The sequence below is a fragment of the Sphingomonas sp. CD22 genome, assembly GCF_034556155.1.
Lineage (GTDB): Bacteria > Pseudomonadota > Alphaproteobacteria > Sphingomonadales > Sphingomonadaceae > Sphingomonas.
In genome coordinates, this window is record NZ_JAYDYX010000007.1 from 1 (window position 1) to 113,371 (window position 113,371).

The following is a 113,371-nucleotide window of genomic DNA, read 5'->3' on the forward strand; positions in this document are numbered from 1 at the left end:
CATCCCACCCCTCTTCGTCATCCCACCCCTCTTCGTCATCCCACCCCTTCTTCGTCATCCCGACGAAAGTCGGGACCCATGGATGCGGCGCCGTCCATGATGCGCACCCACGCGGGTTCACCGCGACCATGGGTCCCGGCTTTCGCCGGGATGACGAAGGGGGAGATGCCGAACGACGCGAACGACAAGGGCCGCCCTCCCCTGCGGGAGAGCGGCCCCAATTCGCGCTGACGGATCGATCAGAACTTGAACTTGATCGCGCCGCGATAGGCCTGGTTGCGCACGTCCTTGCGCGCGACGGTGGTGTCGGCGCTGACCGACAATTCGATGCGTTCGGTGGCGTAGGAGAGGCCCGCCGCCAGCTCGGCCCAATCCTGGTCCTGGCTCGACAGGCGGAAGCCCGCCGGTGCGGTGCCGCCAATGAAATTGGCGGTGAACACGCCCGGCTGGTCCTTGAAGTCGTGGACGTAATAGGCCGAGGCGAACGGCTTGATCACGTCGCCGCCGGCAAGCTGCAGGCCGGCGCGGCCCTGTGCGCTGTCGAGATTGTAGCGGTCGAAGCGCAACGCGCCGTCGCCGCCGGTCTCCACCGTCGGCGTGAAGCCGATGTGGTTGACCCGCGCCGCGATCCGCGGCCCGACCTGCAGGCCGCCGAAGTCGAACATCTGCCCGAGCCCGACCTCCGCCGACACCGCCAGCGCATTGTCGCGGCTGCGCAGCGTCGAGGCGACGGTGGCGATCGCCACCGTGCGGCGGGTGCTCGCCTGGAACACGCCGCCGCTGACCTGCGCGTCGAGCACCTGCCCGCCCGGCCCCTGCGCCTTGGCGAAGAGCGTACCCTGGAACAGCTCGCCGCGCGCCGACTGGCCGACGCCGCCGGTGGTGCCGTCGAGCTTGGTATAGCCGAAGCCGAAGCCGAGCACGCCGGTGTCGCTCACCTTGGCCTCGATGCCGCTGACGACATAGAAACCATCGAAGTTATCGCGCCCGCCGAACGGATTGGCGTCGCGCAGGCTGCGGCTGTCGCCGTCGACGTAACCGCCGGCGATGAACACGTTGACGTTCTCGGGCAGCACGCCCTCGCGCACCGTGGTCGAGGTCGTGTCGCTCGCGGTCGCCTGCGTCATCGGCAGGTCGCTCGCCATCAGCGCGGCGAATTGCAGCGGCTGACCGGTCATCGTCAGCGTCCCCGACAGCGGCTGGCTGGCGTCGATCCCGGCGAGATGCTGGCGGTAGAAGCGCGACATATTCTCGGTCGCGACCGTGCCCATGCCGTATTTGAGCGGCGTAGTGCGCGGCGCGAGCCCTTCCAGCGTCGCACGGATCGTCCCCGCATCCTGAAGATCGAGGATGCCGTACAGGCCCGACAGCGCGTTGTAGTTGCTCGCGCGGTTGCGATCGAGCAGCCCGGCGAAGGCGGTCTGGATCGGCGTTGCGGCGACGACGCTGGCATAGGTGCCGGCGACGATCCGCGCCTGCACCGCATTCGCCGAATAGACGAATTGCGGGGTCAGGATCGCCGACAGGGCGGAGGGCGACTGGAAGGTGCCGGCGACCCCGCCTGCCGCGGTGACGATCGTGTAGAGATCGTTGTAGCGGATCATGTGGCCGGCGACCGGCGCGAAGCCGACGCGGCCGCCGATGCTGGCGATGCCGTCGGTGGTGCCGTTGCGCACCACCGCGACGCGGTCCGACGTGCCGTTGGGGCCGACGTCGACCAGCAACGTGCTGCCCGAGGCGAGGATCAGGTTGCCGCCGATGGTCAGCGTGCCGATCGTCCCCATCGTGCCCGGCGCGACGATGCCGGTCGCGCTGGTGAGGAACGGCGTGTTGATCCGGCCGCTGCCGGTGAGCAGGCCGCTCATCAGGAAGTAATCGCCACGCGTCGACAGCGTGCCGTCGACCTGCACCGCGCCGGTATATTGGTTCACCGCCATCAGGCTGGTCAGCGATCCCGCCGAGGTGATCGCCAGCTTCGCATTGGTGCCGGCGACGCTGAACCGGTCGATCGTCACCGCGGTATCGAGCGTCGTCGTGCCCGCCGCGCTCAGCGTGACGTCGTAATAGCGCGCGCTGCGCTTGGTGGCGGCATCGGGATCGATGTTGCCCGGCACGAAATTGGTCGCGCCCGGCAGACCGTTGGCGAGCGTCGCCGCCGGCAGCGCCGCGGCGCTGGCATCGCCGGCGGCAGCGGTGGCGCCGGCCGAATCCACGGCGATCTTGCGGACGGTCGCCTGGTCGTTGCCGCTGCTCGCGGAGCCGCCCTGCACGCCCGGCTGCGTCGCCGCGACCGGCTCGCCGTCGACATAGGTGATCCCGGTCTTCACGTCATAGCATTGGTCGTAGTTGAACGCCGGCTCCTGATCGCAGACCTGACCGAATTTGTTTTGCGTGTCGGGCGCGATGCCGAGGCCCGGCGCGGTCGGCACGCCATTGGCGAGCTGGCCGTTGACGATCACCTGATAGGAGGGGTCGAGCGCCGTCACCCAATGGCTGGGATCGCTCCACTTGCCGTCGCCGGCCAGCGTATTGGCGTAGCGATACGGATTGTTGGCGAGGATATACTCCCAATAGAGATACAGCGGCTGGTAGAAAGCGGTGGTGCCGTAGCCGCCGCTCACCTGTCCGCTGAACGTGTAGCTGCCCGAGAGCACGCCGATGATCGTCGCCTTGTTGAACGTCCGGTCGAGGATCAGCGGGCCGCCCGAATCGCCGGGACCCGTCGTCCCCTCGCTGGGCAGCGCCGCGTCCTTGAACAGATTGTAGTCGCCGGGATAGCGGCGCGTCGGATCGTCGAAATCGGTCTGGTACAGATTGGCGGGCAGGCCGGCGCTGCCGCCGAACAGGCCGAAGTAGAAATCGTCGATCGAGCCGAGCAGGCCGACGTAATTCTCCGCGACGCGGCGGCGATAATCGATCCCGCCGCTGGCGCCGGTCAGGCCGGTGCCGTTGGTGCCGTAGCCGGTCATCGTGACGTGATAACCGGTGCCGGTCGTGTCGTCGATCGACGCGGGCGCGGGCAGCGGCGAGAACAGCATCGTCCAGGTCGGCACATCAGCCGCCGGCGTGTCGAAGGTCGCGAGCGCGACGTCGCCCTGCAGGAAGTTGTTGGCGAGGCCGAGGTTCAGCGACTGCGCGTTATAGACGACCTGATTGACGTTGTAGAAATGGTTGGCGGTGCTGGTGCTGTAATTGCTGCGGAACCAGGCGCGCTGGCCGGCGATCGTGTCCGCCTCGAAGCCGAAGCCGATCGGCAGCTGCCCGGCGCCCTTGCCGTAGTTCCACGGGTCCATCGCGGTGCCGGTCGGGCTCTCGTTGACGCAATGCGCCGCGAACACGACGGTACGCGGGTTGATCAGCGTGCCGGTGCACAGGCCGACGAAGCCGTTCTTCTGGTCGATGATCATCTGGCCGACGCCGTTGACGCCCTGGTCGAGGATCGTGCTCGGCGTGCCGGGGCTGGAGATGACGACGCTGGGGTCGGCCTGCGGCGGCGTCGACAGCGCCGAACCACCCTGCCGCTCGGCGATCGGCAGGATGCCCTTCAGGCTCATCGACAGATCGGAGGTCGCGGCCTGCGCCTGGGCAGCGCCCGGCAGCGCGATCAGGGCCGACGACGCGAGAAGGACGCGACGGGCCGCGCCGCGCAATGCTGTATTAGCCATTATCTATTCTAATCCCCTGTTATTCGGCCGATCTTCTCACGGTCACGAATGTCGGGGAGCCTATTGGGGGGCGGGGGCAAGTCAAGGCGGCAGAAAGGTCAACCTTCCATTATAGAATGGGAATTGGTGAAAGTGTTGATCGCGGGCCACAGTGGGCGCCGTTCCGGTCCCGACTTGACTTTTGCCGCAACGCAGCGCACATGGACGGCCATCGAGGCGTCATGCAGCGTGAACGGGGTGGCATTGCCGCCCCCGGCTCCACCTCGGTCGATATGCTCAGGGCTTCCCTATTCACGCGGGGCGTCAGTTTCCCCCGCCCCCTGCGAGCCGTTTCCATGATGGAGTGCGGCGCGCGGGTGTGGCCCCGTTTTGAAGGCTACGTTTCCATGTCATTCGCCAACCTCGGCCTCGCCGAGCCGCTCGTCCGCGCGCTCGAAGCCAAAGGCTATACCACCCCGACCCCGATCCAGGCGCAGTCGATCCCGATCCTGCTCGAAGGCGGCGATCTGCTCGGCATCGCGCAGACCGGCACCGGCAAGACCGCCGCATTCGTGCTGCCGTCGATCCAGCGCCTCACCGAGAACCAGAAGCGCGTGCTGCCGACGCATTGCCGCATGCTCGTCCTCGCCCCCACTCGCGAACTCGCCAGCCAGATCGCCGACAATGCGCGCGGTTACGGCCAGTTCAGCAAGCTGTCGGTCGCGACCGTGTTCGGCGGCACCAGCATCAACAAGAACCGCCAGGACCTCAGCCGCGGCGTCGACATCCTCGTCGCCACGCCGGGTCGGCTGATCGACCTCGTCGAGCAGGGCATGTGCAACCTGTCGATGATCGAGATCCTCGTCCTCGACGAAGCCGACCAGATGATGGACCTCGGCTTCATCCACGCGCTCAAGAAGATCGTGCGGATGATCCCGCGCAAGCGCCAGACGCTGTTCTTCTCGGCGACGATGCCGGTAGCGATCCGCGAGCTCGCCAACCAGTTCCTGCACGAGCCGAAGACGGTGTCGGTCGTTCCCGCCTCGACCACCGCGGAGCGCGTCGACCAGTACGTCACCTTCGTCAATCAGGCGGAGAAGCAGGCGCTGCTGACGATCGTGCTACAGGATCCGACGATCAATCGCGCATTGGTCTTCACGCGCACCAAGCACGGTGCCGACCGCGTCGTGAAGCTGCTCGCCGGCAACGGCATCGCGGCGAACGCGATCCACGGCAACAAGAGCCAGGGCCAGCGCGAGCGCGCGCTTGGCGAGTTCAAGGACGGCAAGACCAAGGTGCTGGTCGCGACCGACATCGCGGCGCGCGGCATCGACGTCTCGGGCGTCAGCCACGTCATCAACTTCGAACTGCCCAATGTGGCGGAGCAATATGTCCACCGCATCGGCCGCACCGCGCGCGCCGGCGCGAGCGGCATCGCCGTCGCCTTCTGCGCCGATGACGAGCGTCCGTACCTCAAGGACATCGAGAAGCTGACCCGCCAGAAGGTCGCGGTGCGGCCGTTGCCGGAGAATTTCACCGGCCTGTCGAACGAGATCAAGGCGACGCGCGTCAAGGCGATCGGTGCCGATCCCGCACCGCGCGCCGACCTGCCGCGCGGCCAGCGCCAGCCGGCGCGTCCGCGTGCCACGCATGCGCCGACCGCGACTCGCAACTATGCCAATGCCAGCCGTGGCGGTCAGCGCGGCGGTGCTGGTGGCGGCAGCGGCGGCGGTGGTCGCGGCGGCCGCTCGGGCGGCGGCGGCGGTGGTCGCGGCCAGGGTTCGGGCGCGGCGCGCTAAGCCTCCCACGGCTTCCCGCTCAACGGGAGCGGGTGGGTCGGCTGAGTGCTAAATCGAACGGCCCCGCGGGAGCGATCCTGCGGGGCCGTTTCGTATTCGTGGCAACCCGCTGCAATGTCGGGCATTGTTCAAGGCAGAGGAGATGATGCCATGGACGTGTCCACCACCCCGCTGCCCGAACGGATCGCCCGCGTGCTCGCCGGACAACGGATCAGCGCCAATGCCGGCGGCGATGCCGAGAGCGCTGGCGAACAGGTCGATCTGGCATGGCGCGACTATCTCGCCGATGCCCGCGCGGTGCTGCGGACGCTGCGCGAGCCGGATCGCAAAATGGCCGCGGCGGGCGACCCGGCGGTGTGGGAGCGGATGGTGCTCGCTGCGATCGAGGAGTCCAAGCCAGAAACGGTGGTTCTTTAAGCAAGACGATCGCGGAGATTCCGCCCTCGCCCTCACCCTGTCGCCGGCTGCGCCGGCTCTTCCCTCTCCCGGCGGGAGAGGGAAAAGGCGCGTAGCGCCGGAGGGTGAGGGTGAGTGCGGGACGCCTGCGATCAATCCTCGAACACGGCCTCGCGCTTCGCCATATTGGCGGCGACCGCCTCCATCATATTGCGCTGGCCGATCACCTTCCTCTGCTCTTCGGTCTCGGCCGCCAGCATCTCGCGCGGGTCGGCGTCATGCGCCATATTGAGCAGCCGCTTGGCGCCGCGGATCGCGTGCGGACTGCGCCCGACGATCGTCCGCGCCAGCGCCAGCGCCTCGGCGAGCGGGTCCGCCGCCAGCCGCGTCACGAATCCGTGCGCCAGCGCTTCTTCCGCGCCGAATTCGCGCGCGGTATAGACCAGCTCGCGCAGCACGTCGTCGCGCACCAGCCCGCGCCAGATCGGAAAACCCGCCATATCGGGCACCAGCCCCCAATGCGTCTCGCGGATCGCGAAGCGCGTGTCGGGCGCGGCGATACGGATATCGGCGCCCGACATGATCTGGAAGCCGCCGCCGAAGGCGACGCCATGCACCGCGGCGATCACCGGCATCGGCAATTGCCGCCAGCCCCAGGTGACGTGCTGCGGCAGGATGGCCCCTTGCGCGTTGCGCTCGCCCGACACACCCGAGCCGCCCTGCGCCATGCTGGCCATGTCGAGCCCGGCGCAAAAGCCCCTGCCCTCGCCCGACAGCACGACGCAGCGCACGTCGCGTCGCTCGGCGAGCGCATCGATCGTCGCGCCGATCGCGGCGAACATCGCCGGGTCGATCGCGTTCATCTTGTCGGCGCGGGCGAGCCGCACGTCGGCGATTCCATCGGCGACGTTGAGGGTGACGCGGTCGTTCATGGCTCTCTCTCCCGTGGCCCGCCACGCTACCGCCACCCCGTGCGTTGCGCTACCGCCGATGGCGTGTAGAGACGGGGGATGAGCGGCTTCAATATCGACGCCTTCATGGCGCACCGGTTCGGCGGCCATGCCGGGGCGCTGGGCATCGTCTATCATGGCCGCGGCGACGGCTGGGTCGAGCTGGCCCTCCCTTATACCGACGCGCTGATCGGCGATCCCGACAGCGGCGTGCTCGCGTCGGGGCCGATCATCGCGCTGATGGACATGGCGACGAGCATCGCGGTGTGGGTCGCACGCGACCGGTTCGCCCCGCAGGCGACGCTCGACCTGCGCGTCGACTATCTTCGGCCGGCGGTGCCGGGGCGGACGGTGATCGGCCGCGGCGAATGCCTGCGGCTGACCCGCTCGATCGCCTTCGTGCGTGGCATCGCCTATGACGAGACCCCCGACGATCCGCTCGCGCACGTCGCGGGCACGTTCATGCTGATGGATGCGAGCGCATGACGCCGCCGACCGGATTGCCGCCTTATGCCGAACTGCTCGGCATCTCGCTGACCCCGCGCGACGGCGCGGCGCCGACGCTGGTGCTGCCGTTCCGCGATGTGGTGCTCGGGCGGCCGGGGTTCCTGCACGGCGGCGCGATCGCGGGATTGCTCGAAGTGGCGGCGATCGTCTCGCTACGGCATGCGCTGGCGGAGGAAGGCGGCGGCCGGATCAAGCCGGTCAACGTCACCGTCGACTTCATGCGCGGCGGCCGCGACAAGCCGACGCATGCCGAGGGCATCGTGACCCGGCTCGGCACGCGCATCGCCAACGTCGAGGCGGTGGCGTGGCAGGACGACCGCGCGAGGCCGATCGCGAGCGCGCGGATGAACTATCTGATCGTGCGGGACTGATCCAAGCCGCCCGTCACCCTACCCCTTCGCCATCCCGGCTCTCACCGGGATGGCGAAGGGATCGAGGGCGCGCGTCTACCTCCGCGCCACCCGCTCCGCCTCGGCGACCTGCTCGGGCGTGGGCGTGACGCCGGTGTAGAGCACGAATTGCTCGAGCGCCTGTAGCGTGCCGATCGCGGCGCCGGTGATCACCCGCTTGCCCGCGTCGCGCGCGGCGCGGAGCAACGGCGTGTCGGGCGGCAGAGCGACCGCGTCGAGCACCAGTTCCGCCGCGGCGATCGTGGCGCGGTCGAACGCCAGCGCGTCCGCATCCGCGCCTTCCATGCCGAGCGGCGTCACGTTGGCGATCAGGCCGGCGGTGCGACCGCCCACCTCGGGCGCCCACTCCCAGCCGACCAACGCCGCGAGCGCGCGGCCCGACCGCTCGTTGCGCGCGACGATCGTGCCGCGGGTCAGGCCGGCGTCGCGCAACGCGGTCGCCACCGCTTTGCCCATCCCGCCCGAGCCGCGCAGCATCGCCGTCGTGCCCGCCGCCACGCCGGCCTGTTCGACCAACGTGCGCACCGCCGAATAATCGGTGTTGTGGCCGGTCAGCCGGCCGTCGTCGTTGACGATCGTGTTGACGCTGTCGATCGCCTCGGCCGAGCCCTCCAGCCCGTCGAGCAGCGGGATTACCGCCTCCTTGAACGGCATCGAGATCGCGCAGCCGCGGATACCCAGCGCGCGGATGCCACCGATCGCGGCGGGCAGGTCCGTGGTGGTGAACGCCTTATAGACGTAGTCGAGCCCGAGCAGCTCGTAGAGCCGGTTGTGGAAGCGCGTCCCGAAATTGCTCGGCCGCGCCGACAGCGACATGCACAGCCGCGTGTCGCGGCCGATCAGGGGTTTGGTCATGATCGTTCCTTCTCAATTCCTCCCTCGCTTTAGCGGGGGAGGGGGACCGCCCGCGTCAGCGGGTGGTGGAGGGGGGCGTTTCCGCATACGGCATGTCTACCGTATCCTCCCCCTCCGTCACGGCTTCGCCGTGCCACCTCCCCCTGGCGGGGGAGGATTTATTTCGCCGTCAGCTTGATCAACCGCCCCGGCGACTTGCCGCCGTCCTCGATCAACCAGATCCCCCCGTCCGGCCCCTGATCAACGTCTCGGATACGCGCGCCCATCGGCCATTGGTCGCCTTTCCGCGCATTCTGCCCGTCGAGATCGACACGGACCAAAGACTGCGACGACAGGCCGCCGATAAAGGCATCGCCCTGCCATTGCGGGAACATCTTGCCCGAATAGATCATCAGCCCGCCCGGCGAGATCACCGGATTCCACCACACCTTCGGCGGTTCGTAGCCGTCACCCGGCGCATGATCGGGGATGTCGCGGCCGTCGTAATGGCTGCCGTTCGATGCGTTCGGCCAGCCGTAATTGCGGCCGGGCATGATGAGATTGACCTCGTCGCCGCCCTTCGGCCCCATCTCCTGTTCCCACAACCGGCCCTTGCCGTCGAAGGCGAGCCCAAGCAAATTACGATGGCCATAGCTCCACACTTCGGGCGCGAAGCCCTTCGCGGCGAGCGGATTGCCCGGCGCCGGCTTGCCGTCGAGCGTCAGCCGCAGAACCTTGCCGAGCGTCGCCTGCGGGTCCTGCGCAGGGGTGAACTTCTGCCGCTCGCCGTTGGTGAAGAACAGCGACTGGCCGTCGGGGGCGAAGGCGATGCGGCCGGAATAATGGCCGTCGCCTTCGACGAACGGCCGCGCCTGGAACAAGGCTTCGATCTCGCCGAGCCGGTCGCCGCCGCGGCCGTCGTCGCGCAGCCGGCCGCGCGCCAGCACCACGCCCTTGCCGCCCGCGCCCTTGGTCGAATAGCTGAAATAGATCCGCTTGCTCGCCGCGAAATCGGGCGCGGGGACGACGTCCATCAGTCCGCCCTGCCCCGCCGTATCGACGGGAAGCGTCGCGATCGTCTGGCGGCGCTTGCCGTCGGGCGACAGCAGGATCATCTGCCCCGCCTTCTCGGTCACCACGATCCGCTCGTCGGGCAGGAACGCGAGCGCCCAGGGCGAGACGAAATCGGCGACCACCGTCTCGCGGAACGGCTTGGCGGAGGGCGGCGTCTCGCCCGCCTGCGGGACGCTGCCCTCGGTCGCGGGCGCGTTGCCCGAACAGGCGATGAGGGCGATCGGCAATGTGGCCAGCAGACTGAAGCGCATATGTTTCTCCCGGTTACCGCCGGCAAACGCGCAACCGCCGGCGATGGATGCTTGTGTCCGATCGCCGCAAAGCGTATATGACACCTGCCTTCTCTAACATCGTCAGGTGAAAGAGGCTGCGGAGGACCCCTTCCGCGGCGGCGGACACGCATATCTGGAGCCTGCATGGCGGACATCGCCCACCTCACGCAATTGATCGAAACGGAAGCCCGCGCGCTGGGTTTCGACCTCGTGCGCGTGAAGATGTTCGGCGGCAAGTCCGATCCCACGTTGCAGGTGATGGCCGAGCGTCCCGATACCGGCCAGTTGACGATCGACGATTGCGCCGACCTGTCGCGCCGCATCTCGGACGTGCTCGACGCGCTGGAAGCCGAGGGCAAGGACCCGATCCCGGACGCCTATCGGCTCGAAGTGTCGTCGCCCGGCATCGACCGGCCGCTCACCCGGCCGCAGGATTACGCCACCTGGGCCGGCCACGAGGCGAAGATCACGCTGGTCGAGAAGATCGACAACCGCAAGATCCTGACCGGCGACCTCGTCGGCATCGACGGCGACAAGGTGACGATCGACGTGCGCGGCTATCAGCCGATGACGGTCGCGCTCGATCAGATTCACGACGCCAAGCTGACGATCACCGACCGCCTGCTCGCGGCCACCGCGCCGCTGTCGAGCGAAGGCGCCGACGAATTCGAAGAGATCGCCGACGACGCCGATCTCGACTCCAACGACAATCATGCCCTTAGCGAAGGACAGAAGTAAGATGGCCACCGTCGCCACCGCCAACCGCGCGGAACTGATCGCGATCGCCAATTCGGTCGCCACCGAGAAGATGATCGACAAGAGCATCGTCATCGAAGCGCTTGAGGAAGCGATCCAGCGCGCCGCCAAGACCCGTTACGGCATCGAGAACGACATCCGCGCGAAGCTCGACCCGAACACCGGCGACCTGCGCTTGTGGCGCGTCGTCGAGGTGGTCGAGGCGGTCGACGATTATTTCAAGCAGGTCGACGTCACGCAGGCGCAGAAGCTCCAGAAGGGCGCGGTCGTCGGCGACTATATCGTCGATCCGCTGCCGCCGATCGAGTTCGGCCGTATCCAGGCGCAGGCCTCCAAGCAGATCATCTTCCAGAAGGTCCGCGACGCCGAGCGCGAGCGCCAGTATGAAGAATTCAAGGATCGCCAGGGCGAGATCATCACCGGCGTCGTCAAGCGCGTTGAGTTCGGCCATGTCGTCGTCGACCTCGGCCGCGCCGAGGGCGTCATCCGCCGCGACCAGCAAATCCCGCGCGAAGTGGTGCGCGTCAACGACCGCATCCGCTCGCTGATCCTCAACGTCCGCCGCGAGAACCGCGGGCCGCAGATCTTCCTCAGCCGCGCGCACCCCGACTTCATGAAGAAGCTGTTCGCGCAGGAAGTGCCCGAGATCTACGACGGCATCATCACCATCCAGGCGGCAGCCCGTGATCCTGGGTCGCGCGCGAAAATCGGCGTCATCAGCCGAGACAGCAGCATCGATCCGGTCGGCGCCTGCGTCGGCATGAAGGGCAGCCGCGTCCAGGCCGTGGTGCAGGAGATGCAGGGCGAGAAGATCGACATCATCCCCTGGTCGCCCGATATCGCCACCTTCGTCGTCAACGCGTTGCAGCCCGCTTCGGTGAGCCGCGTCGTGATCGACGAGGAAGAGGAGCGGATCGAGGTCGTCGTCCCCGACGATCAGCTCAGCCTCGCGATCGGCCGCCGCGGCCAGAACGTGCGCCTCGCCAGCCAGCTCACCGGCAAAGCGATCGACATCCTCACCGAACAGGATGCCAGCGAGAAGCGCCAGAAGGAGTTCACCGAGCGTACCGAGATGTTCCAGAACGAACTGGACGTCGACGAGACGCTGGCGCAGCTGCTGGTCGCCGAAGGCTTCGGCGCGCTGGAAGAGGTCGCCTATGTCGAACTCGACGAGATCGCCGGCATCGAGGGCTTCGACGAGGACCTCGGCCAGGAGCTGCAGAGCCGTGCGCAGGAAGCGCTCGACCGCCGCGAGGCCGCCAACCGCGAGGAGCGCACCGCGCTCGGCGTCGAGGATGCGCTGATCGACATGCCGTATCTGACGGAGGCGATGCTGGTCACGCTCGGCAAGGCGGGGATCAAGACGCTCGACGATCTTGCCGATCTCGCCACCGACGAACTGGTCGAGAAGAAGCGCGTCGAACCGCGCCGCCGCAACGAGGACGCCCCCAAGCGCCCCGAGCCGAAGGGCGGCATCCTTGCCGAATACGGCCTGAGCGACGAACAGGGCAACGAGATCATCATGGCCGCACGCCAGCATTGGTTCGCCGAGGACGAGGCACCGGCCGCGGCCGAGACCACGCCCGAGACTGCCGAAGCGGGCGAGGACGCCAAGAGCGAGGCGGAGGAAGGCTGATGCCGTTCGTCTCGATCCGACTGGCGGGCAGCGCGACCCGCGACCAGAAAGCGGGGATCGTCGCCGACGTGACGGCTTCGCTGGTCACGCGGCTGGGCAAGAACCCGGCCGCGGTGCAGATCGTGATCGAGGAGGTCTCGACGGAGAATTACGGCGCCGGCGGCCAGCTGATCGCCGACCGCGACGCCGCCCCCGCGGCCACGGCGCCATCGAGGGAGGACGCACATGCGGTTCCCTCACAATGAGCCGCTAGCGCTCCAGCAGGTTCACGAAGGGCGACGCGACTCGCGGGTACCCGCGGGGACGTGGCCGCTTGCGCGTTATCCTCACAGCGAAGGGCTTGCCGCCCGGTGGGCCCCGGAACAAGTCCGGGGTGACGGGGTGTGTCGGGCTAATGGTGTGAACCCCATCTTCGCGGGGGGCGTCGCATGACCGATCCCGTTCGCAAGTGCATCCTGACGCAGGATCGCGACAATCGCGACAATCTCATCCGGCTGGCGATCGGTCCCGACGGGCAGGTGCTGCCCGACGTGCGCGCCAAGGCGCCGGGGCGCGGGGCGTGGATCGGCGTCACCCGCGGCGCGCTCGAAGAGGCGATCGCCAAGAAGAAGCTGCGGGGCGCGCTCGCGCGTGCCTTCAAGGGGGCCGAGCTTGTCATTCCCGACGATCTGCCCGCGCGGATCGCCACCGCACTCGAACGCAATGCGCTCGACCGGCTCGGGCTCGAATCACGGTCGGGCACGCTGCTGACCGGGTCCGAGAAGATCGAGGCGGCGGCGCGCGCGGGGCAGCTTCATGCGCTCTATCATGCGGCGGATGCCGGCACCGACGGCAACCGCAAGCTCGACCAAGCGTGGCGGATCGGCTCGGACCGTGAAGGATCGCCGTTGAGGGGCTTGGTTTTGCCGATGCCCCGCCCCATATTGTCGTTGGCGCTGGGCCGCGAGAATGTGGTACACATCGGCCTGACCGACCGCGCTGCCGCCGCGCGGGTGAGCGATGCGCTCGACCGCTGGCTGCATTTTATCGGACCTGAAACCCCTCCCGTGTCTTGCGAAACGGCCTCGCAAGGCGCATCGGCGCCCGGACTTCCCCCTGTACTTCCGGGGGATGTATCCGACGGGCTGCGACCGGCCGTAGACGTGAACGAGGAATTTGAGTGAGCGACACCGACAACGATAAGCCGAAACTTGGCATGCGCGCGCCCTTGGGGCTGAAGCGCACGGTCGAGACCGGCCAGGTGAAGCAAAGCTTCAGCCACGGCCGGTCCAATACGGTGATCGTGGAAACGAAGAAGCGGCGCGTTCTCGGCCGTCCGGGTGAGGCACAGGCCGCACCCGAACCGCAGGTCGAGGCGCCCGTCGCCGCGCCTGCTCCGGCGCCAGCCCCCGCTCCCGTCCCGCGCCCGGCGCCGTCGAACGAGACGCCGCAGGAGCGCCAGGCCCGCATGCTGCGCGAAGCCGAGGACCAGCGCATGCACGCGCTGGAGGATGCGCGCCGTCGTGAGGAGGCCGCGCGTGCGCAGGCCGCGGAGGACGAGCGCACCCGCGCCGCCGGAAAGGCAGCCGCCGCGGCTGCCCCGGCTCCGGCGCCAGCCCCCGAGCCGACGCCGGAACCTGTTGCGGCACCGGCGCCCGTGCCGGCTGCACCGCAGGTCGCCGCGCCGGTCGTGCCGACTCCCGCTGGCCGTGGCTTCCGCCCGGTCGAGCGCGTCGTGCCGCCGGCGCCGGTCGAGGCACCGACTCCGGTCGCCGCACCGACGCCGGCCCCTGCCCCGACGCCGGCGCCTGCTCCGGTCGAGGCCGCTGCGCCGGCGCCGGCGCCGGCGCCGGCGCCCACGCCCGCCCCGGCCGCTGCACCCGCGCCGGTCGTCGGCTTCGGTCGCGATCCGTCGCTGCCCGCGCCGCGTCGCTTCTCGCCGGTCGCGCGTCCCGAAATCCCCAAGCCGCAGCCCAAGCCTGCGCCGGCCCCCGCGGCCGCGCCGGCGGCTGCCGCGACGACCGCGGCGGGCAATGCCGGTGGCGCCGGCGGCGCTGCCTCGCGCAACCTGCCTTCGGGTCAGGCGACGCCGCGCAACGCGCCGCCGAGCCGGCCAACCCAGCGCGATCGCAAGGGCGACGAGCGTCGCGGCGGTAAGCTGACCGTCAACCGCGCGCTCGGCGACGATGGTGCGCGTTCGCGCAGCCTCGCCGCGCTCAAGCGTGCGCGCGAAAAGGAAAAGCGTCATTTCGGCGGCCCGCGCGAACAGCAGGCCAAGCAGATCCGCGACGTCCAGGTGCCCGAGGCGATCACCGTCCAGGAACTCGCCAATCGTATGGCGGAAAAGGGCGCGGATTTGGTCAAGACGTTGTTCAAGATGGGCATGCCCGTTACGATGACGCAAACGATCGATCAGGACACTGCCGAGCTGCTGGTGACCGAATTCGGCCACAATATCGTCCGTGTCAGCGACAGCGACATCGACCTGGCGCTCGACACCGGCGAGGATTCGACCGAATCGCTCAAGCCGCGTCCGCCGGTGGTGACGATCATGGGTCACGTCGACCACGGCAAGACCAGCCTGCTCGACGCGCTGCGCGGCACCGACGTGGTGCGCGGCGAGGCCGGTGGCATCACGCAGCATATCGGCGCCTATCAGGTCACGCTGAAGGACAAGTCGAAGGTCACCTTCCTCGACACGCCGGGCCACGAGGCGTTCACGCAGATGCGTGCCCGCGGCGCCGATGTCACCGACATCGTGGTGCTGGTGGTGGCGGCCGACGACGGGCTGATGCCGCAGACGATCGAGGCGATCAACCACACCAAGGCGGCCGGCGTGCCGATGATCGTGGCGATCAACAAGATCGACAAATACGAGGCCAATGCCCAGCGCGTGCGCGAGCGTCTGCTCGAACATGAAGTGGTGGTCGAGGAAATGGGCGGCGACGTCCAGGACGTCGAGGTCTCCGCGCTCAAGAAGACCGGGCTCGACACGCTGATCGAGAAGATCCAGCTCCAGGCCGAACTGCTCGAATTGCGCGCCAACCCCGATCGTCCGGCCGAGGGCACGGTGATCGAGGCGAAGCTCGACAAGGGCCGCGGTCCGGTCGCGACGATCCTCGTCAACCGCGGCATCCTGCGGGTCGGCGACGTCTTCGTCATCGGCGCGGAGAGCGGCAAGGTCCGTGCGCTGATCGACGACAAGGGCCGTCAGGTGAAGGAAGCCGGCCCGGCGATGCCGGTCGAGGTGCTCGGCATGACCGGCGTACCGTCGGCAGGCGATCCGTTGCAGGTGGTCGAGAGCGAGGCGCGTGCCCGCGAGGTCGCCGAATATCGCCAGAGCGTGCTGACGCAGAAGCGCACGACGACGGCGCCGGCGAGCCTCGAGAGCATGTTCTCGGCGCTGAAGGCGAATGCCGCGATCGAATATCCTTTGGTGGTCAAGGCCGATACCCAGGGTACGGTCGAGGCGATCGTCGCGTCGATCAACAAGATCTCGACCGACCTCATCAAGGCGCGGGTGCTGCACGCGGGCGTCGGTGGCATCACCGAGAGCGACGTGACGCTGGCGGGTGCGAGCGGCGCGCCGATCATCGGCTTCAACGTCCGCGCCAACGCCAAGGCGCGCGAGATCGCCGAGCGGCAGAAGGTGGCGTTGAAATATTACGACGTCATCTACGACCTGATCGACGAGATCCGCGCCGGCATGGCGGGCGAGCTCGGGCCGGAAGCGTTCGAGACCGTGGTCGGCCGTGCGGAGATCCGCGACGTCTTCTCGGCGGGCAAGCACGGCAAGGCGGCCGGTCTGCTCGTGGTCGACGGCGTCATCCGCAAGGCGCTCAAGGCGCGCATCACGCGCAACGACGTCATCATCTATCAGGGTGAGATCGCGTCGCTGCGCCGCTTCAAGGACGATGTCGCCGAAGTGCGCGCCGGTCTGGAATGCGGTGTGACGTTCACGCAGAATTTCGTCGACATCAAGCCGGGCGACTTCCTCGAAACGTTCGAAGTCGAGATGCGCGAACGGACCCTCTGAACCGCCTCCCTCTCCTGATCGGGAGAGGGGGCGTTGCCGCAGGCAGCATCGGGCGAGGGGCGCACGCCCTTCGCCCCCGCCCTCCCGCCCGCGAGGGGGACAAGAGACAGCATCATGAACAAAGATCCCCAGGATAAATCGGTCCGCGCCCTGCGCATCGGCGAGCAGGTGCGCCACGTGCTGTCGGAAATCCTCCAGCGCGGCGACGTCCACGACGAGACGCTGGCCAAGCACATGGTCTCGATCACCGAGGTGCGCATGTCCCCCGACCTGCGCCACGCGACGGTGTTCGTGAAGCCGCTGCTCGGCCGCGACGAGGACCAGGTGCTGAAGGCGCTGCGCACCAACACCGCCTATCTCCAGCGCGAGGTCGCGCATCGCATCCAGACGAAATATGCCGCCAAGCTCAAGTTCCTCGGCGACGAGAGCTTCGACGAAGGCAGCCACATCGACGCCTTGCTCCGCAAGCCCGAGGTGGCGCGCGATCTGGGCGATGCTGGCGAGGATTGACGCGCCTGCGCGAGGCCATCAGTCTTGCCTGATGACGCATGATGCGACGATTGACGAAAATGGCACCGTCACCATCCCTGCCGACATCATCCAAAGGATGGGCTGGCGGGCAGGCCAGATGTTCGAAATATCCGTCGTGGGTGATGAGATAACCCTCACCGCTATTCGGGCTAAGCCTGGTCACCACCAAGAGGCATGATGCGCCGTCTGACCACGATGTCCGTCGTTATCGGTGCTGCCCTGCTGTATTGGCCATCCGCCTCATCGGGGCAGATCAGTGCGCTCTCGACCGACTGCAAAGCTGGGGGCCCCCGGCGCGGCTTGGGCGTGTACCAGTTCGTCGCCACCTGTGCAGGCCGCGCTCCCTCCCCCGACGGTCGTCTCGCGATCGTCCAGCGGGCCTATCGCGACCGCCAGCCTCCTATCGAGTTGCAGGATGCCAACGGCAGGATCGTGGCACGCTTGGGCAATCTGTCCGACGACATGCCCTTTACCGTCATGTGGTCGCCCGATTCCCACTGGGTTGCGGTCAACCATCATGTTGGCTCATTCATGGACGAGTTGAAGATCTTCGAGATCGTCGGTCGAACAATCATTGAACGACCACGCCTGACCAATGCGGCACGGCAGCAAGCGGTGCAACGGTTTCGATGCCTGTCGCCATCCTCGGTCTTGCCCAATGCCATCCGCTGGTCGAAGGACGGCCATCGGCTAGCGATGGTCACCATCAGTTCGCAAGATGCGTGCAGCGAGACCGCCAAACGCGGCGACTGGCGGCCATTGTGGATGATCGGCGACGTGCGGACCGGGCGGATCGACCCCGCGTCGGTTCGCGTCGACAAGGCTGATGGCCCTTTGCGGGAACCACGTGATCCGCTGTATCGCGGCTTCTGATGGCCAAGCTCTATTTCTACTACGCCTCGATGAACGCGGGCAAGTCGACCAACCTCTTGCAGGCGGACTTCAACTATCGCGAGCGGGGCATGAACACGATGCTGTTCACCGCGGCGGTGGACGATCGCTTCGCAGCGGGGACGATCACCAGCCGGATCGGGCTGGAGGCGCCGGCGACGCCGTTCGATGCGACCACCGATCTTGCCGCCTGCGTCGCCGAGCGGCAGGCGCGCGAGCCGCTCGCCTGCGTGCTGGTCGACGAGGCGCAATTCCTCTCCGCGGGGCAGGTCGCGCAGGTGGCGCGGATTTGCGATGTCTTCAACGTGCCGGTGCTGGCTTACGGGTTGCGCACCGATTTCCAGGGGCGGTTGTTCGAGGGGTCGGCGCGGTTGCTCGCGATCGCCGACGCGCTCATCGAGATCAAATCGGTGTGCGTGTGCGGGCGCAAGGCGATCATGAACCTGCGCGTCGACGCGCAAGGCCGCGCAATCGCCGAGGGCGCGCAGACCGAGATCGGCGGCAATGACCGCTATGTCGCTCTATGCCGGCGACATTTCAGCGAGGCTTTGGGGTCCTAGCCGCCGTCCTCACCCTTCCCACCGCCTGCGGCGGCGGGCCCCTTCCCTCTCCCGCCGGGAGAGGGAGAGACGGCGTTGCCGGCGATGGGTGAGGATGAGCGCGCCGCACACTGGCGCACCGCCCTGCCCCACGCCATATCGCGCGCATGAACCCCGAGCATATCGTCTATCGCACCGCCGTCTGGATCATCCCGCTGGTGATCGCGATCGTCTTCCACGAGGTCGCGCACGGCTGGATGGCGAAATGGCTCGGCGATCCCACTGCGCAGGAGCAGCGGCGGCTGAGCTTCAATCCGATCCGTCACGTCGACCCGGTCGGGACGGTGATCCTGCCGCTCGGCCTCGCCATCGCCGGTGCGCCGGTGTTCGGCTGGGCCAAGCCGGTGCCGGTGATCGCGCAGCGGCTGCGCAACCCGCGCTGGGGGATGGTCGCGGTCGCGCTGGCCGGGCCGGGGATGAACCTCGCGCTCGCGACGCTGACCGCGATCGCGATCGGCATCATCGGCGCGACCGCGGGCGGCGCGGCGCCGGCCGGCGTCGCCGCCTTCGTGCTCGCCAATCTGGTCAATTTCCTGCTCGTCAACGTCTTCCTCGCGATCTTCAACCTGCTGCCGATGCCGCCGTTCGATGGCGGCCACGTCGTCGAGGGGCTGCTGCCGCGGCCGCTCGCCGCGCAATATGCCAAGATCGGGCGGTTCGGCTTCCTGCTGCTGATCCTCGTGCTGGTCGTGCTGCCGATGGTGTTTCCGGGCGCCGATCTGGTCGGGCGCGTCGTCGGGCCGCCCGCGCAGGCGGTGATCGGCTGGTTCCTGGCCTTGGCGACCGCAATCGCCTAACGGCCGCGCGATGCACGGTTGGATCATCATCGACAAGCCCTTGGGGCTGGGCAGCACGCAGGTCGTCTCCGCGGTCAAGCGCGCGCTGCGGCAGGGCGGCTACGGCAAGTTCAAGGTCGGCCATGGCGGCACGCTCGATCCGCTCGCGACCGGCGTGCTGCCGGTCGCGGTGGGCGAGGCGACCAAGCTCGCCGGGCGGATGCTCGACAGCGACAAGGTCTACGACTTCACGATCCGCTTCGGCGAGCAGACCGATACGCTGGATGCGGAGGGGGTGGTGATCGCGACGTCGGACATGCGGCCGACCGCGGCACAGGTCGCGGCGGTGCTGCCGCGCTTCACCGGGCCGATCACGCAGGTGCCGCCGGCCTATTCCGCGCTCAAGGTCGATGGCGCGCGGGCCTATGACTTGGCGCGAGCCGGGGAAGAGGTGGTGCTGGCCGGGCGGCAGGTGACGATCCACGCCCTCCATTCCTCCCCGGCACGGGGAGGGGGACCGTCCGCGCCAGCGGATGGTGGAGGGGGGCCTCCCCAAACGGTGTCGCGGGAGGAAGCCCCCCTCCACCATCCTGCGGATGGTCCCCCTCCCCGTACCGGGGAGGAATTGCATGAATTCACTCTTACTGCGCACGTCTCCAAGGGCACCTATATCCGCTCCCTCGCGCGCGACGTCGCGCTGGCGCTCGGCACGGTGGGGCACGTCACCATGCTCCGCCGCACCAAGGCGGGGCCGTTCACCCTCGCCCCCGCGATATCGCTGGACAAATTGGCTGAGGCCGGTATGGCGCGCAGCCTTGAACAATCACTCCTGCCGTTGAGGGCGGGGCTGGACGACATCCCGGCTCTACCCCTCACCCCCGATCAGGCAGGGGCGCTCCGCCAGGGGCGCGTTCTGAACGGGATCGCCGAGGACGATGGCCAATATTTCGCGTGTGACGGGGATATCCCGGTCGCGCTGATAGAGGTCGAGGCCGCAGAGGCCCGCGTCGTCCGTGGCTTCAACCTATGATGTCGAGGACTGACACATGACCATTACCGCAGAACGCAAGGCCGAAGTCGTCAAGGAACATGCTCGCCAGGAAGGCGACACCGGTTCGCCGGAAGTCCAGGTCGCGATCCTTTCGGAGCGCATCAAGAACCTGACCGAGCATTTCAAGGGTCACAAGAAGGACAACCATTCGCGCCGCGGGCTGCTGATGATGGTCAACAAGCGGCGCTCGCTGCTCGACTATCTCCGCAAGACCGATGGTCAGCGGTACCTCGACCTGATCGCGAAGCTCGGCCTTCGCAAGTAACGATGAGGGCGGCCTTCGGGTCGCCCTTTTCATATGTCCGTGCTACAGGCGGACATCACGGTTTCACGAATACCGGCATGAGCCGGGTAGCGGAGACGGGCAATTCGGCCCCGATCCACGGGAGCGACAAGACGCTCCATACCGACGCGGGCCGGCTAGCCCGCGATACAGGCCCCCCGCAGCATCTGGCTCGGGGAGTGAAGGAAAATACATGTTCAATGCCAAGAAGGTATCGATCGAGTGGGGCGGCCAGACGCTGACCCTCGAAACGGGCAAGGTTGCCCGCCAGGCCGACGGCGCGGTGATCGCGACGCTCGGCGAGACGGTCGTGCTCTGCGCCGTCACCGCGGCGAAGTCGGTGAAGGAAGGCCAGGATTTCTTCCCGCTGACCGTCCATTATCAGGAGAAGTTCTCCGCCAGCGGCCGCATCCCCGGCGGCTTCTTCAAGCGCGAGCGCGGCGCGACCGAGCGTGAGACGCTCGTCAGCCGCCTGATCGATCGTCCGATCCGCCCGCTGTTCCCCGAGGGTTTCTACAACGAGATCAACTGCATCGCGCAGGTGCTCAGCTATGACGGCGAAAACGAGCCCGATCTGCTGGCGATGATCGCCGCCTCCGCGGCGATGACGCTGTCGGGCGTGCCCTTCATGGGCCCGATCGGCGCGGCGCGCGTCGGCTACAAGGACGGCGAGTATCAGCTCAATCCGTCCGACGCCGAAGTCGCCACCGGCGACCTCGACCTGATGGTCGCGGCGACGCACGACGCGGTGATGATGGTCGAGTCCGAAGCCAACGAGCTGTCGGAAGACGTCATGCTCGGCGCCGTGATGTTCGCGCATCGCGCGTCGCAGGACGTGATCAACGCGATCATCAAGCTCGCCGAACAGGCCGCCAAGGAGCCCTGGGAGCTCAAGACCCAGGACGACAGCGCCGGCGTCAAAGCCAAGCTCAAGAAACTGATCGGCAAGGACCTGGAGGCGGCGTACAAGCTGACCGACAAGCAGGCCCGCCAGACCGCGATCAACGAAGCCCGTGCGAAAGCACGTGAAGGCATGGCCGACCTCAAGGACAGCGATCCCCAGTCCTATCTCGCCAGCCTCAAGCTGGTGAAGAAGCTGGAGGCGGACATCGTCCGCACCGCGATCCTCAAGACCGGTCGCCGCATCGACGGCCGCGACACCAAGACGGTCCGTCCGATCGAGGCGGAAGTCCACTTCCTGCCGCGCGCGCACGGTTCGGCGCTGTTCACCCGTGGCGAGACGCAGACGATCGCGACCACCACGCTCGGCACCCGCGACGCGGAGCAGATGATCGACGGCCTCGGCGGCCTGTCGTACCAGAATTTCATGCTCCACTATAACTTCCCGCCCTATTCGGTCGGTGAAGTCGGTCGCTTCGGTGCGCCGGGTCGCCGCGAAGTCGGCCACGGCAAGCTGGCATGGCGCGCGCTGCGCGCGGTGCTGCCGACCAAGGAGGAATTCCCGTACACGATCCGCGTCACCAGCGACATCACCGAGTCGAACGGCTCGTCGTCGATGGCGACGGTGTGCGGCGGCAGCCTGGCGATGATGGACGCCGGCGTGCCGCTGAAGCGCCCGGTGTCGGGCATCGCGATGGGCCTGATCCTCGAAGGCAAGGACTTCGCCGTCCTGTCGGACATCCTGGGCGACGAGGATCACCTCGGCGACATGGACTTCAAGGTCGCCGGCACCAGCGAGGGCATCACCGCGCTGCAGATGGACATCAAGATCTCCGGCATCACCGAAGAGATCATGAAGGTCGCGCTGGCACAGGCGCATGAGGGCCGCGCGCACATCCTCGGCGAAATGGCCAAGGCGCTGGGCGAGACCCGCTCGGAGCTGTCGGCGCACGCGCCGCGCATCGAGACCTTCTCGATCGACAAGTCGAAGATCCGCGAAGTCATCGGCACCGGCGGCAAGGTGATCCGCGAGATCGTCGCGCAGACCGGCGCCAAGGTCGACATCGACGACGAGGGCGTCATCAAGGTTTCCTCGTCCGATCCGGCGCAGATCGATGCCGCGATCAAGTGGATCAAGGGCCTCGTCGAGGAAGCGGAAGTCGGCAAGGTCTATGACGGCAAGGTCGTCAACCTCGTCGATTTCGGCGCCTTCGTGAACTTCATGGGCGGCAAGGACGGTCTCGTCCACGTCTCGGAAATCAAGAACGAGCGCGTCGAGAAGGTGTCCGACGTCCTGTCCGAAGGGCAGGAAGTGAAGGTCAAGGTCCTCGAGATCGATCCGCGCGGCAAGGTTCGCCTGTCGATGCGCGTCGTCGATCAGGAAACCGGCGCCGAGCTGGAGGACACGCGTCCGGCACGCGAACCGCGCGAAGGCGGCGGCAGGGAAGACGGGCGTGGTCCGCGCGGCCCGCGCAGCGGCGGCGGCGATCGTGACGGCGGTGGCCGTGGCGGCGATCGTGGTCCGCGTCGCGATGGCGGCGGGCGTGACGGCGGTGGCCGTGGTCCGCGCCGTGACGGCGGCGACCGTGGTCCCCGCAGCGAGGGCGGCGATCGCGGCCCGCGCAACGGCGGCGGCAACGACGACGGCCCCGCGCCCGAGTTCGCGCCGGCCTTCCTGACCGAAACGCGCGACTGATCCTTCGGATCGACGTGAGCAAGAGGGGTTCGGCAGCGATGCCGGGCCCCTTTTTCGTGGAGGGATGGCGGTGGCATGCGGCCGAGGGGCTCGTCCGGGGCCGACTGCCATTCGATCAAAGTCCTTCCCCTGGCGGGGGAGGACTTTAAGCCAAAATTCAAATGGCGATCCCGCCTGGGGTCCGCCGTCAAGGTGTCGGCAGCGATACCGTCGCGCCGTCCCACAAACGCTCCGCGGCCTCGCGCAATTGCTCGGTCGACACCGGCTTGTCGCAGCGCGGCAGCGTGCGGTAGCGATCCGGGATGATCGCGGCGTCATAGCCGCTGGTGATCAGCACGCGCACCTGCGCGGCGAGCAACTGGTCGATCAGCGGATAGACCAACGTCTCGCGCAGATTGATGTCGAGGATCGCGACGTCGAGCGGCCCGGCGTCGGCGAGCAGCCGCATCGCCTGCGACAGCGAGGCGACCGGCCCGACCACCCCCGCGCCAACCGCGCGCAATTCGCGCGCCAGATCGTCCGCGATCAGATATTCATCCTCGACGATGAGTATGGATCGCCCGGCCAGCGGTGATGCTGCTGCTGATGTCATTGAGCTACTCCCTGTAGAACAAGGGATAATGAATCAGTCGGCGGCGGCGTTAACATGGGTAAGCGAGCGGAAGCGACAAATGCTGTCAGGTTTCCCCATGTCATCCGCGCCATCCGCCAATCGCCTGATCACCCGGTTGCAGCATTATGTCGCGTTCGCCGACGACGAACGCGCGGCGATCGACGCGGCCTGCGCGGGACCGCCGCTCGTGGTGCGCCAGCGCCGCGACCTGATCCGCGAAGGCGACCGTCCGCGCGGCGTCAACCTGATCCTCGACGGCTGGGCGTTCCGCTACAAGACGCTGGAGGACGGCCGGCGGCAGATCATCGCCTTCCACCTGCCCGGCGATCTCTGCGACGTGCACGGCTATATCCTGCGCGAGATGGATCATTCGGTCGGCGCGCTGACCCCCGTCCGCTACGTCGAGATCGCGCGCGACCAGATCGAGGCGCTGGCGGCGCTCGGCCCGCGCGTCAGCCAGGCCTTGTGGTGGGACGGCCTGACCGGCGCGGCGATCCAGCGCGAATGGACGGTCAACCTCGGCCAGCGCGACGCGCTGGAACGACTGTCGCACCTGTTCTGCGAGCTGATCTTCCGCCTGCGTACCGTCGGCATGGTCGACGGCACGCGCTGCGAGATCCCGCTGACGCAGACCGACCTCGCCGAAGCGACGGGGATGACGCCGGTCCACGTCAACCGGATGGTGCAGGAGCTGCGCTCGCGCAATCTGATCCGCTGGAAAGGGCGCGAGTTCGAGGCGCTCGATCTTGACGGGCTGTGCGATGTCGCGATGTTCAATCCGGCCTATCTCCACCTCGATCACGAAGGACGGCATCTGGATGCCAACGGGTAATCCTCCCGCCATCGTCACCGCCGCTGCCGCCCCGCCCGCCATGTGCGGCCCGATCGACTGGCGCGCCACTGCCGAAGGGGGCAGCCTCGCCTTCGCCGCCGCCTGGTCGGTGCTGACCGGGCAGAGCGAGGCGGAGCGCGCGGGAAGCGGCTGGCTCGCCTGCCTCCATCCGGAGGATCATGCCGCGCTGACCGCCGGCTGGCAGCGCGCGCGTGCGACGCGGCTGTTCAGCGCCGATCTGCGCGTCGCCGCGGGCCCCGCGGGCGATTACCGCTGGCTGCGCGTGCAGGGCGTCCCCGCCGGCGACGGCACCGACGACTGGCGCGGCAGCGCGATCGACATATCGGACCTGCACCAGCGGATTGCCGGCGAAAGCCGGCTGCGCGCCGCGCTCCACCACCGCATCCGCAACGCGATGGCGATCATCCGCTCGATCGCGCGGCGCACCGCGGAGAATAGCGACACGGTGGAGGAGTATCGCAGCCATTTCGACGGCCGCCTTGCCGCCTTCGCACGGACGCAGAGTCATATCATGCGCGCCGGCGACCAGGGCGTCGACCTGGAGGGGCTGCTCGCCGACGCGCTGCTCGCGCATCAGGTCGGCGGCCGCGTCGGCTATGGCGGGCCCGAAGTGCGCTTGCCGCCGCGACTCGCCGACCAGCTCGGCATCGCCTTCCACGAACTGACCGACAATGCCGTCCAGCACGGCGCGCTGCACCGCGACGACGGGCGACTCGACATCCGCTGGTGGACCGCGGCGGCCGACGGCGTGCGCCAGCTCCACATCCGGTGGCACGAGGACCTGCCCGACGGCGGCGTCATGGCCCCCGTCGGCGAGGGCTTCGGGCTCGAACTGCTCACCCGCAGCCTGCGTTACGAGGTCGATGCGGCGGTGACGCTCGATTTCGCCGAGCGTGGCATGCTCTGCACGATCGCCCTGCCGCTCGACGACGCAGGATAATGTCGTCCGTTTGATCCAATTGAATCCGGCATGCCGCGAAAACCGTTATACACGAATCCTCTGCCGCGCAGACACATAGCGGCAGAGGACGATTTCGAACGGGAGGCGCGCCATGCAAATGTCAGCCGATATCGAATTCTACGTCCGCCGCGAACGCCAGGAACGACAGCTCGCCGAACGCGCGCGCGACACCGACGGCCGCCACGTCCACCTCGAACTCGCGCGATGCTACGCGCAGTTGATCGCCGACGCCGACGACAAACGCCACGATCCCGCGTGACCGCGGGGTAATCGCATAACAACGTCGGTGCGGGTTCGTCGTGTTCCCGGCCCTTCCCCGTCACGCCGGGCCGGTTCGAGGCCTGCGCGGGTACATGCTTGGTGGGTCACGAACCGACTTTCGCAGGTGACGGACCTGACGTGGGACCGGGGCGGCACACCGTGCCGCGCCCGATCCGCCGGTTCAGGCCCGTGCCGCGTCGTCGGGATGGCGCCATGCGACGACCTGCTGACGCTGCGTGCCGAGCGAATCGATCGCCAGCTCCATCACGTCGCCGGCCTTGAGGTAGATCGACTGCGGCTTCTTGCCCTCGCCGACGCCCGGCGGGGTGCCGGTGATCAGCAGGTCGCCGGGCAGCAAGGTGACATATTCGCTGACGTAGCTGATCAGCTGCTTGAGATCGAAGATCATCGTGCTGGTGTTGCCGGTCTGCATCCGCTCGCCGTTGACGTCGAGGTGCATGGCGAGCGCCTGGACGTCGCCGATCTCGTCGGGGGTCACCAGCCACGGGCCGACCGGGCAGAAGGTGTCGTGGCCCTTGCCTTTCGACCATTGCGTGCCGCGCTGCTTCTGGTTGAACCGCTCCGACACGTCGTTGGCGAGCACATAGCCGGCGACGTGATCGAGCGCCGCATCCTCGGACACGTAGCGGCAGGTCTTGCCGATGATTACGCCCAGCTCGACCTCCCAGTCGCTGTGCGTCGAATCCCTGGGCAGCATGACGTCGTCGTTCGGACCGGACAGGCTGGACAGCGCCTTCATGAACATCATCGGCTCGGTCGGGATTGGCAGGTTCGATTCGATCGCATGGTCGCGATAGTTGAGGCCGACCGCGACGATCTTGCCGATGCCCCCGACCGGCACGCCGTAGCGTGGCGTCCCTTCGACCACCGGCAGCGCCGCGACATCGGCGGCACGCACCGTGGGGATCGCATCGACGGTGATGTCGGCGACGATGCCCGACAGGTCGCGGATGCGACCGGCATCGTCGACGAGTCCGGGCTGTTCCTGGCCGGGCTGGCCGAAGCGGCAGAGTTTCATGACGGGCTCTTTCGGTAAGAGGAAGAACGCTGGCAAACGCATGCGATGCCATGGTGTTGGGCCGCTCCGTACAGCCGCCGGCGCGATGGCGAAACCCCGCGGGCGCGCTGCGCCGCGGCGGCGGGTGCGCCGCGCGACGATCTTGCGGCCGTTTCGCGCGATTATACGTTACGCTGCGGCGCGCCGAATCGTGGCGCGGGGGAGAGACGGACGTGACCATTGCCGCCAGCGTACGATCTCCCGGCCGGGCGCGCGCGTGAACCGTCTTGCGCCCGATGCGGACGACGCCCGCTTCATCCGCCGCATCGTCTACATCCTGGTCATCGCCGCGGTCGCCGCGGCTTTGTTCAAGGCGGGCAATCTGCTCATCCTCGCCTTCGGATCGATGCTCGGCGCGATCGCTATCCACGCCATCGCCGATCTCTACCGCGATCATCTGCGCGTGCCCGAGAAAGCGTCGGTCGGGCTCGGCATCGCCACCGCCTTCGGCATCGTCGGCTTCCTCGTCTGGCTGTTCGGCGTGCAGTTCCGCGAACAGGTCAACGTGCTCGTCACGCAATTGCCCGGCCTGCTCGACCAGCTCGCCGCCTGGGCCTCGCGCAGCCCGGTCGGCGCCAAGATCGTCGACGCGGTGCAACAGGCCTATGCCGGATCGCAGGCCGCGCAGGACGTCAGCGGGCTCGTCCAGGGCGGCGGCGAATTGCTGCTCAACAGCCTGCTGCTGCTCGTCGGCGCCGCCTTCTTCGCCGCCGATCCCGGTATCTACCAGCGCGGCTTCCTGTTCCTGATCCCGCGCGGCAAGCGTCCGGCGATCGAGGATGCGCTGTTCGACGTCGGCTCGACGTTGCGGCTCTGGCTGCGCTCGTCGTTGATCCTGATGACCAGCATGGGCGTGCTGGTCGGTGTCGGCCTGTGGATCTCGGGCGTGCCGTCCGCCGCGGCGCTCGGTCTGCTCGCCGGCCTGTCGGAGTTCATCCCCTATATCGGTCCGACCGCGGCGATGGTCCCGGCGCTGGGCCTCGCCGCGACACAGGGCACCGGGCCGCTGATCGGCACGCTCGTCACTTATGCCGTCGTGCGGCTGATCCAGACCAATTTCATCACGCCCTATGTGCAGGCGCGCGTCATCTCGATCCCGCCGGCGATCACCGTCTTCGCGATCATCGGTATCGGCGTGATCTTCGGCATCTTCGGCCTGTTCTTCTCCGCGGCGCTGCTCGTGGTAATCTTTACGCTCGTGCGCAGCCTCTACCTGCGCGAGGTATTGGGCGAGGATATTCCGCGCAGTCGCCATCAAACGCTGCTCGGGCCGGACCTTACGCCGACCGATCCCGATGAGGATGTAAAAAAAGACTAACCCATGTGATCGGAGACCCCGCGGGATTAAACCCTAATTAACCTTTTGCCTTCAGATGTTCTTTGGTTAATGAATCGGGTCGAGCCGTGCAGCAGGGGTGCTCAGGGTATGGCCAGCAGGGGACGACGCGATGCGAGTGCTGTTGATCGAGGACGAGCCGACCACCGCCAAGGCGATCGAGCTGATGCTCGGGACCGAAGGCTTCAACGTCTACACCACCGATCTGGGCGAAGAGGGCCTGGATCTCGGCAAGCTGTACGATTACGACATCATCCTGCTCGATCTCAATCTGCCGGACATGCACGGTTATGACGTGCTCAAGAAGCTGCGCGTCGCCCGCGTCGCGACGCCGGTGCTGATCCTGTCGGGGATCAACGAGATGGACTCGAAGGTGCGCAGCTTCGGCTTCGGCGCGGACGATTACGTCACCAAGCCGTTCCATCGCGAAGAGCTGATCGCGCGCATCCACGCCGTCGTCCGCCGCTCGAAGGGGCACAGCCAGTCGGTCATCCGCACCGGCAAGCTCGCGGTCAATCTCGACGCCAAGACGGTCGAGGTCGACGGCAGCCGCGTCCACCTGACCGGCAAGGAATATGCGATGCTCGAGCTGCTCTCGCTGCGCAAGGGCACGACGCTGACCAAGGAAATGTTCCTTAACCATCTCTACGGCGGCATGGACGAGCCCGAGCTGAAGATCATCGACGTCTTCATCTGCAAGCTGCGCAAGAAATTGAGTCTCGCCTGCGAAGGCGAAAATTATATCGAGACGGTCTGGGGCCGCGGCTATGTGCTTCGCGAACCAGAGGAAATTGGCGCAGTCGCCTGATCTGACAATTGCTCCACGTCCGGCGAACAAGAGCTGCGGCATCCCCAATGCCGCAGCCTTTTTGTTGCGCTGCGGTCGCTCCCGTTGCGACCCGCTCCATCACCGTCGGCGCAAACCTTGATCGAGATCAGAAAGCGTGGCTGCCCAAACGTTAATTCCGCTTTAGAGAATCGTATAATAATCAGGGCTTACCAACCGAGGGGGGATAAGCTCATGCCGACGACGATCGATACCGCAACCAATCAGGCCGCCGTCACGGCCAAGTTCCTGATCACCGACGCGCTCGAATTGCTCGACGGCCTGTCCTCCTTCTCGGCGCAGATCGCTGCGGTCCATCTCGCCCATGCGCTCGAGATGATCGACGCCGGCGGCGCCGCGCTCTGACCTGCCCGGGGAGCGGCTATTTCCGCTCCCACACCTTATACCCGCCGACCCACGTCTCCTGTACCTTGGTGGCGCGCAGATCGGTCGGTGAGGCGAGCAGCGGATCGCGGTCGACGATGATGAAGTCCGCCTGCATGCCCGGCGCGAGCCGGCCGATGCGATCCTCGGCGAAGCCCGCATAGGCCGCGCCGCCGGTGAAGCCCCACCAGCCCTGTTCGCGCGTCACCGCCTCTTCGGGGCGCCAGCCGCCGAACGGCTGGCTGTCGGCGCCCTGCCGCGTGAACGATGCCGCCCAGCCCGCCCAGGGATCGGGCCGCTCGACCGGATAATCCGAACCGAATGCGAGCTTCGCGCCGTTCTTGAGCATCGAAGCCCAGGCATAGGCCCCCGCCAGCCGCTGCGGCCCCAGCCGCGCCTCCGCCATCACGCGATCGCTGGTCTCGTGCGTCGGCTGCATCGAGGCGATCGTGCCATATTTGCCGAACCGCGGAAGGTCGAGGGGATCGACGATTTGCGCATGCTCGACGCGCCAGCGGCGGTCGCCTTTGTAGGTCTGCGCCATCTCGTCGATCGCATCGAGGACCTCGGCATTGGCGCGGTCGCCGATCGCGTGCACCGCGACCTGATAGCCGTCCATCGCCGCGCGGCTCATCAGATTGCGCAGCACGGTATCGCTCATGAAGCCCGCGCCCGACTGGCCCGGCGCATCGGCATAGGGCGCCTTCAGCCACGCCCCGCGCGACCCCAAGGCGCCGTCGGCGTACAGCTTCACCCCGACCAGCTTGAGCTTGTCCGCGTACAGCCACGGCGTCGGTCCGGTGCCGCCGATCTGCACCGTTGTGTCGACGCCCATGCCATAGCTCATGATCCGCACGCGCAGCCCGCCGAGATCGCCGATGCGGCGATAGGTCAGCCAATCCTCGATGCTCGTCCCCATGTCGGCGGTGGCGGTGACGCCGTAGCTGAGCAGGATGGTCTGCGCCTTGACGAAGGCGGCGTTGCGGTCCTTGCCGAGCGGCTGCGGCACCAGCTTGGCAACGAGGCTTTGCGCGGCGTCGACGAACACGCCGGCGGGCTGCCCCCCCGCCCCCTTCTCGATCCGGCCACCGGCGGGCGAGACGCTCTTGGCGGTGACGCCCGCCGCCTTCAGCGCGGCGCTGTTGCCCCAGCTCGCATGGCCGTCGGCGCGTGCCAGCCACACCGGCCGGTCGCCTACCGCCGCGTCGAGGTCCGCCGCGGTCGGGAAGCGACCGAGTCCCCAGGCCTCCTGGTTCCAGCCGCCGCCGATGATCCACGCCTTGTCGGGGTTGGCGCGGGCGTAATCGGCGATCTTCGCCTGCGCCTCGGCGAGGCTCTTGGTGTCGGACAGGTCGAGTTCGAGCGCGCGGAAGCCCAGTTCCATGACATGGCCGTGCGCGTCGATCATCCCGGGCAGCAACGTCTTGCCCTTGAAGTCGACGCGCCAGTCGAGCTTGTCGGGGCGCTTGTCCTTGGCGCCGAGCAATTTGCCGACCTGCCCGTTGGCGGTGACCAGCATCGCCTGGAAGCGGACGACCTTGCCGTCCTTGTCGAGCGTCAGGCCGTTGACGTTGTCGACGATGCCGTCCGCCCCCGCCGCCAGCGGCAGCATCGCCGCCGCTGCCAGTAGCATCGCCATCGCGCGGCGACGCGCGCGTCCGTTCAAAAACCGTGCCTGCATCCGTCCCGCATAAGCGGTGTTCCCCCGCCGCACCAGATGGTCTAGCGGGACCGATATGGCCTCGAACCCCGCCGCAACCGCATTGCCCGTCAGCATCGATGACGTCCGCGCCGCCCATGCCCGTATCCGCGACGCGATCGTCCGCACGCCGACGCTGATCAGCAAGACGCTGAGCGAGATGACCGGCGCCAAGGTCTATCTGAAGTTCGAGAACCTTCAGTTCACCGCCGCCTACAAGGAACGCGGCGCGCTCAACACGCTGCTGCAATTGTCGCCGGAGGCGCGCGCCAAGGGCGTCATCGCCGCCTCGGCGGGCAATCACGCGCAGGGCCTCGCCTATCACGCCAACCGGCTCGGCATCCCCGCGACGATCGTCATGCCGCGCACCACGCCGACGGTGAAGGTGATGCAGACCGAGGGCCACAAGGCCAATGTCGTGCTGGAGGGCGAGACGTTCGACGCCGCTTATGCGCATGCCCGCGTGCTCGAGGCGCAATGCGACTTCACCTTCGTCCACCCGTTCGACGACCCGCGCGTCATCGCCGGACAGGGCACCGCGGCGGTCGAGATGTTGGAGGACGTGCCGGGCCTCGACACGCTGCTGATCCCGATCGGCGGCGGCGGCCTGATCTCGGGCACGTCGATCGTCGCGCGCGCCGCGGATCATGCGATCGAGGTGGTCGGCGTGCAGGCCGAGCTGTTCCCCTCGATGTACAACCGGATCAACGGCACCGACCTGCCCTGCGCCGGCGATACGCTCGCCGAGGGGATCGCGGTCAAGGAGCCGGGCGGCATCACCGCGCGGATGGTCGCCGAGCTGGTCGACGACATCGTGCTGGTCGGCGAACGCAATCTGGAGGAAGCGGTCAGCCTGCTGCTCCAGATCGAGAAGACCGTGGTCGAGGGCGCCGGCGCCGCCGGCCTCGCCGCGCTGATGGCCTATCCCGAGCGGTTCAGGGGCCGCACCGTCGGCATCATCCTGTGCGGCGGCAATATCGACACGCGGCTGCTCGCCAACGTGCTGCTGCGCGACCTCGCCCGCTCGGGGCGGCTGGCGCGGCTGCGCGTGCGGCTACAGGACCAGCCGGGCGCGCTGTTCAACGTCGCGCGCATCTTCGACGCGCAGCGCGTCAACATCATCGAAGTCTATCATCAGCGCATCTTCACCTCGCTGCCGGCCAAGGGCCTGTTCACCGAGATCGAATGCGAGGCGCGCGACCGCGACCACCTCAACCGCCTGATCGCCGCACTGCGCGAAGGCGGCTACGAGACGAGCATGGTCGAGCAGGCGTAACGCGAGGTTCGGGGCGCTGATGGCGGGGCTGGGACGACCGTGCAACGGGGCTCCCGCCTGTCCTCCCCCTCCGTCACGGCTTCGCCGCGCCACCTCCCCCTGGCGGGGGAGGAATGGGTTCGCCGTCGCCCTGACGCACCAAACAAAGAATATCCGATTGAAAGTCCTCCCCCGCCAGGGGGAGGTGGCAGCGCGAAGCGCTGACGGAGGGGGAGGACAGGGTGGGAGCTCAACGATCAAGCTACCCGCCCTCCCCTAGCGGCGCAGAAAGCACGCCACACACGAAAAAGGGGGCCGCGCCGTGGCGCAGCCCCCGTCTCATCAGGTCGAACCGTCAGCTTAGTTGCTGTCGGAATCGCCGTCCTGAACGACGGCGACGACGCCGATCGCAACAACGCCGGCAACGATGAGCGCTGCGAGCAGACCGCCACCGGCCAGTTCGCTCTTCTTCGACGACGGCGCGCTGGCGCGGACCGACTTGGCGACCGACAGCGACGCTGCGGGGTTGGCGGGCGCGGCGCTAGCGGCGACCGGAGCGGCAATCATCGCCAAGGCGGCGAGCGAACCAGCGAAAGACTTCGACATAAACAAACTCCAAGCGGAATGGATACCGGGAACGACCGGTTACCAACTTTGTTCCTGCAGCGCAACATCGTCCCGTTTTGGAGCCGACTATGGTTGCGGCAACACACTTAGCCGAAAATTAACCTTTTTTGACCCGAATGCCACTTTGCAGCGCGCCGCGGTGCATTCATAGATCGACGGCACCGCATCGCGCGTGGCACGTTCCAGGGGATTGCCGGCGGTGACTGCGCCTTTCCGTTTTCCGCGCTTTTTCGTCACGACCCCTGCGCCCTGCCCTTATCTGCCGGGGCGTCAGGAGCGCAAGGTCTTTACCGAATTGAGCGGCCCGCATGCCGGCGAACTCAACGACGCGCTGAGCCGTATCGGCTTTCGCCGATCGCAGGGCGTCGCCTATCGTCCGTCCTGCGCGGGCTGCACCGCCTGCGTCTCGGTCCGCATCGTCACGCAGGATTTCGCGCCCAATGCGAGCCAGCGCAAGCTGCTGCGCCGGAACGGCGATCTCGAGATCGCCGTATGCCGCCCGTGGGCGACCGATGAGCAATTCCAGTTGCTGCGCCGCTATCTCGCCGCGCGCCACCCCGGCGGCGGCATGGCCGGGATGGACGAGGACGATTACGCCGACATGATCGAACATTCGCCGGTCAATTCGGTGATCGTCGAATATCGCACCCGCACCACCGACGGGTCGCGCGGCGAGCTGGTCGGCGCCTGCCTCACCGATCGGCAGGCGGACGGATTGTCGATGATCTACAGCTTCTTCGCCGCCGACGAAGAGGGTGCGGAGGCACGGCCCGGGCTCGGCAACGTCATCATCATGGATCATATCGCCCGCGCCCGCGATTCGGGGCTGCCGTTCGTCTATCTCGGTTATTGGGTGAAGGGCTCGGCGCGGATGGCCTACAAGACGCGCTACCGTCCGCTCGAAGTGCTCGGGCCGAACGGCTGGCGGCTGCTCACCGACGAGGATGTCGTCGCCGCACCGGCCCGCGAGCCGGCGCTCACCGCCGCCTGAGCGGACGGATCAGGTCGGGTCGCTCTCTTCGCCGACCGTCGCCCCCTCGGTGACCAACCGCTGCGGCGCGACGCTGCCGAGATGGACGCGCACCCCCGCCGCGACGGTGATCCGCGGCGCGGCCATTGCCGGGGCCACAGCGCCGGCCGGCACGTCGGGGCGGACGATCGCCGCCACCTGACCGCGGTGCACGGTGACGCCGCCATCCTCGCCGCTGTCGCGATACAGCGCCGCGGTCTGCACCGCCGCGTCGGCGACGTCGGGTTGCAGCGGCTGCGGCTCGACGCCGGCATAGGACGCGCGGAAGCTCAGTGCCCCCTCCATCGCGCCGCGCCAGCGGTAGAAGATATGCGCGCCGACCGCGCCGATGCGGGCGAGGCTGGGCGCCCACCACGGCAGGATCGCATTGGTGTGGTAGAAGGTCGCCGCCCCGATCGGCGCATAGACGCTGCCCGCCAGCGCCGCCTCGGCCACCGCGCGCGCACGCTGCCAGGCGCCGGGATCGCGGCGATAGGCCATCGATCCGTCGCAGGTGAAGGAGAATTGGCAACCGGTGCGCCGCTGCGACCCCTGGAACACCACGCCGCAGACGCTGTGCGGAAAGGCGCGGTCGCGCACCCGGTTAAGCACCACCTGCGCGACCGCACGCTGGCCGTCGAGCGGCTCGGATCGCGCTTCGTAATAGACCGCTGCGGTCAGGCAGTCGGCGGCGCGCACCGCATCGTCCTGGCTCTGCGCCTGCGCGAGAAAGGCGGGCGCGGCCTGCACGAAGGCGGGCGCGGCGTCATCGCCGACCGAGGCCCGCAACGTCGCGGGCAAGCCCGCGAGCCCCGGCGTATCAAGCGCCAGCGCATGCAGCAACTGCCGCGGGTTCGCCACCGGCTGCGCCTGTCCGCCGGCGGTCGCGGCCTCGCGATGCGGTGCACACGACGATGCGGCCAGCAACGCCAGCCCCAGGAACCCCCGTCCGATCATCGAATTTCGCCAGCGTTTCACGCGACCGGCGATAGAGGCCCCGACTTATGATCGGGTTAACCGGGACTGGTCCCAAATCCACCCCGTCACCCCGGCCTTGAGCCGGGGTCCCGCTTCTTCGCAACGGCGGGAAGAAGCGGGATGCCGGATCAATTCCGGCATGACGGGATAGACGTGTGGTTGCCAGACGTGCGTTCGTCCCGCCAGGCTCCCGCTTACGCAGGAGCCCGGAGGAGCGACGTCACGCCAGCGTGCGCACCTTCGATTCGCGGTCCCAATACCGCTGCTTCGCCGCTTCGACGAAGCCGCCGAGATCGGTCACGCCCTCGTCCGCCTCGACGCCGGCCTTGTCGAGCAGCGGCTTGGCCTCGGCGTTGAAGCCGATCGCCTTGAGATGCCCGAAGGCGTCCATCACCCATTGCACCGCGGCGGCTTCCTTGACGAGCTTGGCGGTCGCCGCCTCCGACAGGATGACCGCGCAGGCGTCGAGCGTCGCCGAGGGCTGGCCGAACAGCTGCGAATCCGCCGCCACCGACGATCCATCCGACAGCGGCACCTTGCCGACCTTGGGTGCGACCACAACCGCGCGACCGCCAGCTTCCTTCACCGCCGCCTTGAGCGAGGCGAGCGCCGCCGCATCGCTGCCGTCGGCGATCAGGATACCGACCGAACGCCCTTCCAGCGTATGCCTTTCGAGCGGCCCGCGGATGATCCGCAGCGCCGGCGACGGTTCCATGTCGAGCACCGGTGCCGCGGTCGGCGACGCCTCGGGCAGGTCCATCGCCAGCCCGTCGGCGACGCGCGCCGCGAGGTCCTCGTCGACGTTGCGCAGATTGGCCATCATCGCAACGCGGATATGCTCCAGCCCGACCTTCGACAGTTCGAACACCAGGGCAGAGGCGATATGCGCCTGCTCCGCCGGGTCCATCGAGCGGAAGAACAGGCGCGCCTGGCTGTAGTGATCGGCGAAGCTCTCCGGGCGGATGCGCAGCTTCTGGCCCTGCTCTTCCGACGGGAAGGTCTTGTAGCCCTTGTCCGCATCCTCGCGCGCGCCGCCTTCCTCGCCGACCTTAGCGAGGCTGTTGGGCTCGTAATTGGCGCGGCCCTTGGGCACCGCCATCTGCATGTGACCGTCGCGCTGCTGGTTCATGAACGGGCAGCCCGCCGCCGCGGCGCGACCCTTGGCCGAGTTGATCGGCAGCTGGTGGAAGTTCACCGACCCCAGCCGCGACAATTGCGTATCGGTGTAGGAGAACAGCCGCCCCTGGAGCAGCGGATCGTTGGAGAAGCCGATGCCCGGCACGACATGGCTCGGCACGAACGCCGCCTGCTCGGTCTCGGCGAAGAAATTGTCGGGATAGCGATCGAGCACCATCTTGCCGACGATCTTCACCGGCAGCACTTCCTCGGGGATGATCTTGGTCGCGTCGAGCACGTCATAGGGCTGGCTGTTGGCGAAGTCCTCGTCGAACAGCTGGACGCCCAATTCCCAGGTCGGGAAGTCGCCGCGATCGATGCTCTCGAAGAGGTTGCGGCGCTGGAAGTCGGGATCGGCACCGGCGACCTTGACGGTCTCGTCCCAGATCGTCGAGGCGAGGCCCGCCTTCGGCTTCCAGTGGAACTTGACGAAGGTGCTCTTCCCCTCCTTGTTGATGAAGCGGAAGGTGTGGACGCCGAACCCCTCCATATTGGCGAAGGTGCGCGGCAGCGTCCGGTCCGACATCGCCCACATGATCATGTGGGTCGATTCGGGCATCAGGCTGATGAAGTCCCAGAACGTGTCATGCGCGGTCGCCGCCTGCGGATAGCCACGGTCGGCCTCCATCTTGGCGGCGTGGATCAGATCGGGGAATTTGATCGCGTCCTGGATGAAGAACACCGGGATGTTGTTGCCGACGAGGTCCCAATTGCCCTCGCGCGTGTAGAATTTGACCGCAAAGCCGCGCACGTCGCGCGGCGTGTCGACCGAGCCGGCACCGCCCGCGACGGTCGAGAAGCGGGTGAACACCTCGGTGCGCTGGCCCTTCTTCTGGAACAGGTCGGCGACGGTGATGTCGGCGAGGCTTTCGGTGCATTCGAAATAGCCGTGCGCCGCAGACCCGCGCGCGTGGACGATGCGCTCGGGGATGCGCTCGTGGTCGAAATGATTGATCTTCTCGCGATAGACCTCGTCCTCCAGCAGCACCGGACCGCGCGCACCGGCCTTGAGCTGGTTCTGGTTGTCGGAGATCGGCGTGCCGTGGTTGGTGGTCAGCACGGGATGATCGGCATCGGTGCGCTGATGCGTCTCGCCGCCGTTGCCGGGGTTCAGGGCCAGGGTATCGGTCATCGGGGTATCTCGCATCGAAGGTATGGTTCCCGCCCTCAACGAAGCTCGCCTGCGTCAGTGCCTTCGCGCCGGAAACTTTAGCAGGGGCTAGCCTGAACTCGCTTGCAATTCCCCCCCCGCCAGGGGGAGGTGGCGCCGCGAAGCGGTGACGGAGGGGGAGGATACGGTGAGTGTGCCGTGTGCGGAGACGCCCCCTCCACCAGCTTCGCTGGTCCCCCTCCCCCGCTAAAGCGAGGGAGGAATTAAAGCACCGCTGGCGCCCGGCTATTGCGCCGCCGACACCGTCACCGCGACGTCGAGTTCCTCCTCGCCCTCGCCGAGCCGCGATCCCGCCACCGGCGCCGCGCCCGAGGCGTCGAGCGCCGCGGCGACCCGCACGCTTTCCTCCTGCGGCGAGCGTCCGGTGAACGGATCGAAGCCGACCCAGCCGAGCCCGTCGACATGCGCCTCCGCCCAGCCGTGCGGCGTCGGCCGCAGCGACCCCTCGACCACGCTATAGCCCGACACGTAGCGCGCGGGCAGGCCGAGCGATCGCGCCGCCACGGTGAAGATCTGGGCGAGGTCGCGCGAGGTCGCCGCCGGCCGCGCGAACGCCGCCGCGGCGCTCAGCCCCGGCTCCGGCCGCTTGCGATCGACCGCGAAGCGCGCGTTCACCGCGCGGTTGAGCGCGTGCAGCTTGCCCACCGCGCCGTCCGCCGCGCCCGTCGCCTCGGCGGCGAAGGCGGCGATCGCCGGATCGCGCGGCGTCGCCTCGGTCGCGCGCAGGAACACCGCCGGCGGCAGCACTTCGTTGACGCCGCGCACGACGCCGTCGGAATGGCTGGTCAACACCTCGCCGCGCACCGCGATCTCGATGTCGGCGATCGGTCCTTCCGCATACAGCATCGTGACCGCATTGCCGAAGCCGTCGCGCCCGCGCCGCATCTTGGCGTCGCAGTCGACGTCGATCCGCCAGCGCGCCACCGTCTGGTCGTGGCTGTTCTCGGGCGTCATGCGCAGCATCTGCACCAGCCGGCTCTGCGCGGTGCTGAAGCGGTAGACGGTACGGTGATCGATCGACAGGCGCATCAGACGAACCGGAACTGGCGGCCGATCGCCTCGTGCAGCTGGCCGTTCTCGCGGATGAACGCCTGGAGATATTGGTGCAGCCCGCTGGCGATCACCTCGCCCGAGCGGGTGCGGCCGAGCCGCGCCGCGCGCATCCGCGCCATCCGGTCCGCCTCGCCATGGCTGCCGGTGCGCTCGGCGAGCAGGCCGAGGATGTCGACGGTGATCTCCGACGAGGCGACGAGGCTGCGCGGCAGCTCGCGGCTGGCGATCAGCAGGTCGATGACGTTCGCCGGCGTCAGCCCGTCCGAATAGAGCCAGCGATAGGCGGTCACCGCCGACACGGTCTGCAGGATCGTCGTCCACTGGTCGCGATCGACGACGCCGCCGACCGTCTCTCCCTCGGGCAGCAGGATATGGTATTTGACGTCGAGCAGCCGTGCGCTGTTGTCGGCGCGCTCCACCGCCTGCCCCAGCCGGATGAACCAGTGCGACTGGTTGCGCAGCATCTGGTGGACCGCGCCCTCGAAGCCGCGCGTCTCGTTCTTCACCGCCTCGACCAGGCTCAGCGTCGCCTGCGTCTCGCCGATCCGGTGGCGGTTCTCGAACACCAGCCACGCGCGGTTGATCGCGGTCCACGCCTCGCGGCTCAGCGCGGTACGCACCGCCTTGGCGTTGTTGCGCGCGCGGTCGAGGCAGCGGATCACCGAGCCGCCATGGCTGGTGTCGAGCGTCAGGAACCGCACCACGTCGCTCTGCGTCAGCTCGCCGCCATAAGCGGCGAAATCGGCTTCGGTATCGGTGACGGCGAGCGCGGACGACCACGCCACCTCCCCCGCCGGCCGCGACGACATCACGTCGAGCCGCACCGTTGCCTCGATCAGCCGCGCGAAGAAATCGGCGCGCTCGATATACCGACCCAGCCAGTAGAGCGACGACGCCGTCCGCGAGAGCATCATGCCCATTCCTCCCCGGCACGGAGCGCCACGTCGGATCGTCCCCCGGACGATCCTCGATCATGCGGGGCATGATCGACCTGACGCTGGGGACCGCGACGCGCAGCGGCGTGGTGGAGGGGGGCTTCCTCATAGAATGGCGCTTGTGGAGCCCCCCCTCCACCAGCTTCGCTGGTCCCCCTCCCCGTGCCGGGGAGGAATTTAGCCGCGTTCATGCCCGGAACCCCTGCGACTGCGTCATCCCGCCCATCGATTGCGTCTGCCGCTGGCCATCCGCCATCAGCACGAAACTGTCCTTCGTGCCGCCGCCCTGGCTCGAATTCACCACCAGCGAGCCTTCCTTGAGCGCCACTCGCGTCAGCCCGCCCGGCACCACCTGCACGCCCTTCGATCCGCTCAACACGAACGGGCGGAAGTCGACGTGGCGCGGGCTGAGCCCGCTGTCCGCCAGCGTCGGCACCGTCGACAGCGCCAGCGTCGGCTGCGCGATATAGCGGTGCGGTTCGGCGATCAGCGCGGCACGGAACGCCTCGATCTCGCCGCGCGATGCGGTCGGCCCGACCAGCATGCCATAGCCGCCCGACCCGTCGACCAGCTTCACCACCACCTCATCGAGATGGTCGAGCACATATTGCAGCGCCTGCGGCTCGCGGCAGCGCCACGTCTCGACATTGGGCAGCTTGGCCTCGCCGCCCGAATAGAAGCGCACGATCTCCGGCATATAGCTATAGATCGCCTTGTCGTCGGCGATGCCGTTGCCGGGCGCGTTGATGATCGCGACGTTGCCCGCCGCATAGGCCGCGATCAGCCCCGGGACGCCGAGCATCGAATCGGCGCGGAAGACCAGGGGATCGAGATAATCGTCGTCGACCCGGCGATAGATCACGTCGACACGCACCCGCCCGGCGATCGTGCGCATCCACACGATATCGTCGTCGACCACCAGATCGGCCGCCTCGACCAGCTCGATCCCCATCGAATCGGCGAGGAAGCTGTGTTCGTAATAAGCCGAATTATAATGGCCCGGCGTCAGCACCACGCACACCGGCCCCGACGAGCCGCCGCGCGGTGCGACCGACTTCATCGTCTCGAGCAACCGGTCGGGATAGCTGTCGACCGGCTCGACGCGATATTCGCGGAATAGCTCGGGGCACAATCGCACCATCGCCTCGCGGTTTTCGAGCATGTAGCTCACCCCCGACGGCGTGCGCGCATTGTCCTCGAGCACGTAGAATTCGTCCGGTCCGGTGCGCACCAGATCGATGCCGCAGATATGCGCCCAGATGCCGTGCGGCGGCCGCATGCCGGCGATTTCGGGGCGGAATTGCGGATTGCCGAGGATCAGATCCTCGGGCAGCACGCCCTCCTTGAGGATGCGCCGCTCGCCATAGATGTCGTCGAGGAAGGCGTTGATCGCCTCGACCCGCTGCACCAATCCTTCGGAAAGCCGCGACCATTCGTCGGCGAGGAAGACGCGCGGCACGATGTCGAACGGGATGATCCGTTCGCGCGTGTCGGTGTCGCCATAAACCGCGAAGGTGATGCCGAGCTGGCGGAAGGTATTCTCCGCCGCCTCCTGCCGCCGGCGCAGCTCGTCGTCGGGCGTATCCTGCAGCCACTGCCCCAGAGCAGCCAGTGCGGAACGCGGCGGCGTGTCGCCGTCCATCCCCATGATCTCATCGAACGCCGGTCGTTTCCCCATCGGAACGGTAAAGCCCTCCGTGTGATGCAAGTTCCATGCTGCGGGGAATCGCCGCGCCGCACAAGAGGGTTGGCAAACCGTTAACCCTCTAAATTCCTCCCCCGCCAGGGGGAGGGGGACCGTTCTGCGCCAGCCGAATGGTGGAGGGGGAGGAAAGGGTGGGAGCCTAGATACCGGGGCTCCCACCCTTTCCTCCCCCTCCGTCACGCCTTCGGCGCGCCACCTCCCCCTTGCGGGGGAGGATTTACGTTACTTCAGCGCCGCCAGCATCCCCGGCGTCAGCACCTGCGGCAGGACGCGGGGTTCCGCCGCACCCGGCGCGTAATAGAGGTACAGCGGCACGCCGGCGCGATTGTGCGCCTGGATGAACCGCCCCAGCGCCGGATCGCCGTCGGTCCAGTCGCCGACCAGCACCGCGACCTTGTTCTTTGCGAACGCCGCGCGCGTCGCCGCGGTGTCGATCGAGGACGCCTCGTTGACCTTGCACGACAGGCACCAGTCGGCGGTGAAATAGGCGAACACCGGCCGCTCCTCCTTGCGCAACGCCGCCAGCCGCGTCTCGCTGAACGCATCGCCGCCGACCGCCGCGGGCTTCGCCGCACCGCCGGTCAGCGCCGCCGCCAGCCCCGCCGGCACCACCAGGGCCGCCAGCGCCAGCGCCCAGCCGAAGCCATGACCGCGCTTCTGCCGCCGCCCGCCGAGGCTCAGCACCACACCGGTGACGACCATCGTCGCGATGCCGATCGCCAGCCCCGTCGCCCCCGCCTGCCGCCACGCCAGCCAAAGCAGCGCCAGCACGGTCAGCGCCATCGGCACCGCCAGCACGCGGCGGAACCGCTCCATCCACAGCCCCGGCCGCGGCAGCCGCCGCCGCAGCGCCGGCACGAAGCCGATCGCGAGGAACGGCAGCGCCAGCCCCAGACCCAGCCCCGCGAACACCGCGAGCGCCGCCGGCCACGGCAGCACCAGCGCCGCGCCCAGCGCCGCACCCATGAACGGACCCGAACACGGTGTCGCGACGAACGCCGCCAGCGCCCCCGTCGCCACCGACCCCGCCGCCCCGCCATGCGACGCGAATTGCGGCACCGGCATCTCGAACCGTCCGGCGAGGTTGAGCGTGATCGCGAAGGTCAGCGCGATCAGCAGCACGACGATCCGCGGGTCCTGCAACTGGAACGCCCAGCCGACCACCGACCCGCCGGCGCGCAACCCGAGGATCAACCCGCCGAGCGCGACGCACATCAGCACCGCACCCAGCATATAGCCCAAAGCATCGATCCGCGCCGCACGCTCGTCCTCGCCGCCACGCGCCAGATGCAGCGCCTTGAGGCTGAGGATCGGGAACACGCAGGGCATGACGTTGAGGATCAGCCCGCCGAGCACCGCGCCCGCGAAGGCGAGCAGCACCGCCGCCCAGCCGCTGCGGTCGCTCGCCTGCGCCACCGTCCCGGCATCGGCGTGGATGCTGAGGCCAAGGTCCGCGCCGATGCGCAGCACGCCGGCGATTGGCCCCTTGGGCGCGCCCTCGGTGGCGATCAGCAGCCGGTCGCCGTCGCGCGTCACCGTCTGCGGCGCGGCATATTTCACCATGTCCGGACCGAACGGGAAGAAGGCGGCATTCTCCACCTTCGCCGCCGCCGGCAACGGCACCGCGATGACGAGCTTGCCGTCCTTGAGCTGATACGTCCCCGCCGCGTCGAGCGGCTTGGGGATCGCGCTGCGCCAGCGGTCGAAATCCGCGCCATGCGACGGCGCGCCGTCGCCGACCGTCAGGTCGAGGGCGAGTTCCTGCTCCTCGGGCACGCAGATCGCATTGGTGCAGACGAGATAGTTGATCGCCAGTTTCACCGGCAGCGCCGTGCCCTGGGCGAGCCCCGCCGGCACCCGCAACGTCACCAGCGGCGCATAAGGCGCCTCGTAGACGTAGTTCATCAGCCCGGCGATCAGCAGCGTCGTCGGCACCGGCCATTGCGGCTCGCCGTCGATCGCCGCGCCCTTCGGCAGGTCCCAGGCGAACGACGGCGCGAAGCCGGCATCGCCGGGATTGCGCCAATAGCCGTGCCAGCCCGGCGCCGGCCGCGTGTCGATCGCCAGCGTCAGCGGCTGGCCGGCGCGCGGGGTATCGCTCTCCGCGACCAGCCGCATGGCGAGATGCTTCGGCCCGCCCGCCGGCGCGAGGTCCGCCTGCGCGTGATTTGCCCACAGCATCGCCGTCAGCGTCATCAGCGCGCAACACAGCACGCGCATCGCTCCATCGGCGGCGCGCCGCCCGACCCTAGTTGCCCGATCCATCGCCCACCGCCATAGCGGTGTCGGCCCCGTAAAACGAGTGTTCCCGATGAAAGCGCTGATCGCCGCCGCCCTGCTCGCCTCCGCCGCAGCCGCAGCCCCCGCCGCCGCCCAACAGGCCCCCGCCCCCGCGCCGCCAGCACCCGCTCCGGCGACCACCCCGGCACCGGCGCCGACCACGCCGCCGCGGCTGATCGTTGCGATCTCGGTCGACCAGTTTTCCGCCGATCTGTTCCAGCAATATCGCAACCATTTCACCGGCGGCTTCGCGCGACTGCTGACCGGCGCGGTCTTCCCCTCGGGCTATCAGAGCCATGCCGCGACCGAGACCTGCCCGGGCCATTCGACGATCCTCACCGGCATGCGCCCGACGCACACCGGCATCGTCGCGAACAACTGGATCGACCAGTCGATCGCCCGGCCGGACAAGACCGTCTATTGCACCGAGGACGAAACCGTCGCCGGCACCGATCACAACAATTACGTCGTCAGCGACAAGCATCTCAAGGTGCCGACGCTCGGCGAGATGATGAAAGCGGCGCGCCCCGCCACCCGCGTCGTCTCGGTCGCGGGCAAGGATCGCGCCGCGGTGATGATGGGCGGCCACAAGGTCGACGAACTCTGGTGGTGGGACGGCAAGACCTATGCGACCTACGCCGGCCGCGCCGTGCCGCGCGCGGTGCAGCGCGGTCGCGACGCGGTCGCCGCGCTGATCGCCAAGCCGCAGGAGGCGCTGCCGCTCCCCGCTTTCTGCCAGCCGCTCAACCGGCCGATCACCGTCGCCGGCACCGTCTACGGCCAGGGCCGGTTCGAACGCGCCGCGGGCGACCTCAAGGCGTTCCGCGCCTCGCCCGCCAGCGACGCCGCGGTCTTCGCGATCGCCGCCGGGCTGATCCAGGACATGAAGCTGGGTCAGGGCCAGACCACCGACATCATCGACATCGGCGCCTCCGCGACCGATTATATCGGCCATTCGCTCGGCACGCAGGGTACCGAGATGTGCATCCAGATGGACCAGCTCGACCAGACGCTCGCGAGCTTCTTCGCCGCGCTCGACAGTTGGAACCTCGATTACGAGGTGGTGCTGACCGCCGACCACGGCGCGCACGACATGACCGAGCGGCAGCAGCAGCATGCGATGCCGATGGACGCGCACGTCTCCGCCGACGCCTCGATCAAGGCGGTCGACGCCGCGGTATCGGCGGCGCTCGGCCTCAAGGGGCCGGTGCTGGTCGGGGCCGAGGGCGACGTCTATCTCGCCAGGAGCCTGTCGCCCGCCAACCGCGCCCGCGTGCTGGCGGAGGCGCAGAAGCGCTTCGCCGCGCAGCCGCAGGTCGCCGCCGCCTTCACCAAGGCGCAGATCGCCGCCCAGCCGCTCGCCACCACGCCGCCGGAGACCTGGACGCTGCTCGAACGCGCCCGCGCCTCGTTCGACCCGCAGGTGTCGGGCGACCTGCTCGTCCTGCTCAAGCCGCGCATCACCACGATCGAATCGCCCGGCCCCGGCTATGTCGAGACGCACGGCTCCCCCTGGGACTATGACCGCCGCGTCCCGATCCTGTTCTGGCGCCGAAATATGCCCGGCTTCGAACAACCGCTGTCGGTCGAAACCGTCGACATCGCCCCGACGCTGGCAGCGACGATCGGCCTGCCGGTCAAGGGCCTCGACGGCCGCTGCCTCGACCTCGACCCCGGCGCAGGAGACACCTGCGCGCGGTGAGCCGCACCCGGAGGCTGCGGTGGAAGCCCCGCGAAACACCGATGTATCCCGGCGAAGGCCGGAGCCCAGTTGGGAAAGCCGCTGTGAGGTATCAAAAACCTCCGCCCACCTGGGCTCCGGCCTCCGCCGGGGTACATTCAAGTGCGGGGCAGACCGTCTTTCGCGACCTAGGGGGTATGAGGCCACTTTCCAGCCCGCCCCAAAACCGTTGGCCCTGAGCCTGTCGAAGGGCAGGTGGGTCCCACCCCCACCTCATCACGCCCCACCCGATCGACGGCCGAAAACGCACCCGCCATCGACAAACCATGACCCCCGCAGCCGAACGGCGTAAAACCCCGCCATGCTCCTTGCTCTCGCCGCCTCGCTCATCGCCACCGCCGCCACCGCCACGCCAATCCTGCGCAGCGAGTTCATCGATCCCGCGCCGCCCTATCCACAGGCGCACGCCTCGACATTGGTCGCGCTTCCCGATGGCGGGATCGCCGCCGCCTGGTTCGGCGGCAGCGGCGAGAGCCGGCCCGATGTCACCATCTGGTTCGCCCGCCACGACCGGTCCGGCTGGCACAAGCCGGTCAGCGTCGCCGACGGCCGTACCGCCGACGGTCGGCGCTTCCCGACCTGGAACCCGGTGCTGTTCCAGCCCGCGGGCCAGCCGCTCCACTTGTTCTACAAAGTCGGGCCGAACCCGCGCGAATGGTGGGGGATGGTGATCGTCTCCAGCGACGGCGGCCGGCATTGGAGCGCGCCGCGCCGCCTGCCCGACGGCACGCTAGGCCCGATCAAGAACAAGCCGGTGGTGACGCCCGGGGGCGCCTGGCTCGCCCCGTCCAGCCGCGAGGAGGGCACGCCCGAACACAATCGCTGGTTCATCCGCATGGAGCGCTCCGCCGATGCCGGACGGACGTGGCAGGTCGAACCGGCCATCCCCTCGCCGATGGGGATCGAGGCGATCCAGCCGAGCGTCCTTACCTTTCCCGATCGTCGCCTCGAACTCGTCGCGCGCACGCGGCAGGGCGCGCTGGCGATGAGCTGGTCGCGCGACGACGGCCGCAGCTGGTCGCCGCTCGCCGCGATCGACCTGCCCAATCCCAATGCCGGCACCGATGCGGTGACGCTCGCCGACGGCCGGCAGCTGATCGTCTACAACCACAGCGCGCATTGGCCCGACCGGCCCGGCGACGGCCCGCGCTATCCGCTCGACGTCGCACTCTCCGACGACGGCATCCGCTGGCATCACGTGCTGACGCTGGAAAGCAAACCGCGCCCCGACGGCTATGCCTATCCCGCGGTCATCCAGACCCGAGACGGCCTGGTCCACGTCAGCTACACCTGGAACCGCACCCGCATCCGCCATGTCGTGATCGATCCGCGGCGGCTGCCCCGTACCGATTGAACGCCACCGCAGTCCGATCGTTGAGCCGGCATGGAACCCCCAGCCCTCCCCCATCGCCCCGCCGTCCAGCGCGCCGCGATCGCGCTCCGCATCGGCAAGCGCAGCCGGCTGCGCGCCGAGCTGACGATGACGCCGGGCGGCTTGCTATCGGTCGGCGCGCTGGTGTCGTCGATTTTGCTCTCGACCGCGGTGATCGTCCGCGCCGCGCGCCGCGACCGCTAGGGCGGATCGACGTTCAGGCCAATTCCTCCCCCGCCAGGGGGAGGTGGCGCGGCGAAGCCGTGACGGAGGGGGAGGTAGGTGACACGTCTGTTCCGTGTCCTCCCCCTCCGTCATGCCTTCGGCCTGCCACCTCCCCCTGGCGGGGGAGGAATTTCAGTAGCCACCGATCCCCTCGACGCTCACCGCGTCTCGAACATCCGTATTCCCGGCCCCAGCCGGTTCGCGCCCACCGCCAGCCGCTCGTGGCTGAGGTCGGCGACGAACGCCGGGTTGCCCGGTGCGCCCGGCGCCAGCCGCGCGTCATTGTCCTCGATGCGCAGCCCTGCCGACGGATAGGTCTTCGCCTCCGCCGCCACCACGATCAGCCCGCTGCTATTCTCCTTGCCGCGCCCCTGGACGAAGCCGTTGCGCGCGATCAGCCCGCGCGCGCCCTCGGGCAGGTCGATCATGTAATTGGTCTTCCGCCCGGCGGTATCGTCGAAGCTGTTGTCGGTGATGACGACGTTGGGCACGCGCAGCTTGACGTAATGGCCGCCGGTGCCGCGTTCGAAGCGCGAGCGGGTGATCGTCACCTGCCCGCGATTGGCGAGATAGATCGCATGCGAGCAATTGACCGCCTCGTCGCACTGGCCGAGCCCCGCGAAGGTCGAACGGTCGATGCTGATCCGCTGCCCCGTCGGCTCGCCGCCCAGGATGCCCTCCTGACTGTCGAGGAACATCGCGTTGGTGACGGTCAGGTCGCCCATCTCGGTACGGATGCCCGCGCCATTGCCGTCGGCCACGCGATAGCCGCGGAACACCAGCCCATCGACCACCGATCCCTGCCCGCGCAGCACCAGCGCCGCTTTGTCCTCGCACGTCTCCTTCTCGAAGATCGCGGTGCCCGGCGTCACCGCCTGGAAGGTGATGCGGCCGCCCTGCTGCACCGCGCATTGCCGGTAGACGCCGGGGGCGATGCGGATCGTCGCGGTCCCCATCCGCACCGACGACACCGCCGCCTGCAGATCGTCGAAGCCCTGCCCCGTTTCGGCGATGGTGAACGGCTTGCCCGATTGGGCGGAGGCCGGGGCGGCGAGCAGCGCGAGCGCGAGGATCATGCGGGTCATCGCCGCATCCTATCGCCTGAAGCGCGCCGCCGCCGCTGCGATCCGCACGCCCGCCTGTCCCGGAATGACCCGCGACTTCGCAATGATTGCGGTCCCAGCCGCGGATCGGCTATCGCCGCCGTAACGATAAGGCGATCGGGGGATCGCCGCGGGAGGATCGAATGCACGCCATGTCACCGACGGAGGTCTTCCTCCTCGCGATCCTCATCATCTTCACCTTGCCGTGGCTGGTCTGGCGGGTCGGGCGCACCGATTATTGGGCGCCGTTGGTCGTCGTGCAGATCATCGGCGGCATCCTGCTCGGGCCGGGTGTGCTCGGCGCGCTCTTCCCGGACTATTACGCCTTCGTGTTCACCGCGCCGACGATGGGCGCGCTGAACGGCATCGCCTGGTGGTCGGTGATGCTGTTCGTCTGGGTCGCGGGGCTCGAACTCGACCTCGGCGAGGCGTGGCGGCGGCGGCGCGAGACCGGGGTCACCGCCGGGCTCGCGCTCGGCGTGCCGCTGGTCGCGGGCAGCGTCGCGGCGCTGATCATGCTCCGCTATCCCGGCTGGCGCGGCGTGGCGGGCGCTGAATGGCAGGTGGTGCTCGGCATCGGCATGGCCTGCGCGGTCACCGCCTTGCCGATCCTCGTGCTGCTGATGGAGAAGCTCGACGTCCTGCGCGCCCCGCTCGGCCAGCGCGTGCTCCGCTACGCCAGCCTCGACGATATCGCGATCTGGGGCGTGCTCGCGCTGATCCTGCTCGATTGGGAGCGGGTCGGGCGGCAGGGCGGCTTCCTCGTCGGCTTCGCGCTCGCCACCTGGGCGATCCGCAAGCTGCTGCGCACGCTCGGCGAGAACGACCGCTGGTACGTCGGGCTGATCTGGCTGGCGTTGTGCGGCTTCGCGGCGGACTGGGCGGGGCTGCACTTCATGGTCGGCGCCTTCCTGGCGGGCGCGGTGCTCGATGCGCATTGGTTCGGCGAGGCGCGGATGGACCGCTTCCGCCAGACCATCCTGCTCGCGGTGATGCCGGTCTATTTCCTCTCCACCGGGCTCAAGACGCAATGGGGCATGGGCGGTTCGGCGGTGTTCGCCGCCGCCGCGCTGCTGCTCGCCGCCTCGGTCGGCGGCAAGCTCGCCGGCATCCATCTCGCCGGCCGCATCCTCAAATGGCCGAAAGGCGACGCCCGCGCGATCGGCTGGCTGCTCCAGACCAAGGCGCTGATCATGATCATCTTCGTCAACATCCTGTTGGACAAGAAGATCATCACCAACGAGACGTTCACCGCGCTGCTGCTGATGGCGGTGGCGAGCACGATGATGACGATCCCGATCGTCGCCCCGATGCTCAAGCGCGATCCGGCGCTGAAGACGCGCGGGTTCTGACCGGCGAGCCGCCACGAAACGGCGCGTCGCGCCGATGCGTGGTGGCGTCCACCAACCGCCTCGTTTGAAAATCCAATGAATACAGTTCAACGGTGTATGGCACGACTAATGCACTGCCGCTGATGCCGCCACCTGGTGCGGCATCATCAGCAAGAGGCCATCATGTCTGCCATCCTCCGTACCGCCGCCGCCCTGTGCGCCACAATGGCCGTCGCCGCCGGCCCGGCGTTCGCCGCCAAGAAACCGCCGGTCGTCATCGTTCCCGCGCACGTCATCGCCGACCCGGCTGCCAAAATCTGCATGCCGCGCAGCACCAGCCCGTTGATCGCAAAGGACAAATCTTTGCCGGAGACGCTGTGCGAGACGGTCGCGGCCTGGGCGGCGCACGGCGTCACGATCCGCGCGCGATAAGTGGAGGGGTGGCCGGCGCGGATCATGCCCGCGCCGCGCCGCCCTTTAGTCGAGGTTCGGCCGCAACCAGCGCTCCGCCTGTGCGATATCCACGCCGCGCCGCGCGGCATAATCGGCCACCTGATCCTGCCCGATCCGCGCGACGCCGAAATATTCCGACTGCGCATGGCCGAAGTAGAAGCCGCTCACCGCCGCGGTCGGCAGCATCGCGAAGCTCTCGGTCAGCTCCAGCCCGGCATTGCCCTCGACGTCGAGCATGTCGAACAGCATCCGCTTGAGGCTGTGCTCGGGGCAGGCGGGATAGCCCGGCGCCGGCCGGATGCCGCGATATTGCTCGCGCACCAGCGCCTCGTTGGTGAGCTGCTCGTCCGGCGCATAGCCCCACAGGTCGCGGCGGACATGCGCGTGCAGCGCCTCGGCGAACGCCTCCGCGAGGCGATCCGCCAGCGCCTTCAGCAGGATGTCGTTGTAATCGTCGTGGTCCGCCTTGAAGCGGGCGATATGCGCGTCGATGCCGTGGATGCCGACCGCGAAGCCGCCCATCCAGTCGCCCGCCGGATCGATGAAATCGGCGAGGCACATATTGGCCCGCCCCTCGCGCTTGGCGATCTGCTGGCGCAGGAACGGCAGCCGCACGCTCGCCTCGTGCGTGCGGTCGAGATTGGGGATGTGGAAGCCTTCGGGAATGCTCGCGCCGTCGGGGCTGCGATGCGACTCGCGATGCTCGGTATGGACCCAGACGTCGTCGTCGTGGCGATGGCACGCCCACAGCCCGGCGACGCCCTTCGCGGTCAGCCATTTCTCCGCGATGATCCGGTCGAGCATCGCCTGCGCGTCCTCGTAAAGGCCGGTCGCGCTGGTGCCGACCACCTCGTCGGTGAGGATCGCCGGGAAATTGCCGGCAAGCTCCCAGGCGCGGAAGAACGGCGTCCAGTCGATATAGTGACGCAGGTCGGCAAGGTCCCAATCGTCGAACACGTGGATGCCGGGCTTGGCGACCGGCGGCGCCTTGAGCGCCATGTCCGCGGCGAAGCCACGCTTGCGCGCCTCGGCGAGCGGCAGCAGGTCGTTCTGACCCTTGCTCGCACGCGCCACCCGCACCTTCTCGTAATCCTCGGCGACGCTCGCGACATAGGCGTCGCGCTGCGTGTCCGACACCAAAGTGGTCGCGACGCCGACCGCGCGACTGGCGTCGAGCACATGGACGATCGGCCCGTCATAGGCGGGCGAGATGCGCAACGCGGTATGCACCTTCGACGTCGTCGCGCCGCCGATCAGCAGCGGCATCGTCATGCCGGCGCGCTTCATCTCCTCGGCGACGGTCACCATCTCGTCGAGGCTCGGGGTGATGAGGCCCGACAGGCCGATCATGTCGGCGTCATTCTCGTTCGCCGCCGCGATGATCTTCGTCCACGGTACCATCACGCCGAGATCGACCACGTCGAAGCCGTTGCACTGGAGCACGACGCCGACGATATTCTTGCCGATATCGTGGACGTCGCCCTTCACCGTCGCCATGACGATCTTGCCCTTGCCCTTGGCGCCGGGCTCCTTGGCGGCCTCGATGAACGGCAGCAGATGCGCCACCGCCTTCTTCATCACCCGCGCGCTCTTCACCACCTGCGGCAGGAACATCTTGCCCGATCCGAACAGGTCGCCGACGACGTTCATCCCGTCCATCAGCGGTCCCTCGATTACTTCGATCGGACGCGCGAACTGCTGGCGGCATTCCTCGGTATCGTCGACGACATGCGCGTCGATGCCCTTGACCAGCGCATATTCCAGCCGCTTGGTGACGGGGAGCGAGCGCCATTCCGCCGCCGCTTTCTCCGCGACCGCATCGGTGCCGCGATACCGTTCCGCCAGCGCGACCAGCCGGTCGCCCGCCTCGGGATCGCGGTTGAGGATGACGTCCTCGCACGCGGTGCGCAATTCGGGGTCGATCGTGTCGTAGACGTCGAGCTGGCCGGCGTTGACGATCGCCATGTCCATCCCCGCGGGGATCGCGTGGTAGAGGAAGATCGAGTGCATCGCGCGCCGCACCGGCTCGTTGCCGCGGAAGCTGAACGACAGGTTCGACAGGCCGCCCGAGATGTGGACGTGCGGGCAGCGCGCCTTGATCTCGCGGCACGCCTCGATGAAGTCGACGCCGTAATTGTTATGCTCCTCGATCCCCGTCGCGACCGCGAAGACGTTGGGATCGAAGATGATATCCTCGGGCGGAAAGCCGATGCCCATCAACAGCTCATAGGCGCGCGAGCAGATCTCGACCTTGCGCGCCTTGGTGTCCGCCTGCCCGACCTCGTCGAACGCCATGACGACCACCGCCGCGCCATAGGCCATGCACTTGCGCGCATAATGCAGGAACGCCTCCTCGCCTTCCTTCATGCTGATCGAATTGACGATCGGCTTGCCCGAGACGCATTTCAGCCCCGCCTCGATCACGTCCCACTTGGACGAATCGACCATCACCGGGATGCGCGCGATATCGGGTTCGGCCTGGATCAGCTTGAGGAAGGTCGTCATCGCCTCGTGCGCGTCGAGCAGGCCCTCGTCCATGTTGACGTCGAGCACCTGCGCGCCCGCCTCGACCTGCTGCAGCGCCACCGCCACCGCAGCCGGATAGTCGCCGGCCATCACCAGCTTCTTGAAGCGCGCCGAGCCGGTGACGTTGGTGCGCTCGCCGATATTGACGAACTGGGCGGAGGAAATGGTCATCGGTTTCTCTCAATTCCTCCCCGGCACGGGGAGGGGGACCGCTCGGCGTAGCCGAGGGGTGGAGGGGGCTCTCCACCAGCGCTGTCGTTCGTGGAGAGCCCCCTCCACCAGCCTGCGGCTGGTCCCCCTCCCCGTTCCGGGGAGGAGCTTTTTATGCCGCCATCGTGAACGGCTCGAGTCCCGCCAGCCGCGTCCGCACCGGCGCCACCGGCACCGGCCGCGGCGTCACGCCCTGCGCCATCTCGGCGATCGCCGCGATATGCGCCGGCGTCGAACCGCAGCAGCCGCCGAGCACGTTGACCTGCCCCGCCTTCGCCCATTCGCCGACCAGCCCAGCGGTGGTCGCCGGCTGTTCGTCATAGGCGCCCAGTTCGTTGGGCAGGCCGGCATTGGGATAGATCATGATCAGCGTGTCGCAGATCTCGCTCAGCGTCTTCACATGCGGCCGCAACTGCTCCGCGCCGAACGAGCAATTGAGCCCGATCGTCAACGGCCGCGCATGGCGCACCGCATGCCAGAACGCCTCGACGGTATGGCCCGACAGGTTGCGTCCCGACAGGTCGGTCAGCGTCATCGACATCATGATCGGCAGGTCGCGCCCCAGCGCGTCGCCCGCCTCCAGCGCCGCCATGATCCCCGCCTTGGCGTTGAGCGTGTCGAACACCGTCTCGATCAGGATGAAGTCGGCGCCGCCCTCGACCAGGGCATCGATCTGCTCGCGATACACGTCCTTCAGATAGTCGAAGTCGATTTCGCGATAGCCGGGATCGTTGACGTCGGGGGACAGCGACAGCGTCTTGTTGGTCGGCCCGATCGCCCCGGCGACGAAGCGCGGGCGCCCATCCTTCGCCTGGAATTCATCGGCGACCCGCCGCGCCATCCTCGCGCTCTCGACGTTGATCTCGCGGACCAGATGCTCGGCGCCGTAATCGGCCTGGCTGATCCGGTTGGCGGAGAAGGTGTTGGTCTCGGCGATATCCGCCCCGGCCGCGAAATATGCGCGGTGGATCGACTCCGGCACCTCGGGCTTGGTCAGCGCGAGGATGTCGTTATTGCCCTTCTGGTCGTGGGTGAGCCCGAGCGTGCCGGCATAATCCGCCTCGGACAGCTTCCAATTCTGGATCTCGGTCCCGAACGCCCCGTCGGTGATCAGGATACGCTTGGCGGCTTCGCCGAGGAATGTGTCGCGTATGGTCATGTCACTTCCAATTCCGCCCCGGCACGGGGAGGGGGACCGCTCGGCGGTAGCCGAGGGGTGGAGGGGGCTCTCCACAAACGGTGTCGCCGGTGGAGAGCCCCCTCCACCAGCCTGCGGCTGGTCCCCTCCCCGTGCGGGGGAGGAATTGTTCACGCCGCCGCCACGTTCGCCACCGGCTTCGATCGCACCCCCAGCAGGTGGCAGATCGCGAACGCCAGTTCCGCCCGGTTGAGCGTATAGAAATGCAGCGACTTCACCCCGCCGGCGTACAATTTGCGGCTGAGTTCCGCCGCCAGCGTCGCCGCGATCAACTGCCGCGAAGCCGGATGATCCTCCAGCCCGTCGAACAGCCGCGCCATCCACGCCGGCACCTCGGTGCCGCACATCTTGCTCATCCGCACGACGCTGGCGAAATTGGTCACCGGCATGATTCCCGGCACGATCTCGGCATCGATCCCCGCCGCCGCGAGCCTGTCGCGATAGCGGAAGAAGGTTTCGGGTTCGTGGAAGAATTGCGTGATCGCGCGGGTCGCGCCGGCGTCGAACTTCGCCTTCAGATTGTCGATGTCCGCCGCCATGTCGGGCGAATCCGGGTGGCGCTCGGGATAGGCCGCCACCGAAATCTCGAACGGGTGCAGACGCTTGAGCCCTGCGACCAAGGCCGCCGCATTCTCATAGCCGCCCGGATGGCTGGCGAATTTGGCACCGGCCGCGGGCGGATCGCCACGCAGCGCGACGATGTGGCGCACGCCCGCCGCCCAATATTCCTCTGCGACAGAATCGATCTCCGCCTTGGTCGCCTCGACGCAGGTCAGATGCGCCGCCGCCGCGAGGCTCGTCTCGCGCTGGATGCGCGCCACCGTCGCGTGCGTCCGCTCGCGCGTCGAGCCGCCCGCGCCATAGGTCACCGAGACGAAGCTCGGGCCGAGCGGCTCCAGCGTCCGCACCGCATCCCAGAGCTGCTCCTCCATCTTCTCGTTCTTCGGCGGGAAGAATTCGAACGAAACGTCGATATCCCCCGCCACGTCCGCATACAGCGGCGCCTTCAGCGCGATCTGCGCCTCTTCGAGCTGGTTCACCGAAATCGTCATGCCGCCCCAACCTTTTTCCCGACCTTCGTCATAGGCACCTCACGCAGGCTCGCACCCGATTTGCGTCCGAGCCACAATGTCACAGTCAGTTCGCCGCCCTTCAGCGTCTCGGTCCGTGCGAGCGCGAGCCCGGCATTGCCGAACCAGCCCGCGATCTGGTCGTCGGCGAAGCCCAGCCGGGTATGCGCGTCGCGCGTCCGCAAATCCTCGCGATCGTGCGGCGCGAAGTCGACGATCAGCAGCCGCCCGCCCTGCCCCAGCACGCGCGCCGCCTCGGCGATCGCCGCGCCGGGCTGCTGCGCGAAATGCAGCACGTGGTGCAGGATCGCGACATCCGCCGCGCCGTCCGCCATCGGCAGCGCGTACAGGTCCGCCTGGCGCAACTCCGTATTGGCACGGTCGTGCAATTTGGCACGTGCCAGCCGCAGCATCTCAGACGACCGGTCGATGCCGAGCGCGCTCTCCGCCTGGTCGCCGAACAATTCGAGCATCCGCCCGGTACCGGTGCCGATGTCGATCAGGCTGCCGAGCGGGCCGTCGCCCAGCACCTGCGCCATCGCCGCCTCGACCTCGCTCTCGGCGATATGGAGCGAGCGGATCGCATCCCATTCGTCCGCATGGCCTTCGAACCATTGCGCCGCGCTCGCCGCGCGATCGGCGCGCACCGCGGCGAGCCGCGCGGCGTCGGCGACCGCCCAATGATCGGGCTCGCTCTTCTGCCACTGGTCGATCGCCACCGCGACCGGCCCGGTCGCCGCGGCGCGACCGAGCGCGACGAACACCCAGCTGCTCTCCTTGCGGCGTTCGGCTAGGCCGGCGTCGCAGAGGATCTTGACGTGCCGGCTGACCCGCGGCTGGCTCTGCCCCAGCACCTGCGCCAGCTCGCCCACCGACAGCTCCATCGTGCGTAGCAGCGAGAAGATGCGCAGCCGCGTGGCGTCGGCTAAGGCACGGAAGATATCGAGCGCGAGGGTCATGTCGCATCAACATATAAAGATATCTTTATATGCGGTCAACGCGGACCCGAAGCGCGCGACCCGCGTTTGCGCGAGGTTAGTGAACTTACCGGGAGATTATCGATGAAGCGCCTGCTGATCCTCGCCGCCCCGCCCATGCTTCTTGGGGCAATCGGCCTCGCCGCGTGCAGCCAGAACTCGCAGAACGAGACCGCGGAAGCCGCCAACTCGATCGCCGCCGACACCGAGGCGACGACCCGCAATGCGGTCAGCGACGTCGACGCCGCCACCGACCGCGCCTTCGGCTCGGCCGAGCGCCACATCGACAATGCCGGCGACCATCTCGACAACGCCGCCGCCCATGCCGACGATCACCTCGACCGCGCCGGCGATGCGATCAGCAACGGTGCCGACCGCGCCGCCGACGCCACCGGCAATGCGCTCGAGCGGGCCGGCCGCTCGCTGAAGAACTGATGCCGCGGGGGGACGATCGCCGGCCGCGCCTGCTGGCGGCGGCCGTCCTCCCCTTGGCGCTGCTCGCCGCCTGTTCGCGCGGCGGTGGCGACGATCCCGGCGCGGTCAGCGCTGACGAAGCCGCCCAGCTCAACGACGCCGCCGCGATGCTCGACGCCAACAGCATCGACCTCGACGCCGTCACCTCCAACGACACGGACGCCCAGCCATGACCCTGCGCCGCTTAGGCTCGACCGATCTCCGCATCGCCCCGCTCGTCCTCGGCGGCAACGTCTTCGGCTGGACCGCCGACCGTGCCGCGAGCTTCGCCGTGCTCGACGCCTTCGTCGCCGGCGGCGGCACGATGATCGACACCGCCGACGTCTATTCGGCCTGGGTCGACGGCCATCAAGGCGGCGAGTCGGAGACGATGATCGGCGAATGGCTGAAGGCGAGCGGCAAGCGCGATTCGGTGCTGATCGCGACCAAGGTCGGCATGCTTCCCGGCGAAGGTGGCGAGAAGCTCGCCCCCGCCCGCATCGCCGCCGCCGCCGAAGCCTCGCTCAAGCGACTCGGCAGCGACCGCATCGACCTCTATTACGCGCATCAGGACGATGAAGGCGTGCCGCAGGAGGCGGTACTCGAAGCCTTCGGCAGGCTGGTCGACGCCGGCAAGGTCCGCGTCATCGGCGCCTCCAACTACCATGCCGCCCGGCTGAAGTCGGCGATCGACGCCGCCAAGGCGCACGATCTGCCGCGCTATCACGTGCTCCAGCCCGAATATAACCTCGTCAGCCGCCACAAGTTCGAGGGCGAGTTGCAGGATTATTGCGTCACCGAAAACATCGGCGTCCTGCCTTATTACGGCCTCGCCTCCGGCTTCCTCACCGGCAAATACCGCAGCAAGGACGACCTCGGCCAGAGCGTCCGCGGTGGCCGCATGACCGAGCTGCTCGACGGCAAGGGCGCCGACGTCCTCGCGGCGATGGACGGCATTGCGGAGGAGACCGGCGCCAGCCACGCGCAGATCGCCCTGGCATGGCTGATCGCGCAGCCGGGCGTCACCGCACCGATCGCCAGCGCGACTAAGGTGGCGCAGTTGGAAGACCTGCTCCCGGCGATGGAACTGGAGCTCAGCAAGGATCAACTCGAACGCCTGACCAACGCCGGCGCCTGACACACTTGCGCAAGCCGGGCGCCGAGGCTGTCCTACATCCGGCGGTCCTGATACATCCGGCTCCGGCTCTTTCTCATCATACAAGAAGTGGAAACGATCGGGAGGCGATCGTTTCCATTAAGGTGTCCATGTTGTCCACGTCGTCCAACATGCGGGGACGTCATGCCGCGAACTGGTTCATCGTATTGTGCGCTCCGCCGGCCTTGAGCGCGGCCTCGCCGGCGAAATAGTCCTTGTGATCGTCGCCGATGTCGGAGCCGGACATGTTCTGGTGCTTCACGCAGGCGATGCCTTCACGGATCTCCCGGCGCTGGACGCCCTCGACGTAGCCGAGCATCCCCGCCTCGCCGAAATACGTCCGGGCGAGCGCATCGGTCGACAGCGCCGCGGTATGATAGGTCGGCAGCGTGATGAGGTGGTGGAAGATCCCCGCCCGCGCCGCCGCATCCCGCTGGAAGGTACGGATGCGCTCGTCCGCCTCGGCGCCGAGGTCGGTGGCGTCGTAATCGACCGACATCAGCCGCGCGCGATCGTAGCCCGACACGTCGCGCCCCGCCTCCCCCCAGGCATCGTAGACCTGCTGGCGGAAGTTGAGCGTCCAGTTGAAGCTCGGGCTGTTGTTGTAGACGAGCTTGGCATCGGGGACGACCGCGCGGATGCGGTCGACCATCGACGCGATCTGCTCGATATGCGGCTTCTCGGTCTCGATCCACAACAGGTCGGCGCCGTTCTGCAAGCTGGTGATGCAATCGAGCACGCAGCGGTCCGCCCCCGTCCCCTCGCGGAACTGGAACAGGTTGGACGGCAGCCGCTTCGGCCGCAGCAATTTGCCGTCGCGGCTGATGACCACGTCGCCGTTGCCGACCTGGGCGACATCGACCTCTTCGCAATCGAGGAAGCCGTTATATTGGTCGCCGAGATCGCCGGGCGCCTTCGAATAGGCGATCTGCTTGGTCAGCCCGGCACCGAGCGAATCGGTGCGGGTGACGATGATCCCGTCGTCGACGCCGAGTTCGAGGAAGGCGTAGCGGCAGGCGCGCACCTTCGCGAGGAAGTCCTCGTGCGGCACGGTGACCTTGCCGTCCTGATGCCCGCATTGCTTCTCGTCGCTGACCTGGTTCTCGATCTGGAGCGCGCAGGCGCCCGCTTCGATCATCGTCTTGGCGAGCAGATAGGTCGCCTCGGCATTGCCGAAGCCGGCGTCGATATCGGCGATGATCGGCACGACATGCGTCTGGTGTCCGTCGATCGCCTGCGTCAGCCGCTGCGCCTCGACCGCGTTGCCGGCGGCGCGCGCCTTATCGAGGTCGCGGAACAACAGGCTGAGCTCGCGGGCGTCGGCCTGCCGCAGGAAGGTGTAGAGTTCCTCGATCAGCGCCGACACCTTGGTCTTCTCGTGCATCGACTGGTCGGGCAGCGGGCCGAACTCGCTGCGCAGAGCCGCGACCATCCAGCCCGACAGGTAGAGATAGCGCCGGTCGGTGGTACCGAAATGCTTCTTGATGCTGATCATCTTCTGCTGGCCGATGAAGCCGTGCCAGCAGCCGAGCGATTGGGTGTAGGCGGACGGATCGGCGTCATAGGCGGCCATGTCGCGGCGCATGATCGCGGCGGTGTAGCGCGCGATGTCGAGCCCGGTGCAGAAGCGATTCTGGAGCCGCATGCGTGCAACCGCTTCGGCGTCGATCCCGCCCCAGGTCGCCTGTCCGCCGATAAGGCGGGTCGCGGTGCCGATCTGCTGCTGGTAGGTCATGTCCACATCCTCGCTTGGATTCGATGCGAGAGCTGTATTCAAATTTACACGCAGGACTGTGGTATTAGCAGTGAAGATCGCGTCACGATGTCAAATCAGCGGCTCATTCCATGTCGACTTGTACGCAAGCTTTCATCAATCGCCGGCGAAGGTGAAGCCCGAGACCCCGCGATCGCGCTCGTTGATCAGCAGCGCCCGCCCCGCCGGTGGCGCCGAACGTTGCGGACAGTCCGTGCGGTGGCAGGCGCGACAACCGAGGCCGATCGGCGTCGCATCCCCTTTCAGATCGACGCCCCTCGCGACCGCCAGCGCCCCGCCCAGCTCCGCCGCCACACCGATCCCGACCGCAAATTCGGCGAGGACGCCGCCATACCGGCGGCGCTGCGGCGTCACCGTGCGCGCGATCGTCAGCCAGCGCGCGCCATCCTCAAGCTCGACGAGCTGCACCGCGAGGCTCCCCGGCCGGTCGAAGGCGTGATGGAGCCGCCACAACGGGCAACGCCCCTCCGCCTCGGCGAGCGGCGACGCGCTCGCGCCCGAGAAGCGCTTCGAACATTGCCCGGCGCGATCGATGCGGATCAGGAAGAACGGCAGCCCCCGCGCGCCGACACGATGCAAGGTGGTCAGCCGATGCGCGACCTGCTCGAACCCCGCCCCGAACCGGCGCTGAAGCAGCTCCAGATCATAGCCCGTCGATTCGCACGCCCGCAGGAAGCGCGCATAGGGCATCATCACCGCCGCGGCGAAATAGCTGGCGAGATGGCGGCGGAACAGCCGCTCGGCGGAGCGATCGGCGAAGTCCGCGCCCTTGGCGAGCGCGTCGATCTCCGCCCGCGCCTCGATCTGCGCGAGTTGATAGGCGGCCGCGAAGGTCCGCGACGCCGGATCGAGCACCTCGCTCAACTGGAGCTGGCGGGCGTGGAGGTCGAGCCGCCGCAACAGATCGGGCATCACGTCCATCGGCAGGATGCGGATGGTGAGCTGATGCTTGACGCGCAGCCGCTCGGCGATCGCGCCGTAAAGGTCGCCCGCCCCCAGCCGCAATTCATCCGCCAGCGCCTCCGCGATGCCGTCGAGATCGGCGAAATGGCCGCGCCAGCGCTCGATCTCGCGGCGCACCTCGGCGACCGGATCGACGCCGTCCGACACGCCGCTGCCGCCCCCCGCGCCGAGCCGGTCATAGGCGCGCGCGAACGCTTCGGCGCCACCGGGCGCGCCGGCAAGCCATTCGCCGACCTCGTTGCGATCGATCTCGAGATCGGCGAACATCGGGTCGGCCAGCCGCCGCCGCATCGCCGCCTCGCCGCCGCCCGGCTCGCCCGCGGTAAGCGCGCGCGGATCGAAGTCGTAGGATTCGGCGAGCTTGACCAGCAAAGTCGCCGAAAGAGGCCGCTGATTGCGCTCGACGAGGTTGAGATAGCTGGACGAAATCGCCAAAGCCTCGGCCATCGCCGCCTGCGTCAGCCCGGCCTGCCGCCGGAGCCGGCGCACTGCATGGCCGGCAAACAATTTACGCTCGGCCATCGTCGCCCCTCCAGACGATCGAGGATCGGGTACGGAGAGCCTTTTGTCAATTCCTTACACATTGACGAAGCGACATGTCCGCACGGTGGACAAGACGACCTCGCCTGCCTGTCGCCGCCCCTGCCGCCGCGTCGCGTCTCTAGCTAACGGAATTGTCGAGAGTTTCCTGGGGAGGAAAGGTGGCCGCCGGTGTTTCGTACACCGGCGGCCATTCCCGTTATGGCGTGTTGTCCTGTGACGGGAGCCACATCACCCGTTCGCGCGTACCCTCCTCTGCGGTATCGACATCGCCGACAGGGAGTAGGGATGACTCAAGGGCTGACCGCGCGGATTCGCGAGAATATCGTTCTATACGGCGCGCTCGCCGCCAATCTCGGGATCGGCGTCGCCAAATTCGTCGCCGCCGGCATCACCGGCTCCTCGTCGATGCTGACCGAGGGCGTGCATAGCTGCGTCGACAGCGGCAACCAGATCCTGCTCCTCTACGGCCAGCATCGCGCCAAGCGGCAGCCCGACGCCATCCATCCCTTCGGCTATGGCCGCGAATTATACTTCTGGGCGTTCGTCGTCGCGATCCTGATCTTCGCGGTCGGCGCGGGCGTGTCGGTCTACGAAGGCTATCTGCATATCCTCGAACCCGAGCCGCTGCGCGATCCGCTGGTCAATTATATCGTGCTCGCCATCGCCTTTGCGATGGAGGGCGCATCGTGGTTCATCGCGATGCGCGAATTCGCCAAGGCCAAGGGTGACAGCGGCTGGTGGCGCGCGATCCGCCAGAGCAAGGACCCGGCCGGGTTCATCGTGCTGTTCGAGGATTCCGCCGCGCTCGCCGGGTTGGTGATCGCCGGCATCGGCGTCTGGGCGAGCCATGCCTTCGCCGATCCGCGCATCGACGGCGTCGCCTCGATCCTGATCGGCCTGATCCTCGGGCTGGTCGCGATACTGCTCGCCCGCGAGGCAAAGGGCCTGCTGATCGGCGAGCGGGCCAATCCGCACGTCGTGGAAACCGTCCGCAGCATCGTCGCGGCGCATCCGGCGGTGAGCGCCGTCAACCACGTCCGCACGATTCACACCGCACCGGATGCGATCTTCGTCGCGGTCAGCGCGGATTTCGTCGATACCGTCACGATGGGCGATGGCGAGACGATCATCGAGGAAATGGAGGATCAGTTGCGCGAGGCGGTCCCGACGCTGTCCTCGATCTATATCCGCCCCGAGAAAAGCGAGAATGCGGCGACACTGACGAGGATGCAGACGGAGGCGGCACACGACGCGACGTGACGCAAAATCCGTCACACGAATGTAGGGCCGAAGCCATCTTTGGTTTTCCGAGCGAATTCACCGGTTAAGGCACCGGCGATGGCGATGGCCGCGATCCACGGCGCGGTTTTGCGGCCCGACGGCGCCGCCGACGGTTATGCGCTGCGTCGATTTGTCACGAACCCGTCACATCCGCGGTGCACCGCGCCGACATGGCTACAACGGTTTCCGCCGCGTCCGCACCCACCCCCTCGCACGGTCCGCGCCTTGATGCGCATCTGCACCCGGCGGGGCGATGGATCTTCCTCGCCGTCCTCGTCGGCGCGCTGGGCTATGCCGGGGGCAGCGTCATCTCCGATACCGCCGAGGTCGGCGAGACGCTGGCGACCGGCGTCTTCCTGTTCCTCGCGCTGGCGCTGCTGATCGCGCTCGGGTTCGAATTCGTCAACGGCTTCCACGATACCGCCAATGCGGTGGCGACGGTGATCTACACGCACGCCATGCCGGCGCCGCTCGCGGTGGTCTGGTCGGGCTTCTTCAACTTCCTCGGCGTGCTGCTGTCGTCGGGCGCGGTCGCCTATTCGATCGTCACGTTGCTGCCGATCGAACTGATCCTCCACATCGGCTCGGCGGGCGGGTTCGCGATGATCTTCGCGTTGCTGCTCGCCGCGGTGCTGTGGAACCTCGCCACCTGGTATGTCGGCCTGCCCAATTCGTCGAGCCATGCGCTGATCGGCTCGATCCTCGGTGTCGGCCTTGCCAATCAATTGCTGTCGCGCGGGCTCGGCGGCACCTCGGGTGTCGATTGGAGCCAGGCGCAGAAGGTATTGTCCGGCCTGTTGTTCAGTCCGCTGATCGGCTTCGCCGGCGCGCTGGTGCTGCTGCTGGTGATGAAGCGCTTCATGCGCGATCCCAAACTCTACAGCGCACCGCGGACCGACGCGCCGCCGCCGCGCGGCATCCGCGCGACGCTGATCCTCACCTGCACCGCGGTCAGCTTCGCGCACGGCAGCAACGACGGGCAGAAGGGCATGGGGCTCATCATGCTGATCCTGATCGGCTGCGCGCCCACCGCCTACGCGCTGAACCGTACGGTGCCGCAGAGCGCGATGCCCGCCTTCGTCGCGCAGGCACGCTCGGCCGAGGCGATCTTCGCCCGCCAGCCGGGGCCGGAGCCGCGCTCGATCGACGCCGCACGCGCGACGGTGACGAAGGGTCTCGCCACCCGCCACATCGACACGCCCGCGGTCTACGGCGCGCTGTCGTCGCTGTCGCGCGACGTCGGCGACCGGCTGGCCAGCTACGGTTCGCTCGACAAGGTGCCCGCCGCGGCGACGCCCAATCTGCGCGGCGACATGTATCTGGTGCTCGACGCCAGCAAGATGGTGGTCGCCGACGAAGGCGCGCAGAGCCGCTTCACCGCGCAGGACATCGAAGGCATCAAGAGCTACAGCGGCGCGCTCGAAAAGGGCACGCGCTTCATCCCCTTCTGGGTGAAGGTGACCGTCGCGATCGCGCTGGGGCTCGGCACGATGGTCGGCTGGCGGCGGATCGTCGTCACCGTCGGTGAGCGGATCGGCAAGACCCATCTCACCTACGGCATGGGCATGTCGGCCGAGCTGGTCACCGCGGCGACGATCCTGCTCGCCGACCGCTTCGGTCACCTGCCGGTATCGACGACGCACATCCTGTCCTCGGGCGTCGCCGGCGCCTCGGTGGCGAACGGCGCCGGGCTGCAATGGCGGACGATCCGCAACATGGCGCTCGCCTGGGTGATGACACTGCCCGCGGCGATGCTGCTCGCCGGAGGCCTCTATTGGGCGCTGCTCACCGTGCTGCGCACGACGATGGCGGTGTAAGCCGCCATAACCGAGCAAAGCGGCGCCGGGACGCTCACCTGACCGGCCCCTTCGACGCTTTGGGTCCGATCCGGATCGCAACATGATCGTCACGCTGCCGTGATCGCAGCGTCACATCCATCTGGCATGTCGGCATCGGGGACAGCGGGTCCCCGGGGGCCGATGATGACCACCAAAGATGTGAGCAGCGCCGACGTTCTTGCCTTTCTGCCGCAGCGGCCGATCGTCGCCGAACGGTCCGACATCGCCCGGCGGCGCTTCCGCACCATCTGGATTTCCGACGTCCATCTCGGCACGCGCGGCTGCAACGCCGACATGCTGATCGACTTCCTCGACCATGTCGACAGCGAGCAATTGTATCTGGTCGGCGACATGATCGACGGCTGGCGGCTCAAGAAGAAATTCTACTGGCCCGCGGCGCATAACGACGTCGTCTGGCGGCTGATGAAGCGCGCCAAGCGCGGCACCCGCGTCACCTATATCCCCGGCAATCACGACGAGGTGTTCCGCCAGTTCGCCGGCATGGACTTCGGCGGCGTCAAGATCCGCCGCAAGGCGATCCACACCACCGCCGACGGTCGCCGCCTGCTGGTGCTGCACGGCGACGAATTCGACGCGATCACACTCGCCCACCGCTGGCTCTCGCTGGTCGGCGACAGCGCCTATACCGCGCTCATGGTCCTCAACCGCTGGGTCAATGCGGGACGGCGGCGGCTCGGCATGCCCTATTGGTCGCTGTCGAAGCACGCCAAGGCCAAGGTCAAGAATGCGGTCGCCTTCATCTCGCGCTTCGAGGAAGTGGTGGCGCATGCGGCGGGATCGCGCGGCGTCGACGGCGTCGTCTGCGGCCATATCCACACCGCCGAGATCCGCCAAATCGGCGACGTCGCTTATTATAACGACGGCGATTGGGTCGAAGGCTGCACCGCCTTGGTCGAACATTTCGACGGCCGGATGGAATTGCTGCTGTGGGGCGACGAGATCGCCGCACGGGTCGCGACGGAACGCGCCGCGACCCGCGCCGGGACGATCGCCGCCTGATGCGGGTCGCGCTCGTCACCGACGCCTGGCAGCCGCAGGTCAATGGCGTCGTCCGCACGCTCAGCGCGATCAAACGCGAAGTCGAGGCGCAGGGGCACGAACTCCTCGTCGTCTCGCCCGAGCGCTTCGCCAGCCTGCCCTGCCCGAGCTATCCGGAGATCCGCCTGGCGCTCGCCGGCGGGCGCAGCATCGGCCGGCTGATCCGCGCCTTCGACGCCGATGCGATCCATATCGCGACCGAAGGACCGCTCGGCGTCGCGGCGCGGCGCTGGTGCCTCGCCAAGGGGCTGCGCTTCACCACCGCCTATCACACGCAATTCCCCGATTACGTCGCCGCGCGGACCGGCGTCAGCGCGGAATGGATCTGGCGCTACATCCGCTGGTTCCACGCCCCCGCCGACGCGATCCTGACCTCGACGCCCTCCGTCGATGCCGCATTGCGCGCGCATGGCCTCACCCGGCTGCGCCGATGGGGACGCGGCGTCGATCTCGCCGTGTTTTCCGCCGAGGGTGCGGTCGATCCGGCGATCACCGCGCTGCCCGGACCGATCCAGCTCTACGTCGGCCGGGTCGCGGTCGAGAAGAATATCGAGGCGTTTCTCGAGACGCAGGTGGCGGGCACCAAGGTGGTGGTCGGCGACGGACCGGCGCGGGCGGCGCTCGCCGCGCGCTATCCCGATGCGCATTTCCTCGGGCCGCGGTTCGGCGAGGCGCTCGCCGCCGCCTATCGCAGCGCCGACGTGCTGGTCTTTCCGAGCCGCACCGACACGTTCGGGCTGGTGATGATCGAGGCGCTCGCCTGCGGCACCCCCGTCGCGGCGCTGCCAGCGCCGGGGCCGGTGGATGTACTCGACGCCGAGGTCGGCGCGATCGACGACGATCTCGAGACGGCGATCGCGGCGGCGCTGACGCGGAGCCGGCGCGCCTGCGTGGACTATGCCGCGCAATTCACCTGGGACGCGAGCGCCCGCCAGTTCCTCGACAGCCTCGCGCCGATCCGCGTTCCAGAGGCCTGCGCGGCCTGACGGTTTGCCGGCAAGGGGCGCGATCGCGGATGGTATGCGGCAATTTGCGCGCCGGGTAGCGATCCACCGCGGCGCAGCGAGCGTTCTGAGAAGCGCTTTAAGTACCCCGGCGAAGGCCGGGGCCCAGTTGGGTGAAGGTTTGCGGTAACTCACAACCGCTCTCCCGACTGGGCCCCGGCCTCCGCCGGGGTACAGCCTTGGTGCATTATGCCGGCTTGTGCCGGCTTGTACGGAGGTCTCGCAGAAGCAGGATCGGGTTTGACGGTGAGCGGCAACGATCGAGCCACGTTGCTGCTCCCGATCGGGCGGACGGCAGGCGTTCCAGGCGCCACCCGCCGTAGGTGTTCCCGCTTCCGCGGGAACACTGACGCGGCATTCACGGCAGGGGAGGCCCCCTCACCTCACTTCGCGGCGGTGGTCGGCCGGACCTGCGGATCGTCCACGTCCAGTCCGCCGCCCAGCGACCGGTACAATTCCACCAGATTGCTGCCGCGGCTCAACCGCGTCGTCACCAGCTGCTGTTGCGCGGCATAGGCGGTGCGCTGCGAGTCGAGCGTGGTCAAGAACGATTCGACCCCCGCCCGGTAGCGCGCGTCCGAAATCCGCAGCGCGACGTTCGCCGCCTCGACGCGCGCGCTCTGCGCCGCGACCTGTTCGTCGATCGTGCCGCGCTGCGCCAGGGCATCGGCGACCTCGCGGAACGCGGTCTGCACCGTCTTCTCATAGGTCGAGACGGCCGATTGCTGCTGCGCGCGGGCGAGATCGACGTTGCCGCGCAGGCGGCCGCCGTCGAACAGCGGCAGCGAGACCGAGGGCGCGCCGGTGTAGGTGAAGCTGCCGCCGGCGAACAATCCGCTGAGCGCGGAGCTGATCGTCCCCAAAGTCGCGGTCAGCGAGATGCGCGGGAACAGCGCCGCCCGCGCCGCACCGATATTGGCGTTCTGCGCGATGAGCTGATGCTCCGCCTGCAACACGTCGGGCCGGCGCAGCAGGACGTCCGAGGCGAGACCCGCCGGCAGCACCTGCAGCGCGGCATCGCCGTTGCCGAGGCCCTGCGGCAGCAAGGGCGTCGCCACCGGCGTGCCGACGAGCAGGTCGAGCGCATTCTTGTCCTGCGCCACCCGCGTCTTCAGCACGGCGATGTCGTTGCGCGCGCCCTGATAGGTCGTCTCCGCCTGCCGCGCCTCCAGCTCGGAGGCGACGCCGATGCGGAATTGCGCACGCGTCAGCTCGAGCGATTGCGCGAACGAGGCCAGCGACCGCTGCGAGATGGCGAGCTGGTCCTGATCCGACGCCAGCGTCAGCCACGCGTTGGCGATTTCCGCGATCAGGCTGATCCGCGTCGACCGCTGCGCCTCCTCGGTCGCGAAATATTGCTCGAGCGCCGCCCGGTTGAGGTTGCGCACCCGCCCGAACAGGTCGAGCTCGAACGCCGAGAAACCGGCGTTGACCGAGTAGAATTCGAAGTTCGACGAGCTCGATCCGATCGCGCCCGCGGTGCCGCCGCCCGCATTCGATCCCGTGCCCCCCGTCCCGGTCCCGCCGGTGCCACCCGTGCCCGTGCCGCCCGTGCCGCCCGTACCACCGCTGCTGGTGCCGCCGCTCGCCGCACCGCCCAGCGTGCTCGCCGCACCCTGGATATTGTTGGTGTAGGTGCCCGATGCCGACAGGCTGGTCGACGGCACCAGATCGGCGCGCTGGATGCGATATTGCGCGCGCGCCTGGAGCACGTTGGCCGCCGCGACGCGCAGGTCGCGGTTGTTCTCCAGCCCCAGCGCGATCGTGTTGCGCAGCCGTTCGTCGGTGAAGAAATCGCGCCAGCCGATCTTGGTCACGTCAGGCGCATCGGTCGCCGCCGCCGGATAGACGCCGCCCTGCGGCAACGCCGCCGGCACTTCGCCCACCGGCCGCACGTAATGCGGCGCGAGGTTGCAGCCGGCGAGCGCGGTCGCGCCCAGCAGGCCGAGGAGGATCTTGCTCGTCATCACCACTCAGGCTCCCTGCGGCGCGGGCGTCGGCCCGTGTGCGCCGTCGTCATGCGGCCGGTCGTCGTCGGGACGATCGTCATGCGCCGCGTCCTTCTCGCCGCGCTTGCCATGTTCGTCGTGGCCGAACAGGCGGAGCACGACGATGAAGAACATCGGCACGAAGAAGATCGCGAGGATCGTCGCCGACAGCATGCCGCCGACCACCGCGCGGCCGATCGCATTCTGTCCGCCCGCGCCCGCGCCGGTCGAGATCGCCAGCGGCAACACGCCGAAGATGAACGCCAGCGACGTCATCAGGATCGGGCGGAGGCGCAATTTGGCCGCCTCCACCGCCGCCTCGAAGGGTCGCATCCCCTCGTTGATCCGCTCCTCCGCGAATTCGACGATCAGGATCGCGTTCTTCGCCGAGACGCCGATCGTCGTGATCAGGCCGACCTGCAGATAGATGTCGCTGTTGAGCCCGGTCAGCGTCGCCGCGAGCAGCGCGCCGATGATCCCCAACGGCACCACCAGCATGACCGAGATCGGCACCGACCAGCTCTCGTACAAAGCGGCGAGGCAGAGGAAGACGATCAGCAGCGACAGGCCGTACAAGGCCGGTGCCTGGCCACCCGACAACCGTTCCTCGTAACTGAGCCCGGTCCATTCGAGCCCGGTGCCCGGCGGCAGCTTGGCGTGCATCGCCTCGATCGCCTTCATCGCCGCGCCGGACGACACGCCCGGTGCCGGCTGGCCGAGGATTTCCATCGACGGCAGGCCGTTATAGCGGGTGAGCTGCGCCGGGGCCTGCGCCCAGGCGATCGTCGAGAACGCGGTGAACGGCGCCATCGTGCCGGTCTCGCTGCGCACGTAGAAGTTGCCGAGGTCCTCGGGCTTCAGACGATAGGCGGTATCCGCCTGGATATAGACGCGTTTGACGCGGCCGCGATCGATGAAGTCGTTGACATAGGCACCGCCCCAGGCGGTCGAGATCGTGTTGTTGACCGCGGTCAGGTCGAGCCCGAGCGCACGTGCCTTGTCCTGATCGACCTCGATCTTGAGCTGCGGCGCGTCGTCGAGCGCGTTGGGGCGCACGCCGATCAGCGACTTGTCCTGCGACGCCATGCCGAGCAGCATGTTGCGCGCCGCGAGCAGCTTCTCGTGACCGATTCCCGCCTCGTCGACCAATTGCAGATCGAAGCCGCTGGCATTGCCCAATTCCTGCACCGCCGGCGGGATCACCGCGAAGATCAGCGCATCCTTGAACTGCGACAAGGCGCCCATCGCCCGGCCGGCGATCGCCTGCGCCTTGTTGGCGCCGCCCTCGCGATGCGACCATTCCTGCAACGGAATGAACGCGATACCGCTGTTCTGGCCCTGGCCGGCGAAGCTGAAGCCGTTGATCGTGTAGACGCCCTGGACGTTGCTGCCCTCGTTCTTGAGGAAATGGTCCTTGATCGCGTCGAGACCCTTCTGCGTCCGCGCGGTGGTGGCGCCCGGAGGCCCCTGCACCAGCGCGATCATGATCCCCTGATCCTCTTCCGGCAGGAAGCCGGTGGGCAGGCGGACGAACAGCACCGCCATGCCGATGACGATCAGCAGATAGACGAGCATCGACCGCTTCCAGCTGCGCGCGGTGCTGCGCACGCCCTTTTCGTAGCGGTTCTGGCCACGTTCGAACTTGTCGTTGAACCAGCGGAAGAAGCGGGCGAGCGGCCCGTTGCCCTCCGCCTTGCCGGGATCGTGCGGCTTGAGGATCGTCGCGCACAGCGCCGGGGTAAGGATCAGCGCGACCGTCACCGACAGCACCATCGCCGAGACGATCGTGATCGAGAACTGGCGATAGATGACGCCCGTCGATCCGCCGAAGAACGCCATCGGCAGGAACACCGCCGACAGCACCAGCGCGATGCCGATCAGCGCGCCGGTGATCTCGTCCATCGACTTGCGCGCCGCCTCCTTGGGGCTCAGCCCCTCGGTCTGGATCAGGCGTTCGACGTTCTCGACCACGACGATCGCGTCGTCGACCAATAGGCCGATGGCGAGCACCATGCCGAACAACGTCAGCGTGTTGATCGAGAAACCGGCGACGCCGAGGATCGCGAACGTGCCGAGCAGCACCACCGGCACCGCGATCGTCGGGATCAGCGTCGCACGGAAGTTCTGGAGGAACAGGAACATGACGAGGAAGACGAGGATCACCGCCTCGATCAGCGTATGCACGACCTGCTCCACCGACAGCCGCACGAACGGCGACGTGTCATAGGGGTAGATGACCTTGACGTCGGGCGGGAATTGCTTGGCGATCGCGTTGACGCGGGTCTTCACCGCCTCGACGGTGTCGAGCGCGTTGGCGCCCGGCGCCAGCTTGATGCCGATGCCCGACGCGGGCTTGCCGTTCCACTGCGCCGAGAAGCCGTAATTCTCCGCGCCGATCCCGACGCGCGCGACGTCGCCGAGCCGCACCACCGACCCGTCGGTGTTGCTCTTCAGCCGGATCGCGGCGAACTGCTCGGGCGAGGTGAGGCGCGATTCCACCGAGACGGTGGCGTTGAGCATCTGCTCCTTGGGCGCGGGCTGCGCGCCGATCTGGCCCGCGGAGACCTGCGCGTTCTGCGCGGTGATCGCCGACGTCACGTCGGTCATCGTCAGCGCGTAATTGTTGAGCTTGATCGGATCGACCCAGATGCGCATCGCATATTGCGAGCCGAACACCTGCGTATCGCCGACGCCGTTCACGCGGGCGAGCGGATCCTGCAGCTTCGACGCGACATAGTCGGACAGATCGATGTCGCTGTGGCTGCCGTCCGCCGAATAGAGGCCGACGAACATCAGGAAGTTCTGCGTCGCCTTGGCGACGACCAGTCCCTGGCGCTGCACCTCCTGCGGCAACAGCGGCGTCGCCGCCTGCAATTTGTTCTGGACCTGCACCTGCGCGACGTCGGGGTCGGTACCCTGTTCGAAGGTCAGCGTGACGGTGACGGTGCCCGCCGACGACGAGGAGGACGAGAAATAGCGAAGGTTGTCGATCCCCTTCATCTGCTGCTCGATGATCTGCGTCGTCGTATTTTCGAGCGTGGTCGCGTCGGCACCCGGATAGGTGGCGGTGATCGACACCGCCGACGGCGCGATCGCCGGGAACTGCGCGATCGGCAGCGAGCGGATCGCGAGGACGCCGGCGAGCATCAGGATGATCGCGATCACCCAGGCGAAGATCGGCCGGTCGATGAAATAGCGGGCCATGACGGGTTACTTCGCCTGTGCTGCGGGCGCGCCGGCACCCTGCGGTGCGGCGGCCGGTTTGGCATTGGGGTCCCAGGGCTTGCCCTGGACGGCCATGCCGGGGCGCAGCATCATGCCGCCCTCGACGATGACCTTGTCGCCCGGCTTGATGCCGCCGGTGACGAGCCAGTTATCGCCGATCGTGCGGCTGGTCTGGAGCGTGCGCGGCTGGACCTTGCCGTCGCTGCCGATGACCATCGTCGTCGCCTGCCCCTTTTCGTCGCGGCTGACCGCGCGCTGCGGCACCAGCAGCGCCTTGGCCTGCGTGCCCTCGACCAGCGCGGCGCGGACGAACATGCCGGGCAGCAACAGGCCGTTGGGATTGGGGAAGAGTGCGCGGATCGTCTGCGAGCCGGTGGTCGGATCGACGGTGACGTCGGCGAAGCGCAGCGTCCCCTGCGGGCCATAGGCCGTGCCGTCCTCCAGCGTCAGCTTGACGCGGGCGTTGCCGTCGCGGGTCAGCTGGCCGCTCATGATCTGCTGGCGCAGCTTGAGCAGGCCGGCGCTCGACTGCTGGATGTCGACATAGATCGGGTCGAGCCGCTGGATCGTCGCCAATGCCTGCGTCTGCGAGGCGGAGACGAGCGCGCCGGTGGTGAACAGCGAGCGGCCGATACGGCCGGAGATCGGCGCGCGGATCGTCGTACGCGCCAGATCGATCTGCGCGGTCCGCAACGCGGCCTGCTGCGCGGCGACATCGGCCTGCGCCTGCTGCGCGGTGGTCTGCGAATTCTCATATTCCTGGCGGGCGATCGCGTTGATCTTGACCAGTTCGCCATACCGGCGCGCGAGCGCGGCGGTGGAGGCGATGTTGGCCCGGGCGCGGGTCAGCGCGGCACGCGCGCTGGCGACCTGCGCCTCATAGGGGGCCGAATCGATGCTGTAGAGCGGCTGTCCGGCGCGGACCATGTCGCCCTCGGTGAACAGGCGCTTCAGGATCAGGCCGTTGACCTGCGGACGCACGTCCGACGTCTCATAGGCCGTGGTGCGCCCCGGCAGTTCCGTGGTCAGCGTCACCGGCTGTTCACGTACCACGAGGTAACCGACCTGCGGCGGGCCTTGCGGCGCCTGCTGTTGCTGCTGCTGGTTGCCGCCGCCGCACGCCGCCAGCGCCAGTGCCAACGCAAGCACCGCCACCCCGTGTCGCATATTCGCCATGCAAATTGTCCGCTAGTAAGAATGTGAGTGATCGATCACTCACGCCCTGCTACAACCAGTTATGAACAGGCGTCAAGGCTCGCCGACGAGGATGGAATGATCGACTCGAATATTTGTTGCGGTGCACAACGAAACAATGCGGAAATGCGCCGGTTTCGGGTGATCGAGGCCGCGCGCAGGCTGTTCATCGAAAACGGCTTCCATGCCACCGGCATCGCCCAGATCGCGCGCGAATCGGGCGTCGCGGTCGGCCAGCTCTACCGCGATTTTTCCGCCAAGGAGGACATCGTCGCGGCGATCGTCAATTCCGACTGCCGCTCGTTCCTCGGCGCCGAAACGCTGCGCCACGCGATCCAGCACGGCGACGTCGGGCAAGTGGTGACCTGGGTCCATCAGCTCGTCACCCCCGACAAGGACGAAGGCGACCCCCGCCTGTTCGCCGAGATCCTGGCCGAAGCGGCGCGCAACGTCCGCATCGCGTCGATCTTCAACGCCACGCACCGCGACGTACGGCAGTTGATGCTCGAAGCGCTGGAGATGCTGGCCCCCGGCGCGGCGCTGGCGGACCGCCGGTCGGCGCTGGCGGACGTCATCCTCATCATGTCGCTGGGCATGCTGCACCACGGCATGATGCGGCCCGAAGAGGACGATCAGCCGCTGGTCGACGCGCTCACCGCGACGATCGATCGCGACATCGATTCGCTGCGCCGGGCGGCGGAAACCATGGCCGCCTGACGTCACTGCCGGCGGAAGGCGTCGGGATCGATGCCGTAGCGGCCGAGCTTGTAATAGAGCGTCTTGCGCGGGATGCCGAGCAGCTCGACCGCCTTGACGACGTTGCCCGCGCTGGCGCGCAACGCATCGACGATCACCCGCGTCTCGAATTCGGCGACCCGGCTCGGCAGGTCCTGCCGGTCCTCGCCGGGGGCGTCGTCCGCCGACAGCACGCAGGCGAAGGCGTAGTTGCGCAGCTCGCGCACGTTGCCCGGCCAGCCGTGCGCCAGCACGTGATGCCGCTCCGCCTCGCCGATCGCATAATCGGGCCGCGCGAGCGCTTCGCGCGCCTGATCGACGAAGGCGACGAACAGGAGCATCCGGTCGTGCTCGCGCTCGCGTAGCGGCGGCAGGTGGAGCCGGGTCATCGCCAGCCGGTGGTAGAGATCGGCGCGGAACCGCCCCGCCGCCACCGCCGCCGCCAGATCGCCGCGGCTGGTGGCGACGACGCGCAGGTTGACCGATTCGGCACGCTCGGCGCCGATCGGCTGCACCTCGCGCTCCTCGATGACGCGCGACAGCCCCGCCTGCATCGCCGGCGCCAGATCGTCGACCGCGTCGAGCAGCAGCGTGCCGCCGTTCGATGCCGCGATCGCGCCGGCCCGCGACAGCCGGGTATGCGCGACGCTGTCGGCGGCATGGCCGAACAGATCGGCGGCGCCCCCGTCCTCGGTCAGCGCGGTGCAGTCGACCGCGACGAACGGCCGCCCCCGCCGCGGTCCCAGCCGGTGCAACAGCAGCGCCGCCAGTTCCTTGCCCGTCCCCGTCTCGCCCTCGACCAGCACGTCGAGATCCGCCGCCGCCAGCCGCGCGATCGCGGCGCGCACCCGCACCATCGCCGCGCTCTCGCCGACCAGCGGGCTGTCCGCCTCGCCCATCTCGACCGCGGCGCGCAGCCGGCGGTTCTCGATCACCAGCGCGCGCCGCTCCAGCGCGCGGGCGATCGCGGCGACGAGATGATCGGTGGCGAACGGCTTGGTCAGGAAGTCGAACGCGCCGTCGCGCAGCGCCGACACCGCCATCGGCACGTCGCCATGGCCGGTGACGAGGATCACCGGCAGATCCCTGTCGAGCGCGCGCACGCGGGCGAGCAATTGCAGCCCGTCGATCCGCGGCATGCGGATGTCGGAGACGATCACACCGTCGAAATCGGCGGGCAATGCGGCGAGCGCCGCCTCCGCCCCGGCGAACGCGCGCACCGACAGCCCGGCCAGTTCGAGCGCCTGCACCGTCGCGAAGCGCAGCGCCTCGTCATCCTCGACGAACAGGACGGTCTGCCCGCTCATGCCAGCCGCAGCGTCAGCAGGAAGGTCGCGCCCGGCCCGCCCGGCGCCAGCGCCAGCTCGCCGCCGAATTCGCGTGCGATATCGCGCGCGATGGCGAGGCCGAGGCCCAGCCCCTCGGGCTTGGCGGAGGCGAAGGGGGTGAACAACGTATCGTCGAGGCTCGGGTCGATACCCGGGCCGGTGTCGGCGATGCGCACGATCAACTGATCCTCCTCCACCACCGCATCGATGGTCACGCGGCGATGATCGCGCGCCGCCACCGCGTCGAGCGCATTGCCGATCACGTTGACCAGGATCTGCTCCAGCCGGATGCGGTCGGCGACGACGCGGCGCGCGCGCAGATCGTCGGCGACCGCATCGACCACGACGCCGCGCGCGCGCTCGCCGATCAGCAGCAGCGTCCCCTCGATCGCCGCGCCGAGCGTCGGCGCGCCGCGCGACGGCGTGCGGCGGCGGGCGAAGGCGCGCAATTCGCCGGTGATCGTCGCGATCCGCGCGGTCAGGTCGACGATCCGGCCGAGATTCTCGCGCGCCCGGTCGGCGGCGCCGCGATCGAGCAGGATCGCGCCATTCTCCGCGAAGGTGCGGATCGCGGCGAGCGGCTGGTTGATCTCATGCGCGACGCCTGCGGTGATCTGGCCGAGCGACCCCAGGCGATTGGCCTGCGCCAGTTCCTCGCGCGCGGCGCGGAAGCGGCGATCCGCCTCGCCGCGCTCCTGCGATTCGACGATCAGCCGCGCATTGGCCTCGCGCAATTCGGCGGTGCGCCGCACCACCTCGCGCTCGAGCGATTCGCGCGCGCGCGCCTGCGATCGTCGCCGATTCGCGGCGCGCAGCCCGATACCGCCCACCAGCCCGAGCAGCAGGATCAGCCCGAGTCCCCATAACGCCGCCTGCGCGCGCGCCGCGGCGAGCGACGGGCGCAGCGGCGTCAGATGCAGCACGCGGCTGCCGGCGAGGGGCGCCGCGACCGCGGCGAGCCGATAGCGCACCATCCGCTTATCCTGCCGCACGCGGATATCGCGACCGTTCGCGGCGAAGGCGAGCGTCGCCGGCGGCGTGTCGCCGAACTGGCGCGACCGCCGCAGCGCCGCGCGCGTCGCGGCATCGACCGGCCGGGTCGGATGGAAGCGCCAGCCCGGCACGCTGGTGATCAGCACCAGCCCGCGCGCATCGGTAAGCACCGTCGCCCCCGCCGATTGCGCCCATTCGCGTTCGAGCCGGTCGAACTCGACCTTGACGACGATCACGCCCAGCTTGCGCCCGCCGCGATCGATCCGCCGTGCCAGATACAGGCCCGGCCGGCCGCTCACCGTGCCCAGCGCGAACAATTCGGAGGCGCCACGCGCCATCGCCTCGTCGAAATAGCGGCGGAAGGTATAATCCTGCCCGACGAAGCTGGTCGGCAATTGCCAGTTGCTCGCCGCCACCGCGCGACCGCGCGCGTCGATCGCATAGAGCACCGCGGCATCGGTGCGCGTCGCGAGCAGCTCCAGCGTCTCGTCGAGGCCGCGGACCGCCGCCGCATCGCCGCCGGCGAGCGCGCGCGGCACGTCGGGATATTCGGCGAGCACCAGCGGCAGCAGCCGGAATTTCTGCAATTCGCTGGCGAGCAGCCCGGCGTGGGTCCGTGCCAGCGCCGTCGCCTCGCGATCGGCGGCGGCGCGCGCCGCGCCATCCGCCCAGCGCGCGCCGGCCGCGACCACCAGCGCGACCAGCCCGGCCACCAGCAGCAGCCACGTCAGCCGTCGCGGCACGCGACCTAGCGCGTCGGCCAGATCGCCAGGCTCGTCTCGACCAGCCGTTCCAGATCGGCGCGGCTGGCGCCCGATCCGGCCTGCACTGCCATCCCCTGCAACAGCGCATAGAGATAGCAGGTGAGCCCGGTGACATCGACATGCGCGGGCAGATCGCCCTCGTCCTTGGCGCGCTCGAACCGCTCGACCAGCGCCGCCTGCGACGAGGCGCGGCGCGCGATCACGTCGGCCTTGATCGAATCGGCCTCCGCCCCGCACGGCATCGCGCTGATCACGCCCAGGCAGCCCTTGGGATCGCCACACTGGCTGGTCTGCATCGCCAGCGCGCCGCGCATGAAGCATTCCGCCACGCCGCGCGCGGTCGGCTGTTCCAGCGCCTGCCGGGTATAAGCGAGCTTCTCCGCCTCGTAGAGGTCCAGCGCCTTGTGGAACAACGCTTCCTTGTTGCCGAACGCGGCATAGAGGCTCGGCCGGGTGATCCCCATCGCCTCGGTCAGGTCGGCGAGCGACGCCCCCTCATAGCCCTTGCTCCAGAACACGCGCAGCGCCGCCGCCAGCGCCGTATCGGTGCAGAACTCGCGCGGCCGCCCTTTCGGGGGCAGCGGTGCCGGATCGGCGAGCGAGAGGGTCATGCTTTCCATATCGCTTAGTATAGAACTCGCGGGTGGCACAAACAAGGCAGTTGCGGACTGAAACCCTTTTGCCCGGTTCTGAAGGGGTTCGGGCGAATTCGTCGGATCGGTCGACGTTCAGTCTGTTGAAATTCCTCCCCCTTGCAGGGGAGGAATTGCACGGATGTCGATCTGGCCTAAGCCGCGTCGGCGAGCGCCGGCCGCATCCCCATCAAGTCCCGCGCCACCGCTTCGGCGATCTTGATGCCGTCGACCGCGGCCGACAGGATGCCGCCGGCATAACCAGCCCCCTCGCCCGCCGGATAGAGTCCGGCGGTGTTGACGCTCTGGAAATCGTCCCCCCGCGTGATCCGCACCGGCGAGGAGGTCCGCGTCTCGACCCCGGTCATCACCGCATCGGGGTGATCGTAGCCCGGGATCTGCTGCCCGAACGCCACCAGCGCCTCGCGCATCGCGGTCACCGCGAAATCGGGCAGGCAGTCGGCGAGATCGGTGAGATGCACGCCCGGCCGATAGGACGGAATGACGCTGCCCAATCTGGTCGACGGCCGCCCGGCAAGGAAATCGCCCAGTCGCTGCGCCGGTGCCATATAGCCGCCGCCGCCGACTTCGAACGCGCGCGTTTCCCAATGCCGCTGCAAGGCGATGCCGGCGAGCGGATCGCCGGGATAATCGCGCGCCGGATCGATGCCGACGACGATCCCCGAATTGGCGTTGCGCTCGTTGCGCGAATATTGGCTCATACCGTTGGTCGCGACCCGCCCCGGCTCGGAGGTCGCGGCGACCACCGTACCACCCGGACACATGCAGAAGCTGTAGACCGTCCGCCCGTTCTTGCAGTGGTGCGACAGGCTGTACGCCGCCGCGCCGAGATCGGGATGCCCCGCGCACGGCCCGAAGCGCGCCTCGTCGATCCAGCTTTGCGGATGCTCGATCCGCACGCCGATCGAGAACGGCTTGGCTTCGAGGAACACGCCGCGTTCGTGCAGCACGTGGAAGGTGTCGCGCGCGCTATGGCCGAGCGCGAGCACCACCGGCCCCTCGGCCGCCAGCCGTTCGCCGGTCTGCAGGCGGAGCGCGGCGACGCGGCGGTTGCCCGCCGCATCGGTGTCGATCTCCAGATCGTCGACGCGATGCTGGAAGCGATATTCGCCGCCCAGCGCCTCGACGCTCGCACGCATGCTCTCGACCATCGTGACGAGGCGGAACGTGCCGATATGCGGATGCGCCTCGGTGAGGATCTCGGGCGGCGCCCCGGCCTTGACGAATTCAGTCAGCACCTTGCGGCCGAGATGGCGCGGGTCCTTGATCTGGCTCCACAATTTGCCGTCGGAGAAGGTGCCGGCACCGCCCTCGCCGAACTGCACGTTCGATTCGGGGTTGAGCTCGCTGCGCCGCCACAGGCCCCAGGTGTCCTTGGTCCGCTCGCGCACCACCTTGCCGCGATCGAGGATGATCGGCCGGAAGCCCATCTGCGCGAGGATCAGCCCGGCGAACAGCCCGCACGGCCCGGCACCGACCACGATCGGGCGCGGCCCGGCGTAACCGGCGGGCGCCTTGGCGACGAAGCGATAGCCGGTGTCGGGCGTCGGATTGACGTGGCGGTCGCGCTTGAACTTGGCGAGCAGCGGCGCCTCGTTCTTCACCGTAACGTCCACAGAATAGACGAAATGGATGTCCATCTTGTCGCGCGCGTCATGCGCCCGCCGCGCCACGGTGTACCGGACCAGATCGCGCGGCGTGATCCGCAGCCGGTTGCGGATCGCGGCAGCCAGCGCCTCCTCCGGATGGTTGAGGGGCAGCTTCAATTCGGTGATGCGGAGCATGGCGCATGATAGCGGATTTCGGCAGATGCGGCCAGCGGCGCTTGGGGCGTTCCGCTGCGGGCTCGGGCAACTTATCCCCACGGCCGAGACGACGAAGCTCGCGCGGCTTCCTCATACGGACCGTCACCCCGGACTCGTTCCGGGGTCCACTGGGCCGCAAGATACGATCGCCGAGCCTATATCCTCGCCGCGGAGACCCAGAACGAGTCGAGACCTCCGCAAAACACCGGATGTACCCCGGCGAAGGCCGGCGCAAGTGCACCGACGTCCGCAGCGATCGCGAACGCATCCGGAGCAACGGGCCGTCCCCTACCCCGCCACGTCCACCGCCTTGGTCACGATGATCTCCGGCCGTGCCGCCGCCAGATCGCGCGCCGCCATCCCGAACGCCTTGAAATGCTCCGATTGCATATGCGCCTGCACCGCCGCCTGGTCGGCGTAGAGTTCGTTGAAGACGAAGCGCCGCGCGCCCTCGGTCTCGCGCCACAGCTCGTAATGCAGCGTTCCCGGCTCGGCGCGCGATGCCGCGACGCAGACCTTCGCCGCGGCAACGAATGCGTCTTCCTGCCCCGGCTTCACCGTGACGAATGCGATCACCTTGATTGTCATAGCTTCTGTCCCTGTGCTGCGAGCGAACGACGTGGGCGCGTTTCGCCGGGGCGGCAAGCCTACCAGCGACCATCCGGTGTCGCGACGCCGCGATGTTCGGCGATCCGCCGCGCGGTCGCCGGCGAAACCGCATCGGGCAGCGCATCGAGTGCGAAGAACCGCGCCTCGGCCAACTCGACCGCATGCGCCACCGGAGGATCGCCGGTCGCCCCGCGGAACAGGAAGACGGTGTCGCGCCGTCCCTCCGCGCGCGCCTCGTAGCGGGCCACCGCCACCACATCGGCGAGGACGCAGCCGGTCTCCTCCGCCAGCTCGCGGACCGCGGCGGCGGCGGGCGCCTCGCGCCGGCCGATGCCGCCCCCCGGCAGCATCCACAGGTCCGACCGGCCATACCGATGCCGCACCAGCAACAGCCGGCCAGCGGGATCGAACGCCATCACCTTCACGCCCTTCGTCCGCCAGCCGAGCAGCGCCATCGTCCGGCGGCGCGTGCGGTGGGCGAGGTCGACCAGCGGGCGCATCGCCGCAGCTTAGGCAATGGCGCGCACGCTGACCAGCTTGCCTCCTCGCCCCGAACCGGCGAAGAGGCGCGGCGAAGGGGAAGCCGAATGTCCGTCCTGTCCGACCGCTGGATCCGCGAGGCCGCGCTGACCCAGCAGATGATCGAACCGTTCGTCGAGAGCCAGCGCCGCGAAGGCTGCATCAGCTACGGCCTGTCCTCCTACGGCTATGACGCGCGCGTCGCCGACGAGTTCAAGATCTTCACCAACGTCGACAATGCACTGGTCGACCCGAAGGATTTCGCCTCGAACAGCTTCGTCGACCGCAAGACCGACGTCTGCATCATCCCGCCGAACAGCTTCGCGCTGGCGCGGACGGTCGAATATTTCCGGGTACCGCGCGACGTGCTGGTCATCTGCCTCGGCAAATCGACCTATGCGCGCTGCGGGATCATCGTCAACGTGACCCCGCTCGAACCCGGCTGGGAGGGGCATGTCACGCTGGAATTCTCGAACACGACGCCGCTGCCGGCCAAGATCTACGCCAACGAGGGCGCGTGCCAGTTCCTGTTCCTGCGCGGCAACGAGCCATGCGAGGTGAGCTACGCGGACCGCGCGGGGAAATATATGGGCCAGCGCGGGGTCACCCTGCCGCGGCTTTGAGGGGGCGGGCCGAAGTCTCTTTATGCATCGGCCTCGTTCGAGATTTTGGCAAAACACCTTACTGTACCCCGGCGAAGGCCGGGGCCTAGTTGGGAAAGCCTTGGTAAGGTATCACACACTCCGCCCAACTGGACCCCGACCTCCGCCGGGGTACACGCTCGAGTGTCACGAGCCGATCTTCGCAGAACTCTCGACTCGTTCAGCGGTGACGGTGCATTCGGACTGACCCGAACGCACCAGCGCACTCACCGCGTCGCGATCTGCGTCTGCAACCGTGACCGGCCGCGCGTCGCGACGTCGTGCGACGACACTACCGCGCCGTCGGGCATATCCATCGCGACCACCGGCCGCTGCAACACGTCGTCGTACAGGCTCCGCGCCTCGGCGGTGCGGCCGATCCGCGCATAGGCCACCGCCAGATTCAGCATCAGTTCGGGGCGATCCGGAAAAATCCGCCGCTCCGCTTCGAGTCGTTTCGCCGCCGCGGTGAAATCCCCCGCAGCGATCGCCTGATAGCCCGTCCGGTCCGTGGCCAGTGCCGGCGTCGTCAGGCATGCACCCGCCAGCATCGTCGCGACAATCATACGCATTGCATCGTCTCCTTCTCCCGCCTGAACGGCAGGTTTCACTTTTGTGACAGTGTTGTGTCACTTCAAAGACAATGATGCAAGCGGCGGCTCAGTTCCGTTCGGTTACCCCCTGCCAGGCGTTACGGACCATTCGTCCGAGATGCTCACGGCTGCGGTCGGAGAGGTGGCGCAGTCGCTCCCCGGCGGCGGAAATGCCGGTGCTGCGATCGAGTCCCTCGACCTGCATCACCCACAATTGCCGGAACGCGCCGCCCTTCTGCCGCAGCAGATGCTGCGGCGGCCCGTCCTCGACGACGCGGCCGTCGACCAGCACGACGACGCGGTCGAAGCCGGCGATCGTCGACAGGCGATGCGCCACTGCGATCACCGTCCGGTTCTCGATCAGCGCTTCCAGCCCGTTCTGCACCTCGAGCTCCGACTCGGAATCGAGCGCCGAGGTCGCCTCGTCGAGCAGCACGACGCGCGCGTTCTTGAGGAAGGCGCGCGCGATGCCGATGCGCTGGCGCTGCCCGCCCGACAGATTGGTGCCGCGCTCACCGACGATACTGTCATAGCCGTGCGGCAGGCGGCGGATGAAATCGTCGCAGCCCGCGGTCTGCGCGGCGCGATAGACCTCCTCGTCGCTCGCATCCGGCTTGGCGAAGCGGATATTCTCCATCACCGAGCGGTGGAACAGCATCACCTCCTGCGGCACCACCGCGAGCGCATCGCGCAGGCTCTCCTGCGTCACCTCGCGGATATCCTGGCCGTCGATCGCGACATGGCCGCCCTGCGGATCGTGGAACCGCTGGATGAGCTGGAGCAGCGACGATTTGCCCGCGCCCGATGGGCCGACGATGCCGACCTTCTGCCCCGCCGGGATGACCAGCGACAGATCGTGCAGCACCGGATGCGACGGATCGTAGCCGAAGGTGACGTGCGACAGCTCCACCCGCCCCTCGCCGACGCGCAGCCGGGCGGCTTGCTCCGCATCGCTCAACGTCTGCGGTACGCCGATGATGTCGAGCGTCTCGCGCAGATAGCTGAACTGCTGGCTGGTATCGATCAGCGCCATCGCTAGGTCGCGCGAACCGTGGAGGATGCGGAACGTCATCGTGCTGATCACGACGACGTCGCCGGTCGATATCGCATGCGCCGACCACCGGCCGATCGCCCAGATCAACGTGCCGCCGACCAGGATCGCCAGCGCGAGATCGTGCAGCCCGCGCATCTGCTCGACGAAGAACCAGCCGCGCCGCTGCGCGCTCGCCTCGTCGTCGAGGAAGCCCTGCAACCGCGACAATTCGCGGCGGTGCGCCGCAAAGGCCTTCACCACCCAGATGTTGCCGATCAGATCGACCAGCTCGCCGCCGACGGTGCCGGCATGTTCGGCGAACGCCTTGTGGTGGACATGCCCCTGCAACCCCAGCGCCACCAGGACGACGGTGACGATCACGAACACGATGCCGAGCACCAGCGCCATGCCCGGATCGATGCTGACGAAGATGATCATGGCGCCGACGAAGGCGATCAGTGGCGGCGTCACCTCCTGCAACAACCGGTGGACGATCGCGCCGAAGATCCCCGCCAGCCCCGACACGCGGTGCCCGAGCGAGCCGGCGCGCTGGTTCTGGAAGAAGGGCATCTGATGCCCGGTGAGATAATCGACCATGTCGAGCCGGATATCGACGCCCGACACCACGGTGGCATGACCGAGCGTCAGCGCCGCGGCACGCTGCAACGCGCTTTCCACCACCACCAGAGCGAGGAAGACGCCGAGGAACGTATAGACGGCGGCACGGACGCGATCCGAGCCGGTCATCGCATCGATCAGCAGCTTCAACGCATATTGCACCCCGATCGAACTGACCGACGAGCCCGCGACCAGCAGGCCGAGCAACAGGAAGGTCCAGGGACGGACGCGGATATAATGGAGCAGGAACCGGAACGGACTGCGGAGATAGGGCACGGCAGATAGTCTCCCGGATATGTCCCGATGTTGCGCCGCAGCAACGATCTTGGCAATCCGGTTGAGGCAAGGAGATGGAATGGCCGGACAGGTGCCGGATCAGGACGGGGCGGACGGGGCGAACGGCACGCAGCGCTATATCGCCCCGATCCCGCCCGATCCGCACCCCAACCGTGTTCCGGCGAACGCCGGAACCCAGGGTCAAGCAGAGCGACGATAATTGCAGCTCGAACACCCGCCCGACCGACGCCGACACCTCCGTCCCGCAGACACTGCACTCAGATCTGCGCCAACCCGCCGTCGATGGACATCTCGACGCCGTGGACGTCGCGCGATCCTTCACCGGCGAGAAAGCGCACCACCGCGGCGACACCCTCCGGTCACCGAGCTGATCCGCCGGCGACGCCTGCGCGGCCCAGCCCCGCCCCCCGAAGCGCCCTCACCGATACCGGGCCCAACTGTCCCCGCTTCCGGCGCAGCGCTTAAAGGAAGGATTGTGTCACGCAGAGGCGCGGAGGACGCGGAGATGTAGCGCCCGCGGGGGCCTCACCCTTCATCACGGAGCGAAGAATAGGGCTACGACCACGGCAAACGCACCACCTCCGCGCCTCCGCCCGAACAATCTTCTTTACGACACCTCGTTATACCGCCCCGTGCCAAATTGCTCGGATGTCGCCTACCTTGATGCCGCGCTGCGGAACACTCCCGCTTGTATGGCATCGCTCAAACCCCGCCCGCGGCAACACTCCTACCGATCCCACCGCCCCCATACGCAAAGGGGCGGGTCCTGACGTTACGACGGTGAATGTCGATCCCGCCTAGATCGCCGTAGAGCCTGCGGGAGCACATAGAAAGATCATGTCGCGCGAAGGCGCGAAGGCGCGAAGGCGCGAAGGGAAGGCGCGTTCGGCGCTGTTGAGACTATTCTTACGGCCCATGATGTAAGCGAGGCCACCGCGTGCGCTGCACCTCCGCGTCCTCCGCGCCTCCGCGCGAACAATCCTTCTTTTCGACGTCTCGTTCTGCCGTCCGATATCAGAATTGCTCCGACGACGCTCACCTTGGTGGCCGAACCAGAAACCCCGCCCGCACGGCATCTCGCGTCTTAGAAACGCCCGCCCCTGAACGCAAAAAGGGCGGCTCCTTGCGGAACCGCCCCTGTCATCCGTCATCCGATCGCGATCAGAAGTCGTTGCGATATTGTTCGTTGCCGATGAAACCGAGCTTGGTCACCGCCGAGCGCTTGATCACCGCCAGCGTCTGGTCGACCTTGTCGTACTTCGCCGCCGGATCGGGCTGGAAGTGCAGCTCCGGTTCCGGGTTGATCGCCGCAGCGGCGTCGAGATAGGTGCGCAGCGTCACCTCGTCGACGGGAACGCCGTTCCAAGACACCGTGCCGGCGGCATCGATGATGATCTTGTTCTTCTGCGGATCGACCGGCGGCTTGACGTTCCGCGGGTCATTGACCGGCAGATCGACCTTGACCGCATGCGTCGGGATGGGAAGCGTGATGATGAACATGATGAGGAGCACGAGCATGACGTCGATCAACGGCGTCGTGTTCATTTCCATCATCGGCTCGCCATCTTCCGAGCCACCACTCATTGCCATGTCAGATACTCCTGGGTCGGGCGGGGCGGATTAGCCACCCGCGGGCGGCGGCTGCGAAATGAAGCCGACCTTGGCGAAGCCGGCCTGCTGCATCGTGTAGACCGTGCCGCCGATGCACTTGTAGGGGGTGTTCACGTCACCGCGGATATGGACTTCCGGCAGTTCGAGATCGGGGTTGCCTGCGCCACCCTGACGATCGATCTCCAGCTTGAGCTTGTCGACCGCGCGGGTCAGCAGGTCCTTGCTGGTGATCGGCGACGTGCCCCAATAGACCAGGCAGCTGCCGTCCGGCTTGGTCGTCACCGACAGCAGGACGTTCTCGGGCTTGGTCGTCGTCGGATCGAAACGGACCTTGGGCAGGACGATGCCCTTGACCGTCTGGATCGCCACCGGAACGGCGATCAGGAAGATGATCAGAAGCACCAGCATCACGTCCACGAGAGGCGTGGTGTTGATGTCCGACAAGGGTTTTTCGGAGGAACCTCCTCCTCCGCCAGCGCTCATCGCCATGTGCGAGCTATCCTATCCATTCAATCTAGCCGGCGACCGAACGTCGCCGGCCGGTCGCGGGGCCACCCGAAGGCGGCCCCGCAGCCTTATCGTTACGGGCGGGTCTGCACGCCACCGGTCTGGCCGGCGGTCGTGGTTGCCGCTGCCGGCTTCACCGGGGCCTTGGCGACCGGCGCACCGGCGACCGTCGGCTTGACCGCACCGTTCGAGGCGAGGAAGCCCAGCACGTCGTTCGAGAAGGCCGACAGGTCTTCCGCAATCGACTTGTTGCGACGCTGCAGCCAGTTGTAGGCGAGCACCGCGGGAACCGCGACGACCAGGCCGAGTGCGGTCATGATGAGCGCCTCACCGACCGGACCGGCGACCTTGTCGATCGAGGGATCGCCCGACGCACCGATCTTGATCAGCGCGCGGTAGATGCCGACCACGGTACCGAACAGGCCGATGAACGGCGCGGTCGCGCCGACCGTCGCGAGGAAGGCGAGACCGCCGCCCAGCTTCGAGTTGATCGCCGCTTCCGAGCGGGCGAGCGAACCGTGCAGCCAGTCGTGCGCCTCGACCGGATCGGTCAGCTTGGCGTGCTGGTCCTGCGCCTGCAGGCCGTCGTCGACGAGCTGCTTGTACGCCGAGTTCTTGTCGAGCTTGGCGGCACCTTCGCGCAGGTTCGGCGAGCTCCAGAAGCCCTGACGGACGCGCTTGGCCTGGTTGATGATCTTCTGCTGCTCGAACAGCTTCGAGAACAGGATGTAGAACGACACGATCGACATGATCACGAGGATCGTGAACACCGACTGCGAGATGAGGCCGCCTTCCTTCAGAGCGGCCTGGAGGCCGAACTGGTTTTCGGCTGCCGCGGTGCCGCCGGCCGCGAGAATGGTGGTGAGCATTGGAATTTCGTCCTTATCAAACGGTGTAGAAGTTCGGGGAGGATCCGCCCGCCGTCGCGGCGGGCGGAGACCGCATCATTCCTTCGGGATCTTCCAGACCACGCGCCGCGACTGGGTGGTCGCGAGCGGGTTGCCGGCCACGTCGGTCGCCGGGGAGTAACGTCCCCGCCGGGTGATCGCGGCACATGCCGCCCGGTCCAGCGCGGTCGAACCGCTCGACTGGGTGGTGTGGCAGTTTTCGACGCGCCCCTGCGCATTGATCGTCCAGGCGATTACGCTGGTGCCTTCCTCGTTGTTACGCAGCGAGCTCGGCGGGTAATCGTCGTTCGTGATCCAGTCCGCGGGGTTGCCCTTGGCACCCGCTGCCTTGCTGACCGTCGAGACGGCCGGCGGCGCAGGCGGAGCCGGCGGTGCAGGCGGCGCGGCGATCGGCGTCATATTGACGGCGGGCGGCGGCGTCGAGACCGTCTGGATCACCACGGGCGGCGGATTCGGATTCTGCACGATCGGCGGCGGCGACACCACGGGGGGCGGCGTCATCGGCGTATCGGGCGGCGGGGGCGGCGGCTCGTCCGGCGGCGGGGGAGGCGGCTCCTCCACGTCGAACGTGTTAAGTTTTTCTTGGGCCTTTTTCACGTATTGGTACGCGAGCCCGGTGACGAAGGCGTAGCCCAGCGCCGCATGGATGAGCACGACGATGACGATCGCGACCACCCTGCCACCGGACATCTTCTGGTCAGCATAGGCCATTCAGCAACGACACTCCCTAATCTCTCGGTCCTCGCAGCGCCCGGGGGAAGAGCGCGCGTAGGTCCCTGCCCCGGCTGGCGCCGTGTGTGACAGTCCGCAAACCCTATCGCCCCGTTTCCCGCCGCGCAAACGCTTTGTCGGACGCAACAAACGTACAATCGTTTAGCGACACTTTTATTTCTGTATCGTTCAGGTGCATTCGGCTAGCGATTTCGGCATGATACCGCGATTCCGCTCCGCCCTGCTCGCCGCCGTCGCGCTCGCCGCATTGCCCGCCGCCGCCGCGATTCCGGGCCAAAGCGCCCCGATTTCCGTGGGTTCAGCGAATATTGGGAGCGGTATCAGTTATGCCGACCTCACCGATCTGGTGATCGCCTCCCCGGTCATCGCCGACGCGACGATCCGCTCGGCGGTGCGCCTCAAAGGCGCCGACGCATTGGGCGTAGCGCCTGGATTTACGCGTTATTATGTCGAGGCGGATCTCGGTGCGCTGGTCCGCGGCACCGGCGGATTGCCGCCACGAATCGGCTATCTCTTGGATATTGCACCCGATTCGTCGGGCCGTTTGCCCAAATTGAAGAAAATGAGGGTGCTGCTGTTCGGCCGCCCGGTCGCGGGGCGTCCCGATCAGATACAATTGGCCGCGCCGGACGCGCAGATTGTCTGGACGCCCGCGGACGACGCGCGGATTCGCACGATCGCGACCGCGCTGGTCGACGCCGATGCGCCGCCGGTGATCACTGGTATCGGTAACGTCTTCCACGTCCCCGGCGCCTTGCCGGGCGAGGGCGAGACGCAGGTCTTCCTGACCACCGCCAATGGCGCGCCGGTGTCGCTGACCGTGCTGCGCCGCCCCGGCGAACAGCCGCGCTGGGCGGTGGCCCTGTCCGAGATCGTCGACGAGGCGGCCGCCCCGCCGGCGCGCGACACCCTGCTCTGGTATCGCCTCGCCTGCGCGCTGCCCGCCGAACTGCCCGAGCGCAGCACCGCCTCGCTCGCCGCGTCCGACGCGACGCTCGCGCGCGAGGATTATGGCTATGTCCTCCAACAGCTCGGGCCATGCCGGCGGACGCGAACGATCCGCCAGTAACCGCGGGACGCATCGCGCCGCGCGGGACCCCGGCTGTCAGCGGCGGTTGCGGACCAAGGTGATCCCGATCGACTCCCCCGCTTCGGCGATCGCCAGCTTGACGATCTTGACCCTGACGCGCAGCACCCGCGGGTCGGTGAGGAACAGCGTCTCGCAGATATGGTCCGCCACCGCCTCGATCAGCGTGAAATGCAATCCCTCGGGCAAGGCCCCGGTCGCGGCATGTTTGAGGTCGAGATAGTTCTTCGACGCCGACAGCGGCGTATCCGGCGCGAAATGGTCGGGGCAGGCGAGATCCACCGTCAGGTCGATGCGCAGCGGCTGCGGCAGGTGCGTCTCCTCCGAATAGATACCGGTGAGCACCTGGACCTCGAGGTCGTGGACCTCCAGTTGAAGACTGTCTTGCATGGCGCGGGCCTGTAGCAGCCGCACCACGAAGCGCCAATCGCATTGCCTATTGCGTTCGGCGCGGCGCCGCCGCATGCGCCGCGCCCGTCCGTTCCGGACGTGAGGACCCCCGCCCGTGCCCCTGCCCGCGCCTGCCTTCGTGCCGCTCGCCACCGTCGACCATGCCGCCGTCGAAGCGCTGCTCGATCGCGCGTTCGGGCCGGATCGCCACCGCCGCACCGCCTATAAGGTGCGCGGCAGTGCGCTGCCGATCGCCGCGCTCAGCCTCGCCGCGGTCGAGGGCGGCGCGCTGATCGGCACGATCCAATGCTGGCCGATCCTGCTCCACGGCGACGACGGCGCGGCGCATCCTTTGGTGATGATCGGCCCGGTCGCGGTCGAACCCGGCCGCCAGCGCGACGGCATCGGCCGCCAGTTGATGCGCCGCGCGCTCGACGCCGCGCAGGCCGAGGGGCTGGACGACGTGCTGATGCTGATCGGCGATCCCGAATATTACGGCCGCTTCTTCGCGTTCGACGCCAGCCGCACCGCCGACTGGCGCCTGCCCGGCCCGGTCGAGCGCCACCGGCTGCTGTCGCGCGGCGATCGGGTGCCGGCGATCGCCGGCCTGCTCGGCCCGGCGATCCCGGCGATCCCGGCGGGGGCCTGAGCGCCTTTACGCCGGCACCCGGAGCGCCTACCTCGCGGCGATGCCGATGGAGGAGCTTCCCGATCTCGCCAGCCTCAGCCTCGCCGAGATAGCGACGCTGGTCGAACAGCGGCGGCTGCCGCCGGTCGAGCAATGGACGCCGTCGCATTGCGGCGACAGCGAGATGCGCATCGCCCGCGACGGGACCTGGTATCACCAGGGATCGCCGATCGGCCGGCCGGCGATGGTGCGGCTGTTCTCGACGATCCTGCGCCGCGAGCCCGACGGCCGCTACGTCCTCGTCACCCCGGTCGAGAAGCTCGACATCGCGGTCGAGGACGCGCCCTTCGTCGCGGTCGAGATGAAGGCGGAGGGCGAACGCGCCGACGCGCGCCTCGCCTTCCGGCTCAACACCGGCGATCTCGTCACCGCCGGCCCCCATCACCCCCTGCGCTTCACCGAGGGCACGGACGGCCCCCGCCCCTATCTCCACGTCCGCGGCGGGCTGGAGGCGCTGGTCGCGCGGCCGGTCTATTACGAACTCGCCGAACGCGCGCTCGCCGGTGACGCCGAGCGGCCCGGCGTGTGGAGCGGCGGCGCCTTCTTCCCGCTGGAACCCGCCGCATGAGCCTGGCCGAACGGCTGGTGCGTGCATGGGAAGACGGCAACCGCACCAGCCCGGTCCTGCTGACCGGCGACGACCGCGAGCTGGAGGGCCGCGACGAGGCCGATCTCACCCCCGCCGCGGTGCTCGTCGCGGTGACCGATCGTGCGCGGCCGGGCGTGCTGCTCACCCAGCGCACCGACACGTTGCGCCACCACGCCGGCCAGATCGCCTTCCCCGGCGGCCGGCTCGACCCCGGCGAGGATGCGGTCGCCGCCGCGTTGCGCGAGGCGGAGGAGGAGATCGCTCTGCCCCGCACGCAGGTGCAGGTGATCGGCGCGGTCGACCGCTATCGCACGATCACCGGTTATACGGTGACGCCGGTGCTCGGCATCGTCCCCGCCGACGTGCCGCTCGTCGCCAGCGAGGCGGAGGTCGCCAGCGTGTTCGAGGTGCCGCTCGATTTCCTGCTCGATCCCGCCAATCAGGTCCAGGGCAGCGCCGAATGGCGCGGCCGCACCCGCCATTATTACGAGATCCTTTGGCAGGACCGCCGCATCTGGGGCGCGACCGCGGCGATGATCGTCAACCTGTCGCGGCGGCTGGCATGGTGACGCTGCCGCTCGACCGGATTGCCGCGCGCGACGGCTTCGCCGCGCTGATCGACGCGCTCGGCGGCCCCGAACAGACGCGGCTGGTCGGCGGCGTCGTGCGCGACACGTTGCTCGGCCTCGATCCCGCCGACATCGACCTCGCCACCCGCCTGCTGCCCGAGGATGTGCTCGCACGGCTCAAGGCGGCGGGTATCCGTGCGGTGCCGACCGGCCTCGCGCACGGCACGATCACCGCGGTGCTGCCCGACGGCCCGATCGAGGTGACGACGCTGCGCCACGACGTCTCGACCGATGGCCGCCACGCGGTCGTCGCCTTCACCGACGTCTGGCAGGACGATGCCGCACGCCGCGACTTCACGATGAACGCGCTCTACGCCGATCCGGCGAGCGGCGCGGTGATCGATTATTTCGGCGGGCTCGCCGATCTCGACGCCGGTCGCGTCCGCTTCATCGGCGACGCCTATCGCCGCATTGCCGAGGATCATCTGCGCATCCTGCGCTTCTTCCGCTTCCACGCGCGGTTCGGCGCCGCCGATCAGAATGCGATCGATGCGGAGGGGCTCGACGCCTGTACCGCGCGCGCCAACGACCTGATGGCGCTGTCGCGTGAGCGGATCGCCGCCGAATTGCTCAAATTGCTCGTCGCGCGCCATGCGGTGCCGGTGATCGCGCTGATGATCGACCGCGGCATCTTCCGCGCGGTGCTGCCCGAGATCGCCGATGCCGGCCTGCTCGCGACGCTCGCCGCCCGCGAGGCCGCCGCCGGCGTCGCCCCCGACGCGATCCGCCGCCTCGCCGCGCTGCTCCCGCCCGACACCGCGGAGAGCGTCGGCGCACGTCTCAAACTGTCGAACGCCGATCGCAAGCGGCTGGTCGCCGCCCGCCAGGGTCCCGGCGACGAAGGTCCGCGTGCGCTCGCCTATCGCGTCGGCATGACGAGTGCGATCGACCGGTTGCTGCTCGCCGGCGCCGACGTCGCGCCGCTTCGAGACTGGACGACGCCGGCGCTGCCGATCGGCGGCGGTGGCTTGGTGGAGCGCGGCCTGCGCAGGGGACCGGACGTGGCGGCGGTGCTGCGCGGAATCGAGACGGCATGGATCGCCGAGGGTTTCCCCGACGAGACCCGCGTCGCTCAGCTCGCCGACGAAGCGGTCCGCGCCGCGAGGACCATCGCCAGCGCATCCGAGGCTTCCAGCGGCCGCGCATAAAGATAACCCTGGCCATAGGTGCAACCCAGCGCCGCCAGCGTCTGCGCCAGCTCGTTGCTCTCGATTCCCTCCGCCGTCGTCCGCATGCCCAGCGCCTGCGCCAGGCTCAGCACCGCGCGCACGATCGCGATCTTGTCGCGGTCGGCGAGCATGCCGGAGACGAAGCTGCGATCGATCTTGAGGATGTCGATCGGCAGCTTCTGCAGATAGGCGAGATTGGAATAGCCCGTGCCGAAATCGTCCATGGCCAGCGTCGTGCCGAGTGCCTTCAGCCCGTGCATGATCCCGGCGATCCGATCCGGGTCGGTGACGATCGCGCTCTCGGTCAGCTCCAGCACGAACCGTTCGCCGGCAAGATCGTGGCGGATCAGCGCCGCCTCCACCACCGGGGTGATGTCGTCGCGCTGCATCTGGATCGCCGACAGGTTGACCGCGACGCGCATGCCGCAGTTGCCGCCGCATTCCTCGTCCCACCAGCGCAGCGTCCGCGCCGCCTCGTCCATCGCCCAGCGGCCGAGCGGCACGATCAGCCCCGATTCCTCGGCGACCGGGATGAAGTCGCTCGGCATATGCTCGACGCCCTGCGGATCGCGCCAGCGCGCCAGCGCCTCGAACGACACCACCGCGCCCGTTGCCAGATCGCAGATCGGCTGGAAGGCGAGGCGCAACTGCCGGTCGTCGATCGCGCGGCGCAGCGCCGTCTCCATCGCGAATTGCTCGCGCGCCAGCGTGAACGCCTGCGTCTGATAGCTTTCGACCTGTCGCCCGGTCTTGGCGCGCTTGACCGCGAATTGCGCGTTGCGGATCAATTCCTCGACGTCGTCGATCGCGTCATTGCCGTAAGCGATGCCGATCGAGCATTCGACGCCGATCTCGTAATCGCTCAGCCGGAACGGCGCCGACAGCGCGGAGCGGATGCGCTCGGCAAGGCGGTTGGCCTCGGCGGGATCGTCGTCCACCGCCATCAGGATGCCGAATTCGTCGCCGCCGATCCGCGCGAGCGAATCGCGCGCGCGCAGCACGCCCTTGATCCGCCGCGCGACGGTGATCAGCAATTCGTCGCCGGCGAGGCCGCCGAGGCAGGCGTTGAGCCGCCCGAAGCGATCGATGTCGATGACCAGCACCGCATGGCAGCTCCGCTCCGCCTGCACCGCCTCGATCATGTCGCTGAAGCCCTCCCGATTGGGCAGGCCGGTCAGGCTGTCGGTGGTCATCTCGCGGCGCAGCGAGCGTTCGGTGTGGATTTGCGCGGTGAGGTCGATGAACGCGATCTGGCACCGGTCGCGCAGCGTCGGCGTCGGCCGCGCGATGGTGACGCGATAGTAACGCGAATCGATCACCTGGCCGATCGACCAGTCGAAATCGATCCGCAGGTCGGTGGTGCGCAGGAAGGCGTCGATGCGGCTGCCGAGCAGCGCCAGCATCGGCGACCGGTCGGCGATCACCCCCAGCCCGGCCAGCCGATAGGCGCGATTAACCGCGAGAAAGTCGAACCCGTCACCATCGCGCACGACCTGCACCGTCGGAATCGGGATCAGCTCGAGATCGCGCTCGAACAGCTCCCGCGCGGCGAGCGTGATGGACGACAGGTCAGGCGAAGCGGTGGCCATATCCATGTTTTAGACGCCGTTCGTTAAAGCGCCCTGAAAGTATACGTTCATATTGATATATATCAGCACGTATCATCCGTAGATGAAAATCGGTTTCTACCCTCCGAACCGATTGTCCCGCGGGAAGCCGGTCGGCGGCGTTCGTCCTGCGGCGCCGCGCGCGGTGCGCCAGAGCGACAGGTCGCTTTCCGTCCGCGTCCGCCCCGAATCGCCGCCCATCGGCCAGCTCATCCCTTCCGCGAAGACGAAGGTGGTGGCGTCGGACAGATTGCCCTCGCGGAAGCGCTGCAATTGCACGCCCTGCCCGCGCGTCATCACCGGCAGCTCGGCGATCGGGAAGACGAGGAATTTGCGATTGTCGCCGATCGCCGCGACATAATCCGCATTGGGCGCGACCGGGCGGACGATCAGCAGCTTGGCGCCGACCTTGGGCGTCATCACCGTCTTGCCCTTGCGCGTCTCGGCGATCACCTCCGCCACCGGCACGCGGAAGCCGCGGCCGTCGGTGGCAGCGATCAGCAATTGCTCCTGCCCCCGCGCGTTGAGGAAGGCGACGACGCCGATCGATCCGTCGAGGTCGATCATCGCGCGCACCGGCTCGCCGAAGCCGCGCCCGCCGGGCAATTTGTCCGCCGCCAGCGTGAAGAACCGCCCGTTCTCCGCCGCCAGCAGCAATTTGTCGGTCGTCTGCGCGTGGAAGGCGAAGGCGGGGCCGTCGCCTTCCTTGAACTTGAGCGTCTCGGCTGACGCCAGATCGCCATGGCCCTTCATCGCGCGGATCCAGCCGCGCTGCGACAGGATCACGGTAATCGGCTCGCGCTCGATCATCGCCTCAAGCGGAATGTCGCGGGTCGGCGCCGCCTCCTCGATCGTCGTGCGCCGCGCGCCGAGCGCCGTCTCGGGGCCGTAGCGGTCGCGTATCTTCTTCAGATCGCGCTTCATCCGCCGTTTCTGCTTGGCGGGATCGGCGAGCAGCCCTTCCAGCTCGGCCTGTTCCTTGTCGAGCTTGTCGCGCTCGCCGCGGATCTCGAACTCTTCCAGCCGGCGCAGGCTGCGCAGCCGCATGTTGAGGATCGCCTCCGCCTGCCGGTCGGTCAGGCGGAATTCCTCCATCATCACCGCCTTGGGCTCGTCCTCGGTGCGGATGATCTCGATCACCCGGTCGAGGTTGAGATAGGCGATGAGATAGCCGTCGAGCAATTCAATCCGGTCGGCGATCTTGCCGAGCCGGTGGCGCGTGCGCCGTTCGAGGACGACGAATTGATGCTCGACCCAGGCCTTGAGCGCGCCGCCGAGCGACATCACCCGCGGCGTGCGATCCTTGTCGAGCACGTTGAGGTTGAGGCTGATCCGCGTCTCCAGGTCAGAGAAGCGGAACAGCCCGTCCATCAGCACCTGCGGATCGACGGTGCGACTGCGCGGTTCGAGCACGATCCGCACCTCGGCATCCGATTCGTCGCGCACGTCGGCGAGGATCGGGAATTTCTTGTCGTTGATCAGGCCCGCGATCTGCTCGATCAACTTGCCCTTCTGCACGCCATACGGAATCTCGCTGACCACCAATTGCCAGCCGCCGCCCTTTTCGCGCTCGATGTCCCAGCGCGCGCGGACGCGGAAGCTGCCGCGTCCCGTTGCGTAGCTTTCCGCGATCACCGCCGCCGGATCGACCACCAGCCCGCCGGTCGGGAAATCGGGGCCCCTGACGAAGTCAAGCACCGCGGTGTCGGGCGCGTCGGGCTTGTCGACCAGCATGATCGCCGCATCGAGCAATTCGGCGGCATTGTGCGGCGGGATGCTCGTCGCCATGCCCACCGCGATCCCGCTCGCGCCGTTGGCGAGGAGGTTGGGGAACAGGCCGGGAAACAGCTCGGGCTCCTGATCCTCGCCGTTATACGTCGGCCGATAGGCGACGGCATCCTCGTCGAGCCCGTCCATCAGGTCGATCGCGACCTGCGTCAGCCGCGCCTCGGTATAGCGATAGGCGGCGGCGTTATCGCCGTCGATATTGCCGAAATTGCCCTGCCCGTCGACGAGCGGATAGCGCAGCGAGAAGGTCTGCGCGAGGCGGACCATCGCGTCGTAGACCGACTGGTCGCCATGCGGGTGATATTTGCCGATGACGTCGCCGACGACCCGCGCGCATTTCTTATAGCCCTGACTCGGGTCGAGTTTCAGCAGCCGCATCGCCCAAAGCAGCCGCCGGTGGACGGGCTTCAGCCCGTCGCGCACGTCGGGCAGCGACCGCGCGGTGATCGTCGACAGCGCATAGACCAGATAGCGATCGGACAGCGCGGTATCGAACGGCGCATCGAGGATGCCGATCGGGGGTTCCTGAAAGTCGGTGGCCATATCGGGAACACTAGTCCGTGGGGGTCTAAACGGCAACGGGCGGGGGTGAAGAGCTGACGCGGGCGGCACGGGCAGGTGTCGCACCCGCTTGCATCGGGTGCATACCTTCCGTCACCCCGGCCTCGAGCCGGGGTCCCGCTTCGCCCGCCGTCGAAGAAGCGGGATGCCGGATCGGGTCCGGCATGACGGACACGGCCGCCTCGTGCCAAGCCACTATTCTCGCGCGGATACCGCCGCCGCCAACAGCGCGCGATGCAGCCGCCCCGTCTCGCGCCAGTCGTAGCGTTCCGCATAACGCCGCGTCGCCGCCCGCTCCGGCAGCGCGGCGAGCAATCGTGCGATCGCCGCGCCGATCGCGCCGGCCGACCGGTCCGCGCTCAGCAGCCCCGCCTCGGGCACCCGCACCACCTCGGGCGAGCCCCAGACCGGCGTCGCGACCAGCGGCGTCCCACAGGCCAGCGCCTCGAGCAGCACGTTGGCGATCCCCTCGCGATCCGCGCCGTTCACCGCGACGTCCGCCGCGCCATAGAGACCGGGCAGCCGCGCCTGATCGACATGGCCGAGGAAGCGCACCCGCGCCGCCACGCCCAGCGCCGCCGCCAGCGCGCGCAGCGCCGCCTCGCGCGGCCCGTCCCCGGCGATCATCAGCGTCACCCCCGGCAGCGCCGCGACCGCGCGGATCACCAGATCATGGCCCTTGCGATCGATCAGATGCCCGACCGACAGCACCACCGGCCCGTCCAGCCCCAGCGACCGGCGCAGCGCATCACGGTCGGCCGGTGGCCGGAACAGCATCAGGTCGACGCCATGCTCCACCACCCGCACCTTGTCCGCCGCCGCGCCGAGCGCGAGCAATTCGTCGCGCAGCGCGCCGCACACCGTCGTCACCGCCGCGGCGCGGGCGACCGCGGCGAGGATCATCCGCCGTTCGGCGCGATGCTGCGGGATCAGGCTGACGTCGGTGCCGAGCGCGCTCATCAGGAACGGCCGTCCGAACATCCGCGCCAGCAGCCCCGCCGCCACCCCGTCGGGGTAGAGATAATAACTGTCGATCGCGTCGAAATCGAACGTCCGCCGCAGCCGGGCGATATGCGGGTACAGCGCCGCCGCCATCAGCCACGGCGCCGGCGCCATCCCGATCTTGGGCAGCACGGGATAGCGCGGATGGCCGATCGCCAGTCCCCGCCGCGTCGCGACCTGCGGCGCGCGGCCGAACTCCGCATAGCGGCCGAACATCGGATGCGCGCTGGGGAACCACGGCACCGGCGCGACGACGCGGATCTCGTCGCCCGGCCGGGCGAGATGCGCGACGCGATGCTCGATGAAGATGCCGTGCCGCGGCTGCGCGGCATTGGGGTACAGGCTGGACAGCACCAGGATCTTCACGCGCCCCCCGACCGCTAAGGAAACATCGCCCTAACCGGCTGCGGCCGATCTGGCCATGCCGCGCACGGCCACCCCTGCCCCAGTTCCGCACACTCCGGCGGGTGGGATGCGGCGGCGGCGTGACAACGCCCCCCGGCTCCCGTCATGCCGGACCTGATCCGGCATCCCGCATCCTATGGCCGTCGAGAAGAAGCGGGACCCCGGCGTAGGGCCGGGGTGACGAATCCGATGAAAAGACCGATCGAGCCTCATCACCGCAGCCATAGGCGATTAACTTGCGCCGACACCGGGGGTCGCGCGCCCATCTGCCCCCCGCTAGCGTTACCCCCGCATGCTCACCTGGCCCGATCTCACCAGCCGCCCGCGCGACACGCCCGATGCGACCATCGCCTACGGACCCGACCCATTACAGGTGATCGACCTCTGGCGGCCCGCCGGCGCCGGGCCGCATCCGGTGGTGCTGATGGTACACGGCGGCTGCTGGCAGACGAGCATCGCCGACCGCCGGCTGATGGACTGGGTCGCCGCCGACCTGCGCGAACACGGCATCGCGGCGTGGAACATCGACTATCGCGGCGTCGACCGCGCCGGCGGCGGCTATCCCGGCACCTTCCGCGACGTCGCCGCCGCCGCCGACCGGCTGCGCAGCGACGCCGCCGCGCATGGCCTCGACCTCACCCGCCGCGTCGCGCTCGGCCATTCGGCGGGCGGGCATCTCGCCTTGTGGCTCGCCGCGCGACACCGCATCGCCGCCGACAGCCCGCTCCACGATCCCGACCCCCTGCGCCTCGACCATGTCGTCTGCCTCGGCGGCCTGCCCGATCTCGCCGCGGTTGCCGCCAACCCCGACAACGGCTGCGGCACCGCGGTGATCGCGCAGCTCACCGACCAAAGCCGCGCCGCGCCCTATGCCGACACCTCGGTCCCGCCGCTCCTCCCGCTCCGCACGGTGCAGGACCTCGTCAACGGCCGCGAGGACCGCATCGTCCCCTATCGCTTCGCCGAGGATTATGTCGCCCGCGCCCGCGCCGCCGGCGACGCGATCCGCCTCCACACCATCGTCGACACCGGCCATGTCGAGCTGATCGCCCCCGGCACCCCCGCCTGGGCGCACGCCCGCAGCCTGGTGAGGTCCGCCCTGATCCGAGAGACCGCATGACCCGCGAAGACGCCCGCACCCTCGACCGCACCGATCCGCTCGCCGGCGTCCGCGACCGCTTCGCGCTGCCCGCAGGCCTCCTCTACCTCGACGGCAATTCGCTCGGCGTGCTGCCGCGCGCGGTCGCTCCGGCGCTCGCCGACACCGTCCAGCGGCAATGGGGCGAGCGGCTGATCCGCAGCTGGAACGAAGGCTGGATCGACGCGCCCCAGCGCCTCGGCGCGAAGATTGCGCCGCTGATCGGCGCCGCCGCGGACGAGGTGATCGTCGGCGACACGACCTCGACGCATTTGTTCAAGGCGCTGGTCGCCGCGCTGCGCCACGATCCCGCCCGCCGCACCATCGTCAGCGAGGCAGGCAATTTCCCCACCGACCTCCACATCGCCGAGGGCGCGGTCGCCTGCGTCCCGGACGCGCGGCTGAAGGTCGTCGCGCGCACCGACCTCGCCGCCGCGCTCGACGACGATACCGCGGTGCTGCTGCTCACCCACGTCCATTATAAGACCGCCGAGCGCTTCGACCTCGCCGACTGGACCGCCCGCGCGCACGCCGCCGGCGCGCTGGTCCTGTGGGACTTCAGCCACAGCGTCGGCGCCGTCCCGATCGACGTCACCGCCGCCGGCGCTGACATGGCGGTCGGCTGCACCTACAAATATCTCAACGGCGGTCCCGGCGCGCCCGCCTTCCTCTACGTCGCGCGCCGGCTGCACGACGCGCTCGCCAATCCGGTCAGCGGCTGGATGGGCCATGCCGAGCCCTTCGCCTTCACCGACGCCTATCGCCCCGCCGCGGGGATGAAGCGCTGGCTGGTCGGCACCCCCTCGATCCTCGCGATGGCTACCCTGGAGGCCGCGCTCGACCTCTGGCAGGACATCGACCTGACCCGGATCGCCGCCAAGAGCGCCGCGCTCTTTGCGATCCTCGCCGAGGCAGGCGCCGCCGCCGGCCTCCCCTGCGTCAGCCCGACCGACCCGGCCCGACGCGGCAGCCACATAAGCTTCCGCCACGACCACGCCTATGAGGTGACGCAGGCCTTGATCGCCCGCGGCGTCATCGGCGATTTCCGCGCGCCCGACGTGCTGCGCCTCGGCCTGACCCCGCTCTACCTCAGCCACGAGGACGTCTGGCAGGCCGGCGAACACCTGCGCGACGTCATCGCGACAGAGGCATGGCGCGACCCCGCTTACGCCGAACGCAATGCGGTGACCTGACCGGCCGCCCACTTCGCCACCGCGGGACACCTCCCGCCGACGCCGTCAGTCGTTGAGATGCGGGAACACCTGCCCTTGCAGGTTGATCGTCAACTGTAGATTGAGCGCATGATCCATCTGCGCCCGCGTCGCGCTGCGTCCGGGACGGAACTGGTTGAGATAGCCCACGTCCGCCGTCATCAGCCGCCCGATCGGCACGACGAAGCCGACGATGTTGCGCATCCGCTCGTAACCGCTGCGCTGTCCCCAGCGCGTGCTGTTGGGCAGGAAGAAGCTTTCGTGGCTGACGAACAGCGCCCATCTTCCTGTCCCCAGCCGCTTGTTGTAGCGCAGCAGCGGCCGGATGCGGACCCCGATCTCCCGCCCGCCCGGGTTGAACCGTTCGTCGACGCGGAAGCGCGAGGTGAAGCCGCCGAACGTCGCCACCACCTGCTGGCGGATGCGATCCTCGTCGGCGGCGCTGTTGCCGTTATGCGCGCCGACCTTGCGATAGCCGAAGCCGAGTTCAATGCCCTTGGTTGCCTTGACCCCGAGCAGCGCGCCGAATTCGGTCTGGTACAATCCGTCCTGCCGATCACTGAACCGCGCGATCTGCTCCAGCGTAACGCGCACCTCGTCGGTCAGCGGCACGTTGGTGTTGATCTGCGTCCACAGCTGCGCATCCTGCTGCTGCGCCGCCGCGGGCGTGGGCGTGGCGATGGCGAGCAGACCAAGAACCACGCACGTTTCAGCCCGCGTCGATCGTCTGCTCATCCCCCATATTCCCCCCATCGTCGACGATTCTGAAAACCTTGAACGCGATATTGTGCCACTGCTCGGCGGAGAGCGCGATCCAGTCAATCGTCTCGCCCGCGTCGCGTCGCATCGGGCGGTCTTCCGACACCACCAGCCTGAACACCGAAACGCTCTTGAGCACGACCTTGACCGGGAACCGGTCCGCATCGCGCAACAAGCTGACGACCGTTCCCTGATAGCCGATGAGCGTTCCGTCCCGCTCGATCTTCGACACCACATAGGCAAGGATGAAGTCACGATCGCTGCCGGTCTTCGCGAACACCTCCGCCATCGGCCCGTAAAAGAGCGTCTTGTCCGCCTTTCGCATCATCCACCAGCCGGCGATCCGCCCGACCGGCCATGCGACCAGACAGAGTCCGACCAAACCGAGCAACAGGGACACGGCAGTATCGACGCTGGCTCGCGGCGCCGCGAATGCAATATACGGATCGGCAATCGGCCACCCCGCCATCCAGCCGGGCGCTCCGATTGCCAGGGCGGATCTCAACGCCAATGCGTACAGAGCATGCACCGCGACGGTGAACTGACCGACGAGCGCGATGCCGTCGATACTCGACAACGGCGGGACGGCGGGTTCGACTTCGCTCGTCTGCGCGGCTTGGAAAAACGCCTTCGCCGCAACGATCCCCGGTAGCAGCAACGCCGCCGTCAATATCGCGATCAGCGTCAGGCCCATCGCGCGATCGTTCGATTAGCGGCGGTCGACCGTCTCGCCGCGCCGCGCACGCTCGATATCGCTGCGCCGGATGACATGGACGCCATCCGCATCGACCGTGGACGCCCGCTCGACCGCCTCCCAACTCCCGCCGAAGGCGCGGACCACATCGGAGGCGATGCGGATCGAAGCAGGGGAATTGATGCGCCCGGAAACCATAACCGTAATGTAGACGCGGTCTGGCGGAACGCAATCCGCCACGCCTGTCGCTATCCGCACCCCCCGATTGCACCCCCGCCCCCCTTCCCCTATAGGCGCGACCATTCCGGCCCCGGCCCGCGATCCTTCGCGCCGCCGGGGCTGCTCTATTTCAGGGGACACGCGCATGGCTCGGCGCCGCCAGATCTACGAAGGCAAGGCCAAGATCCTGTACGAGGGTCCCGAGCCGGGCACGCTGATCCAATATTTCAAGGACGACGCCACCGCGTTCAACGCCCAGAAGAAGGGCACGATCAACGGCAAGGGCGTGCTCAACAACCGGATTTCCGAGCATATCTTCACGATGCTCGACGCGATCGGCGTGCCGACGCATTTCATCCGCCGGCTCAACATGCGCGAACAGTTGATCCGCCAGGTCGAGATCGTGCCGATCGAGGTCGTCGTGCGCAACGTCGCCGCCGGCTCGCTGTCGAAGCGGCTCGGGATCGAGGAGGGCGTCAAGCTCCCGCGCACGATCATCGAATATTATTACAAGGACGATGCGCTCGGCGATCCGATGATCACCGACGAGCATATCGCCGCCTTCGGCTGGGCGAGCCAGGAGGAGATGCACGACATCGCCGACCTCGCGATCCGCGTGAACGACTTCCTCAGCGGCTTGTTCGCCGGCGTCGGCATCCGGCTGGTCGACTTCAAGCTCGAATTCGGCCGCATCTGGGACAATGATTTCGGCCGGATCATCCTCGCCGACGAGATCAGCCCCGACGGCTGCCGCCTGTGGGACATGGACACCAACGAGAAGATGGACAAGGACCGCTTCCGCCGCGATCTCGGCGGCGAGGCGGAGGCCTATCAGGAGGTCGCACGTCGCCTCGGCCTGATGCCCGAGGGCGAGGACGGCGCCGTGCTCGACCTCGACAGCCATCGCAAGCGCCGGGGTAAGTAAGATGAAGCTGCGTATCTTCGTGACGTTGAAGCCCGGCGTGCTCGACCCGCAGGGCCGCGCCATCCACCACGCGCTCGGCAGCCTCGGCTTCGAAGGCGTCGAGGACGTCCGCGCCGGCAAGATGTTCGAGCTCGAGGTCGCCGATTCGACGACCGACGACTCGATCGACGGCATGTGCCGCCAGTTGCTCGCCAACACCGTCATCGAGAATTTCCGCGTGGAGCGCGTCTGACATGAAAACCGCGGTCGTCGTCTTTCCGGGCTCCAATTGCGACCGCGATCTCGCGGTGGCGCTGGAACAGGTGACCGGCAGCAAGCCGGCGATGGTCTGGCACGGCGACAGCGAACTGCCCGACGGCGTCGGCCTCGTCGCGGTACCCGGCGGCTTCTCCTACGGCGATTACCTGCGCTCGGGCGCGATCGCGGCACGCTCGCCGATCATGCGCGCGATCGTCGAGCAGGCGGGCCGCGGCCTGCCCGTGCTCGGCGTGTGCAACGGCTTCCAGGTCCTGACCGAGGCGGGGCTGCTGCCCGGCGCGCTCATGCGCAACGCCGGGCTCGACTTCGTCTGCCGTGACGTCGCGCTCACCGTGGCCAATGCGCAATCGGCGTTCACCAGCCGCTATGACGCGAACGAGACGATCCGCGTCCCCGTCGCCCACCACGACGGCAATTATTTCGCCGACGCCGACACGCTCGACCGGCTCGAAGGCGAAGGCCGCGTCGCCTTCCGCTACGGCGAATCGGTCAACGGCTCGGCGCGCGACATCGCCGGCGTGCTCAACGCCGCGGGCAACGTGCTCGGCATGATGCCCCATCCCGAACGCAAGATCGAAACCGCCCACGGCGGCACCGACGGCCTGCGCCTGTTCGAAGGCGTGCTGGAGACGATCGGAGCGTAAGCGCGACAGCCGACGCGGATCGCGAATTCCCGCAATTCCTCCCGCCAGGGGGAGGTGGCGCCGCGAAGCGGTGACGGAGGGGGAGGACGGGGCGGAAGCTTTGTTACGACGCTCCCACCCCATCCTCCCCATGCGGGGGAGGAATAGGCACTCCGGGAATCACGCCCGCACTCCGCACCTTACCGCCGATCGCCCCGATCGCCTGTCCTACACGCCCCCCACCTGCTATTGCTGCCGACGGCTCTTTCGCATCGTCGATCCATCACCCCCAAAACGGAAACGATAGGAGTGGATCGTTTCCGTTAAGGTGTCCATGTTGTCCATGTCTACCGACAGGCGCGCCGTCACACCCCAGTCCTGAACGGCGTGAAGTCGGTCGCCCGGTCGAACACGTCGACCCCCTCGGCGCGCTTCAGCGCCGCGACGACGACATAGGTGACGGGCGTCAGGATCACCTCCCACGCCACCTTCAGCGCCCATTGCGTCAGCATCACCGTCACCACCAGCGCCGGCGTGAACCCCGCCGCGCCGAGGAAGGCGAGCGGATAGAAGATCAGGCTGTCCACCCCCTCGCCAAGCACCGTCGACCCGATCGTCCGCATCCACAGATGCCTGCCCGCGGTGCGCACCTTCATCCGCGCCATGACGTAGGAATTGACGAACTCGCCCGCCCAGAAGGCGCAGACGCTCGCCAGCACGATCCGCGGCACCTGGCCGAAGATCGTTGCATAGGCGGCCTGGTTGCCCCAGCTCGGCGCCGGCGGCAGCGCGACGACCACCCAGCTCATGAACGCCATGAACACCACCGCGGCGGTGCCCGCCCAGATCACCCGCCGTGCCCGCGCATAGCCATAGACCTCGGTCAGCACGTCGCCGATGACGTAGCTTACCGGAAAGAACAGGATGCCCGCGCCGAACGGCCACGGCCCGATCCCGGGCAGCACGATCTGCGCCACCTTGCCCGCGCCGATCACGTTGGAGAGCAACAGGATCGCGACGAACGCCGCCATCACGAAGTCGTAATAGCGGAACGCCTGCCCGCGCATCGCCGCGGCATCGATCGCCCGTTCGCTCCGCTCGCCCATGGCGGCGCACTATATGGCGGTTCCCGTCCCGCGCAAACCGCGCTAATCGGTCTGCCGCGCGCGCCCGTAGCTCAGATGGATAGAGCACGAGCCTTCTAAGCTTGTGGTCGCTGGTTCGAATCCAGCCGGGCGCGCCAATCGCCGTAAGACGCTGATCTTCGGCCGCTCCCTATTCCATGCTTGGAGCAAATACGGGTACCGACTTTGCTTCGCCCATGTTTTGCTGCGCCGCCTGCTTCCATCGTGTGCGAACCGCAAATAGTGGCAGAGATAATTATAGTCATACCGCGCCCTTTGATTTCATGACCTTGCCAAATGTCCCGACGCTTATCTGTCCTGAAGGACGCGAAGCGAGTTGAACTTTTCTTATCGGCCCATATCATCGGATCGGGGACGGTGGTTCGGGGGCTGCGTGGCGATCGATTTAGCGGTGGTGGAAAATCTCGCCACCGACCAGGCATCGCTCAAGGCCGCCGCCGGACTCGCGAAGCCCGGAAAATGGTCGGGAGTCGGCATCAGCGATGACGGGGCGCTGATCTGGGGCGAATGCGCGGGGTCCGGAGCCAATCCCTATCGGGTGATGGCCGACCTGCGCGACATGGGCAGCAAGTGTAGCTGCCCTTCGCGCAAATTCCCGTGCAAACATGCCCTTGCACTGTTCTGGCTGAGGGCGGAGGCGATCGTTCCTTTCGCCGTTTCGGAGGCACCGGAATGGCTGGGCGAATGGCTGGCGCGTCGACGCCCGGCCGGTATTGCGCCCATTTCGACAAAGCCGAACGCGGACAAGGATCTGCACGCTGCCCGGTCCGCCGAAGCCGAGCCGGTCGACGATGCCAAGGCTGTGGCGCGACGCGACGCGGCCAGCGCGAAACGGGCTGAAGACACCGAGCGCCTGATCCTGGACGCACTGGACGCGCTGGAGCAATGGGTCAGCGATCAGCTTCGCCTGGGGCTCGGCGGTTTCGTCGATGATGTGACCGCGCGCTGTCGCAGGATCGGCGCGCGGTTGGTCGATGGCAAGGCCGCCGCCCTGGCGGGCCATGTCGATGAGATGCCCGCGCGATTGCTGGCTTTGCCGAGCGGCGACAGGGTCCGCGGCGCGACGGTGGAACTGGCACGACTGGTCTTGCTCGTCCGTGCCTTCCGGGGCGACCCGCGCGACCCCGAAATACGCCGCGCGGTCGCCTCGGTCGAAAATCGCGAGACGCTGCTCGCCGATCCGGCGGCGCCGCGCGTGAGTGCCGCCTGGGAAGTGCTCGCGGAGCGCGTTCGCACGCGCCGCGACGGATTGGTGTCGCAGACGACCTGGCTGCTGAACCTGACCGCGGGGCCGCGCTTTGCGATGCTGCTCGATTTCTTCCCGGCCAGCGCCGGGCGGCGCAACTCCGCGTTCCGGTCGGGCGAACAATTCGTCGGCGAACTCATCTTCTATCCGGCACGAATGCCGCTGCGCGCCTTGCTGATCCAGCGGGAAGCGGCGCTCGTCGACGGACCCCCGCTCGACTGGCCGCCGACTGGCGAATCGCTGGAGGAGGCGCTGACCGCACCTTTGCTCGCCGAGCCATGGGCCCCCGAACGGCCCGTCCTGCTTCCGCCGGGACGCATCGCTTTCGATCGGGCGGGCGCATCATGGTGGCAACCGCGTGAGCGGGCCGCTCTCTTGCCGCTGGCGGGCGATGTCGAAGGGCTGGCCACCGGAACCGACCTTATCAGCACCGCCGCCTTATGGTCGGGCAACCGGCTGGAGCTGCTGGCCATGCAGACGGCATGGGGGCGTATCGGTCATGGCTGACGCGATCCTCGACGCGCTCGGCCCGGTGCTGACGCGCTGGACCATGGGCGGCAGCGCGGCCTCTCATGCCCCCGTTGCCTGGCGCGATGCGCTGGGCAGCGATGCGCGTGAAGCGGAACTGCGGCTATTGGCGCTGTCCGGCCACTTGCTCGGCACGCTCGCGGTTCCGCAGCCGACGGGCGAGGTTCGTTCCCGTGGCGACATTCCGGCGCTGGCCCAGCCGCCGCTTCCCGACGCCCTCCGGCCTCGCGTGCGGCGCCTGCTCCAGCAAATGCGCGACGCGCAGACGCGACGGCATCTGCTCGATTTCATCGATGCGCGCGGCTGGACGCTGCACCCTGGCGACTGGATGCCCGGTGGTGATTCGGCAGTGCCGGAGATGTATGCGGCGTGGCAGGACTGGGCCGCCGCATCGGGATCGCCATCGGCGGCCCCTGACGCGCTGAGCGCCGACACTTGGGACGACTTTCCCCCCGCCGCCCGGCATGCCGCATTCGCCGCCTTGCGACGGCGGCACCCCGCACAGGCAAGCATCATGCTGGCGGACAAGATCGCCGGTGAACCCGCCGACCGTCGCCTGCGCCTGCTCGACATGCTGGCGACGGGGCTGTCTGATGCCGATCGGCCGCTGCTGGAAGGGCTGACCGGCGATCGGGCGCCGCGCGTCAAGGCGCTGGCCACCGCGCTGCTGGCGCGCCTGGGCTATGGCGGGCGCGACGATGAGGATGCCGCGGAACTCGCCGCCTTCTACTCCGTCCAGACCATAGGGCTGTTGCGCCGCACCCGCGTAATCGTGCCGCAGGCGGCGAAGACCACCGCCCAGCGCCATCGCCGCGACACCTTGTTCCAGGCGCTTGCCTTCGACCGGCTTGCGCAGGCGCTTGGTCTCGCCTCGACGGAACTGGTTGCCGCGTGGCCCTGGGGTCAGGATATCGCCGGCGACTACCAATTGGCGGCCATGGCAGCCCGCTCCGCCAGCGATGCGATCCTCGACGCGATAGCGGACGCGCCCACCACCGGCAGGTCGATCGACAGCCACATACTGGTCCAGCTTCTACCCCGTCTGTCTCCGTCGCGCCGCCGTCAGGTCGCGACGCGCCTGTTGGACGCGCCGAACGCCAGCTTTGCGACGGTGCTGTCGATCGCCGGCGGCGACGGCGGGATCGACGATGCGATCCTGACGCCCGCCGGCAGGGCGTTGCTCGACGCGCTGAAGGCGGAGGATGTGCGGTCCGGGGATCGAGCGGACGACTTGCTGGTGCTCGGCCTGATCGCCTCGCGCAGCGCTGCCCGCCAGGCCCTCGACCAGCTGGCGGCGGCGGGGCTGATCGCCTCCGATCCGCGGCTCGACATGCTGCGGCTCAATGCCGCACTCGAAAACAGGAGACCGACCGAATGAGCGAGAAGCTGCGCCTGCCCGCCGAGGCCATCTATGCCGGTGAGCTCGCCGCGCTCGCGGTGAGCGATGTCGACCGCCGCCCATCCGGCTGGGCGCTGTCGCCGAAGCGCGTCGTGACCTATCTGATGGGCGGCACCGCACCCGACGGCACCGCGATCACGCCCAAATATGTCGGCGACCGGAGGCTGATCGAGACGGCGGCGGCGACGCTCGCCACCGATCGGGCGCTGCTGCTGCTCGGCGTGCCCGGCACCGCCAAATCGTGGGTGTCCGAGCATCTGTCTGCCGCCATCACGGGCGATTCGACTATGGTGATCCAGTGCACCGCCGGCACCGACGAGAACCAGGTCCGCTATGGCTGGAACTATGCGCAACTGCTCGCCCACGGGCCGAGTCGCGAGGCGCTGGTCCCGACCCCGCTGATGCGCGCGATGGAAACGGGCAAGCTGTGCCGTATGGAGGAGCTGACCCGCATGGGATCGGACGTGCAGGACACGCTGATCACCGTCCTGTCAGAAAAGATGATGCCGATCCCCGAGTTGAACGGCGCGGTCTATGCGCAACGCGGGTTCAACATCATCGCCACCGCCAACAATCGCGACAAGGGCGTCAACGAACTGAGTTCCGCGCTCAAGCGGCGCTTCAACGTCGTCGTCCTGCCGCTGCCGGCCGATGCCGACGAGGAAGTGGCGATCATCGTCAAGCGTGTCGGCGAGATGGCGCACAGTCTTGACTTGCCCGCGCCGAAGAACGTTGCCGAGGAAGTGGCGCGGGTCGTCGCGATCTTCCGCGAATTGCGCTCCGGCGCGACCGAGGACGGAAAGGTCGCGCTCAAATCCCCCTCGGGCGGGCTCTCGACCGCCGAGGCGATCGGTGTGATGATCGGCGGCATCAGCCAGGCGACGTTCTTCAACGACGGGCAGCTCACACCCGACATGCTGGCCGCCAACATCATCGGCGCGGTGGTGAAGGACCCCGTGCAAGACAAAGCGGTGCTGGGCGAATATCTGGAAACCGTGCTCAAGAAGCGACGCGGGTTCGAGGGCTATTACGCCTCGCTGACCGGGCTGATCTGACGCGATGGCGGCCGCGGTATCGCTGTTCGGCATTCGCCACCACGGCCCCGGTTCGGCGCGCCGGCTGGTGGAGGCGCTCGACGCGCTACAGCCGGCGATGGTGCTGATCGAGGGACCGGCGGATGCCTCGCACCTGCTGCCGATGCTCGCCGATCCGGCGATGGCGACGCCGGTGGCGCTGCTGACCTATGCCGAGGACGATCCCGCGGATGCCAGCTTCTTCCCCTTTGCGGACTATTCTCCCGAATATCAGGCGGTGCGCTGGGCGGTGGCGCATGGCGCAGCGGTGCGCTTCATCGACCTGCCCGCCTCAGACCGGCTGGGCGAGCGGCAGGGCGAGCGGAGCACCGCGGACGACGAGGCGCTGGAGGTCGTTGCCGACGACGATCCGATCGCCCGCGATCCGATCGGCACGCTGGCCATGGCGGCGGGTTATGACGATGGCGAATCCTGGTGGGCCGACGTCATCGAGGAGAACCCCGCCTCGACGCCGGTGTTCGCCGCGGTGGCCGATGCGATGACCGCGCTGCGCGGCGAAGCCTGTCCCCCCTCCGCGCGCGAGGCGGCGCGCGAGGCGCATATGCGGATCGAGATCGCACGCGCCGCCAAGGAGAGCGATGGCCCGGTCGCCGTGGTGTGCGGCGCGTGGCACGTCCCCGCCCTCGCCGCCGGGCCAAGCCTGTCCGCCGATCGTGCCTTGCTGAAGGGACGCCCCAAGACAAAGACGAAAGCGACCTGGGCACCCTGGACCGCGCCCCGTCTCGCCCGTGCGAGCGGCTATGGCGCGGGAGTCGTCGCACCGGGGTGGTTTGCGCATCTGTGGGACACGCGCCACGCCACCGACCGCGATACGATCTGGCTCGCCCGCATCGCGCGGACGATGCGCGAATGCGGTCATTTCGTCTCGACGGCATCGGTGATCGAAGCGCAGCGGCTGGGACATGCGCTGGCTGCCTTGCGCGAGCGGCCACATCCCGGCTTCGAGGAATTGCGCGATGCGGCGATCGCCTGCCTGTGCCTGGGCGAACGCGCGATATGGGACGATATCGCCGCCGAACTGCTGATCGGGTCTGCGGTTGGGGTGATCCCTGCCGACACGCCGCTGGCGCCACTGCTGGAGGATCTCCAACGCCAGCAGAAGGCCATGCGGCTGAAACCCGAAGCACTGGAACGTGCGTTGACGCTGGACCTGCGCAGCGACAGCGGACTGGCGCGCTCGACGCTGCTTCACCGGCTCGACGCACTCGACGTGCCATGGGGTCGTCTGGCCGATGTCGGGCGCAGTCGGGGCACGTTCCGCGAGAATTGGGTGTTGGCGTGGCAGCCCGAATTCGCCGTCCGGTTGGTCGAGAACCTCGTTCATGGGTCGACCATCGCGGAAGCGGCCGATGGGCGGCTGCGTGACGCGATGCGGGTGGAGACCGAGCTCGGCGCGCTGGCAGAGCTGGTGCGCCGTGCCATGATCGCCGACCTGCCACGCGCGACCCGAACCGGTATCGCCCGGCTCGAAGACCGGGCTGCCCTTACCAGCGACTGCCAGGCGCTGCTCGCTGCGCTCCCGCCGATGGCCGATATCCTCCGCTATGGCGAGGCGCGCAGCGGAACGGTCGAGCATCTCGCCGGGCTGATGCCGCGGATCGTGGTGCAGGCGGCGCTGGCCTTCCCTTATGCCGCGCGGAACCTGGATGCCGACGCGGCCGGGGCGTTGCGTGGCGTGATCCTGGCGGCAGAAGGGGCGATCCAGCTGGCAGAGCTGGCGCCGGACGTGATCGCGACCTGGCACGAGGGTTTGCGCAAGCTGTTCGACGACGAGCAGACGACGCGCCTGATCGCCGGGTCTGCCGCGCGCCTGCTCTACGAGGCGGAGGAACTGTCCGCCGACGAAGCCGCCGCTTTGCTCGCCCGGATGCTGTCGCCGGGAACGCCGGTCGGCGAGGCTGCCGGTTATTTTGAAGGCTTTCTGGAAGGCGCGGGACAGCGGCTGATCCATGACACCGCGTTGCGCGAGGCCGTCGATGCCTGGCTGTCGGCGCTGGACGAAGAGGCGTTCGTCGCCAACCTGCCGCTGTTCCGCAGGGTCTTTTCCGCCCTCGACCGCAACGAGCGCCGCCGGTTGATGGACGCGGCGCTCGGGCGGTCCGGTGACGGAGCACGCGGCTATCGGCTGTTGCCGGGTGCCGCCGCGATCTGGCCCGCGCACGAAGCCCGCGTGATCGCGCTGATGACGGGGGGCGGCGATGGATGAGGATCAACGCGGACGGCGCTGGACGCTCGCTTTGGGGGCCGAAGGTGCCGACGGAGAAGGCGTCCCGCTGTCCGACCGCGATCGCCGCATGTCGACAGCGCTCTCCGCGCTCTATGGCGACGGTGAAGAGGGGAAGAAGGGACGCGGCGGCCTCGGCGGATCGGCGCCGCGCGTCGCCAGATGGCTGGGCGACATCCGCGAATTCTTCCCCGCGCCGGTCGTCCAGGTGATCCAGAAGGATGCGTTCGACCGCAAGGGCTTGCGCCAGATGCTGTTGGAGCCGGAGTTCCTGGCGACGGTCGAGGCGGACGTGGGCCTCGTCGCCGATCTGATCGCCCTGCGCGGGGTCATGCCGGAAAAGACGAAGGAGACGGCGCGCGTCGTGATCGCGAAGGTCGTCGCGGCATTGCTGGCACGATTGGAGGCGCGCGTGGCGGATGCGATCCGCGGCGCGCTCGATCGGTCGCGCCGGACCAGTCGCCCGCGTTTCGCCGACATCGACTGGCCGCGCACCATTCGCGCCAATCTCGGTCATTATCAGCCCGAGCATCGCACGGTGGTCCCCGAACGCCTGATCGGCTTCATGCGCCAGCAACGGCGCATCGTCGATCTGGACGAGGTGATCCTGTGCGTCGACCAGTCAGGATCGATGGCCAGTTCGGTGGTCTATGCCTCGATCTTCGCGGCCGTGATGGCGTCGCTGCCGGTGATCGCCACCAAGCTCGTCTGCTTCGACACCGCGATCGTCGATCTGACCGAGGAACTGACCGATCCAGTCGAGGTCCTGTTCGGCGTCCAACTCGGCGGAGGTACCGACATCAACCGGGCGGTCGCCTATTGCGAGGACCGGATCGAACGGCCCGGCAAGGCGCATCTATTGCTCATCACCGACCTTTACGAAGGCGGCGATGCCGAAGCGCTGGTCGACCGGCTTGCACGGATAACGGTGTCGGGCGTCAACGTCATCGTCCTGCTTGCGCTCACCGATACGGGGCGGCCGTCCTATGATCCGCATCTTTCGGCGCGGGTGGCATCGCTGGGCATTCCCGTGTTCGCCTGCACGCCCGACCAGTTTCCCGAACTGATGGCCACGGCACTGCGCCGCGAGGACGTACATGGCTGGGCCGCCGATCGCGATATCAAGCTCGTTCGTTCGGATGGATGAGGCGGGCGACGATATGCCGGTGAACGATCTCGCGCACGCCCGCCGTCCTCCGCGCGGAGCGGGCGCTACTCTGGCGGATCACCGCAAAGCTGCCGTCACCCGCCCGAGGCACCACGTCGCACCCTGTAGACCGTTGCCGCCGATAAAATGGCATGCTGGTGCAGTCATTTGCGCGACGCGCCAGTATAGCGGCAGCTTGTTCTCACCATAGTCATGTTACGAACGCTTTACATGCTTTTAAGAATTTCGCGCGCGCGGGCCGCTATTTCGAATTATTCCCTAAGATGCCTCCATATACTCGTACAAAATGGAGGACCTCGTGTTTCTTGCGCGCCTAAGCTTGACGATGATTTCCTTGGCGAATTTCCTGCCGCAGGCGGCCAGTGCGCAGGAAGAGCCGGCCAAAGCCGGCACCGTCGCGGCCGACAAGACGGATGCGCACAGGGGCAATAGCGACATCATCGTCACCGCGGTCGCACGCGGCCGCGACCGGCTCGACAGCGCGATCTCGACCAGCTCGCTGCACGAGACCGAGATCCTCAAGATCGCGCCGCGCTCGACCGCCGAGATCTTCCGCAACATCCCCGGCATCCGGTCGGAAAGCTCGGGTGGCGACGGCAATGCCAACATCTCGATCCGCGGCCTGCCGATCGCGACCGGCGGCGCCAAGTTCCTGCAATTGCAGGAGGACGGCCTGCCCGTCCTCGAATTCGGCGACATCACCTGCGGCAATGCCGACATCTTCCTGCGCGCCGACCTCAACCTCGCCTCAATCGAGGCGATCCGCGGCGGGTCCGCCTCGACCTTCTCGTCCAACTCGCCCGGGGGCGTCGTCAACCTGATCTCCAAGACCGGCGAGGTGACCGGCGGCGCCATCCAGGCGACGACCGGGCTCGACTATAACGAGCATCGCGTCGATTTCACCTACGGCGGCACGGTCGCCGAGGGCACCCGCTTCCAGGTCGGCGGCTTCTACCATCAGGGCGAAGGACCGCGCCGCGTCGGCTACGACGGCACCAAGGGCGGCCAGATCAAGCTCAACGTCACCAAGACCTTCGCCGGCGGCTACGTCCGCCTGTACGGCAAGCTGCTCGACGACCGGTCGGCGGGTTATCTGCCCAATCCGGTGCGCGTCACCGGCAGCGACGCCAATCCGCATTACGAGGATGTCCCCGGCTTCTCGATCGCGCACGATGCGCTGCTCTCGCGCTATATCACCAGCAACGTCACACTCGACGGCCATAACAACCCGGTCGTCGACGACCTGCGCGACGGCCAGCATCCGGTGGTCAAGGCGATCGGTTTCGAGACCCAGGCCGATCTGTCGGGCTGGACGCTGACCGAACGCTTCCGGTACGCTGACATTTCGGGCCGGTATATTTCGAACTTTCCGTCGGCGGTCGACGGCGCGGCGGCGACCGCGACCGACCTCGGCGGCACCGGCGCGACGCTGCGCTACGCCACCGGCCCGGCCGCCGGCCAGACGATCACCAACCCGTTGGGCCTCAACGGCAACGGCCTGCTCGCCCGCGTCGTCGTGTTCGACACCAAGCTCAACAGCCTCAACAACGTCACCAACGATCTGCGCGTCAGCCGCGTCGACCATATCGGCAAGGGCGACCTGACCACCACCGCCGGCTTCTACGCCGCGCGCCAGACGATCGACACCGACTGGCTGTGGACCTCTACGCTGATGGACGTGCGCGGCGACGGACGCGCGGCCCTGGTCGACGTGTTCGACGGCCGCGGTCGCGCCGTCACGCAGAACGGCTATTACGGTTTCGGCGCGGCGTGGTTCGGCGACTGCTGCCGGCGCAGCTACCGCGTCGATTACGGCATCAATGCGCCGTTCGGCTCGCTCAACTACAAGATCGGCCGGATCGCGCTCGGCGCCAGCCTCCGCTACGATTACGGCAGCGCGCGCGGATCGATTTTTGGCGCCGACCTCGGCGGCAACCGTATCGGCACGACGGGCTTCGATTTTGATCGCGACGACACCCTCTCCGCGGCCGAGCGACGGGTGGCGGTGATCCCGCTGGCCAGCCCGGCACCGGTCGATTACACGTGGCACTACCTGTCCTATTCGGCGGGCATCAACTTCCGCGTGTCCGAACCCTTCGCCGTCTTCGCCCGCTATAGCCGCGGCGCCCGCGCCAACGCCGACCGCCTGCTGTTCGGTCCGCAGGTCAGCACCGTCGACGGATCGCTGACCAACCGCGATGCCGGCGTCGATTATGTCCGCCAGGCGGAGGCCGGCCTGAAATATCGCCACGACGGCCTCACCGCCAATCTGACCGGCTTCTGGGCGGGCACCGAGGAGCAGAATTTCGAGGCGACGCGCCAGACCTTCATCGACCGCAAATATCGCGCCTACGGGCTCGAATTCGACGGCGGCTATGGCTACGGACCGTTCGATCTCACCGTCGGCGCGACCTATACCGATGCCAAAGTCACCGAGGACGCGCTCAGCCCGCAGAGCGTCGGCCGCACGCCGCGGCGGCAGGCCGCGCTGATCTTCCAGGCGACGCCGCAGGTCACCGTCGACCGGTTCAGCATCGGCGCCAATGTCGTCGGCACGACGAGCAGCTACGCGCAG

100 protein-coding genes and 1 tRNA gene (1 of these 101 cut by a window edge) are annotated in these 113,371 nt (G+C 68.1%); 57 read left to right on the forward strand and 44 right to left on the reverse strand.

Translation table 11 applies throughout. The annotated features are described in order from the left end of the window. Positions 1 to 239: 239 nt before the first annotated feature. Complete coding sequence (locus SFC76_RS13975; protein ID WP_322850051.1) at positions 240 to 3,665, reverse strand: autotransporter domain-containing protein; 3,426 nt, start codon at positions 3,663 to 3,665, stop codon at positions 240 to 242. Positions 3,666 to 4,051: 386 nt separating this feature from the next. On the opposite strand from SFC76_RS13975, the gene SFC76_RS13980 reads away from it, so the two are divergent. Next, a complete protein-coding gene (locus tag SFC76_RS13980) occupies positions 4,052 to 5,443 on the forward strand; it encodes a DEAD/DEAH box helicase (protein ID WP_322850052.1) in 1,392 nt (463 codons plus the stop codon). Between the two features lie 150 nt (positions 5,444 to 5,593). Further along, a complete protein-coding gene (locus SFC76_RS13985; protein WP_038663103.1) occupies positions 5,594 to 5,860 on the forward strand; it encodes a hypothetical protein in 267 nt (88 codons plus the stop codon). 131 nt (positions 5,861 to 5,991) lie between these two features. Here the strand turns inward: SFC76_RS13985 and SFC76_RS13990 are convergent, their stop codons facing one another. Then, a complete protein-coding gene (locus SFC76_RS13990; protein WP_322850053.1) occupies positions 5,992 to 6,771 on the reverse strand; it encodes a crotonase/enoyl-CoA hydratase family protein in 780 nt (259 codons plus the stop codon). 78 nt (positions 6,772 to 6,849) lie between these two features. Between SFC76_RS13990 and SFC76_RS13995 the strand changes: the two genes are divergently transcribed. Together SFC76_RS13995 and SFC76_RS14000 are read left to right on the forward strand one after the other, a co-directional pair. Next, positions 6,850 to 7,275 carry a PaaI family thioesterase gene (locus SFC76_RS13995; RefSeq protein ID WP_322850054.1) on the forward strand — a complete coding sequence of 142 codons (426 nt, stop codon included), beginning with the start codon at positions 6,850 to 6,852 and terminating at the stop codon, positions 7,273 to 7,275. Continuing rightward, positions 7,272 to 7,667 (forward strand): PaaI family thioesterase, encoded by a 396-nt coding sequence (locus SFC76_RS14000; protein WP_322850055.1) that lies wholly within the window; start codon positions 7,272 to 7,274, stop codon positions 7,665 to 7,667. The genes SFC76_RS13995 and SFC76_RS14000 overlap by 4 nt, the downstream gene beginning before the upstream one ends. A 75-nt stretch (positions 7,668 to 7,742) precedes the next feature. Here SFC76_RS14000 and SFC76_RS14005 read toward each other — a convergent pair whose 3' ends face one another. Next, positions 7,743 to 8,561, reverse strand: coding sequence for a shikimate 5-dehydrogenase (locus SFC76_RS14005; RefSeq protein ID WP_322850056.1), 819 nt, complete (start codon positions 8,559 to 8,561; stop codon positions 7,743 to 7,745). Between the two features lie 158 nt (positions 8,562 to 8,719). Next, complete coding sequence (locus SFC76_RS14010; RefSeq protein WP_322850057.1) at positions 8,720 to 9,865, reverse strand: PQQ-dependent sugar dehydrogenase; 1,146 nt, start codon at positions 9,863 to 9,865, stop codon at positions 8,720 to 8,722. A gap of 165 nt (positions 9,866 to 10,030) precedes the next feature. Between SFC76_RS14010 and rimP the strand changes: the two genes are divergently transcribed. From rimP to pnp, 13 genes are all read left to right on the forward strand, one after another. Further along, a complete protein-coding gene (gene rimP, locus SFC76_RS14015; protein WP_322850058.1) occupies positions 10,031 to 10,624 on the forward strand; it encodes a ribosome maturation protein RimP in 594 nt (197 codons plus the stop codon). A 1-nt stretch (position 10,625) separates the two neighbouring features. Next, complete coding sequence (nusA, locus tag SFC76_RS14020; RefSeq protein WP_322850059.1) at positions 10,626 to 12,278, forward strand: transcription termination factor NusA; 1,653 nt, start codon at positions 10,626 to 10,628, stop codon at positions 12,276 to 12,278. After that, positions 12,278 to 12,523 carry a tautomerase family protein gene (locus tag SFC76_RS14025; RefSeq protein WP_322850060.1) on the forward strand — a complete coding sequence of 82 codons (246 nt, stop codon included), beginning with the start codon at positions 12,278 to 12,280 and terminating at the stop codon, positions 12,521 to 12,523. The genes nusA and SFC76_RS14025 overlap by 1 nt, the downstream gene beginning before the upstream one ends. A gap of 183 nt (positions 12,524 to 12,706) precedes the next feature. Next, the gene (locus tag SFC76_RS14030) at positions 12,707 to 13,441 is read left to right on the forward strand and encodes a DUF448 domain-containing protein (protein ID WP_322850061.1); all 735 of its coding nucleotides are present in this window, start codon (positions 12,707 to 12,709) and stop codon (positions 13,439 to 13,441) included. Next, complete coding sequence (gene infB / locus SFC76_RS14035) at positions 13,438 to 16,293, forward strand: translation initiation factor IF-2 (protein ID WP_322850062.1); 2,856 nt, start codon at positions 13,438 to 13,440, stop codon at positions 16,291 to 16,293. The genes SFC76_RS14030 and infB overlap by 4 nt, the downstream gene beginning before the upstream one ends. A 114-nt stretch (positions 16,294 to 16,407) precedes the next feature. Next, on the forward strand, positions 16,408 to 16,803 hold the full coding sequence (gene rbfA, locus SFC76_RS14040) for a 30S ribosome-binding factor RbfA (RefSeq protein WP_322850063.1): 396 nt from the start codon (positions 16,408 to 16,410) through the stop codon (positions 16,801 to 16,803). A 31-nt stretch (positions 16,804 to 16,834) separates the two neighbouring features. Beyond that, positions 16,835 to 17,002 carry an AbrB/MazE/SpoVT family DNA-binding domain-containing protein gene (locus SFC76_RS14045; RefSeq protein ID WP_322850064.1) on the forward strand — a complete coding sequence of 56 codons (168 nt, stop codon included), beginning with the start codon at positions 16,835 to 16,837 and terminating at the stop codon, positions 17,000 to 17,002. Next, on the forward strand, positions 17,002 to 17,697 hold the full coding sequence (locus SFC76_RS14050; RefSeq protein ID WP_322850065.1) for a hypothetical protein: 696 nt from the start codon (positions 17,002 to 17,004) through the stop codon (positions 17,695 to 17,697). The genes SFC76_RS14045 and SFC76_RS14050 overlap by 1 nt, the downstream gene beginning before the upstream one ends. After that, on the forward strand, positions 17,697 to 18,275 hold the full coding sequence (locus SFC76_RS14055) for a thymidine kinase (protein ID WP_322850066.1): 579 nt from the start codon (positions 17,697 to 17,699) through the stop codon (positions 18,273 to 18,275). The genes SFC76_RS14050 and SFC76_RS14055 overlap by 1 nt, the downstream gene beginning before the upstream one ends. A gap of 146 nt (positions 18,276 to 18,421) precedes the next feature. Then, on the forward strand, positions 18,422 to 19,111 hold the full coding sequence (locus SFC76_RS14060; protein ID WP_322850067.1) for a site-2 protease family protein: 690 nt from the start codon (positions 18,422 to 18,424) through the stop codon (positions 19,109 to 19,111). Between the two features lie 10 nt (positions 19,112 to 19,121). Continuing rightward, the gene (truB, locus tag SFC76_RS14065) at positions 19,122 to 20,120 is read left to right on the forward strand and encodes a tRNA pseudouridine(55) synthase TruB (protein ID WP_322850068.1); all 999 of its coding nucleotides are present in this window, start codon (positions 19,122 to 19,124) and stop codon (positions 20,118 to 20,120) included. 16 nt (positions 20,121 to 20,136) lie between these two features. Continuing rightward, positions 20,137 to 20,406: a 30S ribosomal protein S15 gene (rpsO, locus tag SFC76_RS14070; protein ID WP_038663138.1), complete on the forward strand. Its 270-nt coding sequence runs from the start codon at positions 20,137 to 20,139 to the stop codon at positions 20,404 to 20,406. 211 nt (positions 20,407 to 20,617) lie between these two features. After that, positions 20,618 to 23,020, forward strand: a complete 2,403-nt coding sequence (gene pnp / locus SFC76_RS14075; RefSeq protein ID WP_322850069.1) for a polyribonucleotide nucleotidyltransferase — start codon at positions 20,618 to 20,620, stop codon at positions 23,018 to 23,020. A 187-nt stretch (positions 23,021 to 23,207) separates the two neighbouring features. Here pnp and SFC76_RS14080 read toward each other — a convergent pair whose 3' ends face one another. Beyond that, positions 23,208 to 23,612: a response regulator gene (locus tag SFC76_RS14080; protein WP_322850070.1), complete on the reverse strand. Its 405-nt coding sequence runs from the start codon at positions 23,610 to 23,612 to the stop codon at positions 23,208 to 23,210. A 97-nt stretch (positions 23,613 to 23,709) separates the two neighbouring features. On the opposite strand from SFC76_RS14080, the gene SFC76_RS14085 reads away from it, so the two are divergent. The 3 genes from SFC76_RS14085 (at position 23,710) to SFC76_RS14095 (ending at position 25,706) form a co-directional block, all read left to right on the forward strand. Continuing rightward, the gene (locus SFC76_RS14085) at positions 23,710 to 24,465 is read left to right on the forward strand and encodes a Crp/Fnr family transcriptional regulator (protein ID WP_322850071.1); all 756 of its coding nucleotides are present in this window, start codon (positions 23,710 to 23,712) and stop codon (positions 24,463 to 24,465) included. Next, on the forward strand, positions 24,452 to 25,426 hold the full coding sequence (locus tag SFC76_RS14090) for a sensor histidine kinase (protein ID WP_322850072.1): 975 nt from the start codon (positions 24,452 to 24,454) through the stop codon (positions 25,424 to 25,426). The genes SFC76_RS14085 and SFC76_RS14090 overlap by 14 nt, the downstream gene beginning before the upstream one ends. 112 nt (positions 25,427 to 25,538) lie before the next feature. Further along, complete coding sequence (locus SFC76_RS14095) at positions 25,539 to 25,706, forward strand: hypothetical protein (protein WP_322850073.1); 168 nt, start codon at positions 25,539 to 25,541, stop codon at positions 25,704 to 25,706. Positions 25,707 to 25,889: 183 nt separating this feature from the next. Here SFC76_RS14095 and SFC76_RS14100 read toward each other — a convergent pair whose 3' ends face one another. Next, positions 25,890 to 26,747: a fumarylacetoacetate hydrolase family protein gene (locus SFC76_RS14100; RefSeq protein WP_322850074.1), complete on the reverse strand. Its 858-nt coding sequence runs from the start codon at positions 26,745 to 26,747 to the stop codon at positions 25,890 to 25,892. A gap of 256 nt (positions 26,748 to 27,003) precedes the next feature. Here SFC76_RS14100 and SFC76_RS14105 point away from each other — a divergent pair, with 256 nt between their 5' ends. The 3 genes from SFC76_RS14105 to SFC76_RS14115 all read left to right on the forward strand — a co-directional run bounded on the left by SFC76_RS14105 (position 27,004) and on the right by SFC76_RS14115 (position 29,314). After that, positions 27,004 to 28,104, forward strand: a complete 1,101-nt coding sequence (locus SFC76_RS14105) for an AI-2E family transporter (RefSeq protein ID WP_322850075.1) — start codon at positions 27,004 to 27,006, stop codon at positions 28,102 to 28,104. Positions 28,105 to 28,234: 130 nt separating this feature from the next. Next, the gene (ctrA, locus tag SFC76_RS14110; RefSeq protein ID WP_038663154.1) at positions 28,235 to 28,930 is read left to right on the forward strand and encodes a response regulator transcription factor CtrA; all 696 of its coding nucleotides are present in this window, start codon (positions 28,235 to 28,237) and stop codon (positions 28,928 to 28,930) included. 213 nt (positions 28,931 to 29,143) lie between these two features. Beyond that, positions 29,144 to 29,314 carry a hypothetical protein gene (locus SFC76_RS14115; RefSeq protein ID WP_322850076.1) on the forward strand — a complete coding sequence of 57 codons (171 nt, stop codon included), beginning with the start codon at positions 29,144 to 29,146 and terminating at the stop codon, positions 29,312 to 29,314. 16 nt (positions 29,315 to 29,330) lie between these two features. Here the strand turns inward: SFC76_RS14115 and SFC76_RS14120 are convergent, their stop codons facing one another. Beyond that, positions 29,331 to 31,013 (reverse strand): amidohydrolase, encoded by a 1,683-nt coding sequence (locus SFC76_RS14120; RefSeq protein ID WP_322850077.1) that lies wholly within the window; start codon positions 31,011 to 31,013, stop codon positions 29,331 to 29,333. 55 nt (positions 31,014 to 31,068) lie between these two features. Between SFC76_RS14120 and SFC76_RS14125 the strand changes: the two genes are divergently transcribed. Next, positions 31,069 to 32,307 (forward strand): threonine ammonia-lyase, encoded by a 1,239-nt coding sequence (locus SFC76_RS14125; RefSeq protein WP_322850078.1) that lies wholly within the window; start codon positions 31,069 to 31,071, stop codon positions 32,305 to 32,307. A gap of 339 nt (positions 32,308 to 32,646) precedes the next feature. Here the strand turns inward: SFC76_RS14125 and SFC76_RS14130 are convergent, their stop codons facing one another. Next, positions 32,647 to 32,892 carry a hypothetical protein gene (locus tag SFC76_RS14130; RefSeq protein ID WP_038663159.1) on the reverse strand — a complete coding sequence of 82 codons (246 nt, stop codon included), beginning with the start codon at positions 32,890 to 32,892 and terminating at the stop codon, positions 32,647 to 32,649. Between the two features lie 220 nt (positions 32,893 to 33,112). Here SFC76_RS14130 and SFC76_RS14135 point away from each other — a divergent pair, with 220 nt between their 5' ends. Continuing rightward, entirely contained in the window at positions 33,113 to 33,904 is a 792-nt protein-coding gene (locus SFC76_RS14135) for an arginyltransferase (RefSeq protein ID WP_322850079.1), read from the forward strand. Positions 33,905 to 33,913: 9 nt separating this feature from the next. Here SFC76_RS14135 and SFC76_RS14140 read toward each other — a convergent pair whose 3' ends face one another. The 6 genes from SFC76_RS14140 to SFC76_RS14165 all read right to left on the reverse strand — a co-directional run bounded on the left by SFC76_RS14140 (position 33,914) and on the right by SFC76_RS14165 (position 43,160). Beyond that, positions 33,914 to 34,900, reverse strand: coding sequence for a cell wall hydrolase (locus SFC76_RS14140; RefSeq protein WP_322850080.1), 987 nt, complete (start codon positions 34,898 to 34,900; stop codon positions 33,914 to 33,916). A 220-nt stretch (positions 34,901 to 35,120) separates the two neighbouring features. Then, positions 35,121 to 37,208: a catalase gene (locus SFC76_RS14145; RefSeq protein ID WP_322850081.1), complete on the reverse strand. Its 2,088-nt coding sequence runs from the start codon at positions 37,206 to 37,208 to the stop codon at positions 35,121 to 35,123. A 264-nt stretch (positions 37,209 to 37,472) separates the two neighbouring features. Further along, positions 37,473 to 38,276: a transglutaminase family protein gene (locus tag SFC76_RS14150; RefSeq protein ID WP_322850082.1), complete on the reverse strand. Its 804-nt coding sequence runs from the start codon at positions 38,274 to 38,276 to the stop codon at positions 37,473 to 37,475. Further along, entirely contained in the window at positions 38,276 to 39,211 is a 936-nt protein-coding gene (locus SFC76_RS14155) for an alpha-E domain-containing protein (protein WP_322850275.1), read from the reverse strand. Before SFC76_RS14155 ends, SFC76_RS14150 begins: the two co-directional genes overlap by 1 nt. A gap of 211 nt (positions 39,212 to 39,422) precedes the next feature. Beyond that, positions 39,423 to 40,913 (reverse strand): circularly permuted type 2 ATP-grasp protein, encoded by a 1,491-nt coding sequence (locus SFC76_RS14160; RefSeq protein WP_322850083.1) that lies wholly within the window; start codon positions 40,911 to 40,913, stop codon positions 39,423 to 39,425. 249 nt (positions 40,914 to 41,162) lie between these two features. Next, positions 41,163 to 43,160, reverse strand: a complete 1,998-nt coding sequence (locus tag SFC76_RS14165) for a protein-disulfide reductase DsbD family protein (RefSeq protein ID WP_416222430.1) — start codon at positions 43,158 to 43,160, stop codon at positions 41,163 to 41,165. Between the two features lie 91 nt (positions 43,161 to 43,251). Between SFC76_RS14165 and SFC76_RS14170 the strand changes: the two genes are divergently transcribed. The 3 genes from SFC76_RS14170 to SFC76_RS14180 all read left to right on the forward strand — a co-directional run bounded on the left by SFC76_RS14170 (position 43,252) and on the right by SFC76_RS14180 (position 46,537). After that, on the forward strand, positions 43,252 to 44,922 hold the full coding sequence (locus SFC76_RS14170; protein ID WP_322850085.1) for an alkaline phosphatase family protein: 1,671 nt from the start codon (positions 43,252 to 43,254) through the stop codon (positions 44,920 to 44,922). Positions 44,923 to 45,262: 340 nt separating this feature from the next. Next, positions 45,263 to 46,315, forward strand: coding sequence for a sialidase family protein (locus SFC76_RS14175; RefSeq protein WP_322850086.1), 1,053 nt, complete (start codon positions 45,263 to 45,265; stop codon positions 46,313 to 46,315). Between the two features lie 30 nt (positions 46,316 to 46,345). Further along, the gene (locus SFC76_RS14180; RefSeq protein ID WP_322850087.1) at positions 46,346 to 46,537 is read left to right on the forward strand and encodes a hypothetical protein; all 192 of its coding nucleotides are present in this window, start codon (positions 46,346 to 46,348) and stop codon (positions 46,535 to 46,537) included. Positions 46,538 to 46,716: 179 nt separating this feature from the next. Here SFC76_RS14180 and SFC76_RS14185 read toward each other — a convergent pair whose 3' ends face one another. Beyond that, positions 46,717 to 47,643, reverse strand: coding sequence for a right-handed parallel beta-helix repeat-containing protein (locus tag SFC76_RS14185; protein ID WP_322850088.1), 927 nt, complete (start codon positions 47,641 to 47,643; stop codon positions 46,717 to 46,719). Between the two features lie 161 nt (positions 47,644 to 47,804). Between SFC76_RS14185 and SFC76_RS14190 the strand changes: the two genes are divergently transcribed. Further along, positions 47,805 to 49,013, forward strand: coding sequence for a cation:proton antiporter (locus SFC76_RS14190; RefSeq protein ID WP_322850089.1), 1,209 nt, complete (start codon positions 47,805 to 47,807; stop codon positions 49,011 to 49,013). A 162-nt stretch (positions 49,014 to 49,175) separates the two neighbouring features. Further along, on the forward strand, positions 49,176 to 49,424 hold the full coding sequence (locus SFC76_RS14195; protein ID WP_322850090.1) for a hypothetical protein: 249 nt from the start codon (positions 49,176 to 49,178) through the stop codon (positions 49,422 to 49,424). 45 nt (positions 49,425 to 49,469) lie between these two features. On the opposite strand, the gene metH is transcribed toward SFC76_RS14195, so the two are convergent. From metH to SFC76_RS14215, 4 genes are all read right to left on the reverse strand, one after another. Then, positions 49,470 to 52,142 (reverse strand): methionine synthase, encoded by a 2,673-nt coding sequence (gene metH, locus SFC76_RS14200; protein WP_322850091.1) that lies wholly within the window; start codon positions 52,140 to 52,142, stop codon positions 49,470 to 49,472. Between the two features lie 151 nt (positions 52,143 to 52,293). Then, entirely contained in the window at positions 52,294 to 53,340 is a 1,047-nt protein-coding gene (locus SFC76_RS14205) for a homocysteine S-methyltransferase family protein (protein ID WP_322850092.1), read from the reverse strand. A gap of 149 nt (positions 53,341 to 53,489) precedes the next feature. Beyond that, positions 53,490 to 54,431 carry a methylenetetrahydrofolate reductase [NAD(P)H] gene (gene metF / locus SFC76_RS14210; protein WP_322850093.1) on the reverse strand — a complete coding sequence of 314 codons (942 nt, stop codon included), beginning with the start codon at positions 54,429 to 54,431 and terminating at the stop codon, positions 53,490 to 53,492. After that, entirely contained in the window at positions 54,428 to 55,408 is a 981-nt protein-coding gene (locus SFC76_RS14215; RefSeq protein WP_322850094.1) for a metalloregulator ArsR/SmtB family transcription factor, read from the reverse strand. Before SFC76_RS14215 ends, metF begins: the two co-directional genes overlap by 4 nt. Positions 55,409 to 55,510: 102 nt before the next feature. Between SFC76_RS14215 and SFC76_RS14220 the strand changes: the two genes are divergently transcribed. The 3 genes from SFC76_RS14220 to SFC76_RS14230 are packed head-to-tail and all read left to right on the forward strand — an operon-like array spanning position 55,511 to position 57,017. Then, positions 55,511 to 55,861 carry a hypothetical protein gene (locus SFC76_RS14220; protein WP_322850095.1) on the forward strand — a complete coding sequence of 117 codons (351 nt, stop codon included), beginning with the start codon at positions 55,511 to 55,513 and terminating at the stop codon, positions 55,859 to 55,861. Then, positions 55,861 to 56,073: a hypothetical protein gene (locus SFC76_RS14225; protein WP_322850096.1), complete on the forward strand. Its 213-nt coding sequence runs from the start codon at positions 55,861 to 55,863 to the stop codon at positions 56,071 to 56,073. The genes SFC76_RS14220 and SFC76_RS14225 overlap by 1 nt, the downstream gene beginning before the upstream one ends. Continuing rightward, positions 56,070 to 57,017 carry an aldo/keto reductase gene (locus SFC76_RS14230; protein WP_322850097.1) on the forward strand — a complete coding sequence of 316 codons (948 nt, stop codon included), beginning with the start codon at positions 56,070 to 56,072 and terminating at the stop codon, positions 57,015 to 57,017. Before SFC76_RS14225 ends, SFC76_RS14230 begins: the two co-directional genes overlap by 4 nt. Before the next feature lie 160 nt (positions 57,018 to 57,177). On the opposite strand, the gene SFC76_RS14235 is transcribed toward SFC76_RS14230, so the two are convergent. Next, complete coding sequence (locus SFC76_RS14235) at positions 57,178 to 58,770, reverse strand: isocitrate lyase (protein WP_322850098.1); 1,593 nt, start codon at positions 58,768 to 58,770, stop codon at positions 57,178 to 57,180. A 135-nt stretch (positions 58,771 to 58,905) separates the two neighbouring features. Further along, complete coding sequence (locus SFC76_RS14240; RefSeq protein WP_322850099.1) at positions 58,906 to 60,294, reverse strand: helix-turn-helix domain-containing protein; 1,389 nt, start codon at positions 60,292 to 60,294, stop codon at positions 58,906 to 58,908. Positions 60,295 to 60,600: 306 nt separating this feature from the next. Between SFC76_RS14240 and SFC76_RS14245 the strand changes: the two genes are divergently transcribed. The 4 genes from SFC76_RS14245 (at position 60,601) to SFC76_RS14260 (ending at position 65,479) form a co-directional block, all read left to right on the forward strand. Next, entirely contained in the window at positions 60,601 to 61,575 is a 975-nt protein-coding gene (locus tag SFC76_RS14245) for a cation diffusion facilitator family transporter (protein ID WP_322850100.1), read from the forward strand. 191 nt (positions 61,576 to 61,766) lie between these two features. Beyond that, positions 61,767 to 63,413, forward strand: coding sequence for an inorganic phosphate transporter (locus SFC76_RS14250; protein ID WP_322850101.1), 1,647 nt, complete (start codon positions 61,767 to 61,769; stop codon positions 63,411 to 63,413). Positions 63,414 to 63,578: 165 nt separating this feature from the next. Next, a complete protein-coding gene (locus SFC76_RS14255; protein ID WP_322850102.1) occupies positions 63,579 to 64,454 on the forward strand; it encodes a UDP-2,3-diacylglucosamine diphosphatase in 876 nt (291 codons plus the stop codon). After that, on the forward strand, positions 64,454 to 65,479 hold the full coding sequence (locus tag SFC76_RS14260) for a glycosyltransferase family 1 protein (RefSeq protein WP_322850103.1): 1,026 nt from the start codon (positions 64,454 to 64,456) through the stop codon (positions 65,477 to 65,479). The genes SFC76_RS14255 and SFC76_RS14260 overlap by 1 nt, the downstream gene beginning before the upstream one ends. 401 nt (positions 65,480 to 65,880) lie before the next feature. On the opposite strand, the gene SFC76_RS14265 is transcribed toward SFC76_RS14260, so the two are convergent. Genes SFC76_RS14265 through SFC76_RS14275 form a run of 3 tightly spaced genes read right to left on the reverse strand, consistent with a single transcriptional unit; the run spans position 65,881 to position 71,886 of the window. Continuing rightward, positions 65,881 to 67,464, reverse strand: a complete 1,584-nt coding sequence (locus SFC76_RS14265; protein ID WP_322850104.1) for an efflux transporter outer membrane subunit — start codon at positions 67,462 to 67,464, stop codon at positions 65,881 to 65,883. Between the two features lie 6 nt (positions 67,465 to 67,470). After that, positions 67,471 to 70,689, reverse strand: coding sequence for an efflux RND transporter permease subunit (locus SFC76_RS14270; protein ID WP_322850105.1), 3,219 nt, complete (start codon positions 70,687 to 70,689; stop codon positions 67,471 to 67,473). Between the two features lie 6 nt (positions 70,690 to 70,695). Beyond that, positions 70,696 to 71,886 (reverse strand): efflux RND transporter periplasmic adaptor subunit, encoded by a 1,191-nt coding sequence (locus tag SFC76_RS14275; RefSeq protein WP_322850106.1) that lies wholly within the window; start codon positions 71,884 to 71,886, stop codon positions 70,696 to 70,698. A 144-nt stretch (positions 71,887 to 72,030) separates the two neighbouring features. On the opposite strand from SFC76_RS14275, the gene SFC76_RS14280 reads away from it, so the two are divergent. After that, entirely contained in the window at positions 72,031 to 72,621 is a 591-nt protein-coding gene (locus tag SFC76_RS14280) for a helix-turn-helix domain-containing protein (RefSeq protein ID WP_322850107.1), read from the forward strand. A 2-nt stretch (positions 72,622 to 72,623) separates the two neighbouring features. Here SFC76_RS14280 and SFC76_RS14285 read toward each other — a convergent pair whose 3' ends face one another. From SFC76_RS14285 to SFC76_RS14310, 6 genes are all read right to left on the reverse strand, one after another. Continuing rightward, positions 72,624 to 73,946 carry a sigma-54 dependent transcriptional regulator gene (locus SFC76_RS14285; protein ID WP_322850108.1) on the reverse strand — a complete coding sequence of 441 codons (1,323 nt, stop codon included), beginning with the start codon at positions 73,944 to 73,946 and terminating at the stop codon, positions 72,624 to 72,626. Beyond that, entirely contained in the window at positions 73,943 to 75,703 is a 1,761-nt protein-coding gene (locus SFC76_RS14290; protein WP_322850109.1) for a sensor histidine kinase, read from the reverse strand. Before SFC76_RS14290 ends, SFC76_RS14285 begins: the two co-directional genes overlap by 4 nt. Before the next feature lie 5 nt (positions 75,704 to 75,708). After that, complete coding sequence (locus SFC76_RS14295; RefSeq protein WP_322850276.1) at positions 75,709 to 76,335, reverse strand: TetR/AcrR family transcriptional regulator; 627 nt, start codon at positions 76,333 to 76,335, stop codon at positions 75,709 to 75,711. A gap of 176 nt (positions 76,336 to 76,511) precedes the next feature. Continuing rightward, positions 76,512 to 78,161: an NAD(P)/FAD-dependent oxidoreductase gene (locus SFC76_RS14300; protein WP_322850110.1), complete on the reverse strand. Its 1,650-nt coding sequence runs from the start codon at positions 78,159 to 78,161 to the stop codon at positions 76,512 to 76,514. Between the two features lie 309 nt (positions 78,162 to 78,470). After that, positions 78,471 to 78,770 carry a putative quinol monooxygenase gene (locus tag SFC76_RS14305; RefSeq protein ID WP_322850111.1) on the reverse strand — a complete coding sequence of 100 codons (300 nt, stop codon included), beginning with the start codon at positions 78,768 to 78,770 and terminating at the stop codon, positions 78,471 to 78,473. A gap of 59 nt (positions 78,771 to 78,829) precedes the next feature. Next, positions 78,830 to 79,291: an NUDIX domain-containing protein gene (locus SFC76_RS14310; RefSeq protein ID WP_322850112.1), complete on the reverse strand. Its 462-nt coding sequence runs from the start codon at positions 79,289 to 79,291 to the stop codon at positions 78,830 to 78,832. A gap of 87 nt (positions 79,292 to 79,378) precedes the next feature. Here SFC76_RS14310 and dcd point away from each other — a divergent pair, with 87 nt between their 5' ends. Further along, positions 79,379 to 79,933 carry a dCTP deaminase gene (dcd, locus tag SFC76_RS14315; RefSeq protein ID WP_322850113.1) on the forward strand — a complete coding sequence of 185 codons (555 nt, stop codon included), beginning with the start codon at positions 79,379 to 79,381 and terminating at the stop codon, positions 79,931 to 79,933. A 245-nt stretch (positions 79,934 to 80,178) separates the two neighbouring features. On the opposite strand, the gene SFC76_RS14320 is transcribed toward dcd, so the two are convergent. After that, on the reverse strand, positions 80,179 to 80,523 hold the full coding sequence (locus SFC76_RS14320) for a tetratricopeptide repeat protein (protein WP_322850114.1): 345 nt from the start codon (positions 80,521 to 80,523) through the stop codon (positions 80,179 to 80,181). Between the two features lie 88 nt (positions 80,524 to 80,611). Continuing rightward, positions 80,612 to 82,471 (reverse strand): ABC transporter ATP-binding protein, encoded by a 1,860-nt coding sequence (locus SFC76_RS14325; RefSeq protein WP_322850115.1) that lies wholly within the window; start codon positions 82,469 to 82,471, stop codon positions 80,612 to 80,614. A 79-nt stretch (positions 82,472 to 82,550) separates the two neighbouring features. Between SFC76_RS14325 and SFC76_RS14330 the strand changes: the two genes are divergently transcribed. After that, positions 82,551 to 82,691, forward strand: a complete 141-nt coding sequence (locus tag SFC76_RS14330) for a hypothetical protein (protein WP_322850116.1) — start codon at positions 82,551 to 82,553, stop codon at positions 82,689 to 82,691. A 962-nt stretch (positions 82,692 to 83,653) separates the two neighbouring features. Here SFC76_RS14330 and SFC76_RS14335 read toward each other — a convergent pair. From SFC76_RS14335 to SFC76_RS14350, 4 genes are all read right to left on the reverse strand, one after another. Continuing rightward, positions 83,654 to 84,082, reverse strand: a complete 429-nt coding sequence (locus SFC76_RS14335) for an ExbD/TolR family protein (RefSeq protein ID WP_038663270.1) — start codon at positions 84,080 to 84,082, stop codon at positions 83,654 to 83,656. 30 nt (positions 84,083 to 84,112) lie between these two features. Next, positions 84,113 to 84,592: an ExbD/TolR family protein gene (locus SFC76_RS14340; RefSeq protein ID WP_038663274.1), complete on the reverse strand. Its 480-nt coding sequence runs from the start codon at positions 84,590 to 84,592 to the stop codon at positions 84,113 to 84,115. A 92-nt stretch (positions 84,593 to 84,684) separates the two neighbouring features. Continuing rightward, positions 84,685 to 85,479 (reverse strand): MotA/TolQ/ExbB proton channel family protein, encoded by a 795-nt coding sequence (locus SFC76_RS14345; RefSeq protein WP_322850117.1) that lies wholly within the window; start codon positions 85,477 to 85,479, stop codon positions 84,685 to 84,687. Positions 85,480 to 85,554: 75 nt separating this feature from the next. Then, positions 85,555 to 86,229: an energy transducer TonB gene (locus SFC76_RS14350; RefSeq protein ID WP_322850118.1), complete on the reverse strand. Its 675-nt coding sequence runs from the start codon at positions 86,227 to 86,229 to the stop codon at positions 85,555 to 85,557. Positions 86,230 to 86,446: 217 nt separating this feature from the next. Here SFC76_RS14350 and SFC76_RS14355 point away from each other — a divergent pair, with 217 nt between their 5' ends. Continuing rightward, the gene (locus SFC76_RS14355) at positions 86,447 to 87,319 is read left to right on the forward strand and encodes a hypothetical protein (protein WP_322850119.1); all 873 of its coding nucleotides are present in this window, start codon (positions 86,447 to 86,449) and stop codon (positions 87,317 to 87,319) included. Between the two features lie 36 nt (positions 87,320 to 87,355). Here the strand turns inward: SFC76_RS14355 and SFC76_RS14360 are convergent, their stop codons facing one another. Next, entirely contained in the window at positions 87,356 to 87,727 is a 372-nt protein-coding gene (locus SFC76_RS14360; protein WP_322850120.1) for a dihydroneopterin aldolase, read from the reverse strand. 121 nt (positions 87,728 to 87,848) lie between these two features. Here SFC76_RS14360 and SFC76_RS14365 point away from each other — a divergent pair, with 121 nt between their 5' ends. The 4 genes from SFC76_RS14365 to SFC76_RS14380 are packed head-to-tail and all read left to right on the forward strand — an operon-like array spanning position 87,849 to position 90,781. Continuing rightward, positions 87,849 to 88,376, forward strand: coding sequence for an N-acetyltransferase (locus SFC76_RS14365; RefSeq protein WP_322850277.1), 528 nt, complete (start codon positions 87,849 to 87,851; stop codon positions 88,374 to 88,376). Positions 88,377 to 88,416: 40 nt separating this feature from the next. Next, the gene (locus SFC76_RS14370; RefSeq protein ID WP_322850121.1) at positions 88,417 to 88,983 is read left to right on the forward strand and encodes a DUF1285 domain-containing protein; all 567 of its coding nucleotides are present in this window, start codon (positions 88,417 to 88,419) and stop codon (positions 88,981 to 88,983) included. Beyond that, positions 88,980 to 89,573 (forward strand): CoA pyrophosphatase, encoded by a 594-nt coding sequence (locus SFC76_RS14375; RefSeq protein WP_322850122.1) that lies wholly within the window; start codon positions 88,980 to 88,982, stop codon positions 89,571 to 89,573. Before SFC76_RS14370 ends, SFC76_RS14375 begins: the two co-directional genes overlap by 4 nt. Beyond that, complete coding sequence (locus SFC76_RS14380; protein ID WP_322850123.1) at positions 89,567 to 90,781, forward strand: CCA tRNA nucleotidyltransferase; 1,215 nt, start codon at positions 89,567 to 89,569, stop codon at positions 90,779 to 90,781. The genes SFC76_RS14375 and SFC76_RS14380 overlap by 7 nt, the downstream gene beginning before the upstream one ends. Here SFC76_RS14380 and SFC76_RS14385 read toward each other — a convergent pair. The 3 genes from SFC76_RS14385 to SFC76_RS14395 form a co-directional block, all read right to left on the reverse strand. Beyond that, complete coding sequence (locus tag SFC76_RS14385; protein WP_322850124.1) at positions 90,706 to 92,391, reverse strand: putative bifunctional diguanylate cyclase/phosphodiesterase; 1,686 nt, start codon at positions 92,389 to 92,391, stop codon at positions 90,706 to 90,708. The genes SFC76_RS14380 and SFC76_RS14385 overlap by 76 nt on opposite strands. A gap of 96 nt (positions 92,392 to 92,487) precedes the next feature. Beyond that, complete coding sequence (parC, locus tag SFC76_RS14390; protein WP_322850125.1) at positions 92,488 to 94,740, reverse strand: DNA topoisomerase IV subunit A; 2,253 nt, start codon at positions 94,738 to 94,740, stop codon at positions 92,488 to 92,490. Positions 94,741 to 94,953: 213 nt separating this feature from the next. Next, entirely contained in the window at positions 94,954 to 96,126 is a 1,173-nt protein-coding gene (locus tag SFC76_RS14395) for a glycosyltransferase (RefSeq protein ID WP_322850126.1), read from the reverse strand. Between the two features lie 331 nt (positions 96,127 to 96,457). Between SFC76_RS14395 and SFC76_RS14400 the strand changes: the two genes are divergently transcribed. Further along, positions 96,458 to 97,285 (forward strand): alpha/beta hydrolase, encoded by an 828-nt coding sequence (locus tag SFC76_RS14400; RefSeq protein WP_322850127.1) that lies wholly within the window; start codon positions 96,458 to 96,460, stop codon positions 97,283 to 97,285. Continuing rightward, positions 97,282 to 98,496, forward strand: a complete 1,215-nt coding sequence (gene kynU, locus SFC76_RS14405; RefSeq protein ID WP_322850128.1) for a kynureninase — start codon at positions 97,282 to 97,284, stop codon at positions 98,494 to 98,496. Before SFC76_RS14400 ends, kynU begins: the two co-directional genes overlap by 4 nt. A gap of 45 nt (positions 98,497 to 98,541) precedes the next feature. Here kynU and SFC76_RS14410 read toward each other — a convergent pair whose 3' ends face one another. From SFC76_RS14410 to SFC76_RS14420, 3 genes are read right to left on the reverse strand one after another with little or no spacing between them, the layout of a single operon-like run. Beyond that, positions 98,542 to 99,216, reverse strand: coding sequence for a DUF2490 domain-containing protein (locus SFC76_RS14410; protein WP_322850129.1), 675 nt, complete (start codon positions 99,214 to 99,216; stop codon positions 98,542 to 98,544). 7 nt (positions 99,217 to 99,223) lie between these two features. After that, on the reverse strand, positions 99,224 to 99,967 hold the full coding sequence (locus SFC76_RS14415; protein WP_322850130.1) for a hypothetical protein: 744 nt from the start codon (positions 99,965 to 99,967) through the stop codon (positions 99,224 to 99,226). A gap of 15 nt (positions 99,968 to 99,982) precedes the next feature. Next, positions 99,983 to 100,165 (reverse strand): hypothetical protein, encoded by a 183-nt coding sequence (locus tag SFC76_RS14420; RefSeq protein ID WP_322850131.1) that lies wholly within the window; start codon positions 100,163 to 100,165, stop codon positions 99,983 to 99,985. 166 nt (positions 100,166 to 100,331) lie between these two features. Between SFC76_RS14420 and purC the strand changes: the two genes are divergently transcribed. The 3 genes from purC to purQ are packed head-to-tail and all read left to right on the forward strand — an operon-like array spanning position 100,332 to position 102,013. Then, a complete protein-coding gene (gene purC, locus SFC76_RS14425) occupies positions 100,332 to 101,111 on the forward strand; it encodes a phosphoribosylaminoimidazolesuccinocarboxamide synthase (RefSeq protein WP_038663332.1) in 780 nt (259 codons plus the stop codon). A 1-nt stretch (position 101,112) separates the two neighbouring features. Further along, a complete protein-coding gene (gene purS, locus SFC76_RS14430; RefSeq protein WP_322850132.1) occupies positions 101,113 to 101,343 on the forward strand; it encodes a phosphoribosylformylglycinamidine synthase subunit PurS in 231 nt (76 codons plus the stop codon). Position 101,344: 1 nt separating this feature from the next. Beyond that, the gene (purQ, locus tag SFC76_RS14435; RefSeq protein ID WP_322850133.1) at positions 101,345 to 102,013 is read left to right on the forward strand and encodes a phosphoribosylformylglycinamidine synthase subunit PurQ; all 669 of its coding nucleotides are present in this window, start codon (positions 101,345 to 101,347) and stop codon (positions 102,011 to 102,013) included. Between the two features lie 344 nt (positions 102,014 to 102,357). On the opposite strand, the gene SFC76_RS14440 is transcribed toward purQ, so the two are convergent. Beyond that, entirely contained in the window at positions 102,358 to 103,098 is a 741-nt protein-coding gene (locus tag SFC76_RS14440) for a queuosine precursor transporter (RefSeq protein WP_322850134.1), read from the reverse strand. A gap of 60 nt (positions 103,099 to 103,158) precedes the next feature. On the opposite strand from SFC76_RS14440, the gene SFC76_RS14445 reads away from it, so the two are divergent. The 7 genes from SFC76_RS14445 to SFC76_RS14475 form a co-directional block, all read left to right on the forward strand. Then, a tRNA-Arg gene (locus tag SFC76_RS14445) sits at positions 103,159 to 103,235 on the forward strand. Positions 103,236 to 103,510: 275 nt separating this feature from the next. After that, positions 103,511 to 104,890: an SWIM zinc finger family protein gene (locus tag SFC76_RS14450; protein WP_322850135.1), complete on the forward strand. Its 1,380-nt coding sequence runs from the start codon at positions 103,511 to 103,513 to the stop codon at positions 104,888 to 104,890. Next, on the forward strand, positions 104,883 to 106,289 hold the full coding sequence (locus SFC76_RS14455; protein ID WP_322850136.1) for a DUF5691 domain-containing protein: 1,407 nt from the start codon (positions 104,883 to 104,885) through the stop codon (positions 106,287 to 106,289). The genes SFC76_RS14450 and SFC76_RS14455 overlap by 8 nt, the downstream gene beginning before the upstream one ends. Continuing rightward, entirely contained in the window at positions 106,286 to 107,365 is a 1,080-nt protein-coding gene (locus SFC76_RS14460; protein ID WP_322850137.1) for an AAA family ATPase, read from the forward strand. Before SFC76_RS14455 ends, SFC76_RS14460 begins: the two co-directional genes overlap by 4 nt. Before the next feature lie 4 nt (positions 107,366 to 107,369). Beyond that, positions 107,370 to 109,610, forward strand: coding sequence for a DUF5682 family protein (locus SFC76_RS14465; protein ID WP_322850138.1), 2,241 nt, complete (start codon positions 107,370 to 107,372; stop codon positions 109,608 to 109,610). An 88-nt stretch (positions 109,611 to 109,698) separates the two neighbouring features. After that, on the forward strand, positions 109,699 to 110,775 hold the full coding sequence (locus tag SFC76_RS14470; protein ID WP_322850139.1) for a VWA domain-containing protein: 1,077 nt from the start codon (positions 109,699 to 109,701) through the stop codon (positions 110,773 to 110,775). 346 nt (positions 110,776 to 111,121) lie between these two features. Then, positions 111,122 to 113,371: the 5' portion of a TonB-dependent receptor gene (locus SFC76_RS14475; protein WP_322850140.1), read on the forward strand. Its footprint extends 219 nt past the window's final position; the window shows 2,250 of its 2,469 coding nt (coding positions 1–2,250); its start codon is at positions 111,122 to 111,124; its stop codon lies beyond the right edge, outside the window.

What these genes read in the sequence shown, in the direction of transcription:
- SFC76_RS14215 (WP_322850094.1), bottom strand. Translation starts at nt 55,408, where the DNA reads ATGACCCTCGCGCTCGATATCTTCCGTGCCTTAGCCGACGCCACGCGG.
- SFC76_RS14280 (WP_322850107.1), top strand. Translation starts at nt 72,031, where the DNA reads ATGCGCCGGTTTCGGGTGATCGAGGCCGCGCGCAGGCTGTTCATCGAA.
- SFC76_RS14205 (WP_322850092.1), bottom strand. Translation starts at nt 53,340, where the DNA reads ATGACCATACGCGACACATTCCTCGGCGAAGCCGCCAAGCGTATCCTG.
- SFC76_RS14130 (WP_038663159.1), bottom strand. Translation starts at nt 32,892, where the DNA reads ATGTCGAAGTCTTTCGCTGGTTCGCTCGCCGCCTTGGCGATGATTGCC.
- SFC76_RS14440 (WP_322850134.1), bottom strand. Translation starts at nt 103,098, where the DNA reads ATGGGCGAGCGGAGCGAACGGGCGATCGATGCCGCGGCGATGCGCGGG.
- SFC76_RS14080 (WP_322850070.1), bottom strand. Translation starts at nt 23,612, where the DNA reads ATGACATCAGCAGCAGCATCACCGCTGGCCGGGCGATCCATACTCATC.
- SFC76_RS14095 (WP_322850073.1), top strand. Translation starts at nt 25,539, where the DNA reads ATGCAAATGTCAGCCGATATCGAATTCTACGTCCGCCGCGAACGCCAG.
- rimP (WP_322850058.1), top strand. Translation starts at nt 10,031, where the DNA reads ATGGCGGACATCGCCCACCTCACGCAATTGATCGAAACGGAAGCCCGC.
- rbfA (WP_322850063.1), top strand. Translation starts at nt 16,408, where the DNA reads ATGAACAAAGATCCCCAGGATAAATCGGTCCGCGCCCTGCGCATCGGC.
- SFC76_RS14050 (WP_322850065.1), top strand. Translation starts at nt 17,002, where the DNA reads ATGCGCCGTCTGACCACGATGTCCGTCGTTATCGGTGCTGCCCTGCTG.
- SFC76_RS14345 (WP_322850117.1), bottom strand. Translation starts at nt 85,479, where the DNA reads ATGCTCACCACCATTCTCGCGGCCGGCGGCACCGCGGCAGCCGAAAAC.
- SFC76_RS14320 (WP_322850114.1), bottom strand. Translation starts at nt 80,523, where the DNA reads ATGCGTATGATTGTCGCGACGATGCTGGCGGGTGCATGCCTGACGACG.
- SFC76_RS14310 (WP_322850112.1), bottom strand. Translation starts at nt 79,291, where the DNA reads ATGCGCCCGCTGGTCGACCTCGCCCACCGCACGCGCCGCCGGACGATG.
- SFC76_RS14045 (WP_322850064.1), top strand. Translation starts at nt 16,835, where the DNA reads ATGACGCATGATGCGACGATTGACGAAAATGGCACCGTCACCATCCCT.
- SFC76_RS13980 (WP_322850052.1), top strand. Translation starts at nt 4,052, where the DNA reads ATGTCATTCGCCAACCTCGGCCTCGCCGAGCCGCTCGTCCGCGCGCTC.
- SFC76_RS14470 (WP_322850139.1), top strand. Translation starts at nt 109,699, where the DNA reads ATGTCGACAGCGCTCTCCGCGCTCTATGGCGACGGTGAAGAGGGGAAG.
- SFC76_RS14370 (WP_322850121.1), top strand. Translation starts at nt 88,417, where the DNA reads ATGCCGATGGAGGAGCTTCCCGATCTCGCCAGCCTCAGCCTCGCCGAG.
- SFC76_RS14230 (WP_322850097.1), top strand. Translation starts at nt 56,070, where the DNA reads ATGACCCTGCGCCGCTTAGGCTCGACCGATCTCCGCATCGCCCCGCTC.
- SFC76_RS14055 (WP_322850066.1), top strand. Translation starts at nt 17,697, where the DNA reads ATGGCCAAGCTCTATTTCTACTACGCCTCGATGAACGCGGGCAAGTCG.
- truB (WP_322850068.1), top strand. Translation starts at nt 19,122, where the DNA reads ATGCACGGTTGGATCATCATCGACAAGCCCTTGGGGCTGGGCAGCACG.
- purQ (WP_322850133.1), top strand. Translation starts at nt 101,345, where the DNA reads ATGAAAACCGCGGTCGTCGTCTTTCCGGGCTCCAATTGCGACCGCGAT.
- SFC76_RS14090 (WP_322850072.1), top strand. Translation starts at nt 24,452, where the DNA reads ATGCCAACGGGTAATCCTCCCGCCATCGTCACCGCCGCTGCCGCCCCG.
- SFC76_RS14245 (WP_322850100.1), top strand. Translation starts at nt 60,601, where the DNA reads ATGACTCAAGGGCTGACCGCGCGGATTCGCGAGAATATCGTTCTATAC.
- SFC76_RS14030 (WP_322850061.1), top strand. Translation starts at nt 12,707, where the DNA reads ATGACCGATCCCGTTCGCAAGTGCATCCTGACGCAGGATCGCGACAAT.
- SFC76_RS14330 (WP_322850116.1), top strand. Translation starts at nt 82,551, where the DNA reads ATGGCCGGACAGGTGCCGGATCAGGACGGGGCGGACGGGGCGAACGGC.
- purS (WP_322850132.1), top strand. Translation starts at nt 101,113, where the DNA reads ATGAAGCTGCGTATCTTCGTGACGTTGAAGCCCGGCGTGCTCGACCCG.
- SFC76_RS14465 (WP_322850138.1), top strand. Translation starts at nt 107,370, where the DNA reads ATGGCGGCCGCGGTATCGCTGTTCGGCATTCGCCACCACGGCCCCGGT.
- ctrA (WP_038663154.1), top strand. Translation starts at nt 28,235, where the DNA reads ATGCGAGTGCTGTTGATCGAGGACGAGCCGACCACCGCCAAGGCGATC.
- metF (WP_322850093.1), bottom strand. Translation starts at nt 54,431, where the DNA reads ATGACGATTTCGGTGAACCAGCTCGAAGAGGCGCAGATCGCGCTGAAG.
- SFC76_RS13985 (WP_038663103.1), top strand. Translation starts at nt 5,594, where the DNA reads ATGGACGTGTCCACCACCCCGCTGCCCGAACGGATCGCCCGCGTGCTC.
- metH (WP_322850091.1), bottom strand. Translation starts at nt 52,142, where the DNA reads ATGACCATTTCCTCCGCCCAGTTCGTCAATATCGGCGAGCGCACCAAC.
- SFC76_RS14155 (WP_322850275.1), bottom strand. Translation starts at nt 39,211, where the DNA reads ATGCTCTCGCGGACGGCGTCGTCGCTCTACTGGCTGGGTCGGTATATC.
- SFC76_RS14455 (WP_322850136.1), top strand. Translation starts at nt 104,883, where the DNA reads ATGGCTGACGCGATCCTCGACGCGCTCGGCCCGGTGCTGACGCGCTGG.
- nusA (WP_322850059.1), top strand. Translation starts at nt 10,626, where the DNA reads ATGGCCACCGTCGCCACCGCCAACCGCGCGGAACTGATCGCGATCGCC.
- SFC76_RS14160 (WP_322850083.1), bottom strand. Translation starts at nt 40,913, where the DNA reads ATGGGGAAACGACCGGCGTTCGATGAGATCATGGGGATGGACGGCGAC.
- SFC76_RS14175 (WP_322850086.1), top strand. Translation starts at nt 45,263, where the DNA reads ATGCTCCTTGCTCTCGCCGCCTCGCTCATCGCCACCGCCGCCACCGCC.
- SFC76_RS14220 (WP_322850095.1), top strand. Translation starts at nt 55,511, where the DNA reads ATGAAGCGCCTGCTGATCCTCGCCGCCCCGCCCATGCTTCTTGGGGCA.
- SFC76_RS14375 (WP_322850122.1), top strand. Translation starts at nt 88,980, where the DNA reads ATGAGCCTGGCCGAACGGCTGGTGCGTGCATGGGAAGACGGCAACCGC.
- purC (WP_038663332.1), top strand. Translation starts at nt 100,332, where the DNA reads ATGGCTCGGCGCCGCCAGATCTACGAAGGCAAGGCCAAGATCCTGTAC.
- SFC76_RS14120 (WP_322850077.1), bottom strand. Translation starts at nt 31,013, where the DNA reads ATGCAGGCACGGTTTTTGAACGGACGCGCGCGTCGCCGCGCGATGGCG.
- SFC76_RS14355 (WP_322850119.1), top strand. Translation starts at nt 86,447, where the DNA reads ATGATACCGCGATTCCGCTCCGCCCTGCTCGCCGCCGTCGCGCTCGCC.
- rpsO (WP_038663138.1), top strand. Translation starts at nt 20,137, where the DNA reads ATGACCATTACCGCAGAACGCAAGGCCGAAGTCGTCAAGGAACATGCT.
- SFC76_RS14285 (WP_322850108.1), bottom strand. Translation starts at nt 73,946, where the DNA reads ATGAGCGGGCAGACCGTCCTGTTCGTCGAGGATGACGAGGCGCTGCGC.
- SFC76_RS14100 (WP_322850074.1), bottom strand. Translation starts at nt 26,747, where the DNA reads ATGAAACTCTGCCGCTTCGGCCAGCCCGGCCAGGAACAGCCCGGACTC.
- kynU (WP_322850128.1), top strand. Translation starts at nt 97,282, where the DNA reads ATGACCCGCGAAGACGCCCGCACCCTCGACCGCACCGATCCGCTCGCC.
- parC (WP_322850125.1), bottom strand. Translation starts at nt 94,740, where the DNA reads ATGGCCACCGACTTTCAGGAACCCCCGATCGGCATCCTCGATGCGCCG.
- SFC76_RS14295 (WP_322850276.1), bottom strand. Translation starts at nt 76,335, where the DNA reads ATGACCCTCTCGCTCGCCGATCCGGCACCGCTGCCCCCGAAAGGGCGG.
- SFC76_RS14195 (WP_322850090.1), top strand. Translation starts at nt 49,176, where the DNA reads ATGTCTGCCATCCTCCGTACCGCCGCCGCCCTGTGCGCCACAATGGCC.
- SFC76_RS14250 (WP_322850101.1), top strand. Translation starts at nt 61,767, where the DNA reads ATGGCTACAACGGTTTCCGCCGCGTCCGCACCCACCCCCTCGCACGGT.
- SFC76_RS14305 (WP_322850111.1), bottom strand. Translation starts at nt 78,770, where the DNA reads ATGACAATCAAGGTGATCGCATTCGTCACGGTGAAGCCGGGGCAGGAA.
- SFC76_RS14275 (WP_322850106.1), bottom strand. Translation starts at nt 71,886, where the DNA reads ATGGCGAATATGCGACACGGGGTGGCGGTGCTTGCGTTGGCACTGGCG.
- SFC76_RS14340 (WP_038663274.1), bottom strand. Translation starts at nt 84,592, where the DNA reads ATGGCGATGAGCGCTGGCGGAGGAGGAGGTTCCTCCGAAAAACCCTTG.
- SFC76_RS14270 (WP_322850105.1), bottom strand. Translation starts at nt 70,689, where the DNA reads ATGGCCCGCTATTTCATCGACCGGCCGATCTTCGCCTGGGTGATCGCG.
- dcd (WP_322850113.1), top strand. Translation starts at nt 79,379, where the DNA reads ATGTCCGTCCTGTCCGACCGCTGGATCCGCGAGGCCGCGCTGACCCAG.
- SFC76_RS14060 (WP_322850067.1), top strand. Translation starts at nt 18,422, where the DNA reads ATGAACCCCGAGCATATCGTCTATCGCACCGCCGTCTGGATCATCCCG.
- SFC76_RS14385 (WP_322850124.1), bottom strand. Translation starts at nt 92,391, where the DNA reads ATGGCCACCGCTTCGCCTGACCTGTCGTCCATCACGCTCGCCGCGCGG.
- SFC76_RS14190 (WP_322850089.1), top strand. Translation starts at nt 47,805, where the DNA reads ATGCACGCCATGTCACCGACGGAGGTCTTCCTCCTCGCGATCCTCATC.
- SFC76_RS13995 (WP_322850054.1), top strand. Translation starts at nt 6,850, where the DNA reads ATGAGCGGCTTCAATATCGACGCCTTCATGGCGCACCGGTTCGGCGGC.
- SFC76_RS14400 (WP_322850127.1), top strand. Translation starts at nt 96,458, where the DNA reads ATGCTCACCTGGCCCGATCTCACCAGCCGCCCGCGCGACACGCCCGAT.
- SFC76_RS14260 (WP_322850103.1), top strand. Translation starts at nt 64,454, where the DNA reads ATGCGGGTCGCGCTCGTCACCGACGCCTGGCAGCCGCAGGTCAATGGC.
- SFC76_RS14085 (WP_322850071.1), top strand. Translation starts at nt 23,710, where the DNA reads ATGTCATCCGCGCCATCCGCCAATCGCCTGATCACCCGGTTGCAGCAT.
- SFC76_RS14025 (WP_322850060.1), top strand. Translation starts at nt 12,278, where the DNA reads ATGCCGTTCGTCTCGATCCGACTGGCGGGCAGCGCGACCCGCGACCAG.
- SFC76_RS14165 (WP_416222430.1), bottom strand. Translation starts at nt 43,160, where the DNA reads ATGCGCGTGCTGTGTTGCGCGCTGATGACGCTGACGGCGATGCTGTGG.
- SFC76_RS14300 (WP_322850110.1), bottom strand. Translation starts at nt 78,161, where the DNA reads ATGCTCCGCATCACCGAATTGAAGCTGCCCCTCAACCATCCGGAGGAG.
- SFC76_RS14010 (WP_322850057.1), bottom strand. Translation starts at nt 9,865, where the DNA reads ATGCGCTTCAGTCTGCTGGCCACATTGCCGATCGCCCTCATCGCCTGT.
- SFC76_RS14225 (WP_322850096.1), top strand. Translation starts at nt 55,861, where the DNA reads ATGCCGCGGGGGGACGATCGCCGGCCGCGCCTGCTGGCGGCGGCCGTC.
- SFC76_RS14350 (WP_322850118.1), bottom strand. Translation starts at nt 86,229, where the DNA reads ATGGCCTATGCTGACCAGAAGATGTCCGGTGGCAGGGTGGTCGCGATC.
- pnp (WP_322850069.1), top strand. Translation starts at nt 20,618, where the DNA reads ATGTTCAATGCCAAGAAGGTATCGATCGAGTGGGGCGGCCAGACGCTG.
- SFC76_RS14185 (WP_322850088.1), bottom strand. Translation starts at nt 47,643, where the DNA reads ATGACCCGCATGATCCTCGCGCTCGCGCTGCTCGCCGCCCCGGCCTCC.
- SFC76_RS14150 (WP_322850082.1), bottom strand. Translation starts at nt 38,276, where the DNA reads ATGCGCCTGTCGATCGATCACCGTACCGTCTACCGCTTCAGCACCGCG.
- SFC76_RS14180 (WP_322850087.1), top strand. Translation starts at nt 46,346, where the DNA reads ATGGAACCCCCAGCCCTCCCCCATCGCCCCGCCGTCCAGCGCGCCGCG.
- SFC76_RS14000 (WP_322850055.1), top strand. Translation starts at nt 7,272, where the DNA reads ATGACGCCGCCGACCGGATTGCCGCCTTATGCCGAACTGCTCGGCATC.
- SFC76_RS13990 (WP_322850053.1), bottom strand. Translation starts at nt 6,771, where the DNA reads ATGAACGACCGCGTCACCCTCAACGTCGCCGATGGAATCGCCGACGTG.
- SFC76_RS14145 (WP_322850081.1), bottom strand. Translation starts at nt 37,208, where the DNA reads ATGACCGATACCCTGGCCCTGAACCCCGGCAACGGCGGCGAGACGCAT.
- SFC76_RS14415 (WP_322850130.1), bottom strand. Translation starts at nt 99,967, where the DNA reads ATGGGCCTGACGCTGATCGCGATATTGACGGCGGCGTTGCTGCTACCG.
- SFC76_RS14335 (WP_038663270.1), bottom strand. Translation starts at nt 84,082, where the DNA reads ATGGCAATGAGTGGTGGCTCGGAAGATGGCGAGCCGATGATGGAAATG.
- SFC76_RS14005 (WP_322850056.1), bottom strand. Translation starts at nt 8,561, where the DNA reads ATGACCAAACCCCTGATCGGCCGCGACACGCGGCTGTGCATGTCGCTG.
- SFC76_RS14240 (WP_322850099.1), bottom strand. Translation starts at nt 60,294, where the DNA reads ATGGCCGAGCGTAAATTGTTTGCCGGCCATGCAGTGCGCCGGCTCCGG.
- SFC76_RS14115 (WP_322850076.1), top strand. Translation starts at nt 29,144, where the DNA reads ATGCCGACGACGATCGATACCGCAACCAATCAGGCCGCCGTCACGGCC.
- SFC76_RS14255 (WP_322850102.1), top strand. Translation starts at nt 63,579, where the DNA reads ATGACCACCAAAGATGTGAGCAGCGCCGACGTTCTTGCCTTTCTGCCG.
- SFC76_RS14265 (WP_322850104.1), bottom strand. Translation starts at nt 67,464, where the DNA reads ATGACGAGCAAGATCCTCCTCGGCCTGCTGGGCGCGACCGCGCTCGCC.
- SFC76_RS14460 (WP_322850137.1), top strand. Translation starts at nt 106,286, where the DNA reads ATGAGCGAGAAGCTGCGCCTGCCCGCCGAGGCCATCTATGCCGGTGAG.
- SFC76_RS14125 (WP_322850078.1), top strand. Translation starts at nt 31,069, where the DNA reads ATGGCCTCGAACCCCGCCGCAACCGCATTGCCCGTCAGCATCGATGAC.
- SFC76_RS14170 (WP_322850085.1), top strand. Translation starts at nt 43,252, where the DNA reads ATGAAAGCGCTGATCGCCGCCGCCCTGCTCGCCTCCGCCGCAGCCGCA.
- SFC76_RS14420 (WP_322850131.1), bottom strand. Translation starts at nt 100,165, where the DNA reads ATGGTTTCCGGGCGCATCAATTCCCCTGCTTCGATCCGCATCGCCTCC.
- SFC76_RS13975 (WP_322850051.1), bottom strand. Translation starts at nt 3,665, where the DNA reads ATGGCTAATACAGCATTGCGCGGCGCGGCCCGTCGCGTCCTTCTCGCG.
- SFC76_RS14380 (WP_322850123.1), top strand. Translation starts at nt 89,567, where the DNA reads ATGGTGACGCTGCCGCTCGACCGGATTGCCGCGCGCGACGGCTTCGCC.
- SFC76_RS14235 (WP_322850098.1), bottom strand. Translation starts at nt 58,770, where the DNA reads ATGACCTACCAGCAGCAGATCGGCACCGCGACCCGCCTTATCGGCGGA.
- SFC76_RS14360 (WP_322850120.1), bottom strand. Translation starts at nt 87,727, where the DNA reads ATGCAAGACAGTCTTCAACTGGAGGTCCACGACCTCGAGGTCCAGGTG.